At 35.6% G+C, this 115,343-nt stretch carries 107 protein-coding genes, 1 tRNA gene, 1 riboswitch and 2 other annotated features (2 of these 111 only partly in view); of the genes, 20 read left to right on the plus strand and 88 right to left on the minus strand.

Translation table 11 applies throughout. The annotated features are described in order from the left end of the window. The 36 genes from fliJ to RT412_RS07620 form a co-directional block, all read right to left on the minus strand. Nucleotides 1-446 carry the 5' portion of a flagellar export protein FliJ gene (gene fliJ, locus RT412_RS07445; RefSeq protein ID WP_313341594.1) on the minus strand. The gene continues 7 nt to the left of window position 1, outside the view, so 446 of the gene's 453 nt are visible here — the first part of the coding sequence; the start codon lies at nt 444-446; the stop codon falls past the left edge of the window. Between the two features lie 45 nt (nt 447-491). Then, a complete protein-coding gene (fliI, locus tag RT412_RS07450; RefSeq protein ID WP_313341597.1) occupies nt 492-1,802 on the minus strand; it encodes a flagellar protein export ATPase FliI in 1,311 nt (436 codons plus the stop codon). Next, the gene (locus RT412_RS07455; protein ID WP_313341600.1) at nt 1,792-2,562 is read right to left on the minus strand and encodes a FliH/SctL family protein; all 771 of its coding nucleotides are present in this window, start codon (nt 2,560-2,562) and stop codon (nt 1,792-1,794) included. Before RT412_RS07455 ends, fliI begins: the two co-directional genes overlap by 11 nt. Further along, nucleotides 2,555-3,562, minus strand: coding sequence for a flagellar motor switch protein FliG (fliG, locus tag RT412_RS07460; RefSeq protein ID WP_313341603.1), 1,008 nt, complete (start codon nt 3,560-3,562; stop codon nt 2,555-2,557). Before fliG ends, RT412_RS07455 begins: the two co-directional genes overlap by 8 nt. 1 nt (nt 3,563) lies before the next feature. Next, nucleotides 3,564-5,141 (minus strand): flagellar basal-body MS-ring/collar protein FliF, encoded by a 1,578-nt coding sequence (gene fliF, locus RT412_RS07465; RefSeq protein WP_313341606.1) that lies wholly within the window; start codon nt 5,139-5,141, stop codon nt 3,564-3,566. A 33-nt stretch (nt 5,142-5,174) separates the two neighbouring features. Beyond that, the gene (gene fliE, locus RT412_RS07470) at nt 5,175-5,480 is read right to left on the minus strand and encodes a flagellar hook-basal body complex protein FliE (RefSeq protein ID WP_313341608.1); all 306 of its coding nucleotides are present in this window, start codon (nt 5,478-5,480) and stop codon (nt 5,175-5,177) included. Nucleotides 5,481-5,482: 2 nt separating this feature from the next. Then, nucleotides 5,483-5,914, minus strand: coding sequence for a flagellar basal body rod protein FlgC (flgC, locus tag RT412_RS07475; RefSeq protein WP_313341611.1), 432 nt, complete (start codon nt 5,912-5,914; stop codon nt 5,483-5,485). A gap of 15 nt (nt 5,915-5,929) precedes the next feature. Then, nucleotides 5,930-6,319 carry a flagellar basal body rod protein FlgB gene (gene flgB / locus RT412_RS07480; RefSeq protein WP_313341614.1) on the minus strand — a complete coding sequence of 130 codons (390 nt, stop codon included), beginning with the start codon at nt 6,317-6,319 and terminating at the stop codon, nt 5,930-5,932. Nucleotides 6,320-6,426: 107 nt separating this feature from the next. Continuing rightward, nucleotides 6,427-6,509, minus strand: a riboswitch (cyclic di-GMP riboswitch). Between the two features lie 302 nt (nt 6,510-6,811). Then, nucleotides 6,812-7,051, minus strand: a complete 240-nt coding sequence (locus tag RT412_RS07485) for a carbon storage regulator (RefSeq protein ID WP_313341616.1) — start codon at nt 7,049-7,051, stop codon at nt 6,812-6,814. After that, nucleotides 7,045-7,500 carry a flagellar assembly protein FliW gene (gene fliW, locus RT412_RS07490; protein WP_313341619.1) on the minus strand — a complete coding sequence of 152 codons (456 nt, stop codon included), beginning with the start codon at nt 7,498-7,500 and terminating at the stop codon, nt 7,045-7,047. Before fliW ends, RT412_RS07485 begins: the two co-directional genes overlap by 7 nt. After that, nucleotides 7,493-8,098 (minus strand): DUF6470 family protein, encoded by a 606-nt coding sequence (locus RT412_RS07495; protein ID WP_313341621.1) that lies wholly within the window; start codon nt 8,096-8,098, stop codon nt 7,493-7,495. The genes fliW and RT412_RS07495 overlap by 8 nt, the downstream gene beginning before the upstream one ends. A 15-nt stretch (nt 8,099-8,113) precedes the next feature. Further along, on the minus strand, nt 8,114-9,133 hold the full coding sequence (locus RT412_RS07500) for a hypothetical protein (RefSeq protein WP_313341624.1): 1,020 nt from the start codon (nt 9,131-9,133) through the stop codon (nt 8,114-8,116). 10 nt (nt 9,134-9,143) lie between these two features. Further along, complete coding sequence (flgK, locus tag RT412_RS07505) at nt 9,144-10,742, minus strand: flagellar hook-associated protein FlgK (protein ID WP_313341627.1); 1,599 nt, start codon at nt 10,740-10,742, stop codon at nt 9,144-9,146. A 12-nt stretch (nt 10,743-10,754) separates the two neighbouring features. Further along, on the minus strand, nt 10,755-11,204 hold the full coding sequence (locus tag RT412_RS07510) for a flagellar protein FlgN (protein ID WP_313341629.1): 450 nt from the start codon (nt 11,202-11,204) through the stop codon (nt 10,755-10,757). An 11-nt stretch (nt 11,205-11,215) separates the two neighbouring features. Next, nucleotides 11,216-11,497 (minus strand): flagellar biosynthesis anti-sigma factor FlgM, encoded by a 282-nt coding sequence (locus RT412_RS07515; RefSeq protein ID WP_313341632.1) that lies wholly within the window; start codon nt 11,495-11,497, stop codon nt 11,216-11,218. A gap of 65 nt (nt 11,498-11,562) precedes the next feature. Continuing rightward, on the minus strand, nt 11,563-12,030 hold the full coding sequence (locus tag RT412_RS07520) for a chemotaxis protein CheW (protein ID WP_313341634.1): 468 nt from the start codon (nt 12,028-12,030) through the stop codon (nt 11,563-11,565). Between the two features lie 10 nt (nt 12,031-12,040). Next, nucleotides 12,041-13,816 (minus strand): methyl-accepting chemotaxis protein, encoded by a 1,776-nt coding sequence (locus RT412_RS07525; protein WP_313341637.1) that lies wholly within the window; start codon nt 13,814-13,816, stop codon nt 12,041-12,043. Nucleotides 13,817-13,837: 21 nt separating this feature from the next. Continuing rightward, nucleotides 13,838-14,335: a chemotaxis protein CheW gene (locus RT412_RS07530; RefSeq protein ID WP_313341639.1), complete on the minus strand. Its 498-nt coding sequence runs from the start codon at nt 14,333-14,335 to the stop codon at nt 13,838-13,840. 178 nt (nt 14,336-14,513) lie between these two features. Beyond that, a complete protein-coding gene (locus tag RT412_RS07535) occupies nt 14,514-14,963 on the minus strand; it encodes a late competence development ComFB family protein (protein WP_313341641.1) in 450 nt (149 codons plus the stop codon). A gap of 1 nt (nt 14,964) precedes the next feature. Then, the gene (locus tag RT412_RS07540) at nt 14,965-15,726 is read right to left on the minus strand and encodes a ParA family protein (RefSeq protein ID WP_313341643.1); all 762 of its coding nucleotides are present in this window, start codon (nt 15,724-15,726) and stop codon (nt 14,965-14,967) included. A 131-nt stretch (nt 15,727-15,857) separates the two neighbouring features. Further along, a complete protein-coding gene (gene yqeB, locus RT412_RS07545) occupies nt 15,858-17,255 on the minus strand; it encodes a selenium-dependent molybdenum cofactor biosynthesis protein YqeB (protein WP_313341646.1) in 1,398 nt (465 codons plus the stop codon). After that, the gene (gene yqeC, locus RT412_RS07550) at nt 17,245-17,946 is read right to left on the minus strand and encodes a selenium cofactor biosynthesis protein YqeC (RefSeq protein WP_313341648.1); all 702 of its coding nucleotides are present in this window, start codon (nt 17,944-17,946) and stop codon (nt 17,245-17,247) included. Before yqeC ends, yqeB begins: the two co-directional genes overlap by 11 nt. Before the next feature lie 85 nt (nt 17,947-18,031). Next, the gene (xdh, locus tag RT412_RS07555) at nt 18,032-20,647 is read right to left on the minus strand and encodes a selenium-dependent xanthine dehydrogenase (protein ID WP_313341649.1); all 2,616 of its coding nucleotides are present in this window, start codon (nt 20,645-20,647) and stop codon (nt 18,032-18,034) included. A 17-nt stretch (nt 20,648-20,664) separates the two neighbouring features. Next, nucleotides 20,665-22,026 carry a dihydropyrimidinase gene (hydA, locus tag RT412_RS07560; RefSeq protein ID WP_313341651.1) on the minus strand — a complete coding sequence of 454 codons (1,362 nt, stop codon included), beginning with the start codon at nt 22,024-22,026 and terminating at the stop codon, nt 20,665-20,667. 193 nt (nt 22,027-22,219) lie between these two features. Continuing rightward, nucleotides 22,220-23,572, minus strand: a complete 1,353-nt coding sequence (locus RT412_RS07565; RefSeq protein WP_313341654.1) for a nucleobase:cation symporter-2 family protein — start codon at nt 23,570-23,572, stop codon at nt 22,220-22,222. A gap of 24 nt (nt 23,573-23,596) precedes the next feature. Continuing rightward, entirely contained in the window at nt 23,597-24,919 is a 1,323-nt protein-coding gene (gene ssnA / locus RT412_RS07570) for a putative aminohydrolase SsnA (protein WP_313341657.1), read from the minus strand. A gap of 18 nt (nt 24,920-24,937) precedes the next feature. Further along, the gene (gene arcC / locus RT412_RS07575) at nt 24,938-25,870 is read right to left on the minus strand and encodes a carbamate kinase (RefSeq protein ID WP_313341660.1); all 933 of its coding nucleotides are present in this window, start codon (nt 25,868-25,870) and stop codon (nt 24,938-24,940) included. Beyond that, on the minus strand, nt 25,863-27,575 hold the full coding sequence (locus tag RT412_RS07580; RefSeq protein WP_313341662.1) for a hypothetical protein: 1,713 nt from the start codon (nt 27,573-27,575) through the stop codon (nt 25,863-25,865). Before RT412_RS07580 ends, arcC begins: the two co-directional genes overlap by 8 nt. A gap of 63 nt (nt 27,576-27,638) precedes the next feature. Next, nucleotides 27,639-28,961 carry a YgeY family selenium metabolism-linked hydrolase gene (locus RT412_RS07585; RefSeq protein ID WP_313341664.1) on the minus strand — a complete coding sequence of 441 codons (1,323 nt, stop codon included), beginning with the start codon at nt 28,959-28,961 and terminating at the stop codon, nt 27,639-27,641. Nucleotides 28,962-28,976: 15 nt separating this feature from the next. After that, complete coding sequence (ygeW, locus tag RT412_RS07590; RefSeq protein WP_313341667.1) at nt 28,977-30,173, minus strand: knotted carbamoyltransferase YgeW; 1,197 nt, start codon at nt 30,171-30,173, stop codon at nt 28,977-28,979. A 34-nt stretch (nt 30,174-30,207) separates the two neighbouring features. Continuing rightward, nucleotides 30,208-31,416: a diaminopropionate ammonia-lyase gene (gene dpaL, locus RT412_RS07595; protein WP_313341670.1), complete on the minus strand. Its 1,209-nt coding sequence runs from the start codon at nt 31,414-31,416 to the stop codon at nt 30,208-30,210. A 515-nt stretch (nt 31,417-31,931) separates the two neighbouring features. Beyond that, nucleotides 31,932-33,653 carry a sigma 54-interacting transcriptional regulator gene (locus RT412_RS07600; protein WP_313341673.1) on the minus strand — a complete coding sequence of 574 codons (1,722 nt, stop codon included), beginning with the start codon at nt 33,651-33,653 and terminating at the stop codon, nt 31,932-31,934. Between the two features lie 447 nt (nt 33,654-34,100). Further along, nucleotides 34,101-35,726 carry a chaperonin GroEL gene (groL, locus tag RT412_RS07605; RefSeq protein WP_313341676.1) on the minus strand — a complete coding sequence of 542 codons (1,626 nt, stop codon included), beginning with the start codon at nt 35,724-35,726 and terminating at the stop codon, nt 34,101-34,103. Between the two features lie 21 nt (nt 35,727-35,747). After that, complete coding sequence (gene groES, locus RT412_RS07610; protein ID WP_313341678.1) at nt 35,748-36,029, minus strand: co-chaperone GroES; 282 nt, start codon at nt 36,027-36,029, stop codon at nt 35,748-35,750. Nucleotides 36,030-36,244: 215 nt separating this feature from the next. After that, entirely contained in the window at nt 36,245-37,540 is a 1,296-nt protein-coding gene (locus tag RT412_RS07615; RefSeq protein ID WP_313370880.1) for a HAMP domain-containing sensor histidine kinase, read from the minus strand. Next, the gene (locus RT412_RS07620; RefSeq protein ID WP_313341683.1) at nt 37,533-38,213 is read right to left on the minus strand and encodes a response regulator transcription factor; all 681 of its coding nucleotides are present in this window, start codon (nt 38,211-38,213) and stop codon (nt 37,533-37,535) included. Before RT412_RS07620 ends, RT412_RS07615 begins: the two co-directional genes overlap by 8 nt. A gap of 200 nt (nt 38,214-38,413) precedes the next feature. On the opposite strand from RT412_RS07620, the gene RT412_RS07625 reads away from it, so the two are divergent. The 7 genes from RT412_RS07625 to fba all read left to right on the plus strand — a co-directional run bounded on the left by RT412_RS07625 (nt 38,414) and on the right by fba (nt 46,981). Further along, the gene (locus RT412_RS07625) at nt 38,414-40,675 is read left to right on the plus strand and encodes an ABC transporter substrate-binding protein (RefSeq protein WP_313341686.1); all 2,262 of its coding nucleotides are present in this window, start codon (nt 38,414-38,416) and stop codon (nt 40,673-40,675) included. Further along, a complete protein-coding gene (locus tag RT412_RS07630) occupies nt 40,611-41,516 on the plus strand; it encodes a sugar ABC transporter permease (protein WP_313342025.1) in 906 nt (301 codons plus the stop codon). Before RT412_RS07625 ends, RT412_RS07630 begins: the two co-directional genes overlap by 65 nt. After that, the gene (locus tag RT412_RS07635) at nt 41,513-42,364 is read left to right on the plus strand and encodes a carbohydrate ABC transporter permease (protein WP_313341689.1); all 852 of its coding nucleotides are present in this window, start codon (nt 41,513-41,515) and stop codon (nt 42,362-42,364) included. The genes RT412_RS07630 and RT412_RS07635 overlap by 4 nt, the downstream gene beginning before the upstream one ends. A gap of 16 nt (nt 42,365-42,380) precedes the next feature. Continuing rightward, entirely contained in the window at nt 42,381-43,652 is a 1,272-nt protein-coding gene (locus RT412_RS07640) for an HlyD family efflux transporter periplasmic adaptor subunit (protein WP_313341691.1), read from the plus strand. After that, nucleotides 43,649-44,830: a hypothetical protein gene (locus RT412_RS07645; RefSeq protein ID WP_313341694.1), complete on the plus strand. Its 1,182-nt coding sequence runs from the start codon at nt 43,649-43,651 to the stop codon at nt 44,828-44,830. Before RT412_RS07640 ends, RT412_RS07645 begins: the two co-directional genes overlap by 4 nt. Nucleotide 44,831: 1 nt before the next feature. Then, nucleotides 44,832-45,932, plus strand: coding sequence for a sn-glycerol-3-phosphate ABC transporter ATP-binding protein UgpC (locus tag RT412_RS07650; protein ID WP_313341696.1), 1,101 nt, complete (start codon nt 44,832-44,834; stop codon nt 45,930-45,932). Between the two features lie 119 nt (nt 45,933-46,051). Then, entirely contained in the window at nt 46,052-46,981 is a 930-nt protein-coding gene (gene fba / locus RT412_RS07655) for a class II fructose-1,6-bisphosphate aldolase (RefSeq protein ID WP_313341698.1), read from the plus strand. Between the two features lie 50 nt (nt 46,982-47,031). On the opposite strand, the gene RT412_RS07660 is transcribed toward fba, so the two are convergent. From RT412_RS07660 to RT412_RS07705, 10 genes are all read right to left on the minus strand, one after another. Beyond that, entirely contained in the window at nt 47,032-47,433 is a 402-nt protein-coding gene (locus RT412_RS07660; protein WP_313341704.1) for a thioesterase, FlK family, read from the minus strand. A 93-nt stretch (nt 47,434-47,526) separates the two neighbouring features. Then, on the minus strand, nt 47,527-48,687 hold the full coding sequence (locus RT412_RS07665) for a sodium ion-translocating decarboxylase subunit beta (RefSeq protein ID WP_313341707.1): 1,161 nt from the start codon (nt 48,685-48,687) through the stop codon (nt 47,527-47,529). A gap of 22 nt (nt 48,688-48,709) precedes the next feature. Beyond that, entirely contained in the window at nt 48,710-49,099 is a 390-nt protein-coding gene (locus RT412_RS07670; protein WP_313341710.1) for a biotin/lipoyl-containing protein, read from the minus strand. Nucleotides 49,100-49,118: 19 nt separating this feature from the next. Continuing rightward, entirely contained in the window at nt 49,119-49,499 is a 381-nt protein-coding gene (locus tag RT412_RS07675; protein ID WP_313341712.1) for an OadG family protein, read from the minus strand. A gap of 180 nt (nt 49,500-49,679) precedes the next feature. Then, on the minus strand, nt 49,680-50,873 hold the full coding sequence (locus tag RT412_RS07680) for a cation diffusion facilitator family transporter (RefSeq protein WP_313341715.1): 1,194 nt from the start codon (nt 50,871-50,873) through the stop codon (nt 49,680-49,682). Next, on the minus strand, nt 50,866-52,806 hold the full coding sequence (gene abc-f / locus RT412_RS07685) for a ribosomal protection-like ABC-F family protein (RefSeq protein WP_313341718.1): 1,941 nt from the start codon (nt 52,804-52,806) through the stop codon (nt 50,866-50,868). The genes RT412_RS07680 and abc-f overlap by 8 nt, the downstream gene beginning before the upstream one ends. Nucleotides 52,807-52,998: 192 nt before the next feature. After that, nucleotides 52,999-54,141, minus strand: a complete 1,143-nt coding sequence (locus RT412_RS07690) for a hypothetical protein (protein WP_313341721.1) — start codon at nt 54,139-54,141, stop codon at nt 52,999-53,001. After that, complete coding sequence (locus RT412_RS07695) at nt 54,138-54,854, minus strand: sigma factor (protein WP_313341723.1); 717 nt, start codon at nt 54,852-54,854, stop codon at nt 54,138-54,140. Before RT412_RS07695 ends, RT412_RS07690 begins: the two co-directional genes overlap by 4 nt. Before the next feature lie 168 nt (nt 54,855-55,022). Continuing rightward, the gene (locus tag RT412_RS07700; RefSeq protein WP_313341726.1) at nt 55,023-55,262 is read right to left on the minus strand and encodes a hypothetical protein; all 240 of its coding nucleotides are present in this window, start codon (nt 55,260-55,262) and stop codon (nt 55,023-55,025) included. Nucleotides 55,263-55,274: 12 nt separating this feature from the next. Further along, nucleotides 55,275-56,513: a DNA polymerase IV gene (locus tag RT412_RS07705; RefSeq protein ID WP_313341729.1), complete on the minus strand. Its 1,239-nt coding sequence runs from the start codon at nt 56,511-56,513 to the stop codon at nt 55,275-55,277. Between the two features lie 216 nt (nt 56,514-56,729). Here RT412_RS07705 and RT412_RS07710 point away from each other — a divergent pair, with 216 nt between their 5' ends. Then, entirely contained in the window at nt 56,730-58,313 is a 1,584-nt protein-coding gene (locus RT412_RS07710; RefSeq protein WP_313341732.1) for a glycosyl hydrolase, read from the plus strand. 46 nt (nt 58,314-58,359) lie between these two features. Here RT412_RS07710 and RT412_RS07715 read toward each other — a convergent pair whose 3' ends face one another. The 3 genes from RT412_RS07715 to RT412_RS07725 form a co-directional block, all read right to left on the minus strand. After that, the gene (locus RT412_RS07715) at nt 58,360-59,133 is read right to left on the minus strand and encodes a type III pantothenate kinase (protein ID WP_313341735.1); all 774 of its coding nucleotides are present in this window, start codon (nt 59,131-59,133) and stop codon (nt 58,360-58,362) included. A gap of 11 nt (nt 59,134-59,144) precedes the next feature. Continuing rightward, on the minus strand, nt 59,145-59,726 hold the full coding sequence (locus tag RT412_RS07720; protein WP_313341738.1) for an ECF transporter S component: 582 nt from the start codon (nt 59,724-59,726) through the stop codon (nt 59,145-59,147). An 86-nt stretch (nt 59,727-59,812) separates the two neighbouring features. Further along, nucleotides 59,813-60,343, minus strand: coding sequence for a class IV adenylate cyclase (locus RT412_RS07725; protein ID WP_313341741.1), 531 nt, complete (start codon nt 60,341-60,343; stop codon nt 59,813-59,815). A gap of 169 nt (nt 60,344-60,512) precedes the next feature. On the opposite strand from RT412_RS07725, the gene RT412_RS07730 reads away from it, so the two are divergent. From RT412_RS07730 to RT412_RS07750, 5 genes are all read left to right on the plus strand, one after another. Beyond that, nucleotides 60,513-62,447 carry a flavocytochrome c gene (locus tag RT412_RS07730; protein ID WP_313341744.1) on the plus strand — a complete coding sequence of 645 codons (1,935 nt, stop codon included), beginning with the start codon at nt 60,513-60,515 and terminating at the stop codon, nt 62,445-62,447. Nucleotides 62,448-62,574: 127 nt separating this feature from the next. Next, nucleotides 62,575-63,141 carry a TetR/AcrR family transcriptional regulator gene (locus RT412_RS07735; protein ID WP_313341747.1) on the plus strand — a complete coding sequence of 189 codons (567 nt, stop codon included), beginning with the start codon at nt 62,575-62,577 and terminating at the stop codon, nt 63,139-63,141. A 31-nt stretch (nt 63,142-63,172) separates the two neighbouring features. Beyond that, on the plus strand, nt 63,173-63,943 hold the full coding sequence (locus RT412_RS07740) for a threonine/serine exporter family protein (RefSeq protein WP_313341750.1): 771 nt from the start codon (nt 63,173-63,175) through the stop codon (nt 63,941-63,943). A gap of 15 nt (nt 63,944-63,958) precedes the next feature. After that, nucleotides 63,959-64,384, plus strand: coding sequence for a threonine/serine exporter family protein (locus RT412_RS07745; RefSeq protein WP_313341752.1), 426 nt, complete (start codon nt 63,959-63,961; stop codon nt 64,382-64,384). 84 nt (nt 64,385-64,468) lie between these two features. Beyond that, the gene (locus RT412_RS07750) at nt 64,469-64,852 is read left to right on the plus strand and encodes a desulfoferrodoxin family protein (RefSeq protein WP_313341755.1); all 384 of its coding nucleotides are present in this window, start codon (nt 64,469-64,471) and stop codon (nt 64,850-64,852) included. A 137-nt stretch (nt 64,853-64,989) separates the two neighbouring features. Here the strand turns inward: RT412_RS07750 and metG are convergent, their stop codons facing one another. Further along, nucleotides 64,990-66,933, minus strand: coding sequence for a methionine--tRNA ligase (gene metG / locus RT412_RS07755; RefSeq protein WP_313341758.1), 1,944 nt, complete (start codon nt 66,931-66,933; stop codon nt 64,990-64,992). A gap of 52 nt (nt 66,934-66,985) precedes the next feature. Next, nucleotides 66,986-67,216 (minus strand) — a binding site (T-box leader). A 79-nt stretch (nt 67,217-67,295) separates the two neighbouring features. Continuing rightward, entirely contained in the window at nt 67,296-67,517 is a 222-nt protein-coding gene (locus tag RT412_RS07760; RefSeq protein WP_313341761.1) for a hypothetical protein, read from the minus strand. A gap of 156 nt (nt 67,518-67,673) precedes the next feature. Between RT412_RS07760 and RT412_RS07765 the strand changes: the two genes are divergently transcribed. Beyond that, nucleotides 67,674-68,492: a PHP domain-containing protein gene (locus tag RT412_RS07765; protein WP_313341764.1), complete on the plus strand. Its 819-nt coding sequence runs from the start codon at nt 67,674-67,676 to the stop codon at nt 68,490-68,492. A gap of 54 nt (nt 68,493-68,546) precedes the next feature. Here RT412_RS07765 and RT412_RS07770 read toward each other — a convergent pair whose 3' ends face one another. From RT412_RS07770 to RT412_RS07785, 4 genes are all read right to left on the minus strand, one after another. Continuing rightward, entirely contained in the window at nt 68,547-69,785 is a 1,239-nt protein-coding gene (locus tag RT412_RS07770) for a Xaa-Pro aminopeptidase (RefSeq protein WP_313341768.1), read from the minus strand. A 93-nt stretch (nt 69,786-69,878) separates the two neighbouring features. Further along, on the minus strand, nt 69,879-71,351 hold the full coding sequence (glpK, locus tag RT412_RS07775) for a glycerol kinase GlpK (RefSeq protein ID WP_313341771.1): 1,473 nt from the start codon (nt 71,349-71,351) through the stop codon (nt 69,879-69,881). A 208-nt stretch (nt 71,352-71,559) separates the two neighbouring features. Further along, nucleotides 71,560-72,762, minus strand: a complete 1,203-nt coding sequence (locus RT412_RS07780; RefSeq protein WP_313341774.1) for a DUF438 domain-containing protein — start codon at nt 72,760-72,762, stop codon at nt 71,560-71,562. 11 nt (nt 72,763-72,773) lie between these two features. Then, on the minus strand, nt 72,774-73,001 hold the full coding sequence (locus RT412_RS07785; protein ID WP_313341777.1) for a DUF1858 domain-containing protein: 228 nt from the start codon (nt 72,999-73,001) through the stop codon (nt 72,774-72,776). Nucleotides 73,002-73,191: 190 nt separating this feature from the next. Here RT412_RS07785 and RT412_RS07790 point away from each other — a divergent pair, with 190 nt between their 5' ends. Then, nucleotides 73,192-74,571 (plus strand): copper amine oxidase N-terminal domain-containing protein, encoded by a 1,380-nt coding sequence (locus RT412_RS07790; protein ID WP_313341780.1) that lies wholly within the window; start codon nt 73,192-73,194, stop codon nt 74,569-74,571. Between the two features lie 110 nt (nt 74,572-74,681). Then, on the plus strand, nt 74,682-75,863 hold the full coding sequence (locus RT412_RS07795) for a glycoside hydrolase family 3 N-terminal domain-containing protein (protein WP_313341783.1): 1,182 nt from the start codon (nt 74,682-74,684) through the stop codon (nt 75,861-75,863). A 104-nt stretch (nt 75,864-75,967) separates the two neighbouring features. On the opposite strand, the gene RT412_RS07800 is transcribed toward RT412_RS07795, so the two are convergent. Continuing rightward, nucleotides 75,968-76,558, minus strand: coding sequence for an HD domain-containing protein (locus RT412_RS07800; RefSeq protein WP_313341786.1), 591 nt, complete (start codon nt 76,556-76,558; stop codon nt 75,968-75,970). A 181-nt stretch (nt 76,559-76,739) separates the two neighbouring features. Here RT412_RS07800 and RT412_RS07805 point away from each other — a divergent pair, with 181 nt between their 5' ends. After that, complete coding sequence (locus tag RT412_RS07805) at nt 76,740-78,455, plus strand: stalk domain-containing protein (protein WP_313341789.1); 1,716 nt, start codon at nt 76,740-76,742, stop codon at nt 78,453-78,455. 88 nt (nt 78,456-78,543) lie between these two features. Here RT412_RS07805 and RT412_RS07810 read toward each other — a convergent pair whose 3' ends face one another. The 4 genes from RT412_RS07810 to RT412_RS07825 form a co-directional block, all read right to left on the minus strand. After that, nucleotides 78,544-79,773: a S41 family peptidase gene (locus tag RT412_RS07810; protein WP_313341791.1), complete on the minus strand. Its 1,230-nt coding sequence runs from the start codon at nt 79,771-79,773 to the stop codon at nt 78,544-78,546. A 153-nt stretch (nt 79,774-79,926) separates the two neighbouring features. Next, nucleotides 79,927-81,003 carry an iron-containing alcohol dehydrogenase family protein gene (locus RT412_RS07815; RefSeq protein ID WP_313370596.1) on the minus strand — a complete coding sequence of 359 codons (1,077 nt, stop codon included), beginning with the start codon at nt 81,001-81,003 and terminating at the stop codon, nt 79,927-79,929. A gap of 34 nt (nt 81,004-81,037) precedes the next feature. Continuing rightward, nucleotides 81,038-82,240 (minus strand): hypothetical protein, encoded by a 1,203-nt coding sequence (locus tag RT412_RS07820; protein WP_313341793.1) that lies wholly within the window; start codon nt 82,238-82,240, stop codon nt 81,038-81,040. A 98-nt stretch (nt 82,241-82,338) separates the two neighbouring features. After that, nucleotides 82,339-82,596, minus strand: a binding site (T-box leader). A 107-nt stretch (nt 82,597-82,703) separates the two neighbouring features. Then, on the minus strand, nt 82,704-83,306 hold the full coding sequence (locus RT412_RS07825) for a YdcF family protein (protein ID WP_313341796.1): 603 nt from the start codon (nt 83,304-83,306) through the stop codon (nt 82,704-82,706). Between the two features lie 147 nt (nt 83,307-83,453). Between RT412_RS07825 and RT412_RS07830 the strand changes: the two genes are divergently transcribed. Both RT412_RS07830 and RT412_RS07835 read left to right on the plus strand, forming a co-directional pair. After that, nucleotides 83,454-83,526 (plus strand) — tRNA-Arg (locus RT412_RS07830). Nucleotides 83,527-83,623: 97 nt separating this feature from the next. Further along, a protein-coding gene (locus tag RT412_RS07835; RefSeq protein ID WP_313341799.1) for an IS3 family transposase occupies nt 83,624-84,978 on the plus strand; the annotation gives its coding sequence in 2 pieces (ribosomal slippage) (nt 83,624-84,089 and nt 84,089-84,978; 1,356 coding nt in all). A 157-nt stretch (nt 84,979-85,135) separates the two neighbouring features. Here the strand turns inward: RT412_RS07835 and RT412_RS07840 are convergent. Then, entirely contained in the window at nt 85,136-85,552 is a 417-nt protein-coding gene (locus RT412_RS07840; RefSeq protein ID WP_313341802.1) for a hypothetical protein, read from the minus strand. Nucleotides 85,553-86,059: 507 nt separating this feature from the next. On the opposite strand from RT412_RS07840, the gene RT412_RS07845 reads away from it, so the two are divergent. Next, nucleotides 86,060-86,485, plus strand: a complete 426-nt coding sequence (locus tag RT412_RS07845; RefSeq protein ID WP_313413225.1) for a ferritin-like domain-containing protein — start codon at nt 86,060-86,062, stop codon at nt 86,483-86,485. Nucleotides 86,486-86,975: 490 nt separating this feature from the next. Here the strand turns inward: RT412_RS07845 and RT412_RS07850 are convergent, their stop codons facing one another. From RT412_RS07850 to RT412_RS07980, 27 genes are all read right to left on the minus strand, one after another. Next, on the minus strand, nt 86,976-88,106 hold the full coding sequence (locus tag RT412_RS07850; protein WP_313341810.1) for a DUF917 domain-containing protein: 1,131 nt from the start codon (nt 88,104-88,106) through the stop codon (nt 86,976-86,978). 28 nt (nt 88,107-88,134) lie between these two features. After that, on the minus strand, nt 88,135-89,109 hold the full coding sequence (locus RT412_RS07855; protein WP_313341812.1) for an ABC transporter ATP-binding protein: 975 nt from the start codon (nt 89,107-89,109) through the stop codon (nt 88,135-88,137). A 45-nt stretch (nt 89,110-89,154) separates the two neighbouring features. Beyond that, nucleotides 89,155-90,147: an ABC transporter ATP-binding protein gene (locus RT412_RS07860; RefSeq protein ID WP_313341814.1), complete on the minus strand. Its 993-nt coding sequence runs from the start codon at nt 90,145-90,147 to the stop codon at nt 89,155-89,157. 4 nt (nt 90,148-90,151) lie between these two features. Further along, a complete protein-coding gene (locus RT412_RS07865; protein ID WP_313341816.1) occupies nt 90,152-91,069 on the minus strand; it encodes an ABC transporter permease in 918 nt (305 codons plus the stop codon). A 10-nt stretch (nt 91,070-91,079) separates the two neighbouring features. Continuing rightward, nucleotides 91,080-92,090: an ABC transporter permease gene (locus tag RT412_RS07870; RefSeq protein ID WP_313341819.1), complete on the minus strand. Its 1,011-nt coding sequence runs from the start codon at nt 92,088-92,090 to the stop codon at nt 91,080-91,082. A 97-nt stretch (nt 92,091-92,187) separates the two neighbouring features. Then, the gene (locus tag RT412_RS07875) at nt 92,188-93,876 is read right to left on the minus strand and encodes an ABC transporter substrate-binding protein (protein ID WP_313341821.1); all 1,689 of its coding nucleotides are present in this window, start codon (nt 93,874-93,876) and stop codon (nt 92,188-92,190) included. 83 nt (nt 93,877-93,959) lie between these two features. After that, entirely contained in the window at nt 93,960-95,369 is a 1,410-nt protein-coding gene (locus RT412_RS07880; RefSeq protein WP_313413226.1) for an amino acid carrier protein, read from the minus strand. Between the two features lie 65 nt (nt 95,370-95,434). Then, nucleotides 95,435-97,030, minus strand: coding sequence for an amidohydrolase (locus RT412_RS07885; RefSeq protein ID WP_313341827.1), 1,596 nt, complete (start codon nt 97,028-97,030; stop codon nt 95,435-95,437). Nucleotides 97,031-97,047: 17 nt separating this feature from the next. After that, nucleotides 97,048-97,353: an LPS biosynthesis protein gene (locus tag RT412_RS07890; protein WP_313341829.1), complete on the minus strand. Its 306-nt coding sequence runs from the start codon at nt 97,351-97,353 to the stop codon at nt 97,048-97,050. A 24-nt stretch (nt 97,354-97,377) separates the two neighbouring features. Continuing rightward, nucleotides 97,378-97,797: an aconitase X swivel domain-containing protein gene (locus RT412_RS07895; RefSeq protein WP_313341832.1), complete on the minus strand. Its 420-nt coding sequence runs from the start codon at nt 97,795-97,797 to the stop codon at nt 97,378-97,380. Continuing rightward, nucleotides 97,794-99,050: an aconitase X catalytic domain-containing protein gene (locus tag RT412_RS07900; RefSeq protein WP_313341835.1), complete on the minus strand. Its 1,257-nt coding sequence runs from the start codon at nt 99,048-99,050 to the stop codon at nt 97,794-97,796. The genes RT412_RS07895 and RT412_RS07900 overlap by 4 nt, the downstream gene beginning before the upstream one ends. Nucleotides 99,051-99,103: 53 nt before the next feature. Next, nucleotides 99,104-100,369 (minus strand): hydroxymethylglutaryl-CoA reductase, degradative, encoded by a 1,266-nt coding sequence (locus RT412_RS07905; RefSeq protein WP_313341838.1) that lies wholly within the window; start codon nt 100,367-100,369, stop codon nt 99,104-99,106. A 17-nt stretch (nt 100,370-100,386) separates the two neighbouring features. Further along, nucleotides 100,387-101,367, minus strand: a complete 981-nt coding sequence (locus RT412_RS07910; protein ID WP_313413227.1) for a hydroxymethylglutaryl-CoA lyase — start codon at nt 101,365-101,367, stop codon at nt 100,387-100,389. Between the two features lie 217 nt (nt 101,368-101,584). Then, nucleotides 101,585-103,162, minus strand: a complete 1,578-nt coding sequence (locus RT412_RS07915; protein WP_313341844.1) for a sigma 54-interacting transcriptional regulator — start codon at nt 103,160-103,162, stop codon at nt 101,585-101,587. A 187-nt stretch (nt 103,163-103,349) separates the two neighbouring features. After that, a complete protein-coding gene (locus RT412_RS07920) occupies nt 103,350-104,708 on the minus strand; it encodes a pyridoxal-phosphate dependent enzyme (RefSeq protein WP_313341846.1) in 1,359 nt (452 codons plus the stop codon). A 152-nt stretch (nt 104,709-104,860) separates the two neighbouring features. Further along, complete coding sequence (locus RT412_RS07925) at nt 104,861-105,412, minus strand: M23 family metallopeptidase (protein WP_313341849.1); 552 nt, start codon at nt 105,410-105,412, stop codon at nt 104,861-104,863. Between the two features lie 157 nt (nt 105,413-105,569). Next, complete coding sequence (gene idi, locus RT412_RS07930; protein WP_313341851.1) at nt 105,570-106,085, minus strand: isopentenyl-diphosphate Delta-isomerase; 516 nt, start codon at nt 106,083-106,085, stop codon at nt 105,570-105,572. Between the two features lie 87 nt (nt 106,086-106,172). Then, entirely contained in the window at nt 106,173-108,098 is a 1,926-nt protein-coding gene (locus RT412_RS07935) for a sigma 54-interacting transcriptional regulator (RefSeq protein ID WP_313341853.1), read from the minus strand. Nucleotides 108,099-108,293: 195 nt separating this feature from the next. Further along, nucleotides 108,294-109,250, minus strand: a complete 957-nt coding sequence (gene iolN, locus RT412_RS07940; RefSeq protein WP_313341855.1) for a 3-dehydro-scyllo-inosose hydrolase — start codon at nt 109,248-109,250, stop codon at nt 108,294-108,296. A gap of 21 nt (nt 109,251-109,271) precedes the next feature. Then, nucleotides 109,272-109,631: a cupin domain-containing protein gene (locus tag RT412_RS07945; protein ID WP_313341858.1), complete on the minus strand. Its 360-nt coding sequence runs from the start codon at nt 109,629-109,631 to the stop codon at nt 109,272-109,274. Nucleotides 109,632-109,669: 38 nt separating this feature from the next. Then, nucleotides 109,670-109,894 carry a hypothetical protein gene (locus RT412_RS07950; RefSeq protein ID WP_313341860.1) on the minus strand — a complete coding sequence of 75 codons (225 nt, stop codon included), beginning with the start codon at nt 109,892-109,894 and terminating at the stop codon, nt 109,670-109,672. Between the two features lie 9 nt (nt 109,895-109,903). Continuing rightward, complete coding sequence (locus tag RT412_RS07955; RefSeq protein WP_313341862.1) at nt 109,904-111,607, minus strand: aldehyde ferredoxin oxidoreductase C-terminal domain-containing protein; 1,704 nt, start codon at nt 111,605-111,607, stop codon at nt 109,904-109,906. Between the two features lie 14 nt (nt 111,608-111,621). Continuing rightward, nucleotides 111,622-113,100, minus strand: a complete 1,479-nt coding sequence (locus RT412_RS07960; protein WP_313341864.1) for a tripartite tricarboxylate transporter permease — start codon at nt 113,098-113,100, stop codon at nt 111,622-111,624. A gap of 12 nt (nt 113,101-113,112) precedes the next feature. Further along, complete coding sequence (locus RT412_RS07965; RefSeq protein WP_313341867.1) at nt 113,113-113,589, minus strand: tripartite tricarboxylate transporter TctB family protein; 477 nt, start codon at nt 113,587-113,589, stop codon at nt 113,113-113,115. Between the two features lie 10 nt (nt 113,590-113,599). After that, nucleotides 113,600-113,779, minus strand: a complete 180-nt coding sequence (locus RT412_RS07970) for a 4Fe-4S binding protein (RefSeq protein ID WP_179238523.1) — start codon at nt 113,777-113,779, stop codon at nt 113,600-113,602. Nucleotides 113,780-113,861: 82 nt separating this feature from the next. After that, nucleotides 113,862-114,962, minus strand: coding sequence for a tripartite tricarboxylate transporter substrate binding protein (locus RT412_RS07975; RefSeq protein ID WP_313341870.1), 1,101 nt, complete (start codon nt 114,960-114,962; stop codon nt 113,862-113,864). A 46-nt stretch (nt 114,963-115,008) separates the two neighbouring features. Further along, nucleotides 115,009-115,343: the end of a CoA-transferase gene (locus RT412_RS07980; RefSeq protein ID WP_313341872.1), read on the minus strand. It continues 430 nt past the right edge of the window; only the last 335 of its 765 coding nucleotides appear in the window; its start codon lies beyond the right edge, outside the window; its stop codon occupies nt 115,009-115,011.

Consider the following 115,343-nt stretch of genomic DNA (forward strand, 5'->3'; position numbering starts at 1 on the left):
GCATATTTGTTTAAAATGCTTTTATTTGAAACAAATTCGTCGATAAATATTTCTTCGCTTTTTATAAATGCTTTTTTGTATTTTTCCAACTCGTTTTCTTTGAGCTTCTCCAAGCTTGATATTTCCATATTGGCATTTATAATTTCATGCCGTTTTGCTTCTATTTTTTTTAAGATTATATTTTTTTCTTCTTCTTTTTTTTCTGTTTGTTTTAAAATATTACCCATGTACATCTTATAATAAGTCATTTCACCCACAGAAACAGAAACCGCTGATTTCTCAATAAATTCATTATTTAGCAGCTTGAATTTTGTTTTGAGATTCTTAATTTGCTGTTCAATAGTATCAAGCTCACGATTCAGATTACCCATCTCAATTTTAAGGTTGTCTAAAACCTGTTCTTTTATTTCTAAAATTTTTTGAAGAGAAAAACTAAATTTTTTCATTGTCTACCCCATATTTTAAGATGCATTGTTCGAATATTTTATTGATTATATTTCTTCCATCAAGCTTAATATTTCATCAAAGGAATATTTTTCACTTACACCTTGGATTAAGAAGCTATTTACTTGGTCGATTTTGCTTATTGCTTCATCTAATTTTAAGTTTGTACCTTTTTTGTAAGCACCGATAGAAATTAAGTCATAATTAGAGTAATAAATCGATAAAATATCTCTTAATTTCTTTGCTTGAGCATTATGCTCGTCTGTTGCTATGTCAATCATTAATCTTGATATGCTTGCATTAACATCTATTGCGGGATAATGGTTTGAGTTTGCCAATTTTCTCGTTAATACTATGTGTCCGTCAAGTATACCTCTTACAGTATCCGAAATAGGTTCATTAGTATCGTCACCTTCAACTAAGACGGTATATATTCCCGTAATCGAGCCGGTGTTAAAATTACCGCTTCTTTCTAAAAGCTTAGGTAATTCCGCATATATGGAAGGTGTGTATCCTCTTGATACAGGTGGCTCTCCGGTAGCAAGCCCGATTTCTCTTTGTGCCATGGCAAATCTGGTTAAGGAATCCATCATCAACAGTACGTTCATGCCTTTATCTTTGAAGTATTCGGCAATGGTCGTTGCCACAAGAGAACATTTAACTCTCAGCATAGCCGGCTGATCCGATGTTGCTACTACCAATACTGACCTTCTTAACCCTTCTTCGCCTAAATCTTTATCGATGAACTCTCTTACTTCTCTTCCTCTTTCACCCACAAGAGCTATAACGTTTATATCTGCTTTTACATTTTTAGCAACCATACCGAGCAATGTACTTTTCCCTACGCCGCTGCCGGCAAATATACCCATACGCTGACCTTTACCTATGGTCAGCAGTCCGTCTATAGCTTTTATTCCGAAACTCAAGCTTGAATCGATTCTTGGTCTCGATAAAGGATTTATATACTCATTGTCAACATAACAATATTCATTGCATGTAAATTCTTCACCGTCATCAATCGGTTGTCCTGTTGCATCGACTATTCTGCCTATCAGAAAATCTCCCACAGGTATTTTTAATTTGTGCTTTGTAGATTTGACTGTATTGCCAAGACCTATACCCTTTATATCCTCATAAGGCATAAGTAATACTCTTCCGTCATTAAATCCGACAACTTCGGCACGTATTGTTTTTTCTGCTTCATCAGTAGATATCTCACAAACTTCGCCTATTTTATACTTTTTCCCGGTTGCTTCTATCATCATGCCGGATATTTTTTTTACTTTTCCTATGTATGTACTGAAGTCATCCTTTGTCAGTGCTTCCTGAAAATCTTTTATCTTTTGGTTAAACCGCATTTTTATTTAGCACCATTTCTTTAAGATTTTTAAGCTGAGTAGTAACACTCGTATCCACTATACCGTCCGGCGTTTCAATTATAGCACTGCCTTCTTCTAATTCTTCTGAAGCTTCAATTACTACATCACTTGATATTTTATTCAAATCATTAATTAAATTTTTATCTGCCTGTATTGATATAGCATCATCTTTTGAAGAAATATATACTTTTACCCATTCAACGTTTCTGTAATCCTTTATGACATTTTTAATTAAGGATAAAGCAATATCTTTCTTATCGCTTATTTTTTGTCTAATTATTTTTTCAGCTATGTCGAAAGCCAAAAGAGTTAAATCCTCTTCATATTCAGAGATTATTTCTTCTTTTTTATTTTCAACTAAGGATATCATTTCGGTTAATTCATTTAATTTAGTTTCATTTTGTTTGCTAAGTTCTTCCTGAATTTTAACAAAGCCAATTTCATATCCTTCTTTATATCCATTGTTTTTACCAATCTCTAATCCTGCGTTATATCCTTCTTCATATGCTCTTTTTTTGCATTCAACCGAATCAAATTGAGCATTTCTTTTGGCTGTATTTATTATTTTTAATGCTTCATCTTTAGCTTCCTTTAAAATAACCTCTCTTTGGTTATATATTTCATATAAATCTTCCTTGGCAGAACATAATGTCTCAGCTTCTTTATGCTCTTCAATATTATTAATACTCTTTTTCCGATTATCAAAAATCACATATTCGGCTTTAATTATATTAGACAATAATATCATCCTTTCCGCCTTTTGCTATAATCAGCTCTCCTTCTTCTTCCAAGCGCCTGATTACAGATACGATTCTTTGTTGTGCTTCCTCAACGTCTCTTAATCTTAAGTTATGAGTGTATTCCAACTCAGATTTAATTGTATCTCCCATTTTAGTCGACATGTTGCTGAATAACATATCCGCAACTTCTTTATTTGATCCTTTGATAGCATATACCAGATCCTTACTGTCAACTTCACGAAGAAATCTTTGAATACTCATTGAATCCATTGTAACAATATCTTCAAATACAAACATTCTCATTCTGATTTCATCAGCAAGCTTTGCATCCTTCTTGTTAAGCTCATCAAATATGTATTTTTCATTGCCTCTGTCCATATTATTCATTACGTCGGCAACATAGTTTACTCCGCCTATTTCTGTAAAGTCTACGGATATTATAGAATTGAATTTTTTTTCTAATTCCTGCTCAACGTATTTGACTATTTCCGGAGATGTACGATCCATTTTTGCAATTCTTTCAACCACATCAATTCTTTTTTCCTTCGGAAGCTCCGAAATAACCGCAGATGCCTGATCTGCTCTGGCATATGATAATATTAACGCAATTGTCTGCGGATGCTCGTTTTGTATAATCGTCAATAAATTTTTATAATCTGCCTTCCTGATAAACTCAAAGCTCTTGGTTCTCAATGTCTTGGTTACTCTTTCCAATAAGCTTGCTGCAGTTTGAGAGCCAAATGCTTTTTCAAGAACATTTCTTGCGTATTCAAATCCGCCTTCCGTTATTACTTTTTGCGTGAGACACAATTCATAAAAATCCTTTAATGTCTGCTCCACCGTATGGGGACTTAAATGCTGCAACCTCGATATTTCATAGGTTAATTGTTCTATCTCATCTTCTTTCAGAAATTTATATATTTTTGACGCATCATCGGCACCAAGGGATATAATAATAGCTGCAGCTTTTTGTTTTCCTGTTAATTTAGTTTCTGCCATATTATTCATCATCTCCCTTTATCCACGTTCTGATAAGCTGTGCGGCTATTTCAGGATTTGCTGTTGTGAAATCCTTAAGCTGCTTTTTAATTACCTGCTCTTGTGTTTCCTGAACTTTTATTTCATCTTGAATATCTGACCATGAATAATCATTTGTTGCAGCTGCTTCAGCATCTGCGGCAGCAGCCAATAGTGCTTCTTTTTTCTTTTTCCTTCTTCTCAATATTATACTCAATATAAATGATAATACTGCTAAAACAGCTAAGGCTATGCCTCCGTAAATCAGTATATCTCTTAATTGCAAGTCCCCTATAATGCCCGGTTCCGGTGTTATAACAGGAACTGAAGGAGCTTCAGGATCATAGAATACCATGTTATGTAATGCAATATCTTCCGTTTTAATACCGACTGAAAAAGCTATCAGTTCTTTAACCTCCTGCTGCTCTTCATCCCTCATGCTGGCTCTGTTAATAACGGCAGCAACCGTCAGACTTTCTATTTTGCCGGGATTATGTTCAATTTGCTCTTTGAGCTGGCTTACCAGGTAATTAATTGAATTTGAATCTCTGAAATATATGTTATCTCCTTCAATTACTACACCAGGATACGTCGGAACTTCCGCATTTGTTTCAGTTCCCGGAATTCCGCCCACAGTCTCTCCCGGTCCCGTTATTTCTCTTTCGTTTTTTGTATCGCTGGGAACTCCTGTATTTGTTTCTTCATCAGGCAAATATTGCAATAGCTCGCTTATTTTTTTATCGAAATTAATATTGCATTTTGCTGAAACCTTAACATTTTCAGGACCATATATTCGAGCCAAAAATTCCGTTACATCATTAACCGTTTCTTTTTCAAATTCTTTTTCAATTTGTAATTTCAGTTTTATGGTATCAGTTTGCTGCATTTCATCGCTGACAATTAAGCTGTTACCTTCAGTATCTATGACAGCAACATTTTCTTCTCTCAAACCCTCAACACTTTTTACCACTAACTGCATTATACCGTTTGTTTGAGATTTTGTTAAAGAATGACCGTTAGCAAGATTAATTTTAACCGATGCCGATGATTCCTCTTTATTTGTTTCCCATGCAAAATTCTTTTTTTCGGGAAGGTTGATTGTTACTATAGCCTTTTCAACTCCGTCTATGGTTTCTATGGATTGCTGCAATCTTTCCTGCAGCTGAAAAACCTCATATTTCCTTTTCTCATAATCAGTAGTCATAAAATCTATATTTTGAGTAAACACATCATAATTGGTGCCTGTCTTGGGATGGCCGGATTGAGCTAACTGCATTCTTAATTTGCTTTCCTGGTTTTCCGGTATGAGTATAGACCCATTTTTTTCATATTTGTAATCTACACCGCTTTCTTGAAGGAGCTGCATTACTTCTGCCGATTCTTCTTTGTTTATATTATTAAAAAGTACTACATAATCTTTTTTGTTTAATAAAAAAGTTATTATTATTGCAGTTAATAATAATGCAGCGAATCCTCCAATTATTAACTTTTTTCTCTTGCTGCTTTGCTTACCCCAAAACTCTACAATACTTTTCCATATATTTTTAAATTGCTCTGCCATCTATAGCTCCTAAGGTTATGCAAGTGAGTTTACTTAAACACCCATACGCATTATTTCATTATAAGCATCTAATGCCTTGTTTCTTAACTGTATAACCAAATCCAAGGACATTTCAGCTTTTTTAGTATTGATCATTAAATTATGTAAATCATCGCTTTCTCCGACGGAAAGCTTGTAAATATCTTCATCAACTTGTGCTTCGGCATCCACGTAGTTATTAAGTGCACCCTCAAAAATAGATTTAAATAATAATTCATTCTTTTCTTTAGAATTTGAAGATTTTTGCAAATCACTTATTTCGCCGATTCCTTTAATCGGCCTAATTGGTTCTATAAACATTATTACCTCCCTATTTCCAATGCCTTAACTGCCATTTGCTTCATAGTGTTAAGAGCAGTTATATTTGCTTGATATGCCCTGTAGGCCTCCATAATATCCACTGTTTCTTTTAAGGAATCCACATTCGGCATCCGTACATATCCGTCTTCGTCTGCATCCGGATGCTCAGGATTATAAACAAGTTTAAACTCGCTTTGATCTTCTATAATTTCTGTAACTTCAACTCTGCCGGCTTCATATTCATTGATATTCTCTATAAACATATTCTGAAAATTATTGACTGCCGAAAGCACTACCATTTTCCTTCTGTAGGGCTCGCCGTTTTCTGTTCTTGTAGTATCTTTATTAGCGATATTTTCCGAAATTACATCCATCCTTAATCTTTGAGCCGTAAGTCCGGAACCGCTTATGTTTAACGATTGAAAAAAAGACATAATAGACCTCCTTAGCTATTTTTTCCCTTCGGATATTACTGATTTTAATTTAGAAAAATATGAATTCATTTCTGATACTGTATACATATATTGAAATTGTGTTTTTGCAAGCTGGAGATTTTCTTTTTCGATGTCCACGTTGTTACCGTCAAGGCGCAATGACAGATTGTCATTTTCGTCAACGACAATTTTACTGGATTTTATTTGATTGTTTATTTCAGATATGGTTTTATCGTAACGATTTTCCATATGTGATTTTAAGAAGTTCTCAAAATCTACATATTTACTCTTATACCCCGGAGTTGAATAGTTTGCTATATTCTCCATAGTTACCTGTTGTCTCAGCCATAAACCGTCTAAGCCTTTGCTTAATAAATTTAGATTCGTACTGTTATTAAATTGCATTTTATTACCCCTTTTTTTAAAAATTTGCATAAAAAATATAATTTATGTCCGTTGCCAAGCGCCACAATAAATTATATATATATATGCATAACATTTATATAGATATCATTGGCAACTGGCTGCCTTAGAAAATTCCTTAGGCCCTATAGCTTTGTGACACTGCCTTTCGACAGCTTTACCTTTTCAATTCTTAAAATATTCTTAAATCTAAGAGCATTATAATGCAAAATGAGACAAATTGCAAGCTTTTTTGACAAAAAATATTGAAAAATCAACATTTTTTTATTCGGATAATTATGCATTTTTTTAAATGTATAATTATTAATCAAAAATAGACTTATTTTTTTATTTTTCCTTCAAAAATCAGTAAAAAAATAACAATGAGCACCATAAAGGATATTCATTGTTTGTCGGTTTTTTAACAATTTTTTATTCAATTTTTTACATAAATAATAAAATCAAGCATAATATGCAAATAAAACCTTGAAAAATTTATTTTTTATTTGCACTCTTAAGCTGACTCTTTAAATATTTTAGACTGTTTTTGTCTATTTTTTCTGAAGCTGTCTTATTAAATTCAAATGTTTCTTTAAGTTCTTTTCTGATAACTTTTATTTCTTTCGGAGCATTTATTGCTACTTTCACTTTGTCCTGTGAAATTTCCGAAATTATTATTTCAATATCATCTCCGATAAGTATCGATTCTGAAACCTTTCTTTTTATTACTAACATTCAGCATCCCCCTCATCTACGATAAAATTGTATCTGAGTGGATAATCATTTTGCAGTATTACCTGCTTCGCTTCTCTTGTACTTGGATTTATTGCAATAGGACTCTTAAGGTTAACTACGGATTCTTTGATATTTTCTTTAATAATAGCAATTACCAAATACTTCAAATCAGCTTCGTTGTTGACCTTTAGTTCATTTAAATCGTCTTCGTTTAAGTAAGGAGCGTACTCTTGTATAATCGAATATGGATCAATTAATACAAATGATAAATCTGTATCCGACAGAGATTGCAAAAACATCACATCATCTTCGGGACTGTCTTTCAATATGACATATTCCTTGTACTGTTCAAACCCGTACATGCCGGTGACAAATTTAATTACATCATTATCGTTTACCGTGATTTCATCGAAATCCCTCGTTTTTATATTTCTGTTTTTATTATGCAAATGTATCTAACTCCTTATAATTAGGATTCGCACTTGGCGGCACAAAAATTGGGGTACCTATATAATTAATTTCAATTTTTGGATATTCCTTAACTATGAATTCTATGCTTCCCGGTATAAAATTAATGGTTGACCCCCCCACATTCCAATCGAAATCAAGGTCATCCATTTTGAAATTCATTGAAATTCCACCTATTTCCCATGAAATGTCAGGTCTGACTTCCGGAGCAAATCCAATGTTAAAATCAACATCACTGATAAATTTCTTCATTGCTATTTCAGGTATCGGATTTTCCATGATATTAATGTCCAGCATCAAATTGCCTTCTTTGGCATATGTGGCAGTTGCCTGATATCCTGCCTGAACACCTCTTTTTGCAAAATCCTGTACTGAACGCATGACACTTTTTATTCCCGCTGAATATCTCGCTTCTACTGTATCAATGTTCAATTTCGTAGGCTTCATTTGCATATCAAATCCGCCCTTATGTCTTTTCAGCTCAAATGTGGCATTGGTTGTAGCTATTTCATATCTGGCTTTATTGATTTTCATTTCAAATGACATAGGAATTGTTCTGATTTCTAAAAGTGGTTCCATACATTACACTCCTTTTTATTTCATAAAATCTATAAAACTATTTTGGAGGATTTTATTGCCCATTGCCAATGCTGCGTTGTATGCATATTCCTGCATCTTGAAGTCTACTATCGCCTCCGCAGGATCTACCATCTCTACCTCTAACAATTTTTTGTTTAAATTAAATTGGTTATCTTCATTACGTACCTCCAAAAAATCCAGGTAATTCGTTTTTGCGCCGATATCCGTTACGGCTACTAACACATTATTTTTTTGTTTTTCAAATCTTGCTAAGTAAGGTGAAATATCATTTAATGAAAAATTAGGATCTCTTAATTCATCTTTAATATTTCCGATTAATGTGTATATATTGTTTGAAATACCATCTGTTTCTCCATATCCCATAAAACTGATTCCTGACATTGACATGTTAAACACGGTATCTTCATTTAATTTATTACCATCAAACGTCATTCCCAGGCCAAGGTCCACGTATGCTTTTTCATTAGCCAATTTTTTTAAAACTTCTAAAGCTTCATCTGGATCTGCGGGATTTCCATCCTTGTCACGTCCGGTATTGACATTAACGCCCTTGTAATACAATTCTCCTCCATCAACTGTAAACGGCAGCACGTCCTTGCTTGTTCCACCGAAAACGTATCTGTCTTCGAATTGAGCGTTAAGTGAAGTCAATATGGATGCCTGAAGATTTTCAAGCTCTTTCGCTATGGCTTCTCTTTCCTCCGTTCCCATCGTACCTGTTATACCTCTTAGATATAGCTCATATGTGGATTTTATGTTTTCGCCTATTTCCGTCATGTTTGTTTCAGCGGATGTAAGGAAGGAATTTACGTCCTTGACATTGATATCATATTGCTCAGTTTTTCTGTATTCTCTTCTTAATTTATATGCCTTTATGGCAGATATAGGATCTTCCGAGCCTTTGAAAAACTTTCTGCCGGTTTCCACTCTTTCGCTCAAATAATTCATTTCATTTGCAGATTTATTTAAATTTCTGATGTATCTGCTGGACATCATGCTTGTTGTAATTCTCATAAGCTACCTCCTATACTCCCATTCTGTTGATTAATGTGTCTAACATTTCATCTAACGTAGTCATCAATCTTGCGGCTGCGTTGTAGGATTTGCTGTATTGCAGTAAATTTACACCTTCTTCATTGAAATCAACCGAAGATAAGCTGCTTCTTTCATAGTCAATCTGGTACTGCGATATCAAATAACTTTCATGCGATTTTTCAACTTCATCTACATGAAGGTTCAACTTGGTTATAGCAAATGACATAAATTCCTGGAATGTACCCTTAAATAAGTCAACTCCTCCCGGTCCACTAAATTGAGTTGTAAAGTCATTCTTTTCTTTAAATGCATCTATCATTCTCAGTATATTGTCTGTTGCCCCGGTATCATCATTGCCGTCGGGCTTAACAATTGTATTCGTTATATATGATTCTGTCGCTGAAGCCCAATCATCCGAAATTTTTATTGATTTAGCTGTGATATCTGTGCCTGCGCCGTCTCTTGATGCAAACAAATCTTTTAGCTCCCAACCGGTTACATTGCCATCAGCATCAAATCCTGTAGGTTTTTGATTCAACTCATTCATTATAGTCGCAAACTTATTTGCCAATGTGTCAAGCAGTTTTTGGTAATATTGTACACCTTTAACTTGTGAATTTGCAATTCCGGTAGTGTCATATTCTCCCTTACCATTTAAAAACTTTATATATCCGCCGATTTGTCCGTTATTAATTTTATCAGTTAAATCGTCAGGAGGATACGTAGAATCTATACTCTTTACCAATTCAAATACAACGTCTGTTGCACCTGCGGGAACAGATGTTGCAAATTCCGCAAACTCTTTATTATCTACAATTTTTACTTTACTGCCGTCCGACAATTTCAAATTTATGGATAATTCATCAACTGTATTGTCCCCGCCGATATTTATTTTATTTATATCAACCTCAATATCGAGATATGAGGAAAGCTCATCAATAAGCAGATTTCTTTCATCATTAAGCTCTAACGCAGGATTTCCTCCGATGTTTGCTTCTCTTATTTGTTGATTTAAAATTGCTATATTTTTAAGTATTTTATTAACTTCGACAGTTGCGCCTTTTTCCAGATATTCTAACTGCTGCTCCCTGATCGTATCCAACTGGGTCGAATAATCGTTAAACATTTGCGTAAGAATTTGAGCCGATGTTCTTACAACGCTCTGATAGACAGGGTCTGTAGGACCTTTTGTTGTAAGGTTATGTAGTTGGTCTAACAAATGAGAAAACTGAGAATCAAGACCTTCCTTGGCTATTTCATCATAAAATGTCTCCAAATCTATTAATGCCTCTAACTGAACTTCCTGGTCTCCTGTCTTTGCAGCTGCAGTTCTGTATCTCAAATCAAGAAAAGAATCTCTGTATTGACTTATTCCCGTTGCTTTTACACCTTGTCCGATAACTACACCGTCCAAGCTGTATTTTAAGTTTCTTGCAGTGAAGCCAAATGAGCTTACATCGAGACGCTGCCTGGTATAACCCTTTGTATTAACATTTGCCATATTTTGTCCCACAACATCCATAAAGTTCTGATGAACCTTCAATGCACTTGTGGCAGTTTGATATCCTAAAAATGTTGATCTAAGCATATTTTCACCCCTTTATATTTTCTTCGAAAATATCAAGCTCTTTCCGTTGTTGTTTTTATTTTCAGTATTTGAATAAGTGTTATCCTTTTCACCTAATTGAACTAATGCATCGTCAATTTTGTGCATCCTTACTTCAATTAATGTCTTGCACAAGCTATTTATTTTCTTAACCTCAAATATTATTTCGCTCAGTTCGTTATATTTTTCTGTAAGTTCATTATTGTCCTGTATTTTATCTGTCTTGATTATTTCTTTCAGGGTCATTCCTTTGCAGCCCATAGCATCTACAAGCTTTTCTCTTTTTTGGTCGAGCCCTCTCATCTTCATATAATGTACTTGTTCTTTAGATACAATATCATCTAACAGTTCAATATCGTTTTTTATAACCGCATCATATTTTTTATATTCTAATTCAAGAAAACTCTTGTACAAATCAGTACTTTCTTTTAGTATATCTATCATATTTTTTCCTCTCATATTAATAGTTTTTTTACTATTTCTTCAACATTAAGGTTGTATGTCTCGTTATTTATGCTCTCTTTTATTCTATTAATTTTTTCGGCACTGGTTTCCTTGCTAATATGAGCAGCAGTTTTCTTTTTAATTGAATTTAAATATTCATCATCCTTTTCCTTTGATGATTTACCGTTTAATTCAATTACATCATATTTATTGTTTTTAATAAATTCCTGATTTTTTATTGGTTTAGAACCACCTTTATAATTCATATAATTGCTTATGTTTTGGATTTTCATATAAAAAGCCCCCATCTGATAATATCATCGACATAAAATTCAGAAAATTAAATGTCAATATATTTTTACGCTATATTCATAATTTTTTCTTCATCTATAATTAGAAGTACATCTTCTGTTTTATTTCCCTTTGCAACACCTTTTACAAAACCGTCTTTGCACATTTTTCTGATTTCTTCTGTTTCTTCAAAGGATGTAATATTTTCAACAGACAAAACTTCATCTACGATTAATCCCACAAATGAATTGTCCTTTTCCAGCACTACTACCATTCCTTTATTTTCCTGAACATCATTACCTGCTTCTATATTAAACAACAGCTTCATATCAATCAAAGGAACTACATTTCCTCTTAAATGTATAAGTCCTATAATATATTCGGAAGTCTTCGGTACATACGTTATTTCTTCAGGACAAATAACAATTGATGTTATAAGCTTGCTGCTTATTGTGTATAAGCTGTCATTCAATTTAAATAATAACCACGGAAATTCTATTTCTTCTTCAAATATTTCTTCTGTATCGTAGCTCATAATATACTCCTTATATAGCATTTTCAGTCAATTCAAATTGTTCGACTAATTCCTTTAATAAGTTTGATTGCTCGCTAAGCTCCTGACTGGCAGCAGCACTTTCTTCCGCAGTAGCCGAATTTGTTTGAACAACAGCGGATATTTGCTCAATCCCCAATGTTATCTGCATTATGGAGTCAGCTTGTTCTTTTGATGCTTCTGAAATTTCATCAACTAATTTTACCGATTCTCTTATGGAGCCTACCATTGAATTAATCGATTCTTTTGTTTCATCTGCAATTTTGGTGCCTCTTTCCACCGATTTAATGGAATTTTCAATTAAATAAGCCGTGCTTTTAGCAGCTTCAGCACTTTTTGACGCTAAGTTTCTTACCTCATCGGCAACTACCGCAAATCCTTTACCTGCCGCACCTGCTCTTGCTGCTTCAACCGCAGCATTTAATGCAAGAATATTTGTCTGGAAAGCTATATCGTCGATTGCTTTTATAATTTTTGATATTTCATTTGTAGAGTTCCTTATGTCATACATCGCCTCGGTCATAAACTCAACCTGTTTACTGTTTTTCTCAACCTCTTGAGCCGATTCCTGGGTTATTCTGCTGACATTGTTGGAATTTTCCGCATTTTGTTTAATTTGTCCTGATATTTCATTTATAGTTGCAGATAATTCCTCAATAGAGCTCGCCTGCTCGGCAGTTCCTTGAGACAATGCCTGTGCCCCTCCCGATACCTGGCTTGCTCCGCTCGATACTTGTTCCGCAGCTTCATCCATCTTACTTAAGGTATCATTAAAGGATAATAATATTTTTTCAACCGAAGCTTTTATAGGTGCAAAACCTCCTATAAATTCCATACTTATTGCGGAAGTTAAATCTCCGTTTGACATTTCATTTAATACTCTGTCAATTTCTCCTACATAAAGCTTCAATGTCTTAATAGTATTGCTTATTGTTAATGTTGCAACGCCAAGCTCATCTTTGGATATATGATTTACATCATAGTCTAAGTCTCCCCTGCTGATGGCTTCCGCAGCTTCGGTTATTTCTTTAATTGGTCTCACCAGACTTTTAATTATAGCTGCTGCCAGCAAAACAGAAACAACAATTCCTAATACAAGCATAGAGATTAAGGAAATCAGTAAATACCTGTTTGTTTCATTAGAATGATTTACAAAATTTCTTGCTACTATATCCAAATTTTGACTGACTTCATCCATAGTCTTGTAAATTGAACTTAATACAGGTGTTAATTCGTCATTCATTATTTCTAATGATTGCGAATTTTTGCTGTCGTTTAAAAGCTCAACCAGATTATTGCTTATTTCCGTAACTGCTGCCATATCCTTGTTCAGCTGTTGAACTATAGTAGGATAGTGAGCTAAATCCTGTATTAATAACCCAAGAGCTGTATTGGCTGCTTGTATGTTTTCAGTTATTTCAGCAGTATATTCCATCTTCTGTGCTCTGCCGGATGTTGTTGTGGATTTATAAATTGCTTTTTCCACCTTGTTCAAAGCAAGCTTAGTTTCCCATGACAAAACTTCGGCTTCGTAGCAATCATCATAAAAAAGATTGACATCCTCTGAAACACGATTTATATTAAAAATCGAAATCACATTAGATAAAGCAAACATTATTAATAAAATTCCGAAACAGATTACTAATCTTGGTGCAATTTTAATGTTTGACAATTTAAATAATGCTGTTTTAAACTTTTTTTTATCTTCTTTTATCTTTTTAGCTTTTTTTTCAACGACTTTTTTAGGTTTTTTATTAAATATTTTCAATTTTGCCCCCTTATATAACAGTTAGTTCACATTCGTAATAAGCTCAATCTCTTTTTCGTTAAGTACTTTTTTCAAATCTATTAACAAAACAATGTGATTGTTTAATTTGGCAATTCCGATAATAAAAGTATTGGTATAATCAGAGCCCATTTGAGGAGGATCTGAAATATTTTCATTATCTATATTAGTGACTTCATTTACTTCATCTACTATAAAACCTATGTATGAACCGTTTATATTTGTTACTATAATACATGTCCTTTCGTTATATCCGATTTCTTCCTTTTTCAATCTTAATCTTACATCAATTATTGGTATAATTATTCCTCTTAAGTTAATTACACCTTTTGCATAGGATGGAAATTCAGGAACTGCTGTTATTTCTTGTATACCTACTATTTGAACGACATCAGCTATAGAAATTCCAAATAATTGATTATCCGTGTAAAAAGTCAGATACTTGCCCTTAAGTGTATCTTCATCTAAATCGCTATTTAAAACATTTAAATTATCTTGCACGTAATCACCTCATTATAATATTCTTAATATAATATCGTCATGATCAAGCAAAATTTTAGCTAAAATTATAATTTATACTGTTTAATTTTAAAATGCGGACAAATATTTGTCCGCTACATAGGAAAACAGTATTTACTAATTCGCTTCAAGGGAAACATTAATGCGAATTAGTATTAATTTAATGCCTTGGATTTTTCCTTACTTTAAGAACAGCTTTAATAACCTCTGTAGTAACTTCTTTTCCCATTTCACTAAATTCATGTATTTTTTCTTTAATGTTATCTTTATTTGCCACAATGTATTTTGGCTTAAGATTGTTTAAGGAAATTGCTACAATATCCTCCTTGCATCTGTCGCACCTGCAGCAATTCATTTTTTTGAGGGTTGCATCAAGCTTATCAAGAACAAGCTTTTCAGTTACATTATATAGTATAACTTCATCTTTTTCGTCTCTTATTAAATTTAATTCTTTATTTTGAAAAATTACTTCTGCGGAGTTATTGTTTTCAGCAGCTGCCGTTACCGACTCATTTGTTTCATTCTGTTCGATTTCATCCTTTTTCAGATTTGTCGGCATAATTTTCTTATACATTAATTCTCTATCAAAAGTTTTCTTAATTTTCGCCATATTATAATCCTCTTTCAATAAGCTCTTCTACTAAATCCATATAGTCTTTTGCAGCCCCATTTCTTGGTGAGTAATTATATATATCCTGTTGATTGGTTTGTGCTTCCATAACTGCGACGCTCGATCTGATTGTAGTATTAAATATTTCTGTATTCAGTTTTTCTGCTATCAATTCCGCCGTTCCTTTAATCTCTCTGCTTAAAACAGTTCTCATGTTGAATTTTGTAAGAACTATACCCTCTACCTTAGCATTAGAATTACAATACCTTCTTACTCTGTCTATAGTTTCTGAAAGCTGTGCTATTCCCTGCAGGCTGAAAATATCGGCAAGCATGGGGATAATAATGAAATCAGACGCGGTGAATGCATTAACCGTTAAAATGCTTAATGCCGGAGGTGTATCTAAAAAAATATAATCATATTTATCCTTGACCGATGCCAATGCTTCTTTTAGTAAATATTCTCTTCCTGTCTGTGTAAATTCCAATTCAATCCCGCTTAATAAAATATTGGATGATATTATATCAAAGGAAGGCATTTTCTGTATTGAAAAGGATGTTTTAGCTTCTCCCTTTAATATTTCATAAATAGTCGGACACTCTTCAGTTTCCGCACCGGCACTGAAGCTTAAATTAGCTTGCGGATCTAAATCAACGCATAAAACCTTGTAACCTTTTAGTTTATAACCTGCAGCAACGGCACCTGTTGTAGTGGTCTTTCCCACTCCGCCTTTTTGATTTGTTATAGAAATTATCTTAGCCATATACAAACTCCTTAAAACAATTTTCGACACAGTTTTTTAAATTGTAACAAAAAAATCATATTTTAACAATATGATTTTTCAGATTGATGACAAAATCATCAAGATCAGCGGCAGCGACGCAGGGGGCTTTTTCAGCAGCCTGAATTTCTTTCATTTATGGAGATAAGCACTGCCTCTAAAACCGCACCCCCTATCGCTCGTGCCTTATCGGAAATAGTATAGCAGTATTCTTTATCATTTCTTGGATCTATATCACCAATCTTTTGCCCTTCAGCAACATAAATACCTTCACGAATCAGCCCTCTGATTACACCGTCTAATTTAGCTTTTACGCTTTTATCATTTACATAGCCGATTACGTCGCCTGTCTTTACCAAATCACCAATTTTATAATTAGCCATAAAATTTCCGTCATCAGGAGAATATAAAACCCTGTCAAATGTAAATCCGTCTACATTGCCCGGCTTCATAGTGTTTGGTTCTGCAAATCCGCTGAAAATCAACCTGCCTAAATTATGTCCTCTGTTGCTTTCTATTACTATATGAACATCCTTTCCTGCTTCAAATCCCGGTCCGACGGCAATAGTTACAGGTGCAGCATCCTTTTTCATTCCTGTATTCTTTTTAGCAATTATGGCATCTACAACTGCAATCGGATTAAGCTTGTTAATATAAATACCTTCCGGATCTACGACCACAGGTATGCAGTTCTTTGACCATGCATCATATATTTCCTGAATACTATTCGCAAGTAATGATGTAATGCCCTCTATTTCTATTTTACCGCCATACACTGCCTCCGAAAAACAAACTGTCCTTCTGATTGATGTGGGTTTTTCAATTTCCAGCACCAATACTCTAAATCCTGTCCTGTGCAGCTTCTGAATAATACCTGAAGCAATATCTCCCCCGCTTTTGACTACGATTACTTCTCCCTTCATAAAATCACCCCGATTTATTTGCTTTTTGTAATCATCCATAGTATCTATATCTATATGTTCCTTCTCTGTATGTATATTAACTTTTACAATTTCCTTCAAATGTTTCTTTATTACGTCTTTTCCTCCCACATCACCGCTTAGCCTAAGAAGCTCTTCCTTAAATCTGTGAGGAAATATAGGCGGATTTCCCTTTATACCGTTATAACTCGGTATTATTATTTTGTCCTTATTTTCATTAAAAGCATCATATAACTTTTTAATCGTTTCCTTTTTTATATAGGGTTGGTCTGAAACAAAAAACATATAACCGTCTGCAGGCTTTAAATTTTTTAAGCTTATTATTATTGAAGTACTTTGACCTAAGTGAGAATTATTGTTTGATTTTGCCTTAAATCCTAATGATTCCGCATAATATAAAACCTCGCTGTCCTTACCTACAACAATGATTTCATTAAAAAAATCCTTGCATTCTTTAATTGTATTAAGTATATATTTATATATTTCAATACCGTCTAATTTCATCAAAAGTTTGTTTTGATTCATTCTTCTTGATAATCCTGCTGCTAAAACAATCGCACTAACACTCATAATATTCCTCTTTTTTCAAGGAACCGCAGCATATTTTAAAATTATGACTATATTCTTCTAAATATGCCGAAAGCCCCCTTGAATTTTTAATATCTTCTTCTGTATCTGCCTGATTCAGAAATAAATATAAATCCCTCTCGGAATTCTTAAAAAGTCCGTTTTTACGGGTACATATTTTTCGTATAGCTTCAGAGTCAAGGTTATTGCTGTAATCAGTCAATATATTAAATTCATCATAATTGTATACAAAATCCGCAATTATCTTTTTATTAACTATATTTGCCGGGATTATGCCTATTGTTTTATTGGAAGCTTTCAATATTACCGGCTCATGTTCCTTCCATCCCTTTAACGGTAATCCCCTTGAACCGTCTGCTTCTATTAATATTATATCAAAGTATTTCATTAAAATGTCTAAATCATCATCATTTATACCGATTAATTTGTTGTTTTCAATATTCAGGTCCTTTGCGATTACAGTTATTCCATTCTTGGCTTTATCAAAATTATTTATATAACAAGTTTCATATCCTTCAGGTATATAAATTTTAGTGCTGGTAGTAACAAGAACCTTATATTTATCTTTTAATTCATTTGCCAATCGAAACATAAGCGTTGTTTTGCCGCCGCTTCCAACAATAGATACAATATCACCTTTTTTTATATTAAAAATAGAAGATAAGCTTTTCATAAATCACCACTAATTAATTATCGCCTATATTTTACCACTACATAGCGAAAATGTCACCTGCTTATTGATGACATTTTCTTGTTTTCTAATTTTTTGATTTTTTATAGAAAGTATCTTGTAATGGTAATTTATATCTGAAAATACCGTCTTTTTTATAATAAGCATTTTGACATGCGGGAGCTCCCGGTATTACAACTATTTCTCCCAAGCCCTTAGCCCCGTATGCTACTCCGTTAGGATTATTCTTTTCTATTAAATGTATTTCTATGTCCGGCATCTGGGTAGCTTTAAAAAGACCTAATGTACCGAATTTAACCTGCGGGACGCCATCCTTTAACGGAAAATCCTCCGTTAATCCATATCCCAAGGACATGGCAACTCCACCTTCTATTTGTCCCTTTGCCGCTTTAGGATTAATTGCTCTGCCCACATCATGTGCGGCTATAACCTTGTGAAGTTTTCCTTCGTTGTCAATGACTACCAATTGAGTTGCGTAACCATAGGAAATATGACTTATGGGGTTTGCCTTGGGAGAACCGATAGGATCTGTTTTAAAATCAAATTCTCCTATAAATTCAGTTCCTTCCAAGCTTTCCAAAGAATTCCCCTTTTCTATTTCAGCCTTTAATTGTAATGAGGCAATACGTGCAGCTTCACCTGTAAAGGTTGTTTGCCTTGAAGCTGTAGTTGTACCTGCATCAGGTGCAAATTTTGTGTCCGGCTGTTCGACAACAACCTTATCACTTGTTAAACCGGTAGTTTCACATATTATTTGTATTAAGACTGTTTGAATACCTTGACCGATAGCACCTGCAGACGACCTCGCATAAACCTTACCGTTCGATACAAATAAATTGCATCTTCCCGGGTCGGGAACCGAAACACCAAGTCCCGCATTTTTCATTGCGCAAGCTATTCCAACATAATAATTGGGATCTTTTTCATATTTTTCAAAATCATCCTTTACGGCTTCCAGCGTTTCTGCCATCCCTGTACCATTATCGGCAATTTGACCATTCGGAAGTGATTGACCCGTCCTGATAGCATTCCTATATCTTATTTCCCATCCGGATAATCCCGTCTTTTCAGCAAGCTCATTTATTAAACATTCAACGGCAAAAGCTGATTGAGTAACGCCAAATCCTCTGAATGCTCCTGCAGGAGGATTATTTGTATAATACGCATTTCCTTCAATATCCACGTTTTGATAATTATATGGTCCTCCCGCATGAGTACAAGCTCTTTGTAACACGGGACCGCCAAGCGAACCATAAGCACCTGTATCAGAAGCAATTCTTGCTTTCATGCCCTTAAATATTCCGTTTTTATCGCAGCCAATTTTAAAGTACATTTTCATTGCATGACGTTTAGGATGGTAAGTGATGCTTTCCTGCCTGCTGAAATATACTTTTACAGGTCGTTTTATTAAAAATGCGCAAAGTGCTGCCTGATGCTGTACGCTCATATCTTCTTTGCCACCAAATCCGCCTCCAACAACTGCACTTTGAATTCTCACCTTTTCCTTGGGAATACCTAAGTATTCACTTATTTCGTTATATTCGTCATATATGCCTTGACCTCCGGTAATAACCGTTATACCGTCATCATCAGGTATACCTATTGCTGTTTCCGGTTCTAAAAATGCATGCTCCGTAGCAGGCACTTCAAATGTTCCTTCCGCCACATATTTTGACTCAGCTAAAGCGGCTTCAGCATCCCCTCTTTTCATTTCCTGATGTGAATAAAGATTGTTTTCCGGAATAATAAATTTTCCGAACATTGTGTAGCCTTCACTATGAATTTGGTGAGCGCCGGGAACCATTGCTTCCTCAACAGTACTAATAGGTTGTAATACTTCGTATTCTACTTTTACTGCTTTTACTGCTTCTTCTGCCTGTTCTCTGCTTTCTGCCACTACAATAGCAAGCGTATCTCCAATACACTTTGTTTGTTCTCCCACATCTATCATTCCCGGCCAATCGTGAGCCAAATGTCCTATATATCTGTTTCCGGGTATATCCTTAGCCGTAAAAACTGCCGCTACTCCCGGCATAATCAATGCGTCACTGATATCAATCGATAGCACTTTTGCTCGTGCGTACTTGGAAAATACATTTTTACCGTATAGCATATCGTCATAATGGTAATCATCAGCATATTTAGCTTTACCTAAGGTTTTGTCCTTTGAGTCGATTCTAAAAATATCCATGCCTATCTTAACAGTGTAATCCACTTCGGGTAATTCCTGATTATTTCTTATGATTTCTGCTGCTAATAATATTGCTTCCTCTATTTTTGCATAGCCGGTGCATCTGCAAATATTATTTTTTATTGCTTTTTTTACATCATCTCTGGTTGGACTTAAGTTTTTATCAATTAAGCCTTTCGCACTGATAACCATGCCCGGTATACAAAATCCGCATTGAACGGCTCCTGCTTTTCCGAATGCATAGCTGTAAACATCCCTTTCTCTTTCGGTTAAGCCCTCAACCGTTATTATTTCTTTTCCCACAAATTTAGAAACCTTCATGACACAGGATTTAACAACCTTACCGTCAGCAAGTATTGAACAAGCACCGCAAGCACCTTCATTACAGCCGTTTTTAACAGATGTCAGGTGCAAATCATCTCTTAAATAATCCATCAGCTTTTTGTCTTGTTCAATTTCATAGGTATTTCCATTTATATTTAATAAATACATAATAATTATCCTTTCTCTTAGTTTCTTTTCATAAATTGTCCGTCACCCATTTTAGTGTTTAATTTATTATCCTGAATTATTATGTTGCCTCTTAGAATTGTTGTTTCCACTGTATAGTTGATTTCAAATTCTTCATATGGTGTATAATCTGCCCTGCTATGGCGATTTTCTTGTTTTATTACTTCATTCTTTTTAGATAATATAATTATATCTGCATCTGAGCCAACTTGTATAACTCCTTTTCTTGGATACAAATTAAATATTTTAGCCGGCTCGGTTGATAATTTATCAATAATCTTATTAATGGAGATTCCTCTCTTTATAGCTTCTGTGAGTACAATTTCTATTCTTTCTTCAACTCCCGACACTCCGCCCGGTGCAATTGTAAAATCATCTTTCGCATTTAATTTTTGCTCTAAAAAGAACGGACAATGATCTGTTGCAATTACATCAACATCATCATTGGCTACACCTTCCCATAAAGCCTCTATATCTTCACTTTTTCTCAGGGGAGGTGCCATTATATATTTTAAACCTTCATAATTTTCTTTGTTATAATAATCTTCCGTCAATGTTAAATATTGTGGACAAGTTTCACAATATATGTTTTTAACTCCTCTTTTTCTTGCTGTTATAATTTCATCAAGTCCCTTTTTAGTAGAAACATGTACAAAATACAAGTGAGGAAATTCAGCAATTTCACTTAAATATATCATTCTGTTAATTGCTTCCGCTTCTGTAGAATCCGGTCTTGATAAAGCATGATATATTGGCTTTGAGCTATTTAAGCTTTTATAATGATTTCTTAAATATTGTATGGCTCCGTCGTTTTCAGCATGCACTGCAATAACGGCGTTTACCTTTTTTGCTTGTATTAATACTTTCAGTATTTCTTCATCACTCAACATATTGTCATATGTCATGTATATTTTAAAACTTGTTATTCCTTCATTAACCATTTCATTCATTTCATGTAAAATATGTTCATCCACATGCTGCATAACTCCGTGGAAGCTGTAATCAATAATAGCTTTTTCCTTGGCTAATTTATGATATTCATTAATCTGATAGCTAAGAGAACATCCCTCAGGACCGAAACCGATGTGATCAACTATGGTGGTAGTTCCACCAAATGCAGCTGCAACTGTTCCCGTATAAAAATCATCTGCTGCTCTATATTTTCCTAAGTTCAAATCCATGTGTGTATGAACGTCTATGCCGCCCGGCAATATTAATTTATCGACAGCATCTATTATTTTATAATTCTTTTGATCTATATTGGTTCCTATTTGCTTTATTGTTCCATTTTCTATTAATATGTCAGCTTTATAGCTTTTTTCGTTATCATTGATTAATCCGTTTTTTATAATTAAGCTCAATGTAACCTCCTTCAATAGAGAAGCCCTAACCCTATCTTTCAGAGTGTTTTTTCTGAAAGATAGCGGTAGGTCTTTCGCAACGAATTCCAAAAATATGCGACCAAAGGAAGCAAATATTTTTGTGAATGAGACTGCGTTAATCTCAGATTCTAAAGTACTGTCATCTTTCACTGTGTTCAGGATGACAAAATAATTATTTTTTATCCATTGCTGCTCTTTCAGCTTCTTCTTGTGATAAGGATTTTTTAGGTAACAAAATATTTAATACAAATACAACCACGGTAGCTAAAATTACAGGTGAACTTGCAAACACCATATTAAACCAATCCGGAAGATATTGTAATCCTTCTTTAGGTATTTGTGTAATTCCCATTCCTAATGCAATACCAAGTCCTACAATCGTTGTATTTCTGACAGACATTTCATCTTGTACTATCAATCTCATTCCTGTCATAGTTATCTGTGCAAAAACAGAAATTGTAGCACCTCCTATAACAGCCTGAGGAATTGACGTCATTACCGCACCAAATTTAGGTATAAGTCCCGCTATTAATATCAATAAAGCAGTTAATCTGAATACCTTTAAACTAACAACCTTGGTCATTGCCACTATCCCAACATTCTGACTGTATGTTGCTGTCGGCAATGCACCTATAAAGGAACCGATTATGCTTACTATACCGTTTGCCTTAATACCGCCTGAAAGTTCCTTATCTGATGCTTCTCTGTCCATGCCGCCCACGGTTGTTCCCGATAAATCACCAACTGCCTGAACTGAATTGACAACATACATTACTGCCATACTTATTGCAGCTGCAATAGGAAATTCAAGCTTATACGGGAGTATACTCGGTAAACTAAACCAAGCAGCTGAACTGATTGACTCAAACGTTACTATATTTGCTATTAAACTTGCAATGTAACCTACACCAATTCCTATTAAAATTGCAGCAAGCTTTATATATCCTTTGCCGAACATGTTGCACAACAGCACCACTATAAGTGTTAAAATTGAAATTCCCCAATATACTAAGCCGCCGTATCTTGGGTCGGTTGGTTGGAATCCTCCTGCCATATAGTTAACGGCAACTCTGTACAATGATAGTCCTATTGTAAATACAACGGTTCCTGCTACCATTGGCGGGAAAAATTTTCTGATTTTTTCTATGAACATACCTACTATAAATGCGGTAACACCACCTACAACCTGTGCACCTAATATAGCACCTATACCATATTGACCCCCGATTGCTAAAATAGTAGGTATGTATGCAAAGCTAACGCCTATGACAACCGGCAATTTTGCACCGACGCCAAAAATAGGTGTGGATTGTAAAAATGTTCCGATAGCTGCTATAAACATACTTGCTTGAACCAGTAAAATACGCTGTTCCGTATCAAACCCTATTGCACCTGATAATACTAAAGCCGGTAATACGTTGCCTACTATCATCGCCAATAAATGTTGTAAAGACATTGGTGTTACCGTGCTTAAGCTTGGATTTCCATTTAAACTGAATAATGAATTGTTAGTATTATTTTTCATGATTGCTCCTCCAAAATTGATATTTTACATGAATTTCCATACTTCTTTGACTCTTTCACGAGACTTACTCATAATTTCTTTTACATCAACTGTCAATATTTCTCTGTCTTTCATTACAAATTTTCCGTTTATAATTGTATCGTTTACTATTCTTCCGGTCATACCAAACAGGGCGTGACCAAACCAATTATCCTTTGACATTGGTGTTAAAGGATCATAATTTAGTGTTATTATATCTGCATAACCTCCCTTTTTTAAACTTCCTATATCCTTATTAAAGTATTTACTCAGAATTTTAGGATTATTTTCAAATTGCATTTGTTTAGTTTCATTAAAACCGGCAGTCGGATCACATAATTGATGGCTTTGTAAAATATTAGCCACTTTCATTGATTCAAACATGTCGTTGGTATATGCATCTGTACCGAGTCCGACTCTCAAGCCTTGTTTAAGCATAGAAGCAACCGGAGGGCACCCTACAGCATTGTTCATGTTTGATTCAGGGTTGTGAACTACGCTTGTATCTGTGTGTTTTAATATTTCAATCTCTCTTTGATTTATATGAACACCGTGAACAGCAATCGTTCTTTCACCTAAAATTCCAAAATCATGTAATCTTTCAACAACTCTCCTTCCATATTTTTTTAATGAATCATATTGATCTTCTATTCCTTCTGCAACGTGAATATGATAACCGTCATAAACTCCTTCCACGGCTTCTTTTACCTTATAAAGGGTTTCATCAGACAATGTAAAGGATGCATGAAGACCAAATAAGCCCTTAATCATGTCGTCATTATTTTTCTTGCATTCTTTAATGAAGTTTATGTTTTCTTCTATTTCTTTAATTGTGATATCCTTTCCGTCCCTGTCAGACACTTCATAGCATATAGAAGTTCTCATGCCAAGCTGTCTTGCTGCATCTGCAATTGCAAATAAGCTGCCTGTCACCGAATTTGGTCCGGAATGATGATCAATCAACGTTGTAACACCGTTTTGAATTGATTCTATATAGGTAGTCAAGGCATTTAACCTTACATCCTCCAATGTCAGCTTTCTGTCTAAACTCCACCACAAATTTTCAAGAACCGTAAAAAAGTCGGTCGTTGGCTTACTTATTGACATTCCTCTTGCATATGCACTGTATATATGGCTGTGTGCACATATCATACCCGGCATTATTACGTTGTTTTTAACATCAATAAATTCTTCATTGCCGTATTTGTTTTTTATTTCATCTGAATTTCCGATATCTTCAATTACATCATTTTTAATGTATATTGCTCCATTATCGTAAAAATTGTTGGATGAATCATTAGTAATAATTTTACCGTTTCCTATTATCATCAGATACCCCTAATCTTTTTATGAATGAATCCAAGTACCGGTCTTTCCTGCCAAGCCGTCAGCTGCCTTTTCTAATGAAGTGATTAAGGCTTTTCTGCCGGGCTTTGATGCTGCAAAGGCAAGAGCAGCTCTAACCTTTGGAAGCATTGAGCCTTCTGCAAACTCTTTATTTGCAATATGTTTTTCAGCTGTTGGTATATCCAGTTCCGATAACCACTCTTGGTCCGGTTTGCCAAATCTTATGGCTACCTTTTCAACGGCGGTAAGTACCACAAAACTATCAGCATCTATTTTTTCGGCTAAAAGCGAGCTTGCAAAATCCTTGTCAATTACCGCTCCAACACCTCTTAAATGATTGCCTTCCTTAACAACCGGGATTCCTCCGCCACCGCATGCTATTACTAACTGACCTGTCTTCATAAGGTCTTCAATAGTATCAATTTCAACTATATCCTGTGGTTTTGGAGATGCGACAACTCTTCTGTAGCCGCGGCCTGAATCTTCTATAATTATCATACCGTTGGCTCTTCCTACCTCAGCCTCCTGTTCCGTCATAAAAGGTCCTATCGGTTTTGTAGGTCTTTCAAATGCCGGGTCTTTTTCATCAACAACAACCTGAGTTATTATTGAAGTTACCGGTTTTTTTATTCCTCTGTTCAACAACTCCTCTCTCAATGCATTTTGTAAATCATATCCTATGTATGCCTGACTCATTGCAACGCACATTGACAAAGGCATAAAAGGAAATTTTGGATCAACCTTTCCATATTCCGCAAAAGCATTATTTATCATACCTACCTGAGGTCCGTTTCCGTGAGCAACAACAACATCATAATTAAGCTCTACCAAGTCGGCTATTGCTTTTGCAGTATATTTTACTGCATCCATTTGTTCGGATAATGTACTTCCTAATGCATTTCCACCTAATGCTATAACTACTTTTTTATTCATAATTCCTCCATAAATAAGGATATTCTTTTATCATTGTTTCAAGAATTTTTTCAATTCCCTTTTTTACATCATTATTATTTATGTCATATTCGTAAACTGTTTTGTCTTCATCTCTTAATAAAAACTTTGAATCTCCTAATTTCAAGATTCCTGAATTGTCAGAGTTGTTAAACTCTTCTTCATCTGCAAACAAGGTAATCTTTTTAAAATACGGAAATCCGCCTCTTGTGCAGAATGTATGACAGTCGTCACACTCATTGCATCTGTTTTCTATATGGATTATTTGATAAGAAGAATCAAATCTGTCATCGTAAACTCTCATGTTTGCTCTGTTTGGACAAACGTCTACACAAATTCCGCAGTTAATCTTAAAGCAGTCGTAAACAGGTAATGTATCCTCTAAATATCTTCCATCACCCTTGTTTTTATAATTTGAATCACAATTTGCTTTTTCAGACAATTCCATTACCAAAGCGGTATCGACTTTTTCGAAACTAAATTGTTCATGGGATATTTTATCAACTAAAGATTTCATGTTTTTATATCCGCCGGGCTTTAATAAAAGTGTAGATACGGTTACGGGTGCAATCCCTGTTTTTAAAACCTCAACTACATTATTTTTATCTATTCCGCCTGAAAATGACATAGGTATATCACCATCGAAGCTTTCTGCAAACATCCTTGCAACACCCAAAGCTATTGGATAAAGCGGTTTACCTGATAAATACATTGCCTCACCCGGCAATATTTTTCTCGAATTGTAGACAGGCAACGTGTTTGTAAGCTTTATACCCACAAATAAATTATTTTCACTGCCTAATTTTTTTAATTGCTTGACGATATCCACCGCATGATCAAATTTCAGATCATGCTCAAAATCTTCTTTTTTCAGTTCTATGTCTTCATATCTTAGATTGTCTAATATAGCTCTTACATTGTCAAAACCCAATAACGTTGCATTGCATTTTATAAATGTATTAATCTTTTTGTTTCCTATTAAATGCTTGGCTATATCTAATATTTCTTCCGCCTTTGCACCGTGCATTGTTGATAAGGTTACGGTATTGGTGATATTAGAAGTAATCTTATCTATATCTTCGATTTTAAACCTTTTAAATTTACTGATGTTGTTTTTCAATACATTAATACATTCTTTAAATACAGGTGTATTTTTTGCATCCTTAAGGTTATCTATGAAATCAGATATTTTTTTAGATTGAATTCCTTCAAGGTTGTATCCGACGCTTGTAACAAACACAAAATCCTTAATGTCGGATATTCCCAGCTCAATACCCATGACCTGCAGCAATATGGAGCCCTTAATATATTCTTCAGCTGCTTCTTCTACTGTCAATTCTGTTGACCATTCAACGTTATATCCGACATTTTTAACATCTATACATGGCTTTTCAATCATTGACTGCATTTCTTTACCATCTATAATTTGAACCGTTTTAAGCTCAAAAAATCTTCCGCCGGTTAAATAACCCGACAGTAAATTTTGAGCCAATTGTGTATGAGGCCCCGCAGCAGGTCCTATGGGGAAACGCAAATATTCCTTATCAAAATTCATACTTACATTATCATTTGTATCTACAAGGAAATCCTTTTTATCAATTTCAAATATTTTACCCTTCGTATAGTAATCCTGCAAACAGACATCTATGAGATATTCAAATGATAGTGGTCTCATTATATCGCTCATATTAATTCCTTTCCTCACAAACGAACATAGGACGGTCTTTTAAAGTCCCCGTCCTTGTTGTTTTTATTTATTGTTAACGTAAATTACCGGAAGTGCGGCATAAACAGCAGCACATTTAACTAAATCCTCTTTCCAGGTTTTTTCGTTAGGCGCATGTGCCTGTGCCTCTGCTCCGGGTCCGAATCCTATTACAGGTATGCCGTTACGTCCCATTATTGAAACTCCGTTTGTTGAGAAGGTCCATTTGTCAGTTAATGGACGTTCTTTTCTCATTGCATCCGTTTCAGGAGAACCGCTTCTGCCGGTGCCGTAAAGACCTTTGTATGCTTCTTCCATTGCTTTTGTTACTGCATGATCTTCCGGAATAACCCATGTAGGGAAGTAACATTCTATCGGATATACTAATCCGGTGTAGCTTGGTCTGTCATATTGATACATGCTTACTTTGGCATTATATTTCTTAACTGCTGGAAGTGCACGGATTTCATCTAAGCAGCTTTCCCAGGTTTCACCTGCTGTCATACGGCGGTCCAGAGAAACTGAGCATGAATCAGCAACAGCACAACGGCTTGGTGATGTAAAGAATATTTCTGATGTAGTTACTGTCCCTCTGCCCAAGAAGTTTGCTTCCTTCCACTCAGGATTATATTTTTGATCCAACATCTTAACGAGACCTTTGATTTCTTTATCATCGGCTGCGTCATTTTCGTTAAGATCTCGTATATTTAATAATATTTCGGCCATTTTATAAATAGCATTTTCTCCTCTTTCCGGTGCGGAACCGTGACACGAAATACCCTGAACGTCTACACGAATTTCCATACGTCCGCGCTGACCTCTGTAAATACCTCCATCTGTCGGCTCTGTCGAAACAACAAACTCCGGTCTCACTTTGTCTTCTTTGATTATATATTCCCAGCAAAGTCCGTCGCAATCTTCCTCTTGAACTGTTCCGGTAACTAAAGCAGTATATTTATCGTTTAACAGACCTAAGTCCTTCATTATTTTAGCACCATATACGGCTGAAACTATACCTCCTAATTGGTCGGATGTTCCTCTTCCTCCTATTTCGGTATCTGATTCAAAGCCTTCATATGGATCAAATTGCCAATTTGCTTTATTTCCTATACCAACAGTGTCGATGTGTGCATCGAAACCGATTAATTTTTCACCATTACCCATATAACCCAAGACATTACCTTGAGGATCTATTTGAACTTTATCAAAGCCCAGCATTTTCATTTCTTCGGCAATACGATTTATAACACCTTTTTCTTCGGCACTTTCACCGGGTATGCGGACTAAATCTCTTAAAAATTTAGTCATATCTTTTTCATAACCCTGTGCTGCTTCTTTAATTTTATTAAAGTCTAAATTAGCATTCATTCTCTTCCTCCAAATTTATCTTATCAATCTTGCTTTATTTTGATCCATTAATTTTTGTAAAGTTTCTTCAGGATTTTTTACTTTTTGCATAAATATCATAGCTGCTATGATATATGGTTTGAAACTTGCTTCTTTGTATAGCGGCACTCTGTATCTGTCAAATACAGTTGCATCTACCTCACCTGTCTTGCAGCTTACACCTGTTATGTCAGCGGGCAGGCAGTGCATGTATAATGCTTTTCCGTTCTTTGTTGTCTTCATTAATTCTTCTGTACAAGCCCAGTCAGTATGTTCAGCATTTTGTGCAAGTAATTTCTTTTCTAATTCCTTAATCTCATCGAATTTTCCTTCTCCGTAAAGGTCAGTTCTTTCTTCCATAGCCGCAAAAGGAGCCCAGCTCTTAGGATAAACTATGTCCGCATCCCTGAAAGCCTCTGCCATATCATTGGTTTTTGTAAATTTTCCACCGTATTTTTCCGCATTCTTCTTAGCTACTTCTTCTACTTCAGGCATAACCTCGTATCCTTCAGGATGAGCAAGCACAACTTCCATACCGAATCTTGTCATAAGACCGATAATTCCTTGAGGTACAGAAAGAGGTTTTCCGTATGAAGGTGAATAAGCCCAAGTCATAGCGATTTTCTTTCCTTTTAAATTTTCAATTCCGCCAAATTCATTAATTAAATGTAATGCATCTGCCATAGTCTGTGTCGGGTGGTCAATATCGCATTGCAGATTAACTACCGTAGGTCTTTGTTCAAGAACTCCATCCTTAAATCCTTCTTCTACATACTCAGCAACTGCCTTTTCGTAAGTGTGACCTTTACCGATATACATGTCATCACGAATACCTATTACATCAGCCATGAAAGAAATCATATTAGCTGTTTCTTTAACTGTTTCGCCGTGAGCTATTTGTGATTTTCCTTCATCCAAGTCTTGTATTGTCAACCCTAACAGGTTACATGCAGAAGTAAATGAAAATCTTGTTCTTGTAGAGTTGTCTCTGAATACAGATATCCCTAAACCGGAATCGAATATTTTTGTACTGATATTGTTTTCTCTCAAATATCTGAGAGTATCTGCCACAGTGAATATTGCTTCTAATTCTTCCTGAGTTTTATCCCATGTAAGTAAAAAGTCGTTTTGATAAAGATCCTTATAATCTAATCCTTTTAATTTGTTTAATAAATCATTAAAATTTTTGTTCATGTGTTTCTCCTTTTAAATTAAGTTTTATTTTGATTTATTTATTAGGATAAGTTCCATTCCATACTATATCTCTATATCCTTCGAAATAAGTATCTCCTTCTGTGCTGAATAACAATACTACCGAATTTTCATCAAGCTTTAAGCTTTCTTTGATACTCTTTAATCCATCCTTAGTCATAACCTGTGATACAACACCCAAAGTTGCTGCTCCGCTTTCACCTGATATCACACTTTCGTCTCCTTTAAGCGGATTGCCTAAAACTCTCATGCCGTGAGCCGCAGTTTCTTCCGGTATTGATAAGAAATTTTCTGCATATGCATTAAGTATAGGCCAGCCGATTGTGATTGGCTCTCCGCATGCGAGCCCCGCCATAATAGTGTTCATTTCACCTGTTACAGGATGCAATTTGCCGTCATCTGCTTTTGCCGTCTTGTAAAGACAAGCTGCCTTGTCCGGCTCTACTATCGTTATTATCGGCTTGTTGTCTGCATATACTGATGAAAAGAATCCGCATACTCCCGATGCCATTGAACCTACTCCGGCCTGTAAAAAAACATGTGTAGGTCTTATGTTTTGTTTTTGTAGTTTCAAATATGCCTCATATGCCATAGTCATGTAACCCTGCATAATCCATCTCGGCAATTCTTCATATCCCGGCCATGATGTGTCCTGAACCATCACATAGCCGTTTTTTTCAGCCAATTCGTTGCAGTACCTGACGGTATCATCATAATTCCACTCTGTTATCTCACATGTTGCCCCGTGCGCTCTTATTCTGTCACGTCTTTCATAAGCGCTTCCCTTTGGCATATAAACAATTGCTTTTTGTTTTAACTGTTCTGCTGTCCAAGCGATTCCTCTTCCGTGATTTCCGTCAGTTGCCGTAATAAACGTTAATTCACCTAATTCTTTTTTCACTTTATCGGAAATTAATGTTTTATATGGAAGTTCATCTATGTCTTTTCCTAATTTTTTAGCTATATACTGTCCTATTGTATAGCTTCCGCCTAATACCTTAAATGCATTGAGCCCAAACCTGTATGATTCATCTTTTATGAAGACATCTTTTAGGCCAAGATGCTTTGCTAATTCCTTTAATTCAACCAAAGGGGTCTCCGTATACTGATCAAAGCTTGAATGATATTTAAGAACTTTCTTCGCTGTTTCTTCATTCACAAAGCTTAAATCGGTTTTCTCTCTTTTGGAAATATCATTTTGTACTAAATCATATTTAAATGTCATCTCTAATACCTTTCTTAAAATATTTTACAAACTATATTAAAGCAAAATTTGTGCCAACTTTTTTATAAATTATTATCATATTTTTATAGTTTAAAAAATTCAAATAATTTATTCTGTTGAATTTTCAATAAAATTTAAATTTCAAATAATAATAGGAAAACTAAATTCCCGATAATTTAATTACATTATTATCAATATGATAAAATATTATCATTTTGATAATAACGACTTATTAATTTGTTATTAAATAAAATTGTTTGTCTTTGAATAGTTTTAATCTCTATTAAAAAATTATTGTTAAAAAATATACTATCCATAAATATGCATTTATCAATTTGATAATTATTTACTTTATTAAGGTGCATCTTTACAATCACATTTACTATTATTTAATATTTGCGGACAATTATTCAAAATTCTCAGGGAAATGCATCAAATTTGGCATAAAAAAAAGGGGTTGTTTTACCCCTTAATGAATGACAACGAAGCAGACGGGATTTTTCAGCGACCTAAGTTTAACTTTGAAGTTTTCTATATAACGTTGCAATCCCAATCCCCAACACCTTTGCTGCTTCCAATTTTCCTTCTGTTGTATCGCCATAATAATCTATTGCTTTTTTTATTTCTTCATATTCTATTTCTTTTAGTGGTCTTATTGTATCATTTTTAATTATATTATTGTTCTTCTTGATATTTATAGGAAGAGCATCATCGTTAATAATTCCGAACTCCATCATATTAACCATAAACTCGACCGTATTCTCCAGCTCTCTGACATTTCCGTACCATGGATATAACAGTAGCTTTTTCATTGTTTCATCTTCTATTCGTATGAAATTTTTACCAAACAGCTTTCTGTAATAATGTACAAAATAATATACTAAATCCTTTATATCTTCTTTTCTTTCTCTCAGAGGAGCTATCTCTATGGGAATTACATTTAATCTGTAATACAAATCCTCCCGGAATTTATTTTCATTAATCATTTTTCTTAAATCTTTGTTTGTTGCGGCAATTATTCTAACATCCAAAGGAATTACCTGGTTAGAGCCTATTCTTATAACTTTTTTGTCCTGAATAACTCTTAAAAGCTTTGACTGGAGATAAATCGGCATGTCCCCTATTTCGTCTAAAAAGATGACTCCGTTATTAGCAAGCTCAAATTTACCGATTTTACCGTTTGGATCGGCTCCCGTAAAAGCTCCTTTAACGTATCCGAACAATTCGCTTTCAAGCAATGGTTCCGGTATTGCTGCGCAATTTATAGCCACAAATCTGTTGTTTCTTCTGTCAGAATTCTGCCATATTGCTGTAGCCACAACTTCTTTACCGCTTCCGCTTTCTCCGGTTATAAGAACTGTCGAAAATGAATTAGCTACCTTTTTAATTTCTTCCTTAAGCTCAATTGTTTTTTTGCTTGTTCCTATAATTTTATCGGTATTAAGCGCATTAACGGTTGAAGTCATAGCATATATATTCGATTGAACGTTTTTAATATCTTTAAAAAGCATTACCTGCTTGTACAAAAGATTTTCCGGAACATCGTATATATCCCCTATGACAGTGTTAACATTATTTCCTATTCTTACCCTGTACTCCTTGCTGTTATTAACAGTATCACCGGTCGGTTCTATATGAATTTTTTCATTATTAATAATTCTCGTTATGCCTAATTGCTGCTTAGCGCTAAGATTAATTGTATCTACATTTCCATCGTTGTTGATGATTATAGCGCCTTCGTCCATTGACCTTGTAATAAGTTTCAGCATTTCTATTATTGACTGCTTTTCTTCAGCATCAGCATATTCATACGCTTTTGTTGCTATGAAGTCGGCAATTTGAGCTAAAAAATCTAAATAACTGTCTAAATTATCCAAAATCATTTTTTTAGATTCTTCATTGTCACTTGCCATGCCGATTACACCTATAATTTCACCTTTCATTTTTATAGGTATGGATATTTCAAAGGTTTCATGACATTCATTTTTAATTTTGCAATTTTTACATCTTTCGTCCTCGCCCGGATCTCTTACTATTTGCAGTTCACCTGTCTTTATGGCATTTTTATAAACGTGAGAATTTTCAGATACATCTTCATATATTCCTTCACTGAAAATTCCCGTACCTGCAACTCTGATTAATTCTCTGTTTACTACCTCAACATCTACTTTGGCTATCTTTGCCGTTATCTTTGCATATTTTTGAACCGTATCCGCAATGTTGGACAAATTATACATTAATTTCACCCTCTTCGATTTATTATCATAAATACAAGCAGATTTTTTATTTATTATATCATAATGATAATTATTTGAAAATAAAATTAACATCTCTTAAAAAGTAAGCAGTGGAATGTATCAAATTTATTTGCTCGCTTTCGCTCGCATAAATTTGGCATTCCTTGCATTTGACCTACCATCCATTTGAACCGCACTGTCGTTTGTTCAAACGGGGTTAGGGCATAAAAAAGAAGCCCTCAAAAATTTGATGAATTTTTGAGGGCTTCCTGATTGACCGCCTGAACGGCAACGATGCAGGCAGGCGTTTACCAATACAACCAGATTGTAGAAAAAGTTCGTCCTGCAAGGCGCCGGAAGACGGGCAACCGCAGCGTATTCAGACATACGTGAGGATTGACCGGCTGAACGGCAACGACGCAGGCGAGATTTTTCGGCAATCTGGGTTTACATCATACCCATTCCGCCGCCCATAGGTGGCATAGCAGGTGCTTCTTCTTTCGGTTCATCTGCAACGGCTGCTTCTGTAGTCAATAGCATTGAAGCTACGCTTGATGCGTTTTGAAGAGCTGATCTTACTACCTTAGTCGGGTCAACAATACCTGCTTCAATCATGTTAACATATTTTTCATTCAATGCATCAAAACCGATACCTTTTTCGCTGTTTTTAATTTTTTCAACTATTACAGAGCCTTCAAGTCCTGCGTTTGCAGCAATTTGTCTTACAGGCTCCTCCAAAGCTTTTTCGATAATTTTAGCACCCGTCTTAGCATCTCCTGTCAATGTTTCTGCGATTTCAGCAACAACTTTTGTAGTAGACAATAATGCAACACCGCCGCCTGATACTAATCCTTCTTCAACCGCAGCTCTTGTAGCATTTAAAGCGTCTTCTATTCTTAGTTTTTTATCTTTCATTTCAGTTTCGGTAGCCGCTCCAACGTTGATAACTGCTACTCCGCCTGTTAATTTTGCTAATCTTTCCTGTAGTTTTTCTTTATCAAAATCAGAAGTTGATTCTTCCCATTGAGCTTTTATTTGTTTTACCCTGTTAGAGATTTCTTCTTGAGAACCTGCACCGTTAACAATTATAGTGTTTTCTTTGTCTATTTTAATCGTTCCTGCATTTCCAAGCATATCTATAGTTGTATCTTTTAATTCATAACCTAACTCTTCGGTAATTACCTGTCCACCGGTAAGAATAGCAATATCTTTTAACATTTCTTTTCTTCTGTCACCAAATCCCGGAGCCTTAACTGCAATGCAGTTGAATGTACCTCTCAATTTGTTTAATACTAAAGTAGCTAATGCTTCGCCTTCTATGTCTTCAGCTATAATAACAAGTGATCTGCCTGTTTGAACGATTTGTTCTAATACAGGAAGAATTTCCTGAATGTTTGTAATTTTTTTATCTGTTATCAAAATATATGGGTTCTCTAAAACAGCTTCCATTTTTTCTGTGTTAGTTACCATGTAAGCTGATAAATATCCTCTGTCAAACTGCATACCTTCAACTACTGTAAGCTCTGTACCCATGGTCTTTGATTCTTCTACAGTTATAACACCGTCCTTACCAACCTTCTCCATTGCATCGGCAATCAATCTTCCTATTTCTTCGTCTCCGGCTGATACAGAAGCTATTTGAGCAATTTCTTCTGAAGTTTCAACCTTTTTAGTTGCATTTTTAAGTTCGGCAACTGCAGCCTCTACTGCTTTTTGAATACCTTTCTTAAGTATCATCGGGTTAGCACCTGCTGCAACGTTCTTTAAGCCCTCTCTGATAATTGCCTGAGCTAATAAAGTAGCTGTAGTAGTACCGTCACCAGCTACATCGTTTGTTTTAGTTGCAACTTCTTTAACTAACTGAGCACCCATGTTTTCATATGGATCTGACAATTCGATTTCTCTTGCAATTGTAACACCGTCATTAGTAATAACGGGCGAGCCGAAAGTTTTATTTAATACTACATTTCTTCCCTTAGGTCCTAATGTTACTTTTACTGTATCAGCTAATGCATTAACGCCTTTTTCCATTGAACGGCGTGCATCTTCGTTAAATTTTATTATTTTTGCCATTTCTACTACCTCTCTTTATTTTTATTCTATAACTGCTAAAACATCGGATAATTTAATAATTATTAATTCTTCTCCATCAACCTTAACTTCTGTTCCTGCAAATTTAGAGAAAATTACTTTATCTCCAACCTTAATTTCATCTTTTTTCTTTTCATCGGAAGTTATTCCTGCTCCAACTGCAAGAACTTCAGCAACTTGAGGTTTTTCCTTAGCAGTTCCCGGCAGCACTATGCCGCTTTTGGTTTTTTCTTCTGCTTCCACCATTTTAATTACTACTCTTTCGCCTAATGGTTTTACTGACATTTTAAATTCCTCCTATTTATTTTATGTAATTATTTATCTATTTTTGTTAGCACTCATTGACTTAGAGTGCTAATACTAACAATGTATATGATACCTATTAGCAGAGTGGTTTTCAAGTACCATTTTATCCAATTTAGACTTATTTTTTCAAATTAATGTGTCTTTTCTAATATAATCTTAAAATTGCTTTTATTTACTAATTATTTCTTTGGATTTTATGTAAACTCAATAAAGAAGGTGCTGCCGCCGCCCTTCGTATCCTTTACATAAATTTTTCCTCTGTGCAGGCTTATGATTTCCTTTGCGACACTGAGACCCAGGCCGTAGTGCTCTTTTTTGCTGCGTGAGGAATCCGTCCTGTAAAATCTTTCAAATACCTTCTCCTTATATTCGTCCGGTATTCCCTTTCCGTTGTCTGCAACGTAAATTAGAAATGTGCGCTTGGTTTTACAGGCTCCTAAAATAATTTTCCCTCCCGGCTCTGTATAAAACACAGCGTTGTCCAAAAGACAGCAAAGAGCCTGGCTCAGCCTTTGAAAATCACCTTTTATTGCAGGTAAGGACTCATCGGGCAGATCCAATATCAATGACTGATTCTTAGCCTTGGCTATTTCTTCATATGCCTCGTAGGTATTTATAATAAGAGTGTCCGGTTCAACTTCGCCCGCACGGAAGGACCAAGTTCCTGCATCGGCGCTGGCAAGCAAAAGCAGGTCATCCACAAGTCGGGACATTCTTTTGCACTCATTTTTAATGGTGTTTAAAAATCTCCTTTTCTCATTCTCAGTCTCGCTTATTTCAAATGCAGAGGCGCTTACACCCAGTACGGTCAGAGGAGACCTGAGCTCGTGGGAAGCGGCGGCCACAAATTCTGTCTGCTGTCTCCTGCTTGCTTCAATCGGCTGTATAGCTTTTCCCGCAAACTGCCATCCGAATACGGATAATGATGCCATCACAACTGTGATTGCGAAAAAAAATTTGATGCGGCTTTGCAACATATCCGATTTCTGCATGCTTAAATCCATCAGCAGCGTAAGGCTTTGCCACCCTCCTGCCGAGGATGGGAGTATTACAGCCGCAGCCTGGTAAGGTTCATTGTCTTCCCCGCTGATTTCAAAGGTTATGCTGCTTACATCTATAGATGACCGGGGCGGCAGCTTAATATCAAAATTATGTTTTTCAAATGCAACCTTCTGGGCCTTTTCCACAAGGAGCTCTCTTTCTACGCCGGTTTTTAAAGCACCCCTGAACAGAAGGGGTTTCCGGTTATCCTCAATATGAATTATGAGCATGTTCCCTGACTCCATTTGAGAAAGCCACGTATTGTCGATGACCCTGCCGCTTTGGAGCTTATATACAATTGAATTAATGTTATTCCGAAATGTTATGCTGCTTTGATTTTTAAGTTGGGTTTCCGACATATGAAGGTACCATGCGAAAAAGCAGACTAATATTATGCCCGTGGTCAAAATATATGTGAGAGTGAATTTTATACGGAGTTTTTTAAGCATCTTTTACCTCCATGGAATATCCTACGCCCCGGGCTGTCTTTATGAACAGCCTGCTTCCCACAAATCTAAGCCTTTTCCTCAAAAAATGCACGTAGTTGTCTAAGTTCCCGTCCTCTACGGGAGCATCAGGACCCCATACACGAGACAGAAGGACGGAACGGGGCATGATGCATCCCCGATTTCTCATGAAAATTTCAAGCAGCTCAGATTCTTTTTTGGAAAGCGTGCATTTGGTCGAAGGTCCTTTCAAAGTGCACCTCAGCAGGTCGAGCTCCGTATTATCAAGTACTATAACTTCCGTGCTTTTCCACTGCCGGGGTCGCCGGCTTACAGCTCTTACCCTTGCCAACAGCTCATTTATATCGAAGGGCTTTACAATGTAATCGTCTGCTCCGGTGTCTAAGCCGGCAATTCTGTCTCCGATGCCGTCCAGTGCGGTTATCATTATAACCTGAGAGGTTATGCCCAGGGCTCTCGTCCGGGACAGCACGTCCATGCCGTCCAGCTCCGGCAGCAGACGATCCAAAAGTATAAGGTCATATGCTTCCTGCTTTATGAAGTGCAGCCCGTCCTCCCCGTTTAAGCATGTATCCACGATATAGCCTTCCTGTTCAAGATGAAATTTTACGGCACCGCAAAGAGCCGTATCATCCTCGATAATAAGTATTCTCATTTTTTCCCCCGTGATAATGTTATTTGCTTATTATAATATAATACCTGTCTCTAAATAATCTTTAAATGAATTTGAGGTTATTTAGAGACAGGTATATTATAATTGAATAAGTCAGTATTGTAAACACGCATAAGCTTGCCTGTTAACGGTAAAGCAATGCTGTTTATAACTGATAAATATTAATGTTCAAGGGGAACGCTATGAAAAAAATCACAAAGTCTTTATTACTTTTTATATGCTGTATGTCCGCATTGCTTTTGATCTCATGCGGAGCGGACAATGATTCACCGTCAAGCACCGGAGGGCAGCCTGCCATGGGAAGGTATGTGGAAAAGGATTTAAAATATCCTGTGGAGGATATGAAGGGTGTAACTTCCATAAAAAAATCCGACGGTTCCATTGATTTATACATGTACTTGGGTGAATCACCATGGTGCGAGCTGCATAATACAAAGGATGGAATCGAATATGAGCAGGAAGATATACCTTGGTTTTCTGAATTGGCCGAAAAACAATACAGTATATACAGTATAGGCTATGACACTGACGGCAGTAAATATATACTGGTGTTTGGAGAACCTGAGGAAGGAAGCAAGGTCTACAGCAAGGTTTACCGGGTAACCGGCGATGACAGGCTTGAAGAAATAAAAATGGAGTGGCAAAAAAACTCGGCAGGTGAATTGAGGGTTTACATGAGGGAAATTAAAGTTGCCTCAAACGGGGATTTGCTGTTCTCCAATGTGGGAAGCGGAATTGAGCAGTATTCGACGGAGGGCAAATTCAAAAACCGGTACGGCGGCGAATATGATGAAAGATTTACAGTTTCGGGAGACAGCTTGTTTATAATTAACGAGGATTCATCCCAGATATCCATTTATGATTTGAATACTTACGAGAAAAAAACAGATGTGAATTATGACCATATGACCCGTGACGCAGTGCTTACCGGAGGCAGCAACGGAAGCCTGTACCTGACTGACAGAAGCGGAGTATACAGGCTTGTGGAAGGAGGAAGCCTCTGGGAAAAAATAATCGAAGGAGAGCTCACTTCCCTGTCCATACCCTCGCTTTATTTCGGCGGCGCCATAGAGGCAGAGCGGGGAGAATTCTACATACTATATGCTGATTCCGAGTCAAACAACAGCATTTTTAAATACGAATATGACGAAAATATATCCACGGTGCCCGGTACCGAGCTTACAGTGTACACACTGAATGAAAACAGTACGCTTAGGCAGACCGCCGGAGAATTTCAAAGGAAAAATCCTGATATTAGGGTCAATATTATGATTGGAATTGATGAAGCTTTCTCTGTGACGAAGGATGATGCTCTAAAGGCTTTGAATACGGAAATTATGGCAGGTAAGGGTCCTGATCTTATATTGTTAGACGGGATGGATGTTGAATCATATATTTCAAAAGGGGTTTTGGCGGATTTGTCCGGTGCGGTGAAAAAAGTAAATGGAGGAGGGGAAAAGCTCGTGGACAGTGCGGTAAATGTATATGAGCAAGATTTAAAAATATTTGCGGTACCTGCCAAATTTACAGTACCTTCCATATGGATAGATGAAAAGTACGCCGACAGTGTTAAAACTCTTAGGTCGCTTGCAGAATTTGCAAAGTCTCACAACGACCGTCAGGCTGTACCGTTTTCGTCCTATATGGAGTTAATAAAAATTTTCAGCATGTCAAGCGGGTCAGCATGGTTTGATAAAAACGGGAATTTAGACGAAAAGGCAGTGGCTGAATTTTTAGTGGACGTTAAGGGAATTTATGATTCAGGAAAAAAATCTACAGGTGGAGAGGAAAAAGAAGATGAAAGAAGTTGGGGAGGAACCGACTCAAAATCACAGGCTTTTGCTAAGTCAATGTCAGGTGGTGAATCCAATATTTTCGACTGGGCATTCGGGAGATCCTATGCATACTGTTCCAATCTGAAAAGCTATAATTCCGTAAATTCTCCTTCGCTGGCAGTTGCCGAAAGAAAAGGCGGAATAGCTTTACCCCTTCCTGGACAGGCAGAAAATGTATTTATACCTGTTAATATAATAGGAATAAACGCAAGGACAGAGAAATTTGATATTGCAGAAGAATTTGTAAGTCTTATGCTTTCCTCTTCTGTCCAGAATGCAAGAACCTTTGACGGCTTTCCCGTAAATATAAAATCTTTAGAGCACGGAACAGAGGGCAAGGGAAATGAAGACTTTTATTTTGGAATGACTAACAATGCAGAAACGGAAGAGGGACTTATTGAAGAAGAGCTTGCGGGACCCATGCCTTCCGCCGAAGAACTGAAAAAGGTCATGGAGCTGTGCTTGAGCATAAAAACACCATATGTTCCGGATGATACGTTATTGGAGATGATAATTGATGAAACGGAGGAATATTTTGCAGGGAATGAAACTGCGGAACAAGCTGCTTCCAAAATTAAAGAAAGAACAAGACTCTACCTTTCGGAGTAAAAATAAAAATAGTTTATTTGCATTTTTATTCATCATTCCCAGTTTATTGGGGGTAAGCATATTTAAGTTACTTCCTTTTGCCGATGTTCTGAAAAGATCTTTTTACCGGGGTATGAGCGGTGAGTTTTCGGGTTTGGAAAATTATATATCCGTTCTGCAGAATGAAGCCTTCAGGTTGGCCGCTGCCAACACTCTCAGGTTCGTAGCCCTGTGCATACCTGTGCTGATGGCATTTTCCCTATTGCTTTCGGTCTTAATCGGAGGCTGCAAGTACGAAGCGGATTTCTTCAAAACCACCTCCCTCATACCCATGGCGCTGCCTGCGGCATCGGTGGCTTTTCTGTGGAAAGCGGCGTTCCATAAAAACGGGCTGGTAAACGGCATGCTGATTTATATGGGGGGCAGCCCTCAGGATTTTATGGGCACGGAATTGGCATTTTACATGCTGATAATATGCTATATATGGAGGAACGCAGGCTATGACACGGTTTTGTGGTCTGCCTCACTGTCGAACATTTCCCCGAATCTTTATGAGGCGGCTTCCGTCGACGGGGCAGGACCTGTGATGCAGTTCTTCCTTGTAACGCTTCCGGGAGTAAAACAGGATTTTTTCATCATAGGCATACTGTCCCTGATTAACTCTTTCAAGGTTTTCAGGGAGGCATACCTTGTGGCGGGCGCATATCCTCACACGAGCATGTACCTGCTTCAGCACCTGTTTAACAACTGGTTTGCTTCCCTTGATATGGATAAGTTGTGTGCAGGAGCGGTGATGACTGCAGGTATTATATTTTTCCTTATATTCCTGCTGAAAAAAATATCGGGAGAGGCTGCAAAATGAAAAAAATCTTTAATATAAACGTATTGATACTGACTGCTTTTTCCGTACTTGTATGGCTGCCTGTGGCAATGATTGCCGGCGGTTCTTTCATGAGCGCCGATGAATTTGATCAAAACCTGTCCCCTGTGCTTGCAGATGAAGGGGGAGAAAATACGGCAGACTGGAGCGTTATACCCCGTTACCCTACACTTAAGCCCTATGTGGAACTTCTAATTGATTCTCCCGGATTTTTCGCGGCCTTTTGGAATTCCTGCAAAATCGTGTTACCGGTCCTGGCAGGGCAGCTCCTGATTTGCGTTCCGGCGGCCTGGGGCTTCGCCATGTATGAGTTCAGGTTTAAAAAAGTTCTGCTTACCCTATATATTGCCCTGATGCTGATGCCATTCCAGGTTACAATGGTTTCCGATTACCTGATATTAGACAGGCTGAAGCTTTTAAACACGCATTTGGGAATAATTCTGCCGGCTGTTTTTTCAACGTTCCCTGTATTTATTATGTATATGTTATTCAGGGCGGTGCCTGCCGCAATTATTGAGGCGGCGGAAACGGACGGAGCCGGAGAATTTGAGATATTTGTGCACATAGGGCTTCCTATGGGAGCACCGGGAATTGTATCTGTTATTGTCTTGGATTTTTTGGAATACTGGAGCATTATAGAGCAGCCCCTTATATTTCTGAAGGACAAAGCTCTGTGGCCTCTGTCGCTGTTTATGCCCGATATTGCTTCCGGCACAGGTGTCCTGTACTTGGCCGCATCTGTTTTGATGATAGTGCCGTCAATGCTCATATTTTTATTGGGGCAGAAGCATCTGGAAAAAGGCATACGGGCATCAGGCCTGAAAGAATGAGCCAAAGGAGGCAGCTATGACATATGATTGCAAGGAAAATGAAAAAAATAAAAAACAAAAAATTTATGCAAAGGCACTTGCCGGTTTTTTCGTGCTAATGCTGCTTTTCACCACACTCTCAAGAGCGGCTGATTCCGTCGCGGTTGCAAAGGTATATGCAAAAAAGGCGGAAAGGGGCAGGCTGTCTCATGAAACCTTGTGCGAAGGATGGATGGAGCCGAGGGAAAAGCTGCATATTTCTTCGGAAGAAGGATTCATAATCCTGGAGATAAAGGCTGAGCAAGGTCAGTCAGTAACAGCCGGGGAGCCCTTGATTATTCTTGATGCCAGTGATATAGAGGAGCAGCTTTCTGCGGCGGAGACCGAACTAAGGCTCTTAGAGCTGAAGAAACAAAGCCTTTCTCTGAACACCTATGATTCCTCCGGGGACAGATCTGTTGAAAAAGCTGAGGCAGAGCTTAAAAGAGCACAGGAGGATCTGGAGCTGAACAAGGAAATAAACGGGGGAATCAAGCTGGAAAAGGATAAAAGGGCGGTGGAAGATGCCTTGCTCAACCTGCAGGCAGCAATCGGGGAAAAAGAAAAAGCCCAGGCAGCGGATAAGGCAGCAAGGGAAAAGAACGAAATCGACAAGGAGTCCGCCGAATTGGAAATTCAGCTTAAAAATAAAGAAATCAGCTCCTTAAGGGAATTGGCTGCGGTCGGTTCCGCAATATATGCCGAAATTAGCGGAACAATAGATGAAATTTATGTCAAGTCCGGTGAAAAAACCTCGGGAGGGAACCTTATTTCTATTATACCGGGGAATTCAAAGTATTACTTTAAGGCAGTGACGGACAAGGAAGACGCAAAGTATATAAAGCAGGGGGATTCGGTGGAAGTCACTTTGGAAGGGCAAAAAGCACCCATAAAGGACGTAGAAGTTAAATGGGTGAAACTTTCGACGTCCGATAAAAACACAGTGGAAATAGCTGTTGAAATGCCGGAAAACAACGAACTTTACAACGGAATGGCAGCTTCCGTGAAGCATGTAAAAATCACGGAAGAATATAGTAAGGTCGTACCTTTAAGCGCTGTGAGAAGCAGCGGCACCGGTAATTATGTTCTTGGTATCAAGAATGTAAATACCCTGTTGGGAGAGGAGAATGCTGCATACCGGATAAATATAGAGGTGCTGGACAATGACGGAAGCAAAGCTGCAGTCAGCGGACTAAGTAACGAAGATGTAATAGTAAACAGCAATAAACCTATAGAAGAATCGGACAGAGTGAGGGTGAAAACCAAATGAAAAAATACAAAAGGGAGCTTTTAGCAATGCTGCTTGTGTTGGCGGGATGCATGCTGTGGAGCGGCGGTGCCGGCAGGTACGCAGAGCTGGACAGGGAATATAGAGGCATAAGCCTCAGGTTTGAAACGGCTCCTCTGAATATTGACGGCTTAGATGAAATACGCAGGCGGCAAAAAGACTCGGGAGCGGATTTTAAGCTAACTTCATGGAAGCAGGATTACAACATTGAGATAGAGGATCCGGACCTTGGAATATGTATCGAATCGGATGTTATCTATATGTGGGGAGACGGGAAAGGCATGTGCTGCCCCTGGGGGTATACGGACTGTTCCATGTCCTCGGACAAGGCATACGAGCTTTGGGGCTCACGGGATATATTGGGGAAAACTGTTTATATAGACGGCATTTCATACAAAGTAACTTGTGTAACAGATACCTTAACGGGGATAATTGCGGTGAAAAAGGATAATTACAAAAGCGGCGAAAAATTTGTTTCTTTGGACATGGAGCCGGAATCTGACGGAGACGAAGCAGGTGTGCTGATTGAAGAATTTATCCTTCAAAATTCACAAGCCGCAGATTCCTTAATCAATTATTCCGATATGGTGTCCGTGACAGGAAATTTTCCCATACTTCCTGCTTTTTTTGTTTCCGTCCTCATGTGCGGAAGAATATTGCTCAGGCTTTGCCCTGCCATAAAATACAAGTCCGGATACAGGGCAGCCGCCGTATATGTATTTCTTTTGGTTTTATGGATATGCCTGTGCTATTTTTCCGGATGTTTTTCCTTTAAAATACCTGAAAGCTTCATCCCTACAAAATGGTCGGATTTTGATTTCTGGTCAGGGCTTGCCGAAAGGTACAGGGAGAATTTGAGCGGGCTTAGGCTGACGAGGGGCTATGTTTTTGACGGTTATTTTGTAAAGTCATTAATATACATTGCCGTATGCGGACTGCTGAGCTCCTTTTGCCTTGGGGCGGCCTTAAGCCTTATCAGGAATAAAAGCCTGTGCCGACTTATGGCTGTTGAAACGGCATCTGCGTTCATATTGTTTTATGCCGCCTTGGCGTCAGGCACACAATACGGAAGGTATGCGGCAATATACTGGCTCATCCTCCCTGTATATTTTGCGCTTGACTGTTTTATAAATAATTTTAACGTGAGCGAAAGGACATAGTATGGCATCAGTAAAATTCGAAAATATAACGAAGGAATATCCGAAAGGCATCAGAGCACTGAAAAATATAAACCTGTATATAGACGACAGTGAGTTTATTGTTCTGGTGGGGCCCTCCGGCTGCGGAAAATCCACGGCTCTCAGAATAATAGCCGGCTTGGAAGACTGTACGGAGGGAAATTTATACATAGGAGGGCAGCCTGTCAAAAATGTCAGGCCCAAGGACCGAAATATCGCTATGGTATTTCAAAATTATGCTCTTTATCCCCACCTAACCGTGTTTGACAATATGGCCTTCGGTATGAAGATGCGGAAAACGGCAAAGGCTGAAATAAAGGAAAGAATAACAGGCGCCGCAGAAATGCTCCACATAGAAGAGCTTCTGGGCAGAAAGCCCGGAGAGCTGTCCGGAGGACAAAAGCAGAGAGTTGCACTGGGCAGAGCAATTGTACGGGAGCCCGGTGTTTTTCTTTTGGATGAGCCCTTGTCCAATCTGGATGCGGAGCTGAGGGCGCAGATGCGCATTGAAATAATAAAGCTGCACAAAAAACTTGGAACCACGTTTATCTACGTAACTCACGACCAGACGGAAGCTATGACAATGGCGGACAGGATAGTTGTAATGAAGGACGGAACAATACAGCAAACAGGTACTCCCAAAATCATTTACGAGAATCCCGCCAATATTTTTACGGCAGGCTTTATAGGGTCGCCAAGAATGAATTTCATCGAGGCGGCTGTCATCCTTTACGAAGACAGCATACTGCTGAAAACGGACAGCTTTACTTTGCCCTTGGACAAAACAGCATATAACAAAGACATCTTGAAAAAATATTCCGGCAGAAAGCTCATAGCCGGAATAAGGCCTGAGGACATAGACTGCACCGCCGGAAATAACGGGTACGTAATTGACGCGGTACATGAAATAACCGAGACCTTAGGGTACGAAGACTATGTTCATTTTGACGTTTCAGGAGAAAAAATAACGGCAAGGTCCGGCAGGAAAGAAAAATTCAAAGAAGGAACCTCCGTGAAAATCAGTCTTGATTTAAAAAGAATGCACCTGTTTGACAAAGAGAGTAAAAAAAATATAATTTATTAGATTTTAATAAGAATTTATGATTCTTAAAAAATATTTGGTATTTCACATTTGATTGTAGTATAATTAATATATCAATAGTATAACACATTTCTATTTAATATATATTAGGAGGATTTAAAATGTCTCTTGTCACATCCAAGGAAATGTTTAAAAAAGCATATGAAGGCAATTATGCGGTAGGTGCTTTCAACGTTAACAACATGGAAATAATCCAAGGTATCGTTGATGCTGCAAAGCAGGAAAATGCACCATTAATACTTCAGGTGTCTGCAGGTGCCAGAAAGTATGCAAACCCAATTTACTTAAAAAAGCTTGTTGAAGCTGCCATAGAAGATTCCGGCTTAGATATTTGTCTTCATTTAGACCATGGCGAAGATTTCGAAATCTGCAAGCAATGCGTTGATGATGGTTTTACATCAGTTATGATTGACGGTTCCAAATATCCTTTTGAAGAAAACATAGCACTTACTAAAAAGGTTGTTGAATATGCTCACAGCAATGGAGTTGTGGTAGAAGCCGAGTTAGGAAAATTAGCAGGTATTGAAGATACTGTTAATGTAAATATAAAAGACGCTACCTACACAGACCCTGATCAAGCGGCAGAATTTGTTGCAAAAACAGGTGTTGATTCATTGGCTATCGCAATAGGCACAAGTCACGGAGCATATAAATTCAAAGGCAACCCAAGCTTAGACTTTGAAAGATTACAAACTATCAGCGATTTGTTACCGAATTTCCCATTAGTACTTCACGGCTCATCGTCAGTGCCAAAAGAATTCGTAGATCTTTGCAACAAATACGGCGGTAAAATACCGGGGGCGGCAGGAGTTCCTGAAGAAATGTTAAGACGTGCTTCTCAAATGGGTGTATGTAAAATTAACATTGACACAGATTTAAGATTGGCAATGACCGCATGCATCAGACAATTATTTGTTGAAAACCCGTCTGAATTTGATCCAAGAAAATACTTAGGACTGGGAAGAACAGCCATAAAAGATATGGTTGCACACAAAATGAGAAATGTATTAGGCTGCAGCGGCAAAAGATAGAAGAAATTGATAGGGTAAAAAAATCGGGGACGTTTCTTCTCCCCGATTTTCTACATTCTTACTCTTTTATATGCTGCTTCCAATAACTTATCACTTTTTACTATTGCTTTTTCAAACTTACCGTTACAAAATTCTCCGATACAATCTGTTCCCAGGAAAGTCATATATATTCTGTTGTTATCTATTTTTTCAACTGTAATTTTAATTTTAACTTTTTCTCCGACTAATGTAGGATTTATATGATTAAAGTTAAAATTTCTTACGACGGTTATATATCCGTTCGGTATCAACGGCTTAAGCATATTCCACGAAACTTCAATAATTGTTGCAAGCAATGCCGGTGTTGACATTATATGGTCAATTGTTATTGATTTAGTCAAATATGAATCTGCAGGGGTTATTACCTTCTCATATGTTGTTGATAATCCAACAAAAATATTATCTGTAATCATAGAACCTCCTTAGTAATTAATTAAACATTATATTAATTTTAACAGATTCAGAGCAATTACACAATAAGAATATTTCGAATCTCAAAGTACTTGTTATCCAAATATTGATAATAATAAACCTGCTGCAACAGCTGAACCGATAACTCCCGCTACATTAGGTCCCATCGCATGCATCAGAAGGAAATTGCTCGGATTCTCTTCCTGTCCTACAGATTGCGAAACACGTGCTGCCATCGGAACTGCAGATACTCCTGCGGAACCGATCAAAGGATTTACCTTTCCTCCGGTTAATTTATACATAAGCTTTCCTAACAGTACGCCTGCTGTCGTTCCAAAGCTGAATGCAAGTAGTCCCAAACCGATAATCATCAATGTTTGAGGTTTAAGGAATGCCTCAGCATTTGCAGTTGCTCCTACGGTAACTCCTAAAAATATTGTTACTATATTCATTAATTCATTTTGTGCTGTCTTTGATAATCTTTCTGTTACCCCGGATTCTTTTAATAAGTTACCTAACATAAGCATACCGACTAATGGTGCTGCTGACGGTAAAATTAATGATACCAATGCGGTAACAAAAATCGGGAATATTATTTTTTCCTTTTTAGAAACCGGTCTGAGCTGTTCCATGACAACGCTTCGTTCTTCTTTAGTAGTAAGCGCCCTCATAATCGGTGGCTGAATAATTGGAACAAGCGCCATATATGAATAAGCAGCTACGGCTATCGGTCCCAATAATTGAGGTGCTAATTTAGAGGTTAAAAATATGGCTGTAGGACCGTCGGCGCCTCCGATAATTCCTATTGAAGCTGCCTCGGGACCTGTAAATCCAAGTAATATTGCTCCGATAAATACAGTGAAAATTCCAAACTGAGCAGCTGCTCCAAGAAGTATACTCTTTGGATTGGCTATTAACGGTCCAAAATCCGTCATCGCACCGACGCCCATAAAGATTAGAGGTGGATAAATTCCTAATTTAACTCCTAAGTACAAATAATATAAAAGACCTCCTGCTTGAAATCCTTCTTGTCCAAAGGTTCCTACCGGTTCAGCCATTAAGCCTGCAAGTGGAAGATTAGCTAAAAACATTCCAAATCCTATAGGAAGCAAAAGCAAAGGTTCGAATTTTTTAGATATTGCTAAGTACAAAAGTATAAATGAAACAATAAGCATTATAACCTGCCCTAAGGTTATACTTGCAAATCCCATGTTTCCCAAAAATTGTTTCAATCCTGTTAATAAAGTATTTAACATTATAATTCCCCGCTTTCTGTCGTTATTTAAATGTTACTAACACATCTCCGGTATTAACTGTAGCTCCTTCAGTAACTCTTACTGAATCAACGACTTCATCAGCTGAAGCAAATATTTCATTTTCCATTTTCATTGCTTCTAATATAAGTACGACATCTCCTTTTTTTATCGCATCTCCCGGTTTTACCATAATTTTAAAAATTGTTCCGGGCATTGGACATGTAATGCTTTTAGCACTATCTGATACAGGTGCAGGTGCAGATACAGGTGTTTTTTTCTCTTCAATCGGTTTTGTAATAACCGGTTCAGGTTGTACAACTCTTTCAGCAACATTAGCATCTCTTTGACCCTTTAATTCTTCAACTTCAACTTCATAAGAAATCCCTTTTACTGTGATTAAATATCTTTTCATAATGACATTCTCCTTTATTTTACATTTTTTTAGACATATTTTGCTGTCTTCCCGCAGATGCCCAAATGTTGTCCTTTTGAGCTAATGGCTTTATTGATCTTACAAAAAAATCATCCGTTGAAGAACCTTCTTCAGCCGCAATTGCAGCTGTAATAAGTAATAATAAGTCAATATCTTCAACATTTTCCTGTGTCACAGGGACTAATTTCTGCACCGGTTGTAGTATCTGTTCCGGCACTGATTTTTCTTTTGTATTCTTTTCTTTGAATATTATTCTTAATAATTCCAAAGAATAGGCAATAATAATTAATACCGTGAATACAACAAGCATTCCTAAAATAGTTATGGCTATTGAGTTTAAGAATCTTTCTCCAATAGACATAGTTTCCGTAAATAACATACAGTCACCTCTTTAAAATTGATTACATGGTTAAAAAAATGTTTTCATCAGAGTTAATTATAACATACTTTGGTAATAATGAAAGAGTAATTTTGATTTATTATTTATTGTTTTTTTCGGATTTCACATTGTTTAATATTGATTTTGTGATGTTTAACTTGTTTTTATTTTGTTGGATTTCTATAGTTTCATATCATTTATGTATGTTGAAACATAATTCCTATCAACTGTTACCACCGCATAATAGCGTCTATTTTCCTTTTGTATATTTTTTTCAATGATATTGACTAACTCGCTGATTTTCATTTCAAAACCCACAGGAACAAGTACATCAAAAATTAAGTTAGTATGTGTTTCTCCCTTTACAACCCGGAAATCATGTATGGATAATCTTTCATCGATTTCTTTAACTATTTTTTCTGTTAAGCTCCTTAAGTGATTTATTTCTTTATCATTAGTTATAACGGGATCTAAATGAATAACTAAATTGATGTCTAATTCCCTTGCGAAATCTCTTTCGATATTGTCTATCATGTCATGGCATTTCATTATATCTTCATTTGCGTCAACCTCAGCATGAACGGTTGCAAAATAACGATTAGGTCCGTAATTATGAACTACAAGGTCATGGATATTAATTATACCTTCATAAGATAATATTTTACTTTCTATGGATTCAATAAAATCAGGGTCCGGCATTTCGCCAAGCAAAGGATTTAATATATCTTTTAGTATGGAAATACCCGAATATAATATAAATAAGGCCACCAGCATGCCGATATATCCATCAATTATATAGCCGGTAAATTTAGCTATAAAAATGGATATCAATACTGCGGTTGTAGATATTACATCATTTCTCGCGTCAGCAGCCGATGCCTTCATAGTAGTTGAAGATATTCTTTCACCAAGCTTAAAATTAAAATAGCTTAACCAAAGCTTTATTATAATGGATAGAGCAAGTACGAAAACCATTGCCCACGAAAAAGTTAATTGTTCAGGATTCCTTATCTTGTCAAATGAAGATTTAATCAGTTCAACTCCTAAAAGAATTATAATTACACCAACTGCAAGTCCTGTCAAATATTCTATCCTTGCATGACCGAAGGGATGATCTTTATCTGCCGGCATGCCCGAAATTTTAAATCCGATTAAAGTAACAACAGAAGATCCGGCATCAGATAAGTTATTCACTCCGTCTGCAATTATGGATATACTGTTAAAAATCGTTCCAACAGTAATTTTGCCGATACTTAAAGCGGCATTGGCAATTATACCCACTATACTTCCAAGTATACCGTATGATTCTCTTACATTTGGATCTCTTACATTTTCATAGTCCTTTATAAACCTTTTAATAAAAAAATTAATCATATTCCCCTTCTATTTCTATGTGTATCTTTTCTAAATCAGAATACATTTTATCTATTTCATCTTTCAAAAATGTATATTCATTATAAATATTATTGTATTTATCTAAATCACATTCATCAGAGTTTGAATTCAGAACATTTTCAAGCTCTATTATTTTATTTTCCGTCTCCAATATACTGTTTTCAAGCTTTATATAATCTCTTTTTACCTTTTCTTTGGCTTTCTGCTCTTCCTTTTTCCTTAGCATGTTCTTTTTGTTTTGTGAAACGGTTTTTTCTTTTTTTATTTCCGCATACTCAGTTTGTCGTCTTTCTAAAATTCTTTGTTTTTCCTGTTTATATCCTTCGTAATCAAAGTTGTACAATTTAAATTCTTTATTTTCCAACTCACCTATACAGGTTGATATTTTATCCACAAAATATCTGTCATGAGATACAAAAAGCAGAGTGCCTTCATAATTAATTAAGCTTTCTTCTAAAACTTCCCTTGATTCTATATCCAGATGATTTGTAGGCTCATCCAATATTAATGTATTAACATTTTCATACATTAACATCCCTAACTTTAATCTTGACTTTTCCCCTCCTGACAATGTACTTATACGTTTAAATACATCTTCACCGGTAAATAATATTTTTGCTAATTCTCTCCTTGCTTCTCTTAGAGAAATTCCATAATAATATGAAAAATAATCCACTATGGAAACATCTTCATTATCAAAGCTTACTTCCTGAGACAAATATCCGATTTTAACGTTCGAGCCAATTTTTACATCTCCTGAATCCGGTTCGATTTCTTTTAGTATTATTTTTAATATTGTTGATTTACCTGTTCCGTTTTCTCCTAAAATACACATGCTGTCATTGAAAAACAATGTAAAGCTTACATCACTGAACAGTTTTTTACCATATGTTTTTTCGATACTGTCTACCTTAATAACTTCCTTACCAGTTCTTTTTACAGAAGTAATTTTAAAATTGGCAGTTCTTTTATCTATAAAAGGTTTATCCAATCTGTCAATTTTTTCAAGCCGTTTTTCTAATTCCTTGGCTCTTTTATACATCTTATCGCTGTCACGCATTTCTCCCCATATGCGGTATCTTTGTATTTGCTCTTCCATCTTTTTTATTTTATTCTGTTGGTTTTCATAATCCTTCATTGCCTGTAAAAACCTAAGTTCCTTTTCGGCAACATATTTTGAATAATTTCCAAAGTAAATTTGCGCCCCATCCGACTCAAGCTCAACAATTTTATTAACAACTCTGTCAAGAAAATACCTGTCGTGGGAAACTGCTATAATAGTTCCGCTATATGTACTCAAATATCCTTCAAGCCACTCAACTGATTTGATATCCAAATGATTAGAGGGTTCATCTAACAGTAAGAGTTCAGGCTCTTCAAGTAAAATCTTACCTAATACAATTTTTGTTTTTTCTCCGCCGCTTAGTTTATTGAATTCCATTCTTTGCATATTTTCCGATATTTCCAAGCCAAATAATATTCTGTTTATCTTTTCATTGATAGTATACCCACCGGATAATTCGTAAGAATCATGCAATGAGCTGTATTTATATATTGCAGCTTGAAGCTCATCCCCTGTTAAACAATCAAATGTCTTTTCAATTTTATCCATCTCTTTTTTTATTTCATGCAAATTTCCAAATGCTTCATTTAATACATCCAATACTGTATTATTACCTTCATAATTTGGTATTTGACTCAAATAACCTACGGTTAAACCCTTTTTCGGAAATATCTGACCGCTTTGATAATCTTCATAGCCTGCTATTATTTTTAAAAGTGTTGATTTACCGGTGCCGTTACGTCCTATTAACCCAATTCTGTCCTTTGTTTTAACATCAAATGTAACATTTTCAAATATTCTGTTTGTACCATATAATTTAGTTAAACTGCTGATTCCTATTTCTATCATAATATCACCTTCATATAAGCAGATGCCCCAAATCTTAGAATTGGTGTCAGTGCTTATGCTGTAAGTATAAAAACACCTGTGGAACAATTATGTCCCACAGGTTCTTGCCTGCATAAATATCATACTATACGTCTAAACGATTGTCAATTTTGATTGCTGAAAAATCTTCTGCTTCGTTACCGTTCAGCCGGTCTAATTTCTTTTTTCCTTGGAATTTGACTTGTTTTCTTCATTTGTTTCATTTGACTTATCCTTTTTATTATCAGATTTATCATCTTTTTTGTTATTCTTTTCCTCAAGTTTAACTAATTTTTCGTATTCCTTCGTTTTCTCCATAATATCTTTAACAGATTTATCAAACCATTGTTCGGCATCTATAGATTTTCCTGCTGATTTTGCACTTAATTGAAGCTTTTCAATCAATTCCATTTTACCGGGTGTCACTCCCTTATTTTTCGCTTTGTCAATCGCTTCCCTGCTTACTTCAATTACTTCAACCCGAAAATCTGATTCTTTAATTTCCTTATCTTTATTATCTTTCTTACTATCTTTATTATCTTCATTTTCAGCTTCTTTTTCTTTTAACTTCTCTCCATTTATTTCATCTTTCTTTTGGTTCTTTACTTCATTCTTTTGATTCTTTATTTCATTTTTTTCTTCTTTGTTTTGTTCTTTTATTTCATTTTTTTCTTCAGTTATTTTCTCATTATCAGCAGCATTGAATTCTTCAAGTTCATCTGATTTTTCGTTTTTAACCGTTTCTTCTTTCCCTGTCTTGTTTACTTCGGTTGTAATTATCGATTTTTCATCATTATCTGATTTAATATTTATTTCCTCTTCTACAGCAAGCTTCAAGGCTGATGCAAGCTTATCTGTTTTGTCTTGACTTTTGCTTGATGCAGCAACCACTACACCATCCTTCTTAGCATCGTTTAAATAACCTTGCCCCTTTAATTCAGTTAATACATTTTTGACAGCTTCTCCTATTTCCTTATTCTTAAGTTTGGAAATATCAATTTGCTCCACAACATTACGTCCGTCATCATTGATTGCATTAACCTGAAGCACCCTGTCAAATCTGTTTATTGAAAATTCAAAAGACGGATTAATATCTAAGCTTACATAAGAATAGGGAGTTAAATATGCCCATACCGGAGTTACAAACAATATTAAGCAAGCTGCTACCGAAGCCGAAAATTTAATATATTTAAGATTATTTTTAAGTATTATTTCCTGTCCGATAATATAATTTTTATTTCTAATTTTTGATATACAGCCGTCATCGGATAAAACAGCTACAAACTTGCCTTTAATCTCTACAACTACTGATTTCATTTTTCTAACTCCTCACGAATATATCGCATATAGCCCGCTAAATAAGGATAATCCCCCGACATTATCTCTACTGCCGCTACTATATATTTTCGGTGACGTTCCAATAATTTTCGGGGTATTTTGGTGTTCTTTTCAATTAAATTTAAAGGAAGCTGCCTCTTTATTTTCATCTCACTTACCAATATAGGATTCTTAATCATATATGCAACCGCTTTTGCACAAGATTGCCTGGTTTTTTTTGCTTTTGGAGAACAGTCCGTTAAATCCATAAATGAAAAACCATATGCTTCAAAAATCTCATTAATAAGATGTATCTCCATTTTTAAAGAATTATCCTCTTCGGATGCAATTTTTTTCGCAACCTCCGACTGCATGGCATAATCATATTCATCCTCTGCTTCAGATTCAAAAATAGAGGGCTTTACGGTTATCTCCGATGCGAATCTCGATTTACTTCTTATGTAGTCAATAATTCTTCTTCTTATAACCAATTCCGCAAAATTTATAAAGCTTCCTTTATCAGAGGAATATTTTTTCACCGCTTCTATAAAAGCCGCCATAGCAATTGACCATTCATCATCGCTTTTCGAAATATAACTGCGAGCTGCTGCAGATGCGCACCTCAATATGAAGTTTTCATATTGAATAATTAAATTGTTCATTACATCTTCATCATTTTTAGCATTCACTGCTAATATATCTATTTCACTCACAATTACACCTCTTAAATAAGGGCATAGCCCGTCCGCAGCCTAAAAAGCTTATGGTACATCTTAATTTAGTTATTACTTATGTCCACAATTATAACATTTCATATCTTTGATTACAATAGTCAAACTTTGGTGAAGTTCTTACGTTAAAACATTATTACCCGGCAAAGCTTAGCTTTTGAAAAGAAACCATGTATTACTGTCACCCTCATACTTAAGTTCGAATACATCCTTACCGTTATGTAGGCACACAAAGACAATTCTATTGTTACCTACAATATTTTCTTCATATATTTTCAGTATCTTTTCAATTCTTACAACCTTATCTTCAATACGAAATTTAACCGGCTCCATTTTTCCATCCGTGCTGAAAACTGCCATAACCTTTATCGGTTCATTCAAAATTTTCATATTTCCCACCCTCTATAAAATACTGCTTATGCCCGGATGTTCATCGTCCGGATATCCGCCTAAAATCGGTTTTAAATCACTGTTGGCAAAAACTCCTCTTATTATAGATTCATCACCAAACTTAGCTCTTATTTTATCAACAGCTTTGTCCAACACTTCATTTTTTATGCTCAGCTCATCCTGAAAAATATTTAGTTGTTTAACGTTTGAAAACTCAAGATCAGAAACAGAAACCCCAAGCTGTCTGATTGGACTCTTATCCCATAACTCATCAAATAAATTACAAATGTTTTTATAAATGTCTCTGGTGCAATCGGTAAAGTACGCTAATTTTCTTTGCTTTGAAGCACAGTTAAAATCCTTATCCTTAATACTCACACTTACAACTCTGCAATTCATATTGGCTTCTCTCAACCTCCATGCAGTCATTTCCGTTAAACTAAGTAAAATTACGTGAGCTGTTTCCTCATCTGTTACATTAAATTTAATAGTGCTTGAATTTCCCACACTTTTAACGGGATCCTTATCCTTGAAGTTTGAATTATCCCTGCCCCAGGCGTAATTATAAATTAACCTGCCATGAGATTTCAGCATTGAGGATATTAAATTATAATCAGAGTTCGCAAGGTCTCCTACGGTTAAAATGCCCAATTTATTCAGTTTTGGCTTTGTCTTCCTTCCCACCATATACAAATCCTCCACGGGAAGAACCCATAATTTATCCTTAATTTCATCTAAAAACATGGTATGACATTTATCCGGTTTTTCTAAATCTCCTGCCTGCTTTGCAAGCAGTTTGTTTTCTGAAACACCTATGTTGACCGTATAGCCGAACTTTTCCTTCACTCCGTCTTTTATTTTATAAGCTACTTTAAGTGCTTCTTCTCGCTTCAGGTCCGTAAATCTCAAAAAACATTCATCTATGCTGAAAACCTGAACATCCGGAGTGTAGGTCATGAGATAATTTCTGAGCACCTTGCTTGCTCTTACATATATGCTGTAATTTGGGGGAACAACAAGCAAATTGGGACATAGCTTTCTTGCCTCCATCAATGACATTCCGGTCTGAATTTTAAACTTTTTAGCAAGAACAGATTTTGCCAGTACAATACCATGACGGCTTTCTTCTTTGCCGCCTATCACAGAAGCTGCTTCTCTTATATCTCTGTCAATTCCCATTTGCTTTTCATATGCGGCAGTCCAGCTTAAAAATGCCGAATTTACATCTACGTGCATTATTATTTGAGTCAAAATTCAAACCCTCCTCAACATTATTCGAACTTATGTTCTATTATTATATCACAACTTTTTAAATTTAAAAGAGGTTTTTGGCGGTTTTATAAAAAAGTTAAAATTCTTTTTGGAATAAAAAATGTCAACGAATCAATAATAATAAATATATTTGTCATCCTGAACATAAGTGAAGGCTCTCCTACGGTACTCATAATATATTTTAAAGGAGCAACAATGAAGTTAAAGACAATTTTTATAATAACACTCCCAATAATTACAGGTATCTTAATATATTTATTTTCTAAAAGCTATTTTGAAAAAAATGCAGAGCCGGATGATTTTTCTGCCTTTGAATTTCAGACAGCAGAGGTAAACACTCCTGATACATACATTACAAAATTTTCTGCTTATTCTGATGAATACAACATATATACAAACAATCCCTACGGGTATGAAATAGTGCTGTTAAATACTTTAATTTTAAACGAAGATATAGTAAGCGTAAAAAGCAGGTTTGAATCAGATAATTTAGTCGTTGATGTGCTGTATGACGACTTTGCGGGTACACCGGATTCAAATAAAACCTATAATAATTACGGCAATAAAGGTATTAAAGAAAATCCTGAATTTGAAATTACCGATGAATATGATGATAATTACCACGAAATTAATACCCATTTCACTTTTTATGAAAGGAAATCAAATAATTTAAATGACAAAAATTATTATGCTACAATTGCATTTGAAAGAAGCAAGGTTGAAATAGTAACTGTATTTATCAAATCATCTCAATCCATAGATATAAATTATATTATACCTATGTTTAGATTTATAGATAAAAACTACGAAATGAAATCTAATAAGGTGTTTAAACCGGTTAAGAAAAAATTTGATATTCTTACTCAGCAATTTTATGATCAATATTTCATTGATAATAAGAATCTGAGTTTTGGTGTGTTTGAGCCGTCATTTCCCGCTCATGATGAAAACCTGAAAATTTTAGAGGAAATGTTTGATTATAATTTTCCCGTAGTACTGTTGTACAATAGATTTGAACTGCCATATAAAGATGAGCAAATGAATAATGCAAAAAAGCATAACAAAGTTGTCGAATACACTCTTTACACAATGGATAAAGTTGACGGCAAAGAAAAGGATATTACATTAGACATACTTGACGGTAAATATGATGATTATTTAAATGATTTAGCAATTGCCTTTAAGGAGTATAATTTCCCTGTGCTTTTCAGATTAAATAATGAAATGAACGGCGGCTGGGTAACGTATTCTGCTTTTCATATTGGCAAGGATACTGATTTATACATTGATTGCTGGAAATATATTTATAATAAATTTAAAGAGCATGATGTCAATAATTTAATTTTTGTTTGGAATCCAAATGAAAGAGATTTTCCAAACTATGCATACAATCATTACCTGAATTATTATCCCGGTGATGAATACGTTGATATAGTCGGATTAACCGCTTATAATACAGGAAATTATTATGAAGGCGAAAGCTGGCGAAGCTTTAACGAGGCATACGACCACTTTTATTATGAATATGAAAATCAGTTTGAACATCCATTTATGATTACGGAATTCAGCTGTGCGGAAGCAGGCGGAGATAAACCTTCTTGGTTCGATGATATGTTTAATAAAATAGCAGAATATGACAAGATCAAATTGGCTGTATTGTGGAACGGGCAAGATTTTGATATGACAAAGACGGAAAAAACAATATCGAGGAATTATCGACTTGACTTGGATGAAGATGTCATAAACTCAATAAAGAACGGGCTGAAAAAATATAAATAGGGAGATTCCGAGGGTGCAGCCCGAAAAATCTCCCTATGATTCCTTATTATTTTTTTAAATTCTTGTCATGTATAACCTTTAACCCTTTAAACAACAACAGAGGATCATAAATATTTATGAGTTTGGTTTCCTCATATATTATTCTGCCTAAGCCGCCTGTCGCTATAACCTTCATATCATCTAATTTCATTTCTTCCTTTATTTTTTTAATAATATATTCAACCTGACCGATATATCCATATACTAAGCCTGCTTGAATGCTTGTAACAGTGTTTTTAGCAAGTATTGAAGCAGGTTTTTTAATTTCAACGCTTGGAAGCTGTGCCGTTCTTTGCCACAAGGCATCTGCAGAAATCTGAATTCCGGGAGATGTTATTCCATATTTAAATTCTCCCTTTTCGCTAACTACATCATATGTTGTGGCGGTACCAAAATCTATTACAATCAGCGGTCCGCCATATAAATCATAACCGGCCACAAGACCTACGATTCTATCAGCACCCACTTCTTTGGGATTGTCAGTTACTATTGTTATCCCTGTCTTAATTCCAGGTCCGACAATTAAAGGTTCAATATTAAAATATTTCTTTAAAGCATTTTCAAAGGAATGCATAACATTAGGAACAACAGATGATACAATTGCGCTTTTTATTTTAGTATGCTCTATATTGTTATGTTTCAATAGGTTTAAAATAAAAACTCCATATTCATCAGATGTTTTTTCACTTCTTGTTACCATTCTCCAGTTGCCAAGGAGCTCATCACCGTCATAAACTCCTATAACTATATTGGTATTACCGATATCAACAGCTAAAATCATAGGTCTCCCTCCTACTTTTTAAGTTTATTGTATACATTTACAACAGCCGTAGTACCTATTCCGGCCACTGAGCTTTCTATTAACGCGCTTGTTGAAACTAAAAATATTGCAAATGCCGCAAAAGTAGTTCCTATCCCAAATTCTGTGCTGATTTCTACAATTTGTTCATTATAAATTACATATAGCATAAAAATTACAAGGGATGTATTTGTGAGCGCCCCTGACACTCCTGCAATTAACAATGATACTGTATTGTTATTGATTAAATTTTTAAATAATTTGAAAACATAGTAGGGAATTACTCCAACGAATATTCTGGGCAAAATTGCAACCAAGGGATTTAAGAAAAGATAATCTAACGGGGATGCTGGAGCTATTAAAGCTCTAAGCAGTGTTACAAATCCTGCCAATCCTCCCATTACAGCTCCATATTTTGGTCCTTGGATAATGCTTGTGATTATTGTCGGTAAAAATATCAGCAGGGCCATGGATGCAGATGTTGTGGGAATTGCCGTCAAAGCGACAAAAACAATTGTGAGTGCCAGCATAACTCCCATAAAGGTGAGTTTGCTTGTATTGGTTTTTCTATTCATGATATCCTCCTATTCTCGTTCTGCATTGCAGATACAAGATAAATTCAAGATATTATATCACGCTTTATGTAATATGCAAATAGTTTTTATTCCTTGCTAAGTTCATCAATTGGTTTTGTAGTAATTTGGTTTCTGTCTAAATTTAATAATTTGATTGCTTTTTCTAAATCATCTTCTGAATTCATTTCTATTTCAAGATATGGTTTTGAATAAGTTTCCTTATTCCATGTATCTATTTCGAATGTTATGCCTTCATATATATATGACCGTCTATGTTTATGGCCGGGTTTTTTCATTTTATATCCTAAAAGCTCTATTATTTTTGCAGCACTGTTCCAGTCGGAAATCTCTGTTTCAGTTTCCTCATTAACTCTTAATTTATCCCTGTTAATGCTTCTCTTAAATGTCATGGTGTGTTTTATTTCACCATTTAAAAGGTTTTCCGTTATCCTAATCCTTAGATACCCGTTATAGGATTTCTTTAAAAAGCTGTCTTCAGTATCAAATCTGTAATTTATCTGATTTTCATCCTTAATAAGAGTTGCTCCCAAGCTGATAAGCTTTTTTTCTATATCCTGTTTATCGATGTTAAGAACCTTAACTTCTTTTTCCCTCATAAACTCCTCCAAGTCATTTTTAACATTATATCATAATTGCCTAATTTATCATAATAAAAAATATTTTTAAATTTTTAGAAATATTGCTTGATAATTAACAAACTGTAATTTATAATGAATTTATTCAATGAACATATTCATTGAAAAGAGAAATAATTGGAGGATATCAATGAAATTAAAAAAAATATTAAGCGTTATTTTGGTTGTATCAATGCTTTTTAGTATGGCATCATGTACTGCAAACACTGAACAAAAACCTGAAAACAACAACGACATTGATACAGTTTTCACACCAGGAACATATGAAGGAGAAGCGGAAGGATTTCACGGTATTATAAAAGCAAAGGTTACAGTATCAGAAACAGAAATAACAGACATAACTGTAGAACATACTGAAACCGCAGGTCTCGGAGATAAGGCTATTGATAAAATTGTATTGCAGATAAAAGAAAATACATCATTAGATGCTCCGATAGTTTCAGGAGCAACATATTCGAGTAATGGTATTATTGCAGCAATTACAGCTGCTCTAAAAGAAGCAGGAGCTGATATTGATGCATTAAAGGCTAAGACGATTGCGGATAATAATAAAACCGAGGATGTAGAAAAAACGGCTGACGTTATAGTAATCGGCGGTGGCGGAGCGGGACTTGCAGCTGCAGTTTCAGCTCATCAAAACGGAGCATCTGTAATGGTAATTGAAAAGATGCCCCAGGTAGGTGGTAATACAATTATTTCAGGTGCAGCTTATAATGCGGCGGACCAAGGCAGACAGTCGTTATTACCAATGACAGATTTAGAAAAACAAACTGTTGAAGATTTAATAGATGCAGAACAATCAGATTCTGAAGTTAAGGAATGGCAAGAAACACTTAAAAAAGAATGGGAAGAATACCTTGACTCAGGGAAAACTCATTTATTTGATTCACCAACATTGCATAAGTTGCAAACATATAACGGTGGAGACAAATTAGGTGACACAAAGCTTGTAAGTATACTTGCGGATAATTCATTGCCTGCAGTAGAATGGCTTGAAGACCTTGGAATGAAATTTACTGATCATGTATTTACGGTATTAGGCGGATTGTGGTCACGTGCACATAAACCTGAAAAACCATTGGGAACAGGATATATTGAAACGTATATGGATTATATAGATAAAAACAGCTCAGAAATTGAATTGATGCTTGAAACGAAAGCAAATAGTTTCATAGTTGAAAATGGAGCAGTTACAGGAGTAAATGCTGAATCAAACGGAGCTAAAGTAACTCTTCATGCTAACAAAGGTGTTGTTTTAGCATCAGGAGGATTTGGAGCAAATGTAGAGATGCGTGAACAATACAACACGTTGTGGCCATCACTTAAGGATATAAAAACAACAAATCATACAGGTGCAACAGGTGACGGAATTACAATGTCACAAGAATTAAATGCTTCAATAGTGGGAATGGAACAAATTCAGCTTCTACCTATGGGGGATCCAGTAACCGGCAGCTTAAGCGGAAATATTGAACAAGGGGTTCAAAATCGTATATTTGTTAATAAAGAAGGAAACAGATTCGTTGACGAGGGAGCTCGCAGAGACGTTATGACTAAAGCTTTGATGGAACAAACAGATTCATCTATGTGGGTAATTCTTGACAAGCATTCATATCCGACAAGCGATACAAAGAATAACTTCAATGAAAGCATTGACAGCTTGGTGGAAGCAGGCAGAGCATTCAAAGCAGATACTCTTGAAGAATTAGCAAAACAAATAGGTGTTGATGCAGACAATTTAGTAAAAGCTGTAGAGACATTTAATGAAACAGTAGATGGAAAAACAAAAGACGCATTTGGAAGAACTTTGTTTGCAGATAAAATAGATACTGCACCATTTTATGCAGGAGCTCGTGTTCCAACGGTTCATCATACAATGGGTGGAGTTGAAATAAATGAGAATTCTCAGGTTTTAGATGTTAACGGTCAAATAATTAAAGGTCTTTATGCTGCCGGAGAAGTAACAGGCGGAATCCACGGAAGCAATCGACTTGGCGGAAACGCATTGGCTGACATAACCGTATTCGGTAGAATTGCAGGAGAATCAGCAGCATTAGGTAAATAACCCTCCAAATATATAAAACACTGTTACTTGATATCGAGTAACAGTATTTTTATTTTTGTAACAAAACAACATTTATGATATAATAAATACTATTAAAAATACAACGATAAATAATGGGGTAATCAAAGTGAACAGTCGCACTATTCAAGCACAAAAAACAAAGGATAGAATATATAAAACAAGCATAAAACTTTTTATGAGCAAAGGAATTGACAATGTAAGCATACAGGATATTGCAAAGGCGGCAAGCATTTCTGTCGGTTCTTTTTATAATTACTATAAATCAAAATTGGATGTTTTGTATCAGAATTACAAGGTTGCTGATAAGAAATTTACAGAATTCGTTAATAATGGTGTTGAAGGAAACACAATTAAGGAGAAAGCCAAAAACTATATGTTATTTTATATCGATTTTGTTACAAGTGAGCCATATGATTTTACAAAACTTCTTTATAACAACAGCAATAAACTTTTTCTCAAAAAAGGAAGAGCAATGCAGACACTACTTGCACCTATTATAGATGAAGGTATAAATAATAGGGAAATAACTGCTGATATGAATACCGAAGAGATTATTGAATTTCTTTTTCAATCAATGAGAGGATTAATTTTTCATTGGTGCCTACATGACGGAAGCTTTAACCTGCACGAAAGAGCAGATAAATATTTGGAATTAATAATTAAACCGTTATAAAAGAGCTTAGATATATTTATTGAGGTGATTTATGGAACTTGAAATTAATAAGCTGTTAAATGTGCTTAAGCTTTCTGCCCAGATAATAATTGAAAACGGCGGAGAAACCTACAGGGCGGAAGAAACGATAAAATACATATGCAAATCCTTCAATGTTAAGGAAATAGAACCTATTGCTACTCCAACGGGATTATATTTTACTATTTCCATTAATGGGGAGGAAAATAATACAATAGTTAAACGGATCAGAAAAAGAACTGTTAACCTGCAAAAAATTAATGATGTAAATAATATTTCAAGAGATTTAATATCAAGACAAGTAACCTTAGATGAAGCATTGCTTCAATTGGAGGATATATATAACAACGATAAAATTCAATATAAGTACTCATTGTTGTACGGCGGTATTTCTTCGGCGTTTTTTACCCTTCTGTTTGGAGGAGGTTTATTTGAATTTACTGTTGCGCTGTTTTCAGGAATAATAATTACTATAATTTCTAAAAAATTTGAGGAGCTCCATTCATATCAGTTTTTTTCAAGCATTGTTGCAGGTGCCTTTTTATCCTTTATTGCAATTACATTTACGTATCTGTTTGGAAAAGGTAATTACAACTACATCATAGTGGGAGGAATTATGCCCTTGCTGCCCGGACTTGCTATGACTAATGCCATAAGAGATACCATAAGAGGTGACCTGTTGTCCGGAATTGCAAGGGCTACAGAGGCACTGTTGGTTGCATCATCTTTGGCGGCGGGAGCCGGAGCAATTATTTATACGGCGTATACTTTAGGTATATCTTAGTTTAAGGAGGAGAATATGTTTTTAGAAATGATATATTGTTTTATAGCAACTTTCTTTTTTGCACAAATTATGAATGCCCCTAAAAAAACCTTGCTTTATTCTTCTTTAACTGCGTCTATAGGATATGCCGTATATAAATTTTGTATAGTTTCAGGACATTCACTGCTTGGTTTCTTTCTTGGTACTTGTTTAATTGCAATTATTGGAGAAATTTTAGCACGAAGGTTAAAAATGCCTGCAACCATATTTATATTCCCAAGTGTTATCCCTATCGTTCCCGGATTAGGTCTTTATGAAACAATTCTTGCATTTGTTCAGAATGATATACAAAAAGCTCTTGAAACAGGAGTAAACACTATTTTAAATATCGGAAGCATGGCAATAGCGATGGCACTTATAAGCTTGATAGCATTAAAGGCACATACTAAAAAAACGGTTTAATGTTTTTTTAATATTATGTGTTTTAAGACATATATTATTGGGTATAGAAATGTCGTTGAACTATTAAAATATTTGGAGGATACTATGTGTAAAACAAAATTTTATTTATGTGAAACTTGCGGTAATTTAGTAAGCTTATACAATGAAGGCGGCGGAACATTAGTTTGCTGTGATAATGATATGAAAGAACTTATTCCCGGTACGGTAGATGCTTCCCATGAAAAACACATCCCTGTAATAGAAGTTGAAGGAAATAAGGTAACTGTAACAGTTGGAAGCGTAATTCATCCTATGGTTGATGAACATTGGATTGAGTGGATATACCTTGAAACAAAAGAAGGCACTCAAAGAAAATGCTTAGAGCCGGGCTGTGAACCAAAAGCTGTGTTCATATTAACTGAAGGTGATGAAGTTGTTTCTGCTTACGAGCACTGCAACCTTCACGGATTATGGAAAAAAGAAGCATAAAACAATTGATTGGCAATGGATTTGCAGTTTGTTAGCAATAGAATAACGATTGAAAAAAGGAATTGTGCACGCACAATTCCTTTTTTTATACTTACAGCACAAGCGACTGACACCAAATCAGAGATTTGGGTCAATTGCTAAGATATTGTTGCGCCGTCTGCTATGTCTTCCAATGTAGAAATCAGGGTTAATTTTTTACCTTTTTCAGCGGCTAAAATCATTCCGTTGGATTCCAGGCCTCTCAGCACTACAGGTTTTAAGTTGTATATCATTACAACCTTCTTACCCACTAAATCTTCAGGTTTGTAATATTTAGCTATACCTGATACCACCTGTCTCGTTTCTTCTCCAACCTTTAGTTGGAACACAAGGAGTTTATCTGCATCAGGATGTCTTTCTGCCTTAACTATGTCAGCAACTCTTAAATCTAATTTAGCAAAATCATCAATAGTTATAAAGTCATCATATTTTTGTTCTTCAACAGGCTTAACCTCTTTTACCTCAGATTTGGCTTCATTTATTTTGTTGATTTCCTCTAATTTTTTAGCTGCATCTATTCTTGCAAACAATATTTCAGGAGTACCTATCCTTTCCTCCGGCACCATTCCGTTAAAGCTTAATAAGGAATCCCAATCTGTCTTGCCGGTATTAAGCTGTTTGAAGATTTTCTGTGCCGTTTCAGGAAGGTATGGCTCCAGTAAAACTGCTGCAATTCTGATAGATTCAAGCAGGTTATATAATACTGTTCCCAATCTTTTCTTCTTGCTTTCATCTTTACCTAATACCCAAGGCTGTGTTTCATCAATATATTTGTTGCTTCTTCTGAGAAGATTAAAAATTTCATCAATAGCATCTGAAACTTTTAAATCATCCATTTTCTTTTCAACTCTTTCAGGTGTTTCAAGAGCAAGCTTGATAAGTTCATCATCTATTGCTTCATGCTCTTCCGGAGGAAGAATAACACCGTCAAAATATTTGTTGGTCATGGTGATGGTCCTGTTTACTAAATTACCTAAAATATTTGCCAAATCAGAATTTATTCTTTCAATTATCAAGTCATATGTCAATGTACCGTCGCTGGAAAAGGGCATTTCATGCAGTACAAAGTATCTGACAGCATCTACACCAAACAAATCAACCAAGTCATCAGCATAAATTACATTGCCTTTTGACTTGCTCATTTTACCTTCCCCGACTAACAGCCAGGGATGACCGAAAACCTGTTTAGGAAGCTCCGCACCCAATGCCATCAATAATATCGGCCAATAAATCGTATGGAATCTTAAAATATCTTTACCTATTAAATGAACATCCGCAGGCCAATATTTATTAAATAAATCTCCGTGATTACCCTCAGTGTCATAACCTAAAAATGTAATATAGTTGCTCAGAGCATCTATCCACACATAAACAACGTGACCTTCGTCAAAGGTAACGGGTACACCCCAATCAAATGAAGTTCTCGAAACACATAAATCCTGTAATCCCGGTTTAATAAAATTATTAACCATTTCATTTTTACGTGATTCCGGCTGAATAAATTTAGGATTTTCTTCAATATGCTTCATCAATCTGTCGGCATAATTGCTCATTTTAAAGAAATAAGCTTCTTCTCTTGCCATATGCACATCTCTGCCGCAATCAGGACATTTTCCGTCAACTAACTGAGATTCGGTGAAAAATGCTTCATCAGGTGTACAATACCAACCTTCGTAATATCCTTTATAAATATCTCCTTGGTCATATAGTTTTTTAAATATTTTTTGTACTGTTTTTATATGTTCCGGGTCTGTGGTTCTGACAAACTTATCATAGCTTGTGTTCATCAAATCCCATATTCTTTTGATTTCTCCTGCTACTTCATCAACATAAAGCTGTGGGGTTTTACCGGCTTCCTCCGCTTTAATCTGAATTTTTTCTCCGTGTTCATCTGTTCCTGTCTGAAAATAAACATCGTATCCGTTTAATTTTTTGAATCTGACTATGCTGTCAGCAAGAACTATTTCATATGTGTTTCCTATATGGGGCTTGCCGGATGTATAAGCGATTGCCGTTGTTAAATAATATTTTCCTTTATTCATGTTTTCCCTCCTATAATTTTCCCAAAAAAAGTTAGAAGCCCCTTTGCATATGCAAAGAGGCGAAAATCCGCGTTACCACTCTTATTCGCACATATTTCACAATATGTGCCTCAACAGGTCATACAACCCTTGTATTGTAACGTAATCATACGTCATACCTTAACAAATGCTCAGGTATGAAGCTCCAAGGCCATCTTCACTATAAAGTCAATCTCCGGTTCGCACCTTACTCCGGTTCTCTTGGTCATAACTTACAAGCTACTCTTCTTTTCACAGCTTTTTATTAATATTCATATAGTATTATTTTATTTATGTAAAACTATACATAAATACTTAACATTTGTCAACTGTTAATTTAATGCTCAAAATATAAACTGAATCAATTTAACAACGGCTACTATTATACCAATTATTATTGCCGGAATCAATAAAAATCCTATGCCTAAAGGTATCAATAATATTATTACAAAAAGTCCTATTACAGCACCTATAATTGTGAATATAACTTTTAGTAAAACAGCTCCTATATTTATTGCAGCAACTATAAATACGAAAAATACAAATATTCCGATTAATATTTCCATTTTACATCTCCCTTTTATTTATATATTCTATTCAATTTATTCATATAATACACATACTATATTCACAGTTGATTAGTGTATTATTAAAATTTGATTAAATTATAGCAAAATATTTTAAAAAGTGATATAATGTTTTATTAAAAACAGGAGCAGCACATGATTGATTTACACATCCACTCTAAATTTTCCGACGGAACTGATTCCATTGATGATATACTTAAAATTGTTCAGGAAAAAAGTATACCCACAATTGCTTTAACTGACCATGATACTACCTACGGGATAGCTGAAATAACAGAAAAAGCAAGCAAAAATAACATAACGGTTATCCCGGCTGTAGAAATATCATCCGTTTCTAACGGACACCTCATACATATTCTTGGATACAACATTGATATTTCAAACAGTCAGTTGCAGGATATGTTAAGCTTGATTTGCAATTATTTCAATGAATCATTTTTAGAGCATTATAATTGGTTATTAAAAAATAACTATGTAGATTTTGATATAAATAAAATAATTAAATTTGCCGAATACAAGCAATGTATAGCCCTGTCAGATATTATGAAGGCAATGATAGCCGATGGAAAACCTTATTCACTAAAGGATTGGCCGGAATTTTTTAATACTAAATTAAAACACTACAACAGTCACTTTATAGAAAAATTCCCTGTACATTCTTCGGAAGCCGTTGAAGTTATAAATCAAGCTAAAGGAACCGCAAGCTTTGCACACCCTGCAAGAATCGGAGATGCCGACATTAAAGAAATGGAGTTTCTTTTGCCTCACGGTCTAAGGGCTTTAGAGGTTTATTATCCATATCATGATGAAATTTTGGTTAAAAAATACGAAGAGTTTGCTTTAAAATATAATTTAATCAAGACAGGCGGCACAGACTGGCACGGTAAAGACTTGACAACCTGGAACGTCGAAATCGGAGATTACGGACTAAAAGAGACGATTCTTTTTAATTGATTTGGAAACAAAAAGAACCGTCCCCAACCTTTGCATCAAAAAGGCTGTCGACCTTTATTTCATAAAGTTTTCTATATCGTTTACTGTTTTGATTATTTCTTTAGACAGGTTAACTAATCCGTTTTTAGTGACCCAAACATTATCTTCAATTCTGATTCCGATTCCCTCTTCTTTGATATAAAGTCCCGGTTCAACAGTATAAACATTGTTTTCCTGAATTGTTTTGTCTCTTCTTCTAAAATCATGTACGTCGAGACCTAACGGATGACCTATGCCGTGATAATAATATTTATCAACATCGGAATCATCCTTAATAAGGTTAATAGTTTTTAAACTGTTTGCGAAATACTTTTTAACTGCATTATTTACATCCTCTTCTAACGCACCTGCATGCATTTTATCCATTGCTACATTTTGAGCTTCTAAAACTATATTGTATATATCCTTTTGTCTCCCTGTAAACTTTCCGTTTGCAGGATATGTTCTTGTGATATCAGATGCATAATTGTTGGAAAGCGCACCTAAATCAAGAAGTATCAAGCTGTTATCCTGTATTTTCTGTTTTAGATCTATGTAATGTAAAATCACAGCTTTTTCACCTGAGGCACCTATAGTTTTAAAGCTTGGTTTAGAACCTCTTAAAGCAAGCTGGTATTCAAAATCGGCTCTTACCTGATATTCGAATTTACCCGGCTTTAAATTTTTCATTACAAATTCTAATGCTTCCTTAGTATAACCAATTGCAGTTTTTATTTCATTTATTTCTTCTTCCGTCTTGGAACCTCTTAACTCTGACATAATGTCCAGAGAGCTTTTAATATTTACTGCAGGATATTGGTTTCTGATCCAATGAGCTAAGCTTCTGTAATTGTCGTAGGGTTCATCCTTATCGGTAATATATGAAAATATATATACATTGTCCGGTCTGTCTGCGGAAGACAATCTCTTTGCAAATTCATCCATGAAATTATTTCTGTTTTGAATTGATTCAATGCCTGATACTTCCTTAACTTCTTCATTTCTCATTAAAATTCCGTACCATTTTTCATAATGCTCATCTACAGGTGGTATGTACAGCATTTCGGTAGTTTTACCGGCGATTTTATTTATCAATAAAACCATATTTTCCATGTCGATTCCGGTTAAATAAAAGAAATTCCTGTCTACAGAAAATCCATACTCCTGGTCCGCACTTTCTCTTGGTGCCTTGCCGGCAAAGAATACCGCCGTTGAGTAATCATCCATTTTTTCAGCAAATTTCTTTCTGTTGTCAATAAAAAAGTTTTTATTCATTATATTTGTTTCCTCCATATTTTATTTAGAGCCTTCGCTATGCCCAGGATGACATATGTCATTCAGAAGACGTAGCCCAAGAATCTCATATTTTTACATCGTTCTGTTTACTGCCTTTTTCCAACCGCCGTATAGCTTTTTCCTTATATCTTCGTCCATCTCAGGTCTGAATTTTCTGTTTATGCTCCAATTTTGAACAATTTCACCCTTTGATTTCCACAAGCCCACAGCCAAGCCGGCTAAATATGCGGCTCCAAGAGCTGTTGTTTCTGTAACATCAGGTCTTTCTATGTTTACATTGAGTATATCTGACTGAAATTGCATTAAAAAGTTATTTGCCGTAGCTCCGCCGTCAACCCTTAATGCAGTTAAATTGATTCCTGAGTCGTCAAACATTGCTTCAATGATGTCTTTAGTTTGATATGCAATTGATTCAAGAGTTGCTCGTATGATGTGATTGCGATTTACTCCTCGAGTTAATCCTATAATCGCTCCTCTTGCGTACATATCCCAATATGGCGCACCGAGACCCGTAAAGGCAGGAACCACATATACTCCGTTGCTGTCTTGTACTTTTTCGGCAAAGTATTCAGAATCTTTTGCATCATGGATAAGCTTCAATTCATCCCTCAGCCATTGTATGGCTGCGCCTGCTATAAATATTGAACCTTCCAGGGCATATTCCACCTTACCTCCGATTCCCCAGGCAATAGTAGTAATAAGTCCATTATGTGATTTAACGATTTTTTCTCCTGTATTCATGAGCATGAAGCAGCCGGTTCCATACGTATTCTTAACCATTCCCTCCTGAAAGCAAAGCTGACCGAATAATGCGGATTGCTGGTCTCCGGCAATTCCCGATATGGGTATTTCAGCTCTTAGTAAATCTTTTCTTGTATTGTCATAAAATTCAGAGGATGCTTTAACCTCCGGAAGTATATTTAAAGGTATGTTAAGGGCATCAAGAAGTTTTTCATCCCATTTTAACTCCCTAATATTATAAAGCATTGTCCTTGATGCATTGGAATAATCAGTTATATGTACCTTATTAACACTTAAATTCCATATCAGCCATGTGTCAATAGTACCAAATAAAATATCTCCCTTTTCCGCCTTTTCTCTGATGCCCGGCACATTGTCCAGTATCCATTTGATTTTTGTACCGGAAAAATAAGCATCAATTACCAATCCGGTATTTTCATTTATGTATGTCTCGATTCCTGTCTTTTTCAGTTCATCACATATTTCCGATGTCTGCCTGCTCTGCCATACGATTGCGTTATAAACCGGCTTTCCTGTATTTCTGTCCCATAATACTGTTGTTTCTCTTTGATTGGTAATACCGATACATGCAATTTCATCCGGATCAATATCCTTTATTGCTTCTATTGCCGAGCTCAACTGCGTTTCCCATATTTCCAAAGGATCATGCTCCACCCATCCCGGTTTAGGATAAATTTGCTTGAATTCTTTTTTCGCCAAATTTACAATTGCACCGTTTCTGTCAAAAAGTATAGCTCGTGAACTTGTTGTTCCTTGGTCTAATGCAAGAACATATTTTTTCATTACAGTCCACCCCACAATTTTATTAATTCAATTATATACTTAGTATATAAAATAATCAACGCAAATGAAAAATTACCAACAATAAAATAGGCTGTTCAAAAAGTTCGTCCTGCAAGGCGCCGGAAGACGGGCAACCGCAGCATATTAGATATACGTAAGGATTGACCGTCTGAACGGCAACGACGCAGGGGGGGCTTTTTCAACAGCCTTATTCGGATACTAACCGTTTTTCTCCTGTTATTTCTTGTATAGGTTTGATATCTTGCGATACTTCCACTACTCCTAAATATTCACCTTTGTCATCCCGTACCGCATAATATCGTATATGTATATATTTATCCTTCATTTTAATCCAAAAATCTTCATGATCCTTTTTACCTGATTTAAAATCATTTACAATCCCTTCAACAATATGTACGCTTGCAGGCGGATGACAATTTGATACATTTCTTCCTATTACGGTTCTTGGTCTTGGAAAAATTCTTTCACTGCTTTCGGAAAAATATTTTACCGTATCATCACTTCCGACAAAGGTAATGTCAAAAGGCAAAGTATTAAGCATATGCGTTAATTCATTTACTTTTAATACCCCTGAAGGTAATGTGATTGTTCCCGGTTCGGTCATTTCGTCTTTGATTCCTTCTTTGGCTTCTTGGTCCGGTTTCCATTCGGGAACCCATCTGAGCATATGACCTATTTCACCGCTGTTATCAGCTGCCTTTTTCCATTCATCTTGTGACATCACATCTAAAAGCATTGGAATCATTATATTTTCTTCCTTAAAAATCATTTCATTTACACGATTTAAAGCTTCCTCGATCCTTTTTTTGATTTCATCATTCAAATATCCGTATGATAAGTCAGAATATATTGATTTTAAATCGGCTCTTATTTCATCATCAACGCCCCACATAACCTTTGGTGGTGCGGTTATTCCGTATTTCTCCATGTATGGGAACAATAGATTTTCCTTTTTAGAATAATGAATATCTATTTTTAATAGCTGTTCAAAGCCATCTTTTAGTTTTTTAATGGATTCTTTATCAGATAAATTATCTATGTACGGTTTAATTTTATTATCTATTATTTTTTTGATTTCTATGTTTTCAAGAAACAACACATTAGCAGGATGTCCGGGTATTTTAGTCGGATCTGATCCTCTGTGAATTTCTTCTATAGATCCCTTAAATACGGCAGAATGCACATCACATAATCTTTGAACCTCTGTTATGGGAAGTCCTTCCTTGATAAGCGCCTGTTCTGCTTCCGTAATTTCCGTAGCTGAAACACCTTTGAAAGCTTCTTCAAACCTGCCTTTTACTTCGTCAACACTCTTACCGTCATGAAGCTCTTTAATAATTTGTTTGATTATTTCTTTCCTGTATTCTCTGTTGTTAATTTGTTCACTCATAAAATCTCTCCTTATTCTTTAATTTCAAATCCTCTTTGAACTAATTCTTCTTTTATTTTTTCCATAGGTATTCCCTTCGCCTTTGACCCCTTAGGCAGGGTCATAATTCTTCCTGCCATATTAATCATTCCCGGCAACGTTATATCCTTGAAACCAATGCTTGCCAATATCTCCTGCAATTCGGGATATTCCTTACACAACTCATAAACACTTTTATTAATATCAATAATTTTACTCATATACTTCACCCCAAAATATTAATATACCACATATATTTAATTATACCTGAATATGTTAAAATTAAACAGATATACTTTGTACTTCTGTATAATATGATTACCTTTTTAAAATATAGAATAAAAAACATTGAATTTACTTTAACAATGGTATAATATTTACTTGAGTAATTTAATTTTTAGGAGGGAATTTATGAAAAAAACAATTTTTATACTCAGCTTAATACTTATGTTAGTATTATCATCAACTACTGTATTTGCACAAACTAATGAAATAATAGTTGCAATCGATTCTGAAAAGGTTGAATTCACTGAAGAATCAGGACATCCTTTCGTTGATGAAAACAGCAGAACTCTTGTTCCGTTCAGAAAAGCTCTTGAATCATACGGAGCAACCGTGGATTGGAATAATGATGACCGTATTGCAATTGCCGAAAAGGACGAAATTAAGGTTGAAGTTCCAATTGATCAAAATTACATATTGATAAACGGAGAACAAAAAGCTACAGATACTCAGGCAAAAATAGTTAATGGTAGAACATACCTTCCCATAAGAGCCGTTATTGAAGCTTTCGGTTCAAGCGTAGAGTGGGATGCAGGCTTAAAAACAGTAGTTATTACTACAACTCCTGTTGATGCAAAAGCTATATTTACTGAAGCTAATAACAAATCACTTGATTGGAAAAACTACGATGCTGATGTGAAAGTAGATATCTCTTTGGACGTTCCTGATGCAGCCGGCAGTGTTCAAACTATGAATATGAAAATGAATATGTACATGACTTTATTCATGAATCCTTTGAAAGCAAAAATAAACGCAGATATGTTGGTAAATATTGCAGGACAGGAAATATCTCAACCATTTATGAGCATGTACATGACAATGGATGAAAATGGTCTGAACCAATATATGGGCATGAATAATGAAGGTACATATACATGGATGAAACAAACCGTTGCCAATGAAATGTTCGGCGAATTACTGAAATATGATGAAGAAGCAATTGAGAAAAATAAAGAAATAGCTGAAAAGTATACAAAAGATGTTAAGTATTTCGGCAAATATAAAGATGCGGACAAAACTCTTTTAAGATTAGAATATACAATGTCAGGTGAAATTTATAAAGATATGCTTGGTGAAAGCTTAGATAATATGCCTGTCCCGACAAATGAACAGGAAACAGCTACTTATGAAGCGTTGAAAGCATTAGCAGAAGGAAATTTCGGTGACATTAAGTTTATAGTTCACATTGATGAAGAAACTAAAGAAATTGTTAAATATGAAATGGATTTAGGTGATATGATTCAGCTTATGATGGGCAGCATGACCGACTTGTTAGGTGAAATGCCACAAGAAGGATTAGATATGTTAAATAGCATGAGAGCTACTATGGTTATGGAAGTTTTAAATGTTAATCAGGCTGAAAATTTCGAAATACCTGAAGAAGCACTGAATGCTCCTGATATGAATGAATTATTAGAGCAATTAGAACAAGATGCTGCTGCTGAAGAAACAGAAACTGAAGAAACTACAGAAGATGAAGCTGCTGAAGAAGAAACTGAAACTGAATAAGTTAATAATAAAACAATAAAACTAATGAGAGGGCAACCTCTCATTTTTTTCTTTAATAAATTGGCTCCATATGCTAATATTAATACCATCACTTAAATTAGGAGCATAAAATGAAAAATTTATTTATTTATCTGTTAATTTTCTTATTAACAGGCTGTACTGTTGTAGATCCGCCAAAAAATCCGGACAACAATAATGAAAATCCGCCGCCTGTTGAGGAACCGAAAGAACCGGTTGAACCGGAGGTGCCAGAAGATCCGGAAGATAGCAGCTTATTTCGTGAATATGATGAGCAAGCTTCAAAATTACTGCAGGAAATGACTACAGAAGAAAAAATCGGCCAGATGTTTTTAGTCAGATATCCTGAAGAGGAACAGCTGGATCTATATCTATCCATGAAGCCCGGCGGATTTATAATGTTTGGAAAAGATTTTGCCGACAAAGACAAAGAAGAAGTTATAGATAATATTGATTATTGTCAAAACAATAATAATGTACCTATGATAATTGCCGTTGATGAAGAAGGTGGAACGGTGGTAAGAGTAAGTTCAAATCCGCTTTTATCTGATGAAAGATTTAAGTCGCCCCAAGAGTTATATACGATTGGCGGGTTTGACGAAATCAGAAAAGATACTATAAAAAAATCAAATCTTTTGGCAGAGCTGGGCATTAATTTGAATTTAGCACCTGTTGCGGATGTTTCAATTAATGAAACAGATTTTATATATAAAAGAAGCTTTGGAAAAGAGGCTGAAGAAACTGCAAAGTATATAAAAACTGTTGTTGAAGCAATGAAGAAACAAGGAATTTCTTCATCCTTGAAGCACTTCCCCGGTTATGGAAACAATCCTGACACCCATACCGGTTCAGCAGTAGATACTCGACCATATCAGCAATTTATAAGCAATGATTTCATTCCTTTTAAAGCAGGTATCGAATCAGGTGCGGAAAGTGTATTGGTTTCTCATAACATCGTTGAAGCAATTGACTCTGAGCTTCCTGCTTCATTATCAAAAAAGGTTATTGATATTTTAAGATATGACATGGAGTTCACAGGGATAATAACGACAGATGATTTATCAATGGGGGCGGTATCAGAACTTCAAACAGAATTCTCCCCGGAAGTAATGGCTGTATCAGCAGGTAATGATATGCTCATAGTAACTGATTTTGAAAAAAGCTTTCAATCATTATTAAATGCTGTAAACTTGGGAGAAATTTCCATTGACAGAATTAATGAATCGGTACTGAGAATATTGAAATGGAAGCACTATATGAACATGTTCGGGTAGTTGAAGAAGCTCGCCTGCGTCGTTGCCGTTCAGCCGGTCAATCCTCACGTATATCTGAATACGCTGCGGTTGCCCGCCTTCCGAGCCTTGCAGGACGAGTTTTTTTATTCATTAATTTTCTTTTGCCTATATTGTCTTATTAATTCACTTAATTTATTTACAACATCCATGTTTCCTTTATTATCCGGTTTACCCATCATATCTGCCACTATCAGCTTAAGCATATCATCAATCCTATGCTCTCCCACAGATTCAATGAATTTATTAATACCTTTTTCCTTAATACTTGATGTAATATCCTTTATATAATGATATTTAACCAATATATATACATCTGAAATAAAATCATCATCATAACCTAATCGCTTTAATATTTTTTCACTTTCCTTGGCGGACTTTATGTGATGACCGTAGAAATGCCCTCTACCCTTTTCGTCTGCCGTAAAGCAATCCGGTTTAGATATATCATGTAAAAGCGCAGCCATCCTTAATGTCAATTTTGGTTCAATTGAATCTACCACAGCCATCGTATGGTCCAACACATCCTTGTCATGATAAGGCGTTCTTTGTTCAAATCCTTTTAGCTTTAATAATTCAGGTATTATCTGTTTTATTTGTCCTGTTTCCAACAATTTATATATACCCTCTGAAGGTTTATGACTTAAAAGTATTTCGTTTAAAATTTTTTTACACATTTTTACTCCTTTTTGGGAACCATTTACGTTAAATTAACGTCTAATTAAAGTAAAGCTTTAATTTAAAATAATTATACATAATGATACATTAATTTTATTCATCTTACAATAAGAAATAATATAGCTTTAACTTTTACCGGAAAAAGTATATAATTAGATACGAAATAAGGAAGGTGATTGTATGAAAAGATTTTTAACAATTTGCTTAAGCACATTTATAACAACCGCTACAGTTTTTTCACTTAACACATATGCTACTGATTACAGCGCAAGCAATTTTCTTGAATTAGAAAATGTACTGTTCGAACAAATGAAGGATTATAATGAAGTATTCGATATAAAATATACCGGTTCATTGGATAATATTGAAGATGTATTAAAAAATGTTGTTGATAAAGACCCATATTTAAATTCTAATATAAAATCTGTCGGATGGAAAATTGAAGGCACAAAAAGATTAAATAATATTAATGTTAATGTTGATTATATAATTACTAAAGCAGAAAGAATTCAAGCCGACAAACAAATTGATAACATATTATCCGAAATTATAAATCCAAATATGAATGACCATGAAAAAGTTAAAGCAGTACATGATTATATAATCTTAAACGGCAAGTATGATGAAAAAAAATTACTTTATTCCGATTATGATTTACTTACTCAAGGCAAATCCGTTTGCAACGGTTATGCTTTGTTAACCTACAACATGCTGAATAAACTTAATATCCCTGTTAAATTAGTTACGGGTACAGGAAACTCCGAATTACATATATGGAATATGGTTAAGCTCAGCAATCATTGGTTCCATTTGGATACTACCTGGAATGATCAGTTGCCGGATGAAAACATAATTTCATATAACTATTACATGCTGACAGACAATGAAATTTCAGCCGACCATGTAATTGATGAAAATCTTGACCTTCCGGCAGCAAATAAAAGCTACTATAGTCTTTTAAAAGAATTATCATATGACAAATTACTGATGGAAACAGGTCTTGACATTTATGATGATGTAAACACAGCAAAAAATGAAAATGAATTAAAAAATATTCTTACATATAAAATAAAGCATCGCCCGTTGAAAATTTCAGTGAGAATTCACAATTCAGTATCTCAGGATATTGTAAATTCCGCTATGTCAGGTCTGTTAAGAAATGACTTTGTTTCAATTATCAGCTATGATTCTCCGCTTAAAACCGATGCTTCCGGCGAATATAAAATATTAAATTTATATATTAATTATAAAGAAACTCCGGATAGTATTGAATTTGAATCTTCAAACAAAGTTTACAACACCGCAACAAAAGCTGATTTCAATGTTTATGCTATATATGGCAATAAAAAGGTTAACATTACAAAAGATGTTTTACTTTATCCATACAAGCACGAAGGTATAAGTATTTATGAAGGTACAATGACCTTTAAAAAGCCGGGAAGCTATAGCTTAACCTTTGAATTTCAGGGGCTTCAACAAAAAGTATCCATAACTGCTTTAAATTCAAATGCATTTGAATTTATAACAAGCAAGAAACCTGATAACCCGGTAAACGTAAAGGTTTATGACCAATATATCAACTTCAGTTCAATTAACCAATGGCCATTTATTGAAAACGGCAGGACAATGGTACCGTTAAGAGCAGTTTTTGAAGTATTGAATTGTAATGTAAATTGGGATACGGAAATAAACTCAGCCGTAGTTGAATATGAGGGTACTAAAATAGTAATTCCCGCCGACAGCAATATTGCATATATCAATGGCGAAGAAAGCACATTGGATGCTCCCGCTAAATTAGTAAACAATCGAATTATGGTTCCTTTAAGATTCATAAGCGAAGCAATAGACAAGACGGTTTTATGGGATGATAAAGACAAAACAGTTTTAATTTATTAAACAAACGACCCAAATCTTTAATTTGGTATCAGTCGCTTATGCTGTATGCGTAAAAAATAGCGAGAGACACATCTCTCGCTTAGTTTTATTAATTAACCTTTTCTTTTAAAACTTCAACCGCTTTTTTAAGCTGGTTATCAGTATCATAGAATTCAAATCCATAACCCGGTACATCTTCAGGTAATTCTATTTCAATATCCGGTTCTATTCCAATACCATGAATATTAACACCGTTTGGGGTAAAATACTCAGATACCGTCATTTTAACACCTTCGCCTTGATTTCCGAATTGTTGAACACTTTGAACTATTCCCTTGCCGAAGGTCTTGGTTCCGATTAAGGTTGCCCTGCCTGTATCCTTCATTGCACCTGCCATTATTTCAGAGGCGCTTGCGCTTCCATCATTTATTAACAAAATTATCGGTATGTTTTCTGATTTAGCATCAGATTTGAAATGCTTAATATCTCCTGCTTTCGTCTTGGTGTAAGTGATTATTCCTTCACCCATAAACATATCTGAAATATCAACCGTTGCATCTATAATACCGCCCGGATTATATCTTAAATCAATTACTAAACCCTTCATACCTTTACTTTTCAAATCTGCATATGCGGCTTCAAAATCCTTTGCGGTCTGTAAATCAAATGTTGTAATTCTTATATACCCGATATCGTCATCAAGCATTTCAGGTTTTATGGTCTTAATTCTGATTGTTTCTCTGTTAATGACTATATCGGAAATATCCTTGCTTCCATCTGCATTTTCTCTTTGTACAGTTAAGGTTACACTTGTGCCCGGCATACCTTTCATGATATTTACCGCTTGCTTTATTTGGCTTGCGGTATATTCGGTACCGTTAATTTTTATAATTTTATCGCCGGTTTTTAACCCTGCTTTCTCCGCAGGAGTATCCTCTATAGGAGATACAACTACAATTCTGTTATCATCGCTTTCAGTTATATAAACACCTATTCCTTCATATGATCCTTCTGTATCTTGCATAAGTGCGCTAAATTCTTCTTTATTCATAAACTGGGTATAGGGATCTCCTAACGCTTTTAATGTTCCCTCTAAAGCCCCCTCAAGCATTTTTTCCTCATCAGCTTCATACAAGAACTCCCTTTTAGCCAATTCCATTATACTTTCCTGCTTAGCATATTTTTCATACGTATTTTTCATCTTTGTATATGTTTCTTCAGATATAACCACCTTATTCCCTATTTCTACCATAAATACATTGCCCAAAGTAAGGGTTAAAAAAGCAGTTACAAAGACAACCACGATAATCGTAAGAATATATTTCCTCTTAGATACCATATACTCACTCCTAATATTAAAGTTAAGCCAAAATTAAACGCTTATAATTATTTATATGTTTCATTGTACAATTTTATCCTATGTAAATTAATACAACCTTAACTTTGATATTATAACACATATGAATATAAATAAAAATAAAATTTTGCTTATTTAGCATTTATGCTGAAAATCTTCTATAAATAAGATGGCATCCTTTATCATTTCGGAAGCTACTGTATATGGATAATGTCTTACATCTATTCCTTTGAGAGCTTTTTCAATTATTTTATCCACGTCCTCAATTGAGCAATGAAGGTCGGAAAGCTTTGTTGGAAATCCCATTTCTTTATTAAACTTAAAAATTCTTTCAAATTCTTCTTTTTGCCTATCCACCACAAGAAGTACTAAGATTCCGTAGGATACTATTTCACCGTGAAGATGTCCATATTTTTCTATTTGAGGTATAACCGTGAATCCGTTATATACAGCATGTGCAAGTCCGGTGTTCAAATCTATGTTAACTAAGTTTGAAACGTATCCGGTTGAAATTATAATTCCTAAAATTATTTCTTCAAGCTCATTTGATAACTTGTTTTTCTTACAATCTTCAAGTGCCTGCACTCCATATTTCACAAATGGACCGTTGCACATGGATGCAATATTAACCCCCATGCTCTGGGAATGATTTAGCTCGTCGCCGCGGCTTGAAACAGAGCTTTCAAAATATTTAGCCATAGAATCACCTATACCGGCCCAAAAATATTTATCCGGCGCATTTGCAATTATCTCACTGTCTATAAAGATATGAACAGGAGTTATATTTGAAAATGTATATTCTCTTAAAGAACCATCCGGATGGTATAAAATACCCAAGCTTGTACAAGATGCGCATGTGGAAGCAATTGTAGGGAATGTAAAAAAAACTCTGTTTGTTTTTTGTGCCAATACCTTTCCTGTATCAATTGCCTTTCCTCCGCCAACCGCAAATATCATATCTGCTTTTTGAACTTCCGGAATTAATTTTAAACGTTCTATATTTTCTATGGATGCCTCTTTTCCGAACGGAAAAAATCCTGTAATTAGCATCTCACTTCCTTCAACTGAATTTTTAATCTTATTTTCAGCTGCTTTTATGGCGCGTTCGCCACCTATTACAGCAGCCTTTTTTCCGTATAAACTACATATTTTAACTATATTCTTGTACGAATCATTACCTATCGTATAACCGGGAAAAAATTGTGTTTTCATAGTAGACTCCTTTTTAGTTAATATTTTTCATATATTAATAATCTGCGCTTTCTGCAAATGAAGACTTTGAATTTATATTATTATTGTTTATATTGTTGTTTTGTTCCTTTAAAAACTTACGGTTTTTATATGCTCCGACAGTCAGGAACGGAACAATAATTATTGCAATTCCAAGGTATCCCATGTATCCGTAGCCGTATTTAATAATTTTGTCTAAACCTGCCATTGAAATACCCATTGACATAAACATTATAAAAAATGATACGATTATTCTTCTGATTATAACCTTGTTTATTTTAGACAATGCCTTTGCTTTCTCAAACTTTTCAACAAAGCCGTAGATAGTTGTAACTCCTGTTGAAATAAAGCAAAGGAACAAGCAAATATTGTATGCCCAGAATACGTATGATCTACCTAACTGCCCTGCTATATACAATATTGGCAGTGTTGTTTCTCCGGCCTGCGTGAACTCAGCATACCATACTAAAAGCATTATTATTGATAAAATCAATGCAATAGAATTTATTACGAAAGAAACCATCATTGAGCGGGAAATTTCCTTAGAACTTTTTAACGACTTCCCGCATGAAATCATAGTCGGAATTACTACAGATTGGAATCCTGCGTAAGTAAATGCTTTAAAAATCCCTGTCCCTATATTGGCATTACTCGCTCTAACTGCAAATATGTTTGATATTTCAGGTAATTTTTCATTAATTCCCAATATAAAAATCACTCCGCATGATGCTAAAATTCCTACAGACATCACTGTTGATGCTTTCGAAACCAATGACGCTCCAAAAATTGTCATTATCAAAAGCATTGCACCAACCGATAAAACGGCATAAATATAAGAAATATTATATGTTTTGTTTAACAATGAAGCAGCTCCGGCTATTACGGCGCCCACTGCACACAAAACCATAGTATAAAAATAAATATCAAACAATACTGAAAATTTGCCAAACGGATGATACAAATTTTGAAAAAGCTCCTTGTAGCTTGAAAGCCCTCTGGAATTGTACATAATCATACATTCACGGATAGTTAAGGTTAAAAGTGCCATAGCAATAATTGCCGTAACAGTTGCAATCCATCCATACTGCACATAGTACTGAGTTGCCTGATTTCCTGTTGCAAAGCCTCCGCCTGCATGTGAACTGAACAGCACACACGCTACCGCAAATATGCCTGTAAAGTTCATTGTTTTTGTTGCTTGTCTTTGTTGTTTCTCCATTTTAATACCTCTCATGATTTATTTTTTAATACACCATATTTCCTCATGAGAGAAGCAAGAAGCAATAAAAAAATCTTCCTCTCTCAGGGAAATTAACCCTAAGAGACGGAAGATATATGATCTTTCGCGGTACCACTCTTATTCATTTCATAACGAAATGCACCTCTGGATACGGATTATTAATCGATATCCTGCCTTTTTTTAACGGTCGGCTCACCCGTACCTGCCTACTGATTTTAAACTTTCGGCAGATCCGCTCAAAGGCTAGTTCGGCATCTCATTGACGTTGTTTCACACCTACCAACAACTCTCTGTAGTCGCTTATAATGCTTACTGCTCCTTATCACAGCGTTTATGTTGTTCATTCACTTGTGTATTGTTTAGCAGTATAGCACCGTTCCAACAAGCTTGTCAATAATTATTTTAAAATATTTTCTAAAATATTTTTTTGTATAATTTATCACTATTCAAATAATCCATATATTTGATACCCTAAATAAAAAAACACCTCTCTCGCCAAAAATGATACCTTGCTTTTAAATGTTATATACCTCGTTGATGGTGTCGGTGAAGAATACGCGGTTAATCCGTAATCTCCAGCCATCATCATCGCTCTTTTCATATGTAAGGGATCACTTACAATAATTACATTCTTAAAACTATTTTTATTGGCTATTTCAGCCGCATATTGTATATTTTCCTCTGTTATAGTCGACTTCTCTTCAATAAAGATGTTTTCTTCGGGTACTGAATTTTCAATAGCGTAATTTTTCGCCACACCTGATTCCGAAAATTCATCGTCTTTACTTATGCCGCCTGTAAAAACCAAATTATCTGCATATCCGTTCTTATATAACCAAATACCATGCTTTATTCTTTCTTCAAAAACCGGTGACGGTTTATCCCCCCATACAGCCGCACCTAAAATTATAGCTGCATCGGCACTGTTAAGCTCATTTTTATTGCCGTAGCTATATATATCAAAAGCAATATACACTATGTATCCAATGAATATAAGCAATAAAATAATCAGTATTTTTTTAATGTTTTTCTTTCGTTGTTTCATAAATAATCCTTGAATATAATTTTAAATAAATATATCACAAAATCAAAAATAACACAATTTTGTATAGCATATGATTAATACTAAAAAAAATTGTGCTAATCTATTGATATTTAATTTCATCTATATTATAATTTAAAAGTATTCCTTGGACCATTAGCTCAGTGGATAGAGTCGCAGACTTCGAATCTGTTTGCCGGGGGTTCGAATCCCTCATGGTTCATAAATTGCAAAAGCTTCAAGAAATAAAAAAGATAAATATTTATGTGAAGTGCACCCCAAATGTTAGACGAAAAAAACATTTGGAGGTGTACTTTTTAATGTCAAAATATAAATATGAACAAAGACTTGAAACTGTACTAAACGTAGTAAAAAAACACATGTCATATAAATCTGCTGCCAATATATTAGGTACAGGTACAGAACATGTTAGAAGGTGGGTTAAACGATATGAGCAATTTGGAATAGAAGGTTTATTGTTAAAAAAAGGAAGTTACACTGGCGAATTTAAGTTAAAAGTGATAGAATATATGCATGAAAACCATCTTTCTATTTCTGAAACAGCAGTTATTTTTGGAATTCCAACTGATGTTACTGTGGGGAAATGGGAACGCATATACTATGAGGAAGGATCGCAAGCTCTTTTTAGAGATAATCGCGGACGAAAGAAAATGTCTGATAAATGCAAACCTAAGAAGCCAAAAGTTCCTAAAGAAACAAAAGAGGATTTAATTGCCGAAGTTCAAAGACTTCGTATGGAGAATGCGTATTTAAAAAAATTGCAAGCCTTAGTTCAGGAAAGAATTCAGCGAGAGAATGGGAAAAAGTAATTGCCATTGATGAATTAAGGCATGGATTTAAGCTGAATCATTTATTAGAATTTGCGAAGCTGCCACGAAGTACATTTTACTACTATCTAAAGAAAGCTAAATTACCTGATAAATATGCTGAGATAAAAGATGTAATAAATCAAATTTTCAAGGATAACAAAGGTAGATATGGTTATCGCAGAATAACATTAGAACTTAGAAATAAAGGATATATTATTAATCATAAAACGGTACAACGCTTAATGAACCCGTTAAACCTTAAAAGCTTAGTACGAATTAAAAAATACCGTTCATACAAGGGTGAAATCGGTAAAGTTGCTCCAAATCTATTAAGTAGAAATTTCATTGCATCCAAGCCTAATATGAAATGGGTTACAGACGTTACTGAATTTTCACTATTAGGGAGTAAACTGTATTTATCACCAATTCTTGATTTGTATAATGGAGAGATTATTGAATATGAAATTAGTGAACGTCCAGTGTTTAGTATGGTTGCTAATATGCTTGATAAGGCTTTTTTAAAGCTTGATAAAGGTGATAAATTAATATTACATTCTGATCAAGGTTGGCAATATCAAATGAAGCGATATCAATATATGTTAGAGTCTCATAATATTAAGCAAAGTATGTCAAGGAAAGGAAATTGCTTAGATAATGCTGTTATGGAGAATTTCTTTTGCTTGCTAAAATCCGAATTCTTATATTTGCAGGAGTTTAAAACCATAGAACAATTTATTGCAGGTTTAAAAGAATATATTTATTATTACAATCATAAAAGAATTAAGAGTAAACTAAAAGGACTGAGTCCTGTAAATTACAGGATTCAATCCTCGTCAGTTGCTTAATTAATATTGTCTAACTTTTTGTGGTCAGTTCATATGATTTATCTCTTTTTTATCTCCCTGTAAAAATCAAATTTACATTTTTAAAAATTATTATAACTGCCATAATAAAAGCAAGGTATTTTTCTACCCTGAACTTTCCTTAAAACTCGTTTAAAGCTTATGCTTCTTTGTTATATGCCTCATGTTTTTTAATATAATCCCATAAAATGGACAGAATCATTTTCAGTCCTTTATCGTCCTTTGCTTCTACTTCTGGCATCATTGCTTCAAGCAGCAAGTAAAACAATGGTTGTACATTTTTCGCATCCGCTTTATTAGCTATGTTTTCCGTAATATCCTCAATTTTTCTCAGAGCCTTAAAATCATCGACCTGTAAAATCTTTCCTATAACATTAAGCTTAAATATCTGATTTCTCAGAAATTCGTATTCAGTATCCGAATAAACTCCGTCTTCATCAAAGGCTGCCTGCGTGTTAACCTTAACAATTTGTTTTCTGATTTTCTTCAATCCTTCAGCCACAAAATCATCGACATCGTATTTCCTTACCTTATAAGTTGTTTTTTGCTCGTTCATAATATTTTCTCCTATCGTTTAATTTTTGTTGAATTAGTAATTAAGATAGGTTATAATATTTTTAATATAACCTATCTTTTACAGTCTATGGCTGGTTGTTGCATAGACTGTAATTTAGCTTGGTAGGTATAATGCAGCTTTTACTTGGCGGTTTGAGCTACTTTTTCTTTTATAGATTCTAAATATCTTTCAATTATTGCATTTAATCCTCTAATTACTTTCTTATCATTTACTTGTTCTATTAATTCATGGCATTCCGATTTACTATCACTATAAAATATCTTTTCAAACTCGTCGGGAAACATATTATGTAATTTTATTAGTATTTCTGTTCTTGGTATTCTTTCACCAGCTTCACAGTAACTAAGTAATTTATAATACACCAATTAGTTGGATAAACATATATTATAATGATAATATATAATCAGAGGTGATAACTTGTATAATTATAATGCTCCTTATTCAAATCAATTTATGCAATGTTCTTCTTATGGAATGGATTTTAGCATGTGGGCTTATAACACTGCTCTAAGCCTCATTAGGGAGGCAGTACAAAGCGAAAGAGAAGGTGAACTTAAATATAATTATTTGATTGAAAATGCCCCTACTCAAGAAGAGAGAGAGATAATAACTTCAATTAGAGATGATGAGAGATTACACCGACAATGGTATAGGGATATATATAAATATTATACCAATGAGGAAATTGAAAGTTATATCGGAGAAGAATTTACAGAACCAAATTCATATTTAGATGGAATAAAAAGCTCTATATTCGGAGCGCTTTCAGCAATGGAAAGATATCGTATCATAAGAGAAGGGTTACCGAGCAGATTCTTTCGAGATATAGTACTTAGAATACTTACAGACGAAATGAAACATGCAACTAAATACAATTATATTCTTAGCATAAATAGTTTGAACTCTAATTAAGACCACTGTAATATCTGTTATTCTTGACATCTTGTTTCCTCCAATAATCGTTAGCTACTAAAATATATGATTTTTTAAAAAATTATACTTATTTATTTGAGTTGGTTGAACATTATTAATAATATAATATAGAACTATATAATTTGCCTGGGTCACCTTAACATCTCGGGCAAATTTTTACGCTTTTAGATTAATCAAGATTAATTAAAATTAAAATTTACTATTTAAAAATCTTCTCATCTTGTGTCCACCATCTGTCCACAGACCAGTGGCTATCTGGATCAAATTTATCAATAGGTTGTATTTTAAAAAATTGATTAATTGTTGTACAATTATTGTTGATTTTTACAACAAAACAAATGAAGCCCTATGGAAAAATCATTGCTATAAAAAAACCTTTCCTAATTATTAAATTACGGAAAGGTCTTATATTCTAATGTGTGCAAATATTTACATAAATATATCAAGAGAAATATTTTCTTTTTTAAATTTATATCATTGGTTCATACGGTCTATAATCAAAATCAAATCCGAAATACCTCGACCCAAAAACGGCGATTGCATCATCATTTAAAAACTGCTCTCTTGCCGGAACTATTATCATACCAACTTCTTCACCTTCACTGAGTGTTGTGTTTGATAAAGGTTTGCCGTCTATATATCTTAAAAGTATAATCATGTCAGGGCTAACTGCAATTGGTTTGTCATTTTTCCACATAATGTGATTTTCATTTTTAAACCATATCTTATAGTTATTACCTATAAGATTATCCATACCCTCCACACTATATGTACCCCAGTAGTATCCTTCTTTGTCTTCAGTTTCCTTCTTTACGATTTTACCTTTTCCGATAAAATATCCATTAGCCGCCTTAGCTCCGCTCTCACAAGGATTTTCTCCTTTTTCACGCGCTATTCGAATCATACGACCTACTGTAAGACATTGAGAAAGTGTATATGGTACTATAGATTCTTTTAAATCTTTTCCTTTCATAGAACATGTTGCTTCTGCCAGCTCGCCGTAAGAAGCTATGCTCATCATTTTACCTATACGCTCCATGGCTGAATAGTTAAAAGCATTAATTGTTATACTAATGTTTCCCCAAGAATCTACAAATATTGCCGGCAAAAAACTCTTCCCATGAATAGCCGGAAGCCCCTGTATCATTTCAGGAACCGCACGGCCTGAACAATCACCATCTATTATAGGTATACCTTTTTGATACGCCGCCGCCATGCAACACGCTGAATTAGAACCGCCAAGCTCTGCTGCATACAGCCCCGCTACCTTTTTACCCAAGTATTTTTCCAGCTCATCAACTGCATTCACAAGCATTTCCACATGTGTATACTTTCGGTCTTTATATCCTTCCTTTTCCATATTATTTAATGTTTCAGGACTTTTGGGGGCTATACTTCCCATAAAAAAAACTGTGCAAAAAGTGTCATCATCTTCTATATCTTTGGGATCCATAAGCGTCAGATTATAACCTTTCTCAAGCGCTTCTGTCAAAGCAACACGGCCACTGTCTGCTTCTCCACCTCCACCGGTACCGAAAAAGGCACATCCGGTAAGAAAATCCTCTATATCCTCAACAGTTTTTAATTCAAATTTATTCATTATACAACCTTCCCTTCTATCTTTATCTCTATTCGCTGCACAAATGACATCTGACACTATGGTTCCCTTCAAAACATATCATTTGTGGGTCAACCTCTTTGCATTTATCCATACTGAACGGACATCGAGTATTGAAACTGCAGCCCTTTGGTACATTAACCGGACTCGGTATCTCACCTTGGGAATGTATACGTTCAGGTTTATATTTTTCTTCCTCTTCACTTATAACAGGTATAGAAGATAGCAGCATCTGTGTATAAGGGTGTCTTGGATTTTTGAAAAAGCTTTCTGTAGGTGCTATTTCTGCAATCTTTCCCAAATACATTATAGCAACCCTGTCAGCCACATTTCTCATCAAACTTAAGTCATGAGTTATAAATAAATAAGATAGATTCATCTCTTTTTGTAATCTCAGCAGCATATTAATAATTTTTGCCTGAACTGAAACATCCAGTGCGCTGGTAGGTTCGTCCAGAACAATAGCAGACGGCCTAGTGGCCAATGCTCTGGCTATTGCCACCATTTGTTTTTCTCCTCCCCCTAACATACTGGGGTATTTATGCATATACTCATGAGGCAGCTCAACCATATCTAATAGTCTTGCTATTTCATTAGGATAGTCCTTTGGGGAACAAATTTTATGAATCTTAAGCGGAAGTTCCAATATTTGATAAACTGTATGCTGAGGATTTAACGATGTACCCGGATCTTGAAATACCATTTGTATTTCTCTTTTAATACTAAGGGAACGTTTATTTGTTTCAACGCCTATATCTTTCCCTTTAAAACTGATACTTCCATCAGTTATACCGTACATGCCTATTACCGTATAAGCTGTTGTACTTTTTCCTGACCCGGATTCTCCAACCAATCCAAGGGTTTCTCCGCTTTTTATTGTAAAATCAATTCCATCGATAGCCTTTACAAATTTATTTTTATTATCTTTTCCTCCAATAGGAAAATATTTTTTCAGGTTATTAACCTTAAAGATATCTTCTTGCATTCATGTCCTCCTCTCGCTGTTAATAGCGTCAATTGTGCAGGATAATTACTTCCCGCCGTATAAAAAACATGCAACCTGGTGATCCTTTATAGGCTCCACTACCGGAGGTGCAGACTCATTACATACAGCTAACGCTTTTGGACATCGCGGCGCAAAGCGGCAACCTTTCGGAGGATTGAGATAATTAGGAATCCGGCCTGGTATACCCGTTGATATACCGCCTCCAGAGAGCTTTGGAATACAGCTCATCAGCCCCTGTGTATATGGATGCAATGCCTCTCTGAACAATTCTTTTGAAGTTCCTGACTCAACTACGCTTCCTGCATACATAACATATATCCTATCAGCAACCTCTCTAGCAACTCCCAAAGAGTGAGTTATTAGTATAAGTGCACTTCCCTTCTCCTCCACTCTATTCTTTAATGTTTTAAGAACCTGGTCCTGTATTGTAACGTCAAGATTTGTAGTAGGTTCATCAGCTATTACTAATTGTCTGGGTGTTGCAAGAGACATGGCTATGCAAATACGTTGCCTCATTCCCCCGCTAAGCTGAAAAGGATAATTCTCCATAATACGTTCCGGATCCGGAAGAGAAGTTTCTTTAAGAGCACTTATTACCTTTTCATGCTGCACCTTCTTGCTTGATGCTCCTTCTATCCCTGAATAATAAATAACATCTTTCATTTGACTGCCGATAGTAAATACAGGATTCAGTGAAGCTATAGGATCTTGGAAAATAACTGATATTCCCTGACTTCGCAAATTTTTTATTTCATTGGGAGGCATTTTAAATACATTTTTCCCATTAAAATTGATCTCACCACTATCTACCCTGGCTTGACGTGCAAGAATTTGCGCAATAGCATTTACAGTAGTGGTTTTTCCGCAGCCAGATTCTCCTACAATACTTACTTTTTCGCCGCGGCGCACTTGTATATTCACACCGTTTAGTACCTTCAAACAACCTCTGAACGTACGAAATGATACATATAAGTCCTTTACTTCAACAATATTTTCGCAATTATTGTATTTTTCCATATTTTTAGTCTCCCTCATTAGATAGCATATCTTTAATTCCATCGCCTACAAGATTAAATCCTAAGACTATGACCATTATTGCAAGTGCCGGGAATATAGATAGCCACCACTGATCAGGCAAATAGTTAACACCATTGGAAACCATTTCTCCTAAAGATGGAATAGGCGCTTGTTCACCCATTCCTACAAAACTTAGCGTAGCCCCCGCAAGTATTGCCCAGCCAATATCCAGTGTCATCTTTGTAAAAATAGGTGCCATACAATTAGGTAATATTTCCTTCATCATAATATGCCATTTACTGGCTCCAAGAATCTCCGCTGATTTAACATAAATTTCATTTCTTGTTGATACAACCATGCCATATACCATGCGTGTATACCATGGCCACCATGAAATACATAATGCCAACATAGAGTTGGTTAAATTAGGCTCCATAACAGATGATACACAAAGCACCAATATTAGTGCCGGCAAAGCTAAAAACACATCTGCTATTCGCATAATTATAGTTGATACGAATTTTCCTCTCCAGTATCCGGCTATAAGGCCAAGCATACTGCCAAAAGGTACCACTACAATTAACACACCTATGCCCATGGTCAGAGCGCCTTTGAATGCATATATGACACGGCTGAGTACATCACGTCCAAGGGTGTCTGTTCCCATTAAATGCGCAAATGACGGAGCCTTACTTGCATTGGAAAAATCTACAAATGCACCTGCATGTTCAGGGTAGGGAGCCATCCATTTACGACATAGTGTAACAATAATAACAAATACGACTATAAATAACCCTGCTACCGATAGTTTATTCATGGAGAACTTATACCATAATCTTCTGATTTCTTCAGTACGATCTCGTTTTGGCACAGTTACATCATCTTTTTTATCTTGTTTGATTATTACGTTGTTTTCTTCCATATCATTCACCTTAATTCGAATATCTTATACGGGGATCAAGAACAGTTATTAATAAATCTGTAAGAAAATTCATAACGATAAATACTACCCCCAGCAAAAGTACCACTGCCGAGACAGAAAATACATCTTTGTTTAACATAGCCTGAAGACAATATCTTGATAAACCCGGATAATTGAATACTTGTTCCACTATAAATGCGCCTCCCACCATACCCGCAATATCCAATGCCATTACCGAGACAGTTGAATTAAGAGATGGTTTAAGCAAATATTTGAACAGTATTTTGTTTTCCGGTATTCCATATGCATATTCTGCCAACGCATATGCTTTGTCCCTGTTTTCTGTCATACTGGACCGAGTAATACGAGCCGCCTGACTAATGCCGTTAAAAGACAATACTATAGCCGGCATTATTATATGTTTTAGACTATCTACAACACCTTCGAAGTTCCCTTCCAAAATATAATCTATTATATACATACCTGTTATTTTAACCGGTGGAGACATAAATGCACTAATGCGCCCTGACGAAGGCAATATTGGTATAAAATATGCAAATAAAAGCATGGCAAGCACTGCCCAAAAAAATGCCGGTGAAACCACACCAAGATATGAAATAAGCCTGATTACGGCATCTTGCCACTTTCCTGAATATTTCGTTGAAAGCACACCTAATAATAATCCGAATATTACCATAATCACAGCCGACAGCATGACCAATTCCAATGTAGCAGGGAAATAACTTTTTATATCTTCTAAAACAGGTCTTTTGGAAATAATCGAAATTCCGAAGTCACCTTTGAAAGCATCTGTAATCCAATAATAATATTGTTTGTATAAAGGATCGTGAAGATGCATTTCTTCCCTTAATGCCTCTACGGTTGCCTCAGGTGTTCTGGCACCTAATGCAAGCCGGGCTGTATCACCCGGCATTACTCTTACAATAATAAATATCAAAATTGATAATCCTAATAGAACCAGCATGTACAAAAAAAATTGTTTAATTACTTTAAGTACCATTATTAACCTTCTTTCTAAGTTTTCATATGGTTTTTCTAAATCGTCCTATATTTTGAATCATCAGGATAAATCTTCCCACATATTCAAATAGACCTCATTAACCCGCAATTTTGAAATCCCTAAAATAAAATTGATATCCCATCACATATAGGAAAGCTTCTCCCGTAATATTCTTTTCAACTGCAGGCCATACCTTTATATAGTTAGAACGATACGCACATGTTGTAGCAGCATCAAAAAGCCATACTGTCGGACTCAATTCAACAAGTTCTTTTCCAATTTCTTTGTACAAATTATTTCTTTCTTCTTGTTCAACAGTAACAATTGCTGTTGATATCATAGAATCTATATTATTATCCTGAAGCCATTCCATCTGTTCCCATGAACCGCATGAAGAAGAATGATATCTTGTCTTTAAAACACTTCCGGCATCTGAGTAAGCAGGAGAAAAAGCTACAACAGATGCATTAGGAGTGGTCTCTGCTGTTTGGGCATCAGTCATCATAGTTGCAAATGGTTTTCCCGTAATTTCAACATTTACCCCTATTTGCGCCATACTTGCCTGGATAAATAATGCAAGCTTTTCCTGCTGCAGCCCGCCTTCTGCACACCATGTAAAAGACACAGACATATCGCCGGACATCAATTGCTCATAGTATTTGGATTGCTTAAGTTCTTCTGTTGCTTTTTCTATGTTAAATCCATATGGCATATCATTCTCGTCCAAAGCAGCTGCGGACATTCCGGCTACCACAGGTCCGGTAGATTTTTTGCTTCCTACATAAATATTATTTATAATAGAATCATAATCAGTAGCATATGCCAATGCACGACGCACATGTATATCATCTGTAGGTGCTTTTTTAGTGTTAAGCATTAAATTGACATTTACTCCGCTTAAATATCTAAGAATATCAACTCCGTCCATAGAATCCATAGCATTGTATGCTTCAAGCGTTTGAGCATCATCAGTAATATCCAACTCTCCTCGGGATATCATAGTACGAACAGCTGTTGCTTCAAGACCTCCTAACAGTTTTATAGACTCAGGTGCACCCTCTTCCCAATCTCCCCAATAGTCTGCATAGCGTTCCATAATGAGATATTCTTCTGTCTTCATCTCTCTTATCTTATAAGGTCCTGAACCTGCATCATTAACCAATAGCCACTCTTTTCCATAGTCGCCGTTCTCGCCGTAGGAGCCCTCAGAATTTATATGACTTCGAACTGTTTCTTCATCAATAATATAGAGACGGGTAAGCATCGATGGAAAAGTTCCTAATGGTACATTTAAAGAAAATTGTACTGTCTGATCATCAATAACTTTGACCTCTTGTATGATATCTGTAAATAGATACGCAAAGCCCTCACCTATATTCAGCAAACGGTCCATACTATATTTAATATCAGACGCCGTTAACTTGTTGCCACTGTGAAATATAACATCATCACGTAAATAGAATGTATAAACTGTGCTGTCATCTGAAACATCCCATCTGCTTGCCACATGAGGGCTTACTGTACCGTCACTGTTAGGGAATATAAGTGTATCATACATATTAAGTGCTGCTATTGCATCACTGTTCTTGCTGCCTAAAGCAGGATCTATAAATGTAGGCCAGTCTATACTCATAACAACCGAACCTTTTTCTCTGCCTTTTGCAGCTCCGCCAATATCACTGTTAGATGAAGAAGGTGTTTCGCCGGCTTTGCCACAGCCGGAAGTACCTGCCAAAATAGATACTAAAAGAAAAATTGCTATAGTAGTTTTAAAACTCTTTTTCATTTGTTTTCCTCCTTAAAAATATTTAAATTTCTTTGTCTTTCAGTATTTCCACACAAATCATATAAGAATAAAGCAATTAAAACTTAACTACTGCCAGCTTTTGCTTTTTTTGCTTTCTTTTCCTCCATATCAGCTAAGTAATACCTACCAGGTGTACTGAAGTATTCATTTTGCAATTTTACAACCTGCGGTACTAGCCAAATAACTGCAATCATGTTAGGAATGATGAATAGCGCAACAAAAAAGTCTGTTAGCTGATACATAACTACAAGTTCCATACCGAATGTTACAATAACCATAGTAATGATGGATAAAACTCTCCATGCAACAGCTGCTTTAGTGGACTTGAATAAGAATTCTGCCTGTTTTTCATCGTAGAAAATGACTACAGTAATAGTTGTGATAACGAATAATAGTACACATATTGTTACGAAGTAATCACCTGCCACACCAAATACAGTGTGGAATGCTGCCTGTCCTAATGCCCCGGAGTCAATGCTGGGATCTTTCCAAACACCAGTCGTAAGGACCGCTAACGCTGTAACTGTACATACAATAATTGTGTCAACACCTACTTCAAACACACCCCATACAGCCTGCCTTATTGGATGATCAGCAGTAGATGTACTGTGCGCTACAGGTGCAGAACCAAAGCCTGCTTCATTGGAATATACACCACGAGCACCACCCCATCTAATTGCTAATGCAATTGTGGATCCTGCAAAACCACCAACCGCAGCATGTGATGAGAAAGCATATTTAAATATGCTAACAAGAGAAGGAAGAATTTCACTTGCATTGTTGAAAAGAATTATGATAACTCCTATCACATAAATACCTGCCATAATTGGCACTACTTTTTCCATTACTGCTGCAATTCGCTTGATACCACCAAAAATAATTAATCCCACAATTGCTGCAACGATGATTCCAAATACTGTTCCATTGATTCCGAATATTGCAACCTGTGAAACTGCAGATAAAGTTTGAGCTGCGATTGAAGGTAACCCTGCAATCATTGTGAAAAATGCACAGATGATTGCGATTGCATAACCAACTTTCTTTCCACCAAATAATTCTTTTACGTATGAGAATGAGCCTCCGGTCCATTCACCTTTTTCATTCATAGTTCTGTACTTCATAGCAAGAGCGATTTCTACGTATTTAGTGCAGCCACCAACTATTGCAATAATCCACATCCAGAAAACAGCACCTGGACCTCCTAAAGCTATAGCTACCGGAACCCCTACGATGTTGGAAGCCCCTATAGATGCTCCAAGAGCTGAACAGGCAGCTGCGAACGGAGAAACTCCGTTTTCACTTTTGCTAAACATCTTGCCGAATGTTTGCGAACATATATATCCAATTTTTGTAATCTGGGGGAATCCAAGGCGAACGCTCATGTAAAAGCCACCACCAATGATTAAAATCAAAATCGGAGAACCCCAAAACCAGTTAGCACATGCTATAAAAAAATTCATAATTGATTGCATAACATTATCCCTTTCTTTTTTAATTAACCTACTCTTAAAAACTATACACCCCTAATGATTATCCTTTACTTCTTATTGTAAACGCAGTCTCCGTTTATATAAGTTCCTTCTACATAAACTCGATCTATATCTTCTCCGGCAATATTGAGGATGTCTTCACTTAACAGTACAAAACTACCCTTGTATCCCTCTTTTAACTGACCGAGTTTTTCAAAACCTGATATCTCAGCTGCTTCTTTAGTGTACATTCTAATAGCAGTTTCAATATCAATGCAGTTATTTCTGCCGCAGTCTGTTCCATCATATGCATATCTGGTTACTGCACATTTAATGTTAGAGAATGGATCTGATGGTATTGCCCAAGATGTTGCCGGTGCATCTGTTGATAATGCAACCTTAACCCCAGAATTTATTATGTGCTGAATTGGATAAATCCTTTCAATCCATTCAAGTCCCAAGTTATTCATATAGCTTTCAATTTCTGAATACATGAAAATGGATTGAGTAACAAACGCAATTTTGCTATCGGCAGCTTTTTTTATAGCTTCTTCTGAAGGATCAGTCACATGTTCGATTCTTATGTGAGGCAGCCCTTCAACCCAAGGTTTTTCTTGATAAGTTCTTTTCATTATTCGATCTATGGTTCTCATCCCCATTGCATGGAATGATAACTGACATTTGTTTTCTTTGCAAAAATCCATTGCACTGTCTATTTCTTCATCAGTACATACCGAAATTCCGTATTCATTTGCTGAACCTTTGTATGGCTGGTACATCCAAGCTGTACGTCCGCCAACACTGCCATCTGCAATTACTTTGATACCATTCATATGTATCTGCTTTCTTCTGTCAGCACGTTCCTGATCCCACTTAAAATCAGAATTTTTTCTGATTAAATCCCAGATGTAAAACATACCAAGTTCTTGTTTGAAACCTTTTTTAGAAGCTTCTATGTAGTAATCAAAGTAATCAACTGTATCAAGGTTTCCCATGTCGGTAACAGCTACAATGCCCTGTGACAGCAATAATTTACCCAATTCTACCAGCCCTTGAACTTGCTGCTCTTTGGACTTTACAGGAAGAATTTTTCCTGCCAAGTGACGAGCATTTTCACGAAGAATACCAGTAGGCTCACCGTTTTCATTTCTGTCAATTTCTCCGCCAGATGGATCTGGTGTATCTTTAGTGATTCCCGCAAGTTCCAATGCTCTGCTGTTAACAGACCTTACATGTGAACATGACCGAAGCAGTTCTATTGGATGGTCAGTTGAAGCCTTATCAAGATCCCATCTGTTTGGCGCACGGTGCTCTGCAAACTTTTCTTCATCATATCCCCAACCTTGAATCCATTCTTTAGGTTTCTTAGTTTTAGATTCTTCCTTAATAACTCCAATCAATTCTTCGATTGATCTGACTACTGGAGGAAGGCAGGAAATTTTCTGTGCGCAATCAGCTAAAATGACAGGATGCATATGCGAATCAATAAATCCGGGAATAACTCGTCTGCCTTGTAAATCAATCTTCTCACAATTAATTGCCGGCATATCCTTTTCTTTACCAATCCAATTGATTATTCCATTTTCTACGATGAAACTTTCAGCATATGGCATGTCTTTGTTAGATGTAAAAATTTTACCGTTTATAAAAGCTTTACAACTCATCTGTCTTCTTCCTTTTCTTATATTCTTTCCTTTAACGAATGCTCCGTTAATGCAGAAAGTTTTTCAAGCCTATCATTTACCAAGTCCCTTAAGCAGTACGGCACATGATCCATGCCACCTCGATGCTGCAATATGCACTCTTTGCATTTTCCGTGATACATGCAGGGCTCTTTGCAATTGCAGTGATCTTGTCCACTATCCTCTATTGCTTGCAGAAATTCTTTAATTAAACGTCTACCTTCTTTAATATTGCCATCCTTAAATGCTTGCGTGCATTCTCCCATCATTATAGGATTGGCATCAATTTTCACCTTATTACACATTTGAACTCCTTACTCTCTTTAGTTTTAAAAAACAGTTACTTCACCTGTATTCCCATCAACCTCCACAATTGAACCATTTTCAATTGTAAACAGTTCTTCTTTGCTGATTCCATCAACCATAGGTATTTCTACATCGTAGAATGTCTTAGCCATTACTCCACCGCCCGCAGTAATAGTTTCAATGTTACAGTTTACAATTGCGACTGGTGCACAGCCAGTTCTTGCAAGTTCAAGAATAATTGCCGCACCTACTGTAGAGCCTCTGCCTTCCGGATAAATGAAAACCTTTCCTTTGATGCTTTCTCCGTATAGTTCATGCCACTTATCAATTACAATTCCTGTCCCAGGATTAACTCCGCCGAAGAATCCGAAAGGTTTGGTTGATATAATAGCTTCGCCTTTAGCTCTTCCTTCTACGATACCATTTCCTTGAAGTTTCTTCATGATTGTTTCTCCTTGTTAAAAATTTTTAGCTTTCCTGAAACAGCAGATTCTACGCATTCTTCTACGCTGGCAAATATCATTTCAGTGCCGCATTCAGCCGGTCCATAGTATGAACACTTACCGGAGTCTGTCATCATTGTCTGGAATCCCCAATCCTTGACAGGAGAAATAATCATACAAGTTTCTGCACGAAATACTACGCCTGATTTTTCAAGTTCTTGTCTGATACCCATTTTTTCTGCCAGTCTTAAGGCATAAGAATTTGCATAAATCCAGAAAGCAGTATTTGGATGAACTTTACGACCTTTTAATAATTTATGAACATTTACTATTTCATTAATCGTATAGTGAGGGCAGCCTAAAGCAACAAAATCAACTCTTTCTGTTGTGTTGTTGCACATTGCCTCACGTGTTTCTTTGATATGCTCTTCTGTAACTACTATTACTTCGGCAGGCATATTGCCATTAAAAGCTTCTTCTGTTGAATCAGCTTCCGGAGTAACTCCAACGATATGTATTAATGCCACTGACCCGGCTGCTGCAGCTGCTCCGCAGAAATTTTTTAAATCTTCACTCGTAGGGCTGCCCTTCATACCTGCTACAACTCCAATTCTCGCTCCAAGTCTTTGTCCTAACAAATATCCTAATGCAGGATATTCCCAGTTAGCAAGAGGTCTGCCAATGTGCAATTTAATCAGTACCTCGCCTTTTCTGTTTTCATCCAGATGAAGTCCCATTAAAGGAGTTCTTCCTACAATTCCGCAGAAAATATCAACTATGGCTGTCTGTCTGTTTGTTCTTGCTCCACAAGCAGTGTTTGCATATGCTACTGCTGAGGATTCCGACCACGCAAGATGTTCTCCTTTGCGAGGAGATGTAAATCCGTAGTATGGAGTGCATGTCCAGTTAGGAATAACTCCCATCTTCATAACAGCTGCTTCAAGCCTCATTTGTTGTTTAGCATAATGTTCAGGAGTTTTGGCTCCCTTCCAATCTTCTGCATCCATTCCATAAGGATCAATTGTTACAGGTACTGCAAACTTACCTCCCATTTCAGCGATCTTTTCTGCCGTTTCAACTCCTGCGTCAAAAGCACTCTTGTATGCATGAAGAACAAGATGAACATTCTTAATCGGAACAAAACGTTCAGCTCCATTAATATCTCCGATTTTAACCAATGTTTCCATTGCAAGTTTAGCTGCTTCTCCATGAGAACCGGCTAAAATTTCTTTTTCCTCCGGTGTTAAATACATATCACTTTTTCCTTTCTTTAAAATAATGTTTATAACCAATCATTAAATTTACATTATTGCTTGTTATATTTTTTAAACAGCTCCTGCGCATATTCAAGACGAACCTTCTTTTCTGCAACCATCTGTTTAACAATCTTTTCTAATACTTCGCCTTTAGCTCCTACCGTATTTGCTAAATTACGAGCATGCAGTGACATATGTCCTCTTTGAATTCCTTCTGTTGCAAGAGCCTTCATTGCGGCCATGTTGTTTGCAAGACCTGCTGCTGCGATAATCTGTGCCAGCTCTGCAGCTTTATTAACACCTAAAATCTTAACCGCAGCCTGAGCTGTAGGGTGAATCTTTGTTGCTCCGCCTACTAAACCTACTGCCATTGGTATTTCAATTGAACCAACTAAATCGCCGTTGGCATCTTTTTCCCAGGCAGTGATTGAGGTGTATCTTCCGCTTCTGCTTGCATATGAGTGAGCCCCTGCTTCAATGGCTCTTGTATCATTTCCCGTAGCTGTTACAACAGGTATAATTCCATTCATTACTCCCTTATTATGAGTAGCTGCTCTATAAGGGTCTGCTTCTGCAAATGCGTATGCATTTATCATCTTTTCTACAACTTCTTCTCCACCGATGTCTTCTTTTCTCCAAGTTGCTCTTACTCTTACAAGCCTGTGATCCGCAAGGTTTGAAAGAATTCTCAACTCAATGTTTCCACCAGTAATTTCTTCAATATAAGGTGCAACTGCTTCAGCCATTGTATTAACTGCGTTCGCTCCCATTGCATCTCCTGTATCTACAAGCAGGTGAACGATTACCATTGGACCAACTTTTGTATCAAGTACCCTTACTTCTACATCCTTAGCTCCTCCTCCAAGTTTTACAAGTACAGGATCCTTTTCGTTACAAATTCTCATTATTTCATCTTTCTTTTCTAAAATCATGCTCCTCGCTGCAAATGGTACCGCAACATTTAGAACTTGAATTTGTGAAATCATAATGTTTCCGGAAGTAGATGCGATAAATCCGCCTGCAGGTCTCGCCATTTTTGCTGCATTTGAACAAGCCGCAACTACAGATGGTTCTTCAACCACCATAGGAATTACAACATCTTTACCGTTAATCATAAAGTTAATTGCAATTCCCATAGGAAGTGCATATTTTCCAATAACATTTTCAATCATATGGTCTGCTTTGTCTTCATCCAGCGAATCAGCAGATGTAATAATTGCCGTTTCTTCCTCTGTAAGATTAGCGAATTCAGCAACTTCGTTTAATCTTTCTTTTACAGATAGTTTAAAAAAACCTGAATAATTGCTTGTTTTCATTTTTATTTTTCCTCCCTTTAAACATGATTATTATATAAGCAACTTGTGTAAGAATCCAATTTTCTTCCCAGGATACGTTCCACCGTTTTTTCAATCTTATAACATTTCTTTTCGTCTATGCCTGTTTCGATCTTCATCGCATTCAGCATAGTAACAAAATCACAAGTCTCAACAAGTCCTGTACGTTCTTGTGCAAAGTAATAATCTCCAACACCTTTAACAGGGACTTTGTCAACAATGTTTGCTACCTGTCCGCCAATACCACCCATTGAACAGTCAAAGGCTGTTACGCCGGCCTCCAAAGCTGCATAATAAGCGGCAATCCCCATACCTCTGATATCATGCACATGAAAAGAATGCATTTCGGTATTAGGATATCTATTCATAATTTTTGAGAAGTACTCGTAAACAGCGATTGGTGTAGCTATTCCATCCGGGTCAGAGTGTTCAATTTCATCAAATCCAATATCGAATGATCTGTCTACAAATTCATAAGCAATTTCAATAGGTATTTTACCTTGAATCGGACATCCAAAGATTGTTCCTATATTAGCGAAAACTTTTTTAATACCGATATTGTGTAAAAATTTAACATTCTTTTCTGCTTCAGCAAAAAGCTCTTTATGAGTTCTGTTCATATTCTTTCTGGCATAGGTTTCGCTTGTTGCAAGTTGTCCGCAAAGAACACGATCTATTTGAATTCCTGCCTCTAAGGCCTCAGCAACTCTTTCACATGCTCTGGTATTAAGAGCAAGAACTGTGTATTCTACATTGTCATCGTGCGGTAGTGTTTTAAGTAATTCAAAAATATCTTTAAATTGTGGAACATATTGAACATGACTAAATGTGCCTATTTCAATTCTTTTGAAACCTGCATCAATTAGTTTATTAGCAATCCACAATTTAGATTCTGTAGGTATGAACATTTCTTCATGTTGAAATCCATCTCTGAGAGTAACATCCAAAATATCCACCTTTTTTGGCAAATTGTTTTTCACTTCTTTTACCTCTCTAATGTTATTAATCTCTGTAATGAACGAAGCAATTTTCATGCCAATTATTTTGTCATTTAAAATTTGCATTTAATTATTGTTAAAATTTCAACAATTCCCAAAAATATAAAACTACGCCTTTATAGGCATAGTTTTATATTGATAACGTTTTGTGCCACTTAAGGCACAATTTCCATTGAATTTGTTTGTGCCAAATTTGGCATTATTCTATTTCTGTGCCGAATTTGGCAATCTTTCTGTAAAAAGTCCTCTTCGGTAGTCCTAACAGTTCCATTGCTTTATGTTTATCTCCGTCAAAATAATTTACAGTTTGTAAAATTACATTCTTTTCAAAATTTTCTACTTCTTCTTTCAGTGTATCAAATTGCATTATATATTTTTTAGAGTCAGGCAGCTTCATAACATTTTTAATATTTTTAGTCTGCATATTTTCAGGCAAATCATCTAACATAATCAAATCACGATCACAAAGAACTACAGCACTCTCTATAGTATTTTGCAATTCTCTGACGTTTCCCGGCCAATCATACGCGAGAAAGGTTTGGTAAACAGCTTTATCTATTTTCAGATAGCGATCATATTTTTTGCAATACTTTTCAAGAAAATAGTCTGAGAGGAGAAGTATGTCGTTTGCTCTTTCTCTCAAGGCAGGTATATAAATAGAAACAACATTTAATCTATAATATAAATCTTCTCTAAAGGTTCCTTCCTTTACCATTTTCTCTATCGGCTTGTTAGTAGCTGCTATAACTCTTACATCTATGGGGATGTTATTTTGACGGCCTACCTTTTCAATTTCACCTTCTTGCAAAGCCCTCAAAAGCTTTGCTTGCATTTGGTACGGCATGTCCCCAATTTCATCCATAAATAATGTTCCACCATCAGCCAACTGAAATTTACCCATTTTGCCGCCTTTTGAAGCACCGCTGAAAGCTCCTTCTTCATATCCAAACAACTCGCTTTCAATTAAAGATTCTGGGATTGCGGAGCAATTAACAGTTATAAACGGTTTGTTTTTACGTGCACAATTACTTTTAATTACATTTGCAATTATTTCTTTTCCTGTACCGTTTTCACCTCGAAGTAAAACCATCATATCTGTATTTGCAACTTTTAATGCTTTATTTACACAATCTAAGTATATTTTGCTTTTGCCGATAATTTTGTTTTTTTCAAGAAATTTCTCAGCTTCTACCTGTTTCCCATATTCTTCAGCGACTGCAGAAATACGTTTTACCTCCTTGTGCAATTCATTTACATCTGTTACATCAGTAAATATGGAGTACGCTCCAACCATTTCATCTCCGTCCATCAGCGGATAAGTGTTAATATCTACATACGTGCTAATACTTTTAATAAACTGATTATTTACATGCTGACTTTGTTTTGTTTTAAGTACATTGAGCAATGTGGCTTCAGGCTCAATTATACTCAAATATCTGCCAAGAATCTTACTGATGTTTAAATTCAATATGTTGCCGTATGCATGATTTACATAAAAAATTCTACTGTCTCTATCTATTGCCACAAATCCTGTTTTCATCGTATCAAGAACCTGAGTTAAAAGATTTTCCCTTTGTTTACTTATAAGATATTTTAGTCTCTCAGTTTTAACCGCACCTACAAGGTTATGTTTTTCATCAACGACATTCACATATTCATGTATCACATGTCCAAAATCTTCCAGATCAATTTCCTGCAAACATGTATATTCCATTAATTCCATCTCAGATTCTTTGTCTTTTATATTTGGGTTCATTAAATCTTTTATCGTTAACATGTCTTCGCCTCGTTTTTCATAATTTATTTAGCATTGTTTACAGTATATAAATCATAGCAATTTTTTTCAAGCAAAATACAATATATCGTTGAAGTTTTAAATTCCACTTAGAAAGCGTATATATTCCATATTGTAAAAGAGAGTTAACAAGCTACCTCAAATTGCTATATTGAACAGCTCCTTTGTTTTATTGGGTATTGTTGTTGTATATCATTCTGTAATAGGCGGTTTTGAAACCAAGCTTCTGATATAATGTCTTTGCTCTTTTGTTTTCTAAATCTACATGCAGAGAAAGCCTTCCTTCAGTTATTTCAATCAAGTAATTCAAAAGTTCTGATGCTATTCCACGGCCTTTATTTCCTTCTTTTGTTCCTATATATACTAAATGATATGTAGGTATGACCTTTTCAAATCCAAGATTGACAACAACGCCTATACCTTGAGGAGTATTGTTTCTCATGGCAATTACTATAAAGCCGTCTCTCATGGCAAATTCAATGGCCTCTTCAGTTTCATCCAATGTATCGGAATAATCCTGCAGCCATTCTTTTGTCCACTTAGTAAGAGTTTCTTTTGAATACTCCTTGAAATCCTCAATTCTTATTAGCTCTAAATCACTTTTTCCGTTATTTAAAATTATAACGTGCTTGCCGTTTTTTATTTTTCCTTCCTTTGCCAACTTGTAGAATCCGGCAAATGAATATCCTTCTTGAGCAGTTAAATATATATGTTCCTGTTTTCTTAGAAAATGAACACTTTCTGTTAGTAAAGCTTCATCTACGGGGATTATTTTTCCGTCGGTATCATTGATTGCATTCAAAGCTTCTTCCAACAGAGCACCTTCATCAGCAAATAAATTCTTTGTATATTTGTTTGCCTTCACATCGAAATCATCTATACTTATATCATTTAATTCTAAATTCTTTTTATAGTCATTATATATATAGTTACCGTATGGTATTGTACAAGAAAATATTTGAGGGTATTTATTTATCTCACCTTCAACCCATTTGTTAACAAAGCCGTTGTATAATCCGGATACGGTGTATCCATTGCTTAACTGTGTAAAAACAGTTGAAATATTATTTCCCAATCTTTCAGCAATTTCCTCTCCTATTTTTTGAAGGGATACTATGCTCAAATGTTTGTTTCCATATGAATTAGATGCATTATAATAATTGTTTTCCTTGCAGTATTTTTCTATTAATTCGTGCTTATTATTTGTCTTGTTATTCCTTAAATCCGCAAATGACATATTTTGAAATAAAGTTTTTTTCCATTGCTCATTTTTAAACAGGGAAACTTTTATATCTATATCAAATTTTTCAGAATAATTAATAATTGATTTTATATAATCACTTGGCCCATCAACCAATAGACCACTGCGTTTACGAATTATGGCATCTTTAACTAATGTTTCAGAAATTCTGTCGAATTTATTTCCGTAAGGATTTGCACCTTCTAACTTCAAATAAATTTCTTCTACTCCCAAAGCTTTCTCTAACTTTTTTGACCTCATCAATGGTGTCTTACCCGGCTTTATCAAAATATCACTCCTTGTATATATATTTTTCTTAATAATTTATTTATTATACCATGATATACTTGAAATTTAAGAGTTTGGAAAATATATACAAAATATTAGGGACTGATTCTTTAATCGGAAATAAAAAGAACCGTCCCCCAAGATTTAAATGCTTATTTCATTGCCTTTGCCAACTTTAAAAATAGGGCATCCGGATAAGGATGTTTTGACAGATATTCCATAGTATTATTATCAAAACCTGTTTTTTCTTGAACTAATTTCTTAGCTGCATCAATCTGACCCTGTTCCCAGGCTGCTAATATTTTAAAATATTCATTTGGATCTATTGCAATATTATCTGCTTTTCTTCTGACTTCAAAATGCAAATGGCTACCGGTAGTATATCCTGTCTGACCTTCAATACCTATCAATTGACCCTTCGCTACAGTTTCACCCGTATTTACCAATCTCTTAGACAAATGGCAAAAGAATAAATAGAATCCGTTTAAGTCATCCATTTTAACATAATTGCCCCACTCCCAGGTAAGATTATTCCTGTCTGTTATAATTTGAGATGTTACAATTTTTCCGTTAGTAGGTGTAATTATGTTTTTACTGTCTATACCTACATAATCAATTCCTTTATGAAAATTTGAATCACCGTTGTCTAATTTTCGAGGACCATATCCGCTGCTTACCATATAGTTACCATCATATAGCTTCAATTTTTTCACATCCTAAAACATTAAGGTGTATAAAGTACCTTTACACACAATATATGCGATTAAAACCTATAAAGCGACTATTAATTTGAGTTTAAACAATTCCATCATTTTCCAATGCAATAAAAAACAACAGCATTCAGAATACTGTTGTTTTTTATTATAATTTACCGAAATATTCTATAATTTTAGGCATTATTATTATAAACCAAGGTGTAAATTCATAAGGTTTATTTTTTATCCAATCTGCTAATTCATTTATATCAATCCATTTTGCCTCAGCAACCTCATCCTTATTTACAGCATAATCACCGTCATACTCACCTACAAATACGTGGTCATATTCAAACTCCGCCAATCCATTTTCAAATTTATAATAATATGTAAAGCTGCATAGCTTATATATATTTGAATTTGTAATTCCCATTTCTTCATTTAATCTTCTTATAACTGCTTTCTCTAAGCTTTCACCAAATCGCGGATGAGAACAGCATGTATTTGTCCAAAGACCTCCGCAGTGATATTTATCGTGAGCTCGCTGTTGTATCAAAATTTTATTTCCCTTGTATAAAACAACTGAAAAAGCTCGATGCATTATGCCGTCTCTATGTGCTTTCTCTTTAGTTATTTCTCTTATATCTCTGTCTTGAAAATCTACCTCGGCTAATTTATCCATTACATCTCCTTCAAAAAATATTTAATACAGTCATTATATACAATTAATTTATTTATATCAAATATAACTAATTATCACTATTTTGTTTTATTCCTCTGAATCCTCCATATTTTTTAACCGTCTCCATAATGTAGTTACACTGATACCAAGCCTTTCAGCCGCTAAGGATTTATTACCGTTAGTTTCTTCAAGAATATTTTTGATTGTTTCATTTTCTATATGCTTCAAAACTCCCCTGTTACTGTTTTGAGCTTCCTTATCTGCATCTTCTGTTCCATTTATATGTGTTGGTATGCCTATTATTGCTTCATCGATAACATCTATATTAATCACGTCACCTGCACACAACACGACACATCTTTCTAAAAAATTCTCTAATTGTCTTACGTTTCCCGGCCAATCATACAGTACAATCTTGGCAATTGATTCACTTGATATACCTTTAATTTTTATGTTTAAAAGCTTGCTTTTTTCATATAGGAAATACGATACCAATTCATACAGGTCATCTTTTCTTTGCCTTAATGGAGGTATATCCAACCTTAATACACACAATCTGTAGAATAAATCCTCCCTGAATTTGCCTTCCTCAACAAACTTATACAAATCTCTGTTAGTAGCCGCTATAACTCTTACATCTACAGGAATTATTTTGTCATCTCCTAATCTTACAACTTCCTTTTCCTGAAGAACTCTCAAAAACCTTGCCTGCAAATTTGGAGACATCTCACTTATTTCATCAAGAAATATGGTACCTTTGTGAGCCAACTCGAATAAGCCTATTTTGCCGCCCTTTCTTGCACCGGTAAATGCTCCTTCTACATAACCAAACAATTCACTTTCCAAAAGGTTCTCCGGCAATGCCGCACAGTTTACAGCAACAAACGGCTTATCGCCCCTTAAGCTTGCATTATGTATGCTTTGAGCAAAAAGCTCTTTTCCTGTACCGGTTTCACCTAAAATTAATATCGTACTGTCAACACCAGCATATAATCTTGCTTTTTCTTTAGTTTTCAGTATTTCTTTACTTTTACCCTTTATATCATCAAATGTTGTTTTTGCAATATGGCCCTTCGCAAGTAATTTCTTTCTTATCTGGGTTTCCATTTTCTGAATTTTTTCTATTTCCTGAAAGGTAGCAACTGCTCCTAATATTTCACCCTCAACAACAATAGGTACCCTGTTGGTAACTATTGAAGTATTTCCTATTTGTTGTATTTCTCCCAATTCAGGGACACCTGTTTTTAAAACCTGAATCATTCTTGTATTTTCTACTACGTCATCTACTGATTTTTCTATGGCATACTCATATGATACGCCGGTAAGTTTTTCTGCGACAGGATTAAATACTGTTATCAAACCGTTTTTATCAATTCCTAAGATACCGTCATAAGCAAAATCTATGATAGATTTCAGTATAGCTGCTTTTTCCTTTTCCATCATCTGTACTTCCATTATACCTTTTGCATAGCTGATGGCTTCCGAAATTGCTTCCTTACCTGTTTCTATCAGTACTCCGACATATCCTAACCTATCTAAAACATCCATAACTGCCTGTCCGCCTATAAATACTCTGCACCCCAATAAATATAAGTTAGTTATGTGATGTTCTATTTCTCTTTCTGATTTAATGGTTGTGGTAATAATTTTAGCTGAAAATGTTTTCTCTAAAATTGAGCTGACTTTTTTATATGTCAATGATAATCCGCTAAAACCGACTATACCTATCATATTGGAATATTGAATTGCTTTATGAATAGAATTAATAACATCATAGCTGCCGAACTCAATTTCAATGACAGGAATTTCTACATTCCGTTTTATTAAATTACCTGTTCCTCCACGACTGATAATTATGTTTGCGCCATTGTAAACAGCTAATCTTGCATATTTCAATCCTTCACTGAAAGATCCGCGATATACTTCTATATCTTCATTCAATTCATGTATAACCTCTACAGCAGTTGCGGCTAATTTTTCATCCGGTACCACAAATACAATTTTTCCAATCATAATATCACCCCAATTGATAACGTTGTCTTTTAGGACATTATACATTAATTCACATGTTATTGAAATATTTATTTATACTAAATTAAGATGCCCCCCGCATCTATAGGCGGGTTTCACTTGCTTTTTTATTTGGAGAATGTTGAAACTGAACTTCGCAAATTTGCAAAGTTCAGTTTCAAAGGAAGACAACATTACTTAAATTGGATAACGGTGAGCGTATAAGCTCTTGCCGCCGTTGTGCGGACCTTTTAATAGTGCTTCGATTGTAGCACTGTCTTGTTCTGTAACATCGCCTGCATCAGGAAGTACTCCCGGAGGGAATTTTTCTAAAATATCATTATGTAATTTAATGAAATAATCCAGTAATGCCTCCAAGCCCTCTTCCGCTTTCTTCGGATCTGCCAATGACGGTTTTCCTACAACTCCTTCAGGATAACCTTTTATCTCAAGATATCCACATCCCATTGTACAATGTCCCGGTAACGGCCATTGGTAAACATCGCCGCCTAAGTCTATATGACCGTGAGGTAAGAAGCCTTTTGGTTCTGTATCTTCGAAATCCTCAGAATGATTAAGTTCCGGGAACAATGCCATGGCATAGGATGCTTCAACTTCGTCTGCATGTCTGAACGCAGTTTCCCACGGACCACCGTGATTTTTGTCTCTTAAATGCTTAGCAATTGCTGTCGGCCAGTTTAAGAATGTAATTACGGCAGGAACCTGACATATTTTCCCGAATTCATGTATCGCATTTGGTATTACATATTCTTGCCCGTGTCCGTTTAACAATATCATTTTTCTGAATCCTGCATTCCAGTATCCGGCTATTACAGCCCTTATATAGCCAATAAATATGTCTTCGGGTATTACTATTGTTCCCGGCATACCTATCTGGCTCCATGGATGAGAGCCGAACCATATTGGCTGTGATACTGTACAGCCCGTTTCTTTTGCTACAATTTCAGCCATTCTTGTTACCAGGAATCCATCTTCGCCCGTACATTGTCCTCTCCCGTGCTGTTCTGTAGATCCAATCGGAATAATGATTATATCGTTAACCTTTAATCTCTCTTCTATTTGTTTCCATGTCATATTTTGAAAATATATTCCGTCACCCTTATCAAGGTGACCCTTTGAATATTCATACTTCATATCTTCCTCCTTACACTTATGCTATTTTAAATGATCCGGCAACGGTGGTGCATATGCCCAAACAATTTTAAAAGGTGTATCCCCCGTATTAATAATTTGATGTTCTACTCCTAAAGGAGAAAACAATGCTGTTCCGGGATACAAGTCGTATTCTTCATTGCCGCATATCAATTTTCCTGTTCCTTCTATTACGAACATTGCTTCTTCCGAATCTGTATGTTTATGAATCGGAATACCGCTTCCCGGTTCTGAAACATTAGTTCCCATTGATATTTGTTTTGCTCCAACTGTGTGTTCACTTATTAATATTTTTGATACTCTTGGCCACGGGGTTTTTTTAGTACCCTCCACATCACTTTCTCTAACAGTTACTTTTGCCATTTTCTATCTCCTCTCAATTAATCTAATTTTTATATTTTTTATCCACCTTCAAGGTGGGGAAACAACTGTATTACATCATTTTCTTCTACTATGCAGTCCATGGGAGCCCATCTGCCGTTTTTTATAATCATACCAATCTCAGACTGTGTTAATCCGACTTTACCAATCAGTTCATGAAAACTAACAGGGCATTTTACATCTAATTCTATAACCTTTTTCCCGACAATATATATTAATGTCAAATTTAATTTTATGGTTACCATAGACATGCCCTAAACAATAGCTTTTAACATTTCTTCTTCTGTTAAATCAAACACTGCATTTGTCGGGCTTAAAGGTTCCTCATACAGATATTCGGGTAACTTGTCATGTGACGGACTTACTCCGGCTTTTATATTAAACTCTCTTTCAAGCTTCAATGTTTCAATCCCTAATTCCCAAATCGTATCTTTGTCAAAGCTGCTGCCGGATCTATAATTTACTATATTAGCAAGTATACTTGCATCTGCAAATAGCGGACCTCTGGCAAACATACAAAGCCCTATGCAGTCAAGTGTACCGATTTGTATTTGAAGCGTCCTGGACAACTCTCCCTGGCTTTCGGTTCCTAACGGATCAACAGTTGCTCTTGAGCCAAAACAGTTTCCTGCGGTATGATCTCCTCCCATCGTAGATATAGAATATGTTACACCGTTTCCTTTCAACGCCCTTGGGTCATATCCCGCAAAGCCTTGACCCTTTCCTGTCGGTATTCTGTCGCATCCCAATATCTGTCCTGTTAAAAGCGCACCGTTTCCTATCAGTCTGCCAAGAGGAGTATTTCTGCTTATTTCATTTATCAATGCCATACAATCCTCTACACAACCAAATCCGCCGTATCCCATATCGAGAGCAACACCCAATGCACATCCCGTTTCAATTGTATCTAAACCTAAATCGTTTATTTCGTAATTTAACTGCGCAACCTGATCAAGATTTTTCATTCCTAAGTTAGAGCCAAGCAGTGCTATATTTTCATATTGCATTGTAGAAACTAATTTTTTACCGTCTTTATCCGGATAAATCGTACTGCACTTTATGGCACATATCTCCATGCACGAAAGGGCTAATTTTCCTTCACCGCCTCGGGACAAAATAAGCTCATTCATTTTTTCGCCGGACAAATTAGATACATGTTCAGTTGAGCCATATCTAAAATTACATGTAGGAAGTGCTCCCATACCGTTAACTGCTTTTACAATAGCAGTCGTTCCATAATTATGATAAGTTCCCGTAACCTTGGGATCACTTGCTAATTTTTTATTGTAATCCTTAGCTAATTCTATAAATTTCTCTTTATCTTTATATGTTATTAAATTACAACCCTTATCATCAACTACAATTGCTTTGAGCCCTTTTGAGCCCATTACCGCACCCAATCCTCCACGAGCTGCAAATTTAAGCTCTCCTATGGAATCGCTTGATGCAATACAAGCTCCTCTTAAACCTCTTTCTCCTGTAGGTCCGACACAAAGAATACCTGTTTTCCTGCCATATTTATTATAAAGCTTTTCAACTGTATCGTAATTACCCAGATATTTTAGTTCATTCATTACTTCAAGTTTGTAGCCATCTTTATTTATAACAAGTACATAGCATTTATCATCTTCTGATTTTCCTTCAATAATAATGGCTTGTATTCCGCATTTTGACAATTTACCTCCGGCAACACCGCCGCAATTTGCCTCCTTAATGCCGTTTGTAAGGGGACTTTTCGCTCCGATTGATATTCTGCCGGCACTTGATGCAATAGTTCCTGACAATAAGCCCATAGCTATAACTAATTTATTTTTTCTGCCTAATGGCTCACATGTTGGCTCCACTTCATCATATACAATTTTTGAGCTTAAGGATCTTCCGCCTAAAAACTCATATTCCTTATTTATTTCACTATTGATTTCACGAGTTGTCATATTAACTCTTACGATGCTTGACATATATATCACCCCGATTAATTTTCTGCTTCAGATTTTTTATTTGATTTAACTGTAAATGATTGAAGTACAAATGATGCTATCACTAAAATCAATATTGTTAATGCAAGCGGTCTGGTAACAAATGATGTAAGCAGTGAAACTACAGAACCCGAGCTTATTAGTGCCTGTCTGAAGTTAGTTTCAATCATTGGTCCGAGGATAATACCCAATACTATAGGCGATACAGGGTATTCGCACTTTTCGAATAAGTATCCCAAGAATCCAAAGAATGTCATTATTATTACATCGTTTATGCTGTTTTGAAGTGCATATGAACCTATGATGCACAGCATAGTTATTGATGGAACTAACGCCCACTTAGGAAATTTTAATACCTTCAGCATTAAATTTGCTCCGAGCAAACCGCTAAAGTAAGCAAATAATATTCCTATAGAAAGGAATATTAATATATAATAAAAATATCTTTTTTCCGTTATCATAAATGTTGGTCCCGGTAATAATCCATGCATATAAAAGGCACCTATTATAACTGCAGTAATTGAATCTCCTGGTATACCAAGTGTCAGCATCGTAGTTAAAGCACCGCCTATCGCAGCATCATTTGCTGTTTCAGGAGCTGCAATACCTTCATATGATCCCTCACCAAATGGTCTGTTTGGATTTTTAACTATACTTTTAGTCGCTCCATATGCTACCAATGAGCCAATGTCACCGCCCGTACCCGGCAACAAACCTATTATCCAACCGATAACAGCCGACCATGTCATCGTTGGTGCTATTCTTTTTACAATTTCTTTTTTAGGAAATAAATCTTTTATTTTATAATTTTCATCAATTTTAAATGTCTTGCTTCTCTTTAATTGAGTCAATACCTCCTTCATACCGAATAATCCTATCATAGCCGCAATATAATTTATACCGCCGCTTAACACCTTAGAGCCAAGTGTAAATCTCATAAGACCTGTTATTGGATCCATGCCTATCATTCCTACAAATATACCTATAAATGCCGCAATCAGCCCTTTTGTTATTTTTCCCTGACTCAAGACAGCAACCAAGGTTATTCCCCATAAAGTGATTAAAAAGTATTCCTGCGGCCCAAACTTAAGAGCAATTTTTCCTAATAGCGGACCTACAAGTCCAAGGATAGCCAAACCGAACAAGCCTCCTATTAGGCTCACAAACAATGAAATTCCTAACGCATTATTTGCCTCACCCTTTAGCTTCATCGGATAGCCGTCAAAAGTAGTCGATACAGCTGCAGCTGTTCCGGGAATATTCAATGCAATGGCTGAAATTGAGCCACCCATAACTCCTCCTGCAAATGCACCTATTATAAAAGCCAATGCCGGGATCATTGCCCAACCAAAGGTGAGTGAAACCACCAATACTATAGTCATAGTTACGGTAAGTCCCGGAAGTGCACCCATTACTAATCCGATAACACAGCCTACAAATATATATAATATGTATATCAATTCAAATTCTATCATTATTGCACCTCCTTACGGTAACATAACTTTAAACACTTCATGAAACACATAATATAAAACAGGTACTGTAATACAAGAAACAATAGCAGCATTTATAATTCTTTTACTATATTTTTCTTCATCATAATTCATAAATACCATTCCTGTTATTAAGAACAGGATAGAGCCTAATATAAATCCGATCTTACCTATTACTAAAGAATACATTAAAACACCAATTATATAAATTATGGCAACCCCCATATCATGCAGCAGTTCTTTTGAATCATTCTTATTTGCCGTAACTGCATTTTTTATGTCTTCTATTATTGTTAATATCCAACATACTAAAAGTGTAACACCTACAAGAAATGGAAAAACCAACGGTGAAGTTACTGAAAATAACTCAATTCCACTATTTTTAACAAAACCATAAATGCTTATTAATATAAACGCAACGATAACTCCAACTATAGCTATTACTAACCAATCTATCCATCTAAGCTTCATAAGCAACCTCCTATTCCTCTTCGTAAATTGCTTCCTGAGGACAAGTGCTCATGCATGAATAGCATTCAATACACATATCAGGGTCTATGTAAGCTTTACCTTCTGCTTCATTTAATATTGCTGCACCTGCACCGCAAACCTCTGAACAAACACCGTCTCCGTTACATTTGTTTATATCTACTATTAACATAGTAACCCTCCTATTGTTTTTGTTTTAGACAGCCCTTTAAGCAAGGGCTGTCAGATTGATAACAAAGTCATCAAAGTAATTTTTATTCAGGCTTCTTAATTCCGAAATCCTCAGGAGAATTTGGAGCTGCTCCTGTTTCATATAACAACCATGATGCTTTTGATGTCCATTTTTCCAGATATTCATAAGCCGCTTCTTCATCGTAATCTATTTGAGTTAAGTATAATTTTGTGCAATATTCATTCCATCTTGGGTCAGCCATTGCTTCTGTCATTTTTTCCTTTAAAAATTGAATAATATCGTCCGGTGTTTCTAAAGGAGCAAATAATCCAAAATATGGTCCATATGGAACATAATCCTTAAGCACAGGATAAACAGAGCTTATCGGAACTATATCATCAAGACCGGGAATCGGTTCGTTCGTAAACGAAGCCAATATTTTTAAATTTCCGCCCTTATGTGCTTCAACCATTGATTGTACCATTTCAATTGTTGCGTCTACCTGACTGCCCATAACTGCAGTTATAGCCGGACCTCCTCCCTGGAATGGGACAAATGTAAATTTAGCGCCAACATATTGTTCAAGCAGCAATCCGCTTATATGCGGAACTGTCGCAGGACCGGCAGTGGCAATTCTTAACTCGCCCGGATGATCAATTGCATATTGTATTAATTGTTCTGCAGATTCAAATTTTGAATCCGGTGGAACTGCCAAAACAGGTGTTGCTTCAGCCACTAATTTAATTGGAATAAAGTCTCTTGTAGGACTCATATCCATAGTGCCCATTGTCTGCCATACCGACATTATTTCTGACCCAAAAAACAACGTATAACCGTCAGCTTTTGCATCCTTTACACTGGCAGCGGCAGTTGCGCTTGCAGCACCCGGTGTATTTGTAATAGCAATACCTTCACCAACCAAATCTTGAAGAATCGGCACGATACCTCTTGCTATAACATCCGTCGGTCCTCCGGCTGAAAAACCAACAACAGCATTAATCGGTCTTTCCGGATATTTTAATTCCGGTTTTGCAGGTTCCTGAGGTGCATCCGGTTCTGCTGGTGCGGGTGCAGGTGCCGGTGGCGGTGCAGGTGTTTGAGTTTGTTGAGTGCATCCCGACAACCCAAAGGATGCAGTTAAAATCAAAGCAAGAACTAAACATAAAGTTTTAATCTGTTTCATTTCTACCTCCTGGCAAAATAAATAAATTTTTTCATACCATTATATATTAAATATATAATTTTTTAGGATCTATAACGTTTCTTAACAAATAGATTTCATTATCATCCGGTAAACCGGTTTCTTTTATATTATCCGCGAATTTAATGTCAAACCCCGTATTTTCAATAATTTGCTCTTTAGTTACGCCCGGATGTATTGATTCAATCTGCATTTCTCTCAGTTCATTATTAAAATTCATAACACATAAATTAGTTATGATTCTTATACTGTTACACTTAGGCAGCCCTGAATCTTCTCTGGTGATTCCTCCTTTCAGGTAACCTGCCGTCGTAATAAAATCAACCATATCTACAATTTTTCTTTTCTGATGCTTGGCTATGG

It is taken from the genome of Sedimentibacter sp., assembly GCF_032080165.1.
Taxonomy (GTDB): Bacteria; Bacillota; Clostridia; order Tissierellales; family Sedimentibacteraceae; genus Sedimentibacter.

Coding starts and splice junctions, on each gene's coding strand:
- fliE (WP_313341608.1), bottom strand. CDS start 5,480: ATGTTTATAGAACCAATTAGGCCGATTAAAGGAATCGGCGAAATAAGT.
- yqeC (WP_313341648.1), bottom strand. CDS start 17,946: ATGAAAAGCTTATCTTCTATTTTTAATATAAAAAAAGGTGATATTGTA.
- RT412_RS07800 (WP_313341786.1), bottom strand. CDS start 76,558: ATGTGTAAAAAAATTTTAAACGAAATACTTTTAAGTCATAAACCTTCA.
- RT412_RS07635 (WP_313341689.1), top strand. CDS start 41,513: ATGAAAAAAATCTTTAATATAAACGTATTGATACTGACTGCTTTTTCC.
- RT412_RS07945 (WP_313341858.1), bottom strand. CDS start 109,631: ATGGCAAAAGTAACTGTTAGAGAAAGTGATGTGGAGGGTACTAAAAAA.
- RT412_RS07905 (WP_313341838.1), bottom strand. CDS start 100,369: ATGAAAACAAGCAATTATTCAGGTTTTTTTAAACTATCTGTAAAAGAA.
- RT412_RS07725 (WP_313341741.1), bottom strand. CDS start 60,343: ATGAGGGAAAAAGAAGTTAAGGTTCTTAACATCGATAAACAGGATATA.
- fliG (WP_313341603.1), bottom strand. CDS start 3,562: ATGGCAGAAACTAAATTAACAGGAAAACAAAAAGCTGCAGCTATTATT.
- arcC (WP_313341660.1), bottom strand. CDS start 25,870: ATGAATAAAAAAGTAGTTATAGCATTAGGTGGAAATGCATTAGGAAGT.
- ssnA (WP_313341657.1), bottom strand. CDS start 24,919: ATGATAATAGGAAACGGTAAAATTATTACTAATGATTCATCCAACAAT.
- RT412_RS07600 (WP_313341673.1), bottom strand. CDS start 33,653: ATGTATAATTTGTCCAACATTGCGGATACGGTTCAAAAATATGCAAAG.
- RT412_RS07730 (WP_313341744.1), top strand. CDS start 60,513: ATGAAATTAAAAAAAATATTAAGCGTTATTTTGGTTGTATCAATGCTT.
- RT412_RS07720 (WP_313341738.1), bottom strand. CDS start 59,726: ATGAATAGAAAAACCAATACAAGCAAACTCACCTTTATGGGAGTTATG.
- RT412_RS07975 (WP_313341870.1), bottom strand. CDS start 114,962: ATGAAACAGATTAAAACTTTATGTTTAGTTCTTGCTTTGATTTTAACT.
- RT412_RS07585 (WP_313341664.1), bottom strand. CDS start 28,961: ATGAATGCTAATTTAGACTTTAATAAAATTAAAGAAGCAGCACAGGGT.
- RT412_RS07500 (WP_313341624.1), bottom strand. CDS start 9,133: ATGAGAATTACAACAAGCATGATGTCCAGCAGATACATCAGAAATTTA.
- fliF (WP_313341606.1), bottom strand. CDS start 5,141: ATGGCAGAGCAATTTAAAAATATATGGAAAAGTATTGTAGAGTTTTGG.
- groL (WP_313341676.1), bottom strand. CDS start 35,726: ATGGCAAAAATAATAAAATTTAACGAAGATGCACGCCGTTCAATGGAA.
- RT412_RS07880 (WP_313413226.1), bottom strand. CDS start 95,369: ATGCAATCAATTATGAATTTTTTTATAGCATGTGCTAACTGGTTTTGG.
- RT412_RS07615 (WP_313370880.1), bottom strand. CDS start 37,540: ATGCTTAAAAAACTCCGTATAAAATTCACTCTCACATATATTTTGACC.
- RT412_RS07865 (WP_313341816.1), bottom strand. CDS start 91,069: ATGGAAGAAAACAACGTAATAATCAAACAAGATAAAAAAGATGATGTA.
- RT412_RS07885 (WP_313341827.1), bottom strand. CDS start 97,030: ATGAGTTGTAAAGCTTTTATAAACGGTAAAATTTTTACATCTAACAAA.
- RT412_RS07660 (WP_313341704.1), bottom strand. CDS start 47,433: ATGATTACAGATAATATTTTTGTTGGATTATCAACAACATATGAGAAG.
- RT412_RS07540 (WP_313341643.1), bottom strand. CDS start 15,726: ATGGCTAAGATAATTTCTATAACAAATCAAAAAGGCGGAGTGGGAAAG.
- RT412_RS07850 (WP_313341810.1), bottom strand. CDS start 88,106: ATGAATAAATTTGAATTAAAAACTGTTGAGGATATAGAGGATTTTCTT.
- xdh (WP_313341649.1), bottom strand. CDS start 20,647: ATGTATTTATTAAATATAAATGGAAATACCTATGAAATTGAACAAGAC.
- RT412_RS07510 (WP_313341629.1), bottom strand. CDS start 11,204: ATGATAGATATACTAAAAGAAAGTACTGATTTGTACAAGAGTTTTCTT.
- RT412_RS07625 (WP_313341686.1), top strand. CDS start 38,414: ATGAAAAAAATCACAAAGTCTTTATTACTTTTTATATGCTGTATGTCC.
- RT412_RS07620 (WP_313341683.1), bottom strand. CDS start 38,213: ATGAGAATACTTATTATCGAGGATGATACGGCTCTTTGCGGTGCCGTA.
- RT412_RS07790 (WP_313341780.1), top strand. CDS start 73,192: ATGAAAAAAACAATTTTTATACTCAGCTTAATACTTATGTTAGTATTA.
- RT412_RS07820 (WP_313341793.1), bottom strand. CDS start 82,240: ATGGAGAAACAACAAAGACAAGCAACAAAAACAATGAACTTTACAGGC.
- RT412_RS07515 (WP_313341632.1), bottom strand. CDS start 11,497: ATGAAAATCCAAAACATAAGCAATTATATGAATTATAAAGGTGGTTCT.
- ygeW (WP_313341667.1), bottom strand. CDS start 30,173: ATGAACAAAAATTTTAATGATTTATTAAACAAATTAAAAGGATTAGAT.
- RT412_RS07900 (WP_313341835.1), bottom strand. CDS start 99,050: ATGTATTTAACACCGGAGGAAAAAGAAATTTTAGCCGGTTCTCATGGA.
- RT412_RS07935 (WP_313341853.1), bottom strand. CDS start 108,098: ATGATTGGAAAAATTGTATTTGTGGTACCGGATGAAAAATTAGCCGCA.
- RT412_RS07750 (WP_313341755.1), top strand. CDS start 64,469: ATGTGTAAAACAAAATTTTATTTATGTGAAACTTGCGGTAATTTAGTA.
- RT412_RS07745 (WP_313341752.1), top strand. CDS start 63,959: ATGTTTTTAGAAATGATATATTGTTTTATAGCAACTTTCTTTTTTGCA.
- RT412_RS07785 (WP_313341777.1), bottom strand. CDS start 73,001: ATGAGTAAAATTATTGATATTAATAAAAGTGTTTATGAGTTGTGTAAG.
- RT412_RS07815 (WP_313370596.1), bottom strand. CDS start 81,003: ATGAAAACACAATTTTTTCCCGGTTATACGATAGGTAATGATTCGTAC.
- metG (WP_313341758.1), bottom strand. CDS start 66,933: ATGAATAAAGGAAAATATTATTTAACAACGGCAATCGCTTATACATCC.
- iolN (WP_313341855.1), bottom strand. CDS start 109,250: ATGAAGTATGAATATTCAAAGGGTCACCTTGATAAGGGTGACGGAATA.
- RT412_RS07565 (WP_313341654.1), bottom strand. CDS start 23,572: ATGAAAAATAATACTAACAATTCATTATTCAGTTTAAATGGAAATCCA.
- fba (WP_313341698.1), top strand. CDS start 46,052: ATGTCTCTTGTCACATCCAAGGAAATGTTTAAAAAAGCATATGAAGGC.
- flgK (WP_313341627.1), bottom strand. CDS start 10,742: ATGCTTAGATCAACATTTTTAGGATATCAAACTGCCACAAGTGCATTG.
- RT412_RS07640 (WP_313341691.1), top strand. CDS start 42,381: ATGACATATGATTGCAAGGAAAATGAAAAAAATAAAAAACAAAAAATT.
- RT412_RS07485 (WP_313341616.1), bottom strand. CDS start 7,051: ATGTTAGTAATAAAAAGAAAGGTTTCAGAATCGATACTTATCGGAGAT.
- RT412_RS07580 (WP_313341662.1), bottom strand. CDS start 27,575: ATGAGCGATATAATGAGACCACTATCATTTGAATATCTCATAGATGTC.
- RT412_RS07795 (WP_313341783.1), top strand. CDS start 74,682: ATGAAAAATTTATTTATTTATCTGTTAATTTTCTTATTAACAGGCTGT.
- RT412_RS07765 (WP_313341764.1), top strand. CDS start 67,674: ATGATTGATTTACACATCCACTCTAAATTTTCCGACGGAACTGATTCC.
- groES (WP_313341678.1), bottom strand. CDS start 36,029: ATGTCAGTAAAACCATTAGGCGAAAGAGTAGTAATTAAAATGGTGGAA.
- RT412_RS07630 (WP_313342025.1), top strand. CDS start 40,611: ATGAAACTGCGGAACAAGCTGCTTCCAAAATTAAAGAAAGAACAAGAC.
- RT412_RS07915 (WP_313341844.1), bottom strand. CDS start 103,162: ATGTTAACGATAAAAGATTTAATGAACCCAAATATAAAAGACAAAGAA.
- RT412_RS07520 (WP_313341634.1), bottom strand. CDS start 12,030: ATGAGCTACGATACAGAAGAAATATTTGAAGAAGAAATAGAATTTCCG.
- RT412_RS07855 (WP_313341812.1), bottom strand. CDS start 89,109: ATGCAAGAAGATATCTTTAAGGTTAATAACCTGAAAAAATATTTTCCT.
- RT412_RS07650 (WP_313341696.1), top strand. CDS start 44,832: ATGGCATCAGTAAAATTCGAAAATATAACGAAGGAATATCCGAAAGGC.
- flgC (WP_313341611.1), bottom strand. CDS start 5,914: ATGTCTTTTTTTCAATCGTTAAACATAAGCGGTTCCGGACTTACGGCT.
- RT412_RS07535 (WP_313341641.1), bottom strand. CDS start 14,963: ATGGCGAAAATTAAGAAAACTTTTGATAGAGAATTAATGTATAAGAAA.
- RT412_RS07840 (WP_313341802.1), bottom strand. CDS start 85,552: ATGAACGAGCAAAAAACAACTTATAAGGTAAGGAAATACGATGTCGAT.
- RT412_RS07955 (WP_313341862.1), bottom strand. CDS start 111,607: ATGTCAAGCATCGTAAGAGTTAATATGACAACTCGTGAAATCAATAGT.
- RT412_RS07700 (WP_313341726.1), bottom strand. CDS start 55,262: ATGAAAATTTTGAATGAACCGATAAAGGTTATGGCAGTTTTCAGCACG.
- RT412_RS07890 (WP_313341829.1), bottom strand. CDS start 97,353: ATGTGTAATAAGGTGAAAATTGATGCCAATCCTATAATGATGGGAGAA.
- RT412_RS07690 (WP_313341721.1), bottom strand. CDS start 54,141: ATGAAATCAGTAGTTGTAGAGATTAAAGGCAAGTTTGTAGCTGTTTTA.
- yqeB (WP_313341646.1), bottom strand. CDS start 17,255: ATGAGTGTTAGTGCGATTGTTTTAGCAGCAGGATTATCAAGAAGAATG.
- RT412_RS07680 (WP_313341715.1), bottom strand. CDS start 50,873: ATGATTAATTTTTTTATTAAAAGGTTTATAAAGGACTATGAAAATGTA.
- RT412_RS07665 (WP_313341707.1), bottom strand. CDS start 48,687: ATGTTAAATACTTTATTAACAGGATTGAAACAATTTTTGGGAAACATG.
- RT412_RS07495 (WP_313341621.1), bottom strand. CDS start 8,098: ATGGAACCACTTTTAGAAATCAGAACAATTCCTATGTCATTTGAAATG.
- RT412_RS07825 (WP_313341796.1), bottom strand. CDS start 83,306: ATGAAACAACGAAAGAAAAACATTAAAAAAATACTGATTATTTTATTG.
- fliI (WP_313341597.1), bottom strand. CDS start 1,802: ATGCGGTTTAACCAAAAGATAAAAGATTTTCAGGAAGCACTGACAAAG.
- RT412_RS07740 (WP_313341750.1), top strand. CDS start 63,173: ATGGAACTTGAAATTAATAAGCTGTTAAATGTGCTTAAGCTTTCTGCC.
- RT412_RS07670 (WP_313341710.1), bottom strand. CDS start 49,099: ATGAAAAGATATTTAATCACAGTAAAAGGGATTTCTTATGAAGTTGAA.
- RT412_RS07845 (WP_313413225.1), top strand. CDS start 86,060: ATGTGGGCTTATAACACTGCTCTAAGCCTCATTAGGGAGGCAGTACAA.
- RT412_RS07970 (WP_179238523.1), bottom strand. CDS start 113,779: ATGTTAATAGTAGATATAAACAAATGTAACGGAGACGGTGTTTGTTCA.
- RT412_RS07760 (WP_313341761.1), bottom strand. CDS start 67,517: ATGGAAATATTAATCGGAATATTTGTATTTTTCGTATTTATAGTTGCT.
- RT412_RS07715 (WP_313341735.1), bottom strand. CDS start 59,133: ATGATTTTAGCTGTTGATATCGGTAATACCAATATAGTTATAGGAGTT.
- abc-f (WP_313341718.1), bottom strand. CDS start 52,806: ATGATAGAAATAGGAATCAGCAGTTTAACTAAATTATATGGTACAAAC.
- RT412_RS07960 (WP_313341864.1), bottom strand. CDS start 113,100: ATGATAGAATTTGAATTGATATACATATTATATATATTTGTAGGCTGT.
- RT412_RS07965 (WP_313341867.1), bottom strand. CDS start 113,589: ATGAAGCTTAGATGGATAGATTGGTTAGTAATAGCTATAGTTGGAGTT.
- flgB (WP_313341614.1), bottom strand. CDS start 6,319: ATGCAATTTAATAACAGTACGAATCTAAATTTATTAAGCAAAGGCTTA.
- RT412_RS07710 (WP_313341732.1), top strand. CDS start 56,730: ATGAAGTTAAAGACAATTTTTATAATAACACTCCCAATAATTACAGGT.
- RT412_RS07780 (WP_313341774.1), bottom strand. CDS start 72,762: ATGAGTGAACAAATTAACAACAGAGAATACAGGAAAGAAATAATCAAA.
- RT412_RS07875 (WP_313341821.1), bottom strand. CDS start 93,876: ATGAAAAAGAGTTTTAAAACTACTATAGCAATTTTTCTTTTAGTATCT.
- RT412_RS07770 (WP_313341768.1), bottom strand. CDS start 69,785: ATGAATAAAAACTTTTTTATTGACAACAGAAAGAAATTTGCTGAAAAA.
- RT412_RS07870 (WP_313341819.1), bottom strand. CDS start 92,090: ATGGTACTTAAAGTAATTAAACAATTTTTTTTGTACATGCTGGTTCTA.
- RT412_RS07810 (WP_313341791.1), bottom strand. CDS start 79,773: ATGGTATCTAAGAGGAAATATATTCTTACGATTATCGTGGTTGTCTTT.
- RT412_RS07895 (WP_313341832.1), bottom strand. CDS start 97,797: ATGAAGAAACTTCAAGGAAATGGTATCGTAGAAGGAAGAGCTAAAGGC.
- dpaL (WP_313341670.1), bottom strand. CDS start 31,416: ATGACATTTAAATATGATTTAGTACAAAATGATATTTCCAAAAGAGAG.
- RT412_RS07950 (WP_313341860.1), bottom strand. CDS start 109,894: ATGGTAACCATAAAATTAAATTTGACATTAATATATATTGTCGGGAAA.
- RT412_RS07645 (WP_313341694.1), top strand. CDS start 43,649: ATGAAAAAATACAAAAGGGAGCTTTTAGCAATGCTGCTTGTGTTGGCG.
- glpK (WP_313341771.1), bottom strand. CDS start 71,351: ATGAAAAAATATGTTCTTGCATTAGACCAAGGAACAACAAGTTCACGA.
- idi (WP_313341851.1), bottom strand. CDS start 106,085: ATGGATAAATTAGCCGAGGTAGATTTTCAAGACAGAGATATAAGAGAA.
- RT412_RS07860 (WP_313341814.1), bottom strand. CDS start 90,147: ATGGAAAAATACAATAATTGCGAAAATATTGTTGAAGTAAAGGACTTA.
- RT412_RS07805 (WP_313341789.1), top strand. CDS start 76,740: ATGAAAAGATTTTTAACAATTTGCTTAAGCACATTTATAACAACCGCT.
- RT412_RS07675 (WP_313341712.1), bottom strand. CDS start 49,499: ATGTTATTTACGGAAACTATGTCTATTGGAGAAAGATTCTTAAACTCA.